Here is a 115343-nt window from a genome sequence, read left to right on the forward strand (position 1 = left end):
TTCCGCAATGTCGTTTTCCGCTTCGGACGGATCGATATTGACGGTCGGCAGCTCTTCCGCATACCGCGAAGAGCCGTCGACGGGCGAAAGCCCGGATGCGGCCGGATTTGGCTGACCGTTCACGGTAGCCCCGCCGTTTGATCCCGTTCCGACCCAATTCGCGATTCCCCCGCTCTGCACGATCACCACGCTCGCGATCGCCACCGCTGCCAATCCTGCGCCTCCGCCCGCCCATAAACGCCGCCGTTTCGCATTCACTCCCGTTCGCTTGGGCTCTTCTTCCGGTTCTTTGGTCCAAGAGCGAATCCCCGTCAAAATCCCGCTGCGAATTTCTTCCTTCCGCTGCGCGCTCAGCTTCGGAATATCCACTAATCCTTTCCCCGGCTCGCGTCCGTTCCCTCCCGTCGGTCCGTTAGTCCCCGTCACTTGCTTCTCCCCCGATCCATTGTTGAAATTCGCCGTTTTTGCGCAGGACGCGCAGCGCCCGGTGGCTGATCGTTCGTACCCTTCCTTCGCTGCAATCCAGCAAAGCCGCCGTCTCTTTCACGCTCAGTTCTTTTTGATACAGGAAAAAAATCACTTCCCGATGCTCAGGCTTCAACGAGTCCAACAGTCCCCACACCTTTTCCCGACGTTCTTCCGTAAGCGCGGCGCGTTCGGGCTGGTCGGAAGCAGGCGCTTCTTCTTCCTTATGCGGCAAAAATCCCGGCAACGCCCACCGTTTGCGGCGCACCGCATCCAACGCCGCATTGCGCGCGATCGCCGTCAGCCACGTTTTCGGCGACGATTGTCCTTTGAAGCTGTGCAGGTTCCGGTACGCCTTGATAAACACCTCCTGCAAAATATCTTCCGCCTCGCTCCCCCGCTGCCCTAACATAAAGTACAAATACTGATGAATGTCTTCATAGTACAGCTCGAACCATTCGGCGATCAGGCGCTCCCCTTCCGACTCGTAAGCCTCGCCCGCCTTTCCCGAATCCGAATGCCCGTCCGGCTTCGGTACAAGAAACGGTTTCCTGTCCCTATCCCGTTCCCGCTCAGCCAAGACAACTCCCCCTCTCTGTCTTCTTTTTTTGATTAGACGCGTCTGCTGCGGAAAGTATGTCACAATCGGTCCGATGCGGCAGGAACTTTTTTCGAACGCGTCGAATAACCCTAGCTTTGAAAGGACGGTGTTCCATGCAAGTTCGTTTATCCGATTATACCCCTCGCTGGGTGCAAAAATTCGACGAAGAAGCCCGGTTTCTCCGCAGCGTGTTCGGACCCGAGATTATAGGTTTCGAGCATTTCGGCAGCACCTCCGTTCCCGGCATGAAAGCCAAGCCCGTCATCGACATGATGGTCATCGTGCGCGATATCCAGGCAGTCGATGCGCGTAACGAGAAGATGGCCGAACTCGGCTACGACGTCGCGGGCGATTGGGGCATTCCGGGTCGGCGTCTGCTGCGCAAAGGCGGCGAGGAACGCACGCACCATATCCATTTTTACGAGTCGGACAACCCGCAGATCGCGCGTCACCTGATCCTGCGCGATTATCTGCGGGAGAAGCCGGACGAAGTGCGCGCGTATAGCGATCTCAAAGAACGGCTGGCCTCGCAATTCTCGGAAACGAGCGGCTACAGCCCGGCGAAAAAAGAATTTGTCGGCGAATTGGAAAAGCGTGCGTTGGCGTGGGCGGCAGCGTCCGGAAGATACGGCGAGTAAGCAGCGCGCATGCGCGAACAGCCCGGACCGAGGTCCGGGCTTTCGGCTTTGCAGGCGACGGGATGCGAGGAAACCTTTCGAAAATCCGCCGGCTTTATGCGCCGGATCGTTCGTCTTTGATTTCGACCGTGACCGGCTTACGCTCATGGTCCAACAGCTTCACGAACCAAAGACGCTGCTTCGCATCGTAGTCGGCTCCCGACACTGCGGGAACCGCGTATTCTCCAATATCGCTCTCTTCGAGTGCTCGGCGTATGGCTTCGGACCGCGTCAGCTCCGCGCCTTCCGGCTGTACTTCGTCTTCGATCTCGATCCGGGCCGCTTTGGCTTGTCCCGGGTCAGAAGTCATGACGGTCGAACCTTTTGCCATCCAGACGTTGACGTACATGCCGACCTTTACTTCGTCGGCTTCGGGCGCATCGGAATAATACGTCGCTTCGTAGTAAGCACCGTCTCCTCCGGTCGCGCTGTAGTCTTGCTTTTCGGGCGAGACGACCAGCACGCCTTGCTCTCCTACATCGACCACGTATCCGCCGCCGACCGGGAACATTTCCTCTCCAGCGTTTTGACCGGCCTGAGGGTCAGCGTCGGGGGCGGTTTGACTGCGGGGCTCGCCAAACGCGCAACCTGCTGCAAACAGCAATGTCAACGCAGCGATGCCGAGTCCCGAAATCCGCGAACCGCCGTTGCGCGTTACCGAATGTCTATCCATGGGATAAGCCTCCTGTTCATTACGCCGCTCGATCTTCGATCTTGATCCGTACAAGTTCCCGCTGCTCGTCCAACAGTTCGACCGTCCATGCATCTTCGTCCGGATGATATTCCGCAGCCCGCACGATGAAGAACGAATAATCGCTCGGTTCAAGCTGCTCGATCGCTTCGCGAACGACTTCCGCTTCCGAAAGGTTCGCACCGTGAAGAATGCCCCCGTTTTGCACCTCGACCTTTTCCGCGCCGGCTTGTCCGGGATACGAGTCTTCTACTTGGCCGCGGACTGCCCAAGCCTCTACTTTCATACCGACCTGAATTTCTTCCGGAGCTGCTCCGAACCAGGTCGCCTCGTAATAATCGCCGTCCCCCGTACCTGAACCGAGCTTCCGCCCTTCCGGAGAAACGACCAGAATATTCGAACCTTCCTTTTTCACGACGTAACCGATCGTGCCTGGATACGACGGAGTATCCGACGGCTGCGATTTTTCCGTTTTGTCTATTGCGCCGTCAGGCTCCGAATCATCTGGATTCGGATCGGGCGGGAGATTGCAGTCTGCGATCAGCGGCTCCGCAGTTTTTGCAGGTTCTTCGGCATTGGCGGCTCCTGTTTGCGTATCGACCGGCTTTTGTCCGCATCCGCTTAACACAAGGCCGACAACGAGTACCCACAAACATAGCGTTGCTGCTTTTCCTTTTCGCGTACCGTTTTTCGTCAACGTTTTGGCATCAGCAAATTTAGTGTTCGGCATTTTTGTCCCTCCTTCTTTCGGAAAATCCCGGCATCTTTTACACCCTTTTTCCTCCTAACGCTTCGGAAGAGTTGAAAGTTGCATGTCCGACGCGCACAAAAAAAGCCTTTCCGGCACCATTCAGATGCAGAAAAGACTCTTTGGTATCGTTAAACGGTCTTGGCCGCGGCCTAGAACACGCCCCGCAATCCCCGGCGGAGTCCCTCCAAATCCAGCCCGTCCGCCGCAAACGCGGCGCGGATCAGACTCTGCGGCGTAAACTCGTCGTACTTGCCGAGGTAAGGCGCTTCGAACTCGTCCAGCAAATTGAGCGGGTCTTCCATGCGCTCGCTTTCGGACAGGATCAGATGCTCCAGCTCGTTCGCGTCGGTGCGTCCGGCGACGACCATGTAATGCGGCTCCATCGGGACGATCGAGCGAAGCGACAGCTGCTGCGACAGATTGTTTTTGAGCAAACGTTCCAGCGTCCGGTATTCCCGGCTGCCGATCCACGGCATGACGAACATCGAATCGCCGCCCGCGGGCAGCACGAGGCGTTCGGTCAAGCCGGTCTCGCGAGACAGTCGGCGCGCGCGTTCGAGGCGGGCAACCGCGTTCGGGGCGAGATACGGGTACAGCGTGCTTTCCCGCAAAATATCCCGCATTTTGCGGACGACCCGCGTATGGATATCGCCGCCCGCGCCGAGCCAGAGCGTATCCGCTTTGCCTTTCGCGTTTTTCACGTAGACGGCTTTATGGCGGTTATCGACTTCTTCGACTTTCCACAAGCGTCCGGCGAGCGAAAAGCAATATCCCGCGGGCGGCACGGTCGTGATCGAACCGATCTCTTCCGAGCCGTCGTATACGGCATGCTCTTCCTCGTCCTGGAACACGGCGTAGAAACGGTAATGCCCGGACACCCGATCGCCCATCAGGCCGACGATCAGCATGCCGTCTTCGGTCTGCTCGATGTGGTCGGTCGCCAGCAGGTACTCCAGCAGCTCGCGGTATTGATCCGTCGTGAAGTTGGCAAAAGGCGGCAGCGTCAGCACGGCGCGAGCCAATTCGCCCGGATCGGCTTCGCCGAAGCTGCGCAGCACGCTCATCGTTTGGTGGTATAACAGCCCCAGCGGAAGCTTGCGCACGACCTGCGGCTCGATCCATTTTTCCTTCACGTACAGTTCGCAGACCGCGATCGCCCGCAGCAGCGTCCACGGCATGCGCGCCGGAAGCTGCGCTTCTTCGTCGTCTTCCTCGGCGCAGACGAACATCATCTCCGCGACCGCGCCTTCGCGGCGTCCCGAACGGCCGAGCCGCTGCACGAAGCTGGCGCAGGAATACGGCGCGCCGAGCTGCATCACCCGTTCGAGGCTGCCGAGGTCGATGCCGAGTTCAAGCGTCAACGTCGCCGCGGCGACCGCCGGACCGTAGCCTTCCCGCAGCGCCGCTTCGGCTTCTTCGCGCAGCATCGAAGAGATGCTGCCGTGATGTACGTGGAACACGTCCGGCTGCTCGCGGATTGCGGCGATTCGGCGCATTTCCAAAATGGTCGTCTCGGCGGTGGTGCGGCTGTTGGTGAAGACCAAAGCTTTTTTCAAATGCGTATGGTCGTAGATAAAGTTGTTGTACGCCTTCTTGGCGTTTTCCAACGCTTCGCTTTGCCGTTCGTCGCGGGCGTCGGGCATGGCGAAGTTCTCGATCGACAGCCGCAGCTTGCGACCGCCCGGAGGGGAAACCAGCTCGACCGGAATATGCGTGCCGCCGGCCAGCCAATTTTTGACGGAATCGTAGTCGCCGAGCGTCGCGGACAACCCGATCCGGCGCGGCGAGCAGCCTGCCATCCGGGACAGCCGTTCGAGTTGGCTCAGCACCTGCGAACCGCGATCCGCGCCCATAAACGCGTGCACCTCGTCGATGACGATAAAGCGCAGATCGCCGAACAGCGCCGGGATCGCGTTGGGACGGTTCATCAGCAAGCCTTCCAGCGACTCCGGCGTAATCTGAAGCACCCCGGACGGATTGCGCATGACCTTCGTTTTCTCGGACTGCGGAACGTCCCCGTGCCAGTGCCAGACCGGGATATGCGCGTCGCGCATCAGCCCTTCGAGCCGCTGGAACTGGTCGTTGATCAACGCTTTGAGCGGTCCGATGTACAGAATGCCGACCGAACGCGAAGGTTCTTGGTCAAGCAGCGTCAGCGCCGGGAAAAAGGCGGCTTCCGTCTTGCCCGAAGCCGTGCCGGACGCGATCAGCATATGATGGTTACTATCCAAAATGACGCGGCTCGCTTCCACCTGAACCTCTCGCAATTCTTCCCAGCCGCTGCGGTAAATATATTCTTGAATGAACGGGGCAAGCCGGTAAAACGGATGTTCCGCGCTCACAGGTCAAGCTCCGCCAGGATATCGTCGGGCTCGCCGTTATTCGAGTCCGAGCCGCGCGTAGACGCATCATTCGCATCTGTCCATTTCGACTTCGCAGTCTGCTTTTCCGACGGGTCGTCCGCATATCTAGGATCGGAAAAGTCGACATCGTCCGCGTGCGGAGCTTCATCGGGAATGCCATGGCTCTCAAGGTATGAAGCGTCATCTTCAGGCTGTCGCACGCCGGAACGATCGTCCCGATCGGAATAATACGTACCCGAACGAGCAGCGTCGGATGCAGTGCCGTAAGCCGGACGCGTATCCGCAGCGCCTCGGAAACCATAGCCTGCTGCTTCATACGAATTTCCGCTGTAAAAATCGGGCTCCGTTCTCAAACTCTCGACGTTCTCGCCGCTTTGAAAACCGCCTCCGCGCGGACGGAAAGGCGCGGGAGCGGCAGATTCGCTGATCCGGCCTCCGCGCAGCGAATCATCAGACGGACGTTGTTCGCGCAGCACCGATCCGCCGCCGTTCGGCTTTACCGGATTTGCAGCGGGCGCTGCGCTTTTGTTATCGCCGGGAGCGCTGCCCGGTGCGGACGCGCTTCGTTCTCTGCTTGGAGCTTCCGTGACCGGAATGCCGTCGACGGCCGAGCGGCCCAGACCGTCGAACGCTCCGCCGCCTTGCGACGCGCGCCCCATCATATCCGGCAGCAGCTCGTCGAAGCTGCGATCCGGGTACTGGTGCAGCGTGTTGAGCAGGTCCATGAAGTCGCGCACGACCTCTCGGGTAGTCAGCAGCGCATCGGCGCCCATCCGTCCCAGCTCGGACTCCATGAACCGGGTCAACTGCTGCTGGTCCAGGGTCGATTCATACCCGTAATGCGACGCGTGCAGACCGCGCAGTTTTTCCAGCAGGACAAGAATTTCCGCGTGCGACAACATCTCCAACCGCAGGATCGGGCCTGCGTAATGCAGCATGCCCGCGCCTTCGCCGAAGCGTCCCGCTACAAGCCGTGAACGCAGGGCGTCGTAACTGAACAGGCCTCTGCGCGTATCTTCCACGAACTGCGGCGTGCCGCCGAGGAAGATGCCCAGATGCTGCGCTTTGCCCTGCATGGTGTCGTTGAAGATCGTCAGCAGCTTTTCGTAATTGCTTTGCCGCGAGACGGTATTCGTAATTTTGTACAGATTGACGCCTTCGTCGATAAACAGCAGCAATCCTTTGTAGCCGATCTTCGACATGAACTCCGCCCACAGCTTCATGTAGTCGTACCAATTGTCGTCGTCGATAATGACGCCTACGCCGAGCGTTTTGCGCGCTTCGGTTTTGGTCGGGAATTCGCCCCGCAGCCAACGCAGCGCATTTTGCTTCAGCTCGTCGTCGGACATCTTGTAGCCGTTCCAATAAGCGGCAAGCACGCGCGCGAAATCGAAGCCGTGCACCATATGCTCCATATTGCCGGTCACTTCGAAAATGCGGCGCTCGACTTCGACCGGAAGTTTTTCGTCATCCGGCCGCAGTCCCAGCTCGGCCATCGCCTGCTGCTGCAAAGACGCGAACCATTTTTGCAGCACCGCTTCCAGCGCGCCGCCGTCGGGACGTGTGCGCGTGGACAGATGCGTCATCAGCTCGCGGTACGTGCCGAGTCCCTGTCCTTTCGTGCCGACCAACCGGCGTTCCGGCGACAGGTCCGCATCGGCCACGACAAAATCGCGGTCCATCGCGTAATTGCGCAAAATCTGGATCAAAAAGCTTTTCCCGCTGCCGTATCGGCCCGTGATCAGTTTGAACGCCGCGCCGCCTTCGGCCACGTTGCCCAATTCCCGCAGCACCGATTCGATCTCGAGCTTGCGTCCCACCGCTATATATTCAAGCCCGATCCGCGGAACCACGCCTGCGCTCAAGGAATTTACCAGCGCCGACGAGATCCGCTTGGGGATCTTCGTTTGATTCACGTTCAGTCACCTCCGAATGTTGCCCTGCCGAATTCCGCAGAAGCGGAACGTTCCGCCAACACTATACCATACTCTTTCCCTTTGTTCCGATTCAAAAACAAGCTTTCGCGAATTTTCGGAATTTCGTAGGATCATCGTTCATATAACCTTTCCAAGATCGGAACATACTCTTCCAGCACTTCGCCCGCCTCGATCAATAAATCCCCGATCGTCTCCATCGCGGCTTCGTTGATTCGGTCGATTACCGTCTCCGGCAGCTCGCCCGTCGCCCCGGCAATGCCCATCCGCTCGGCGTCGCTTGAATGCAGCAGCACAGCACGCAGCATCTGCCGATCTGTCGAAGCGAGGAGTGCGGCCAGCGACTTCCAATCGTCATCCAGACCGGCAGCGTCCCAGTCGCCTTCGCTTACGCTTGCAGATTCAGCAGGGTTTGTATCGGCTTCCAGATGTTTGAGGTCAGACGCTTGCGGTTCGGAAAACGGAACATCCGAGGCAGGCGTCCCTGCGTTCGAGTGATCCTGTCCATCTTCAGAAGGTCGAACCGGATCGCTCGCTTTTCCTTCGGTCTTCGAACCGTCAGCGACAGAATCGAACGAGATGGCTCCTGGCACAGCGTCAGCGGACCAGCCCTCTTCCGAGTCTTCCGGCAGCTCCATCGTTTCGAAGCCTTCATGCTCGTCGGTCTCGCTTCGCGCTTCCGTCTCCGCTATCGGCTTCGCCGCATCCCCCGCGCTCATCAATTCTCCGGTCAACATGCGCAGCACTTCATCCGAATCGCGGCGAAGCTTATCCAGCTCTTCGGGATTGAACTGCACTTCAGGACGCTTGGGCGGTTCGGGCAATACGCGTTCTTCCGGCGGAACGAACTCGCGCTCTACCGCCGCCGCGATCGTCTCGGAAATCTCGGGGTCCAGCTTGATCCCGCGCAAGCGTCCGCCGAATTTAAACCGGGCACGAAGCTCATTTTCCGTCTGCCGCGTTACCTGCGTCATAAAGTCGCGAAGCTGCGCGTGCAGACTCAGCTTCGGCGCGCGTACCAGGAACGTTCGCCCGTACGTTTCCGGATCGTAAACGGCGCTGCGGAACAAGTAGCGCTCCGTAATCCGTATATCGGCTGCGCGGAACAATCCCGTCAGCCGAATGCCGCGCGCGGCAATCAGATGTTCGTCGATGGCGCGAACCACGTGAGGCAAGACGCGAGGCAAAGCCTTTTTACCCGCATCCTTATAAAAGCGACTGGTCGTCATATCATAATCCGACAGCCTCGCAATCAATTCCCATGTCAGCTCCGCAGGGTTCTCCTCCAAACGGCGGGACAATTCGAGATCCAGCAATTCGCCTTTCAACTGTCCCGACGTCTGTTCCAAAGCGGTCGAATCCGGCAAATCGAGCGAATTCACTAACGCAAATTCCCGGACCCAATCGGCCATATAACCGTCCAAGCGACGGAAGCGGGCGCGGTAATTCTCCCATACCCGGATCATCGCGGAGAGTCCGTCCTGCGGATTGTCCCAGCCTACGCCGTTGATCAATTCGTAGACATAGATGAACAGATAGGACAGGTCAGTCTCGACCTTTTCGCCTCGGCGGAATTCGGTTCTCCAGTAGAAGTACCATTGCTCCTGCTCCGGCTTCATCGCGGCATAGGTCGGCCAGTAGCTCGAAAAAGAAACGAACGGCACTTCCGATTCGGTCCGGTCCGCATTCTCGCGCGCCCGACTGATAAACTCGCGCTCCGCCGATTGCTGCTGCACGGGACGGATCGGACGAGCTTCGCCGCCGTACGCAGGCTGACGACGCTTCGGCGGGATGAACGACGGGGTGCGTTCCGGTTCGGGGCGCGACGTCTGAATGTCTCGCGGGTCCGGATCGCGCTCCGTATTCGCGGCTTCAGATCGCCGATGCATAGTCCCGCTGCCTCCGGCAGCACGCGGCGGAATCGCCATCCCCCGACTCGGCGGCGTCTCCGGCCGAACCTTGGTCTCGTCCACGAACATCTCGGCCATGCCGCCTTCTTTTCGCCAAGAAGGCAGCTGAAAGGAAGGAATATCCCTTAGCGGCGGTCTGGCTCCCGCGGCAGGCTTGCCTTTATTCGGGTCGATCAATAAATAGCTGCGAGTCAGCGAATCGTACAGCTTCAGCAGACGTACCTGCACGGCGCGCACCCGGGCATCGTTCATCTGTCCTTCGTCCGAATAGATCGCCAGACGAACTCTTGCCTCGGCGGCATCGATCCGGCTGAACAGCCGCGTCTCGTCCGAACGCACGGATGCATCCGGTTCAAGCAGGAGCAGAATATCCGCGCGCAGCGGGGTTTCGAAATCGGTTCGCTGCAGCGACGATACCGGGACCAGAATCAATCCGGCCTGCTCCGAATCCTCTTCTTCGTTTGGAGACGATTCGAGGAAACGCACGGGCAGATCGGCTTTTGGCGGCGGATCGCTCTGTTCGTCTGCCCAGCGCTCAAGCTTGGACAGGATGTCCGATGCTTCCGGGGCTTCCGACGATCTTGGCGTTTCAAGCTCCACCTGCTCGGCCAATGCCGCCAATAGCTCGCGCCGCCCGACGACCAACAGCCGGCAATCCGGCGATGCAGACAGGGTCTCCGCGATCCAAGCCGCCAATTCTTGCAGCCTGTGTTCGGCACCGCCGTACAGCCCTCCGTTCATGCCCCAGCCTGTCAAATAACGCAGGTGAACCAAAGCGGGGCTTGCTTCTTCGCTCTCTACCGGCTTGGGACCTTCCAGTTCGATCGGCAGTTCTCCGGCTATCGGTTCGCCCGGCAATCCGATACGCTGCCTGTACGAAAAGCCTGCGGAAATCAGACCGGCAGATCCGCCGCCCGCGCCATGCTCGCGCAAACTGCGCGCGAACTCCGGCGCCTCCAGGTCGATCCAGCCGTCTTCCAACCTCAAATAACGACGTCCTTCGCTCCACGCGTCGGTCAATTCGGCAGCCGTAAACTTTTGCCCCCCGACGCTCAATACGGGCTCGGCCCGTACGATGCCTACTCCGCGATCCGGCACAGGTCCGCCGCGAAGACACCAATTCCAATCGGACGCGTCATAAAGACGATGCAGGTCGCGGAAACGAACCAGAGCGTTCCCCGCTACCATCGCTCCCCATTCGCGTTCGGCCAGACGGGCGAATTCCGCCAGTCCGTCGCCCCGCACGGTTCCGCCGGATTCGCTGCCGAACAGGCGGCGCATCTGCTCCCGGTCCATGGCAGGACGCATGAAGAAGGTTCCTCTCGTATCGGGCTCCGACGAGTCGGGCAAAACTTCCAAAAGAACCTGCGCCTCCGAAGGATCGGCTCGTCTGCCTTCTTGCCTATCCGTCTTCGCATCCGTCCAAGCGGCTTGCAGGACGTAGCCGTCCAGCCCCTGCAACCTCAACGCTTCATGGCCGCTTGCGACCTCGACTGCCGCATAATCTTCGCCGCAATCCGTGATTTCGATACGCCCGACCGGCTCCGGCGAATATTCGATTTCGCTATGCACGCGCAGCGTACGATCGCGCATGGCCGGAATCGCCTGCACCAGCAGTTCTTCCCACTCGTCCGTTCCGATCCGACGCCCGATCCAATCCAAATCGTCTTCTTCGAAACCCGGAAGGTCGATCAGCTCATACCCGTTGTCCCCGAAGCGTCCGAACCAACCCGATTCCAGGTAAGTCGCGCCTTCCGGCAGACGTCCGATCAAGGAAGAACGTTCATGATCAAGGAAAAAGGTTACGCCGTAATCGCCGTCCGGGTCTGCCATCATCGCGAGTTCGACCTCGTCGCCCAGATGCAGATGAAGCCCCGGCGCGTCGCCTCGCCCGATCGCCTTCAGCAGCGTATCGCGAACGACAAGCAGCCGGGAAGCGCGGATCTGCGTCTCTTCCCGGTTCAGCCGATACTCCGGCAGCATATAGCGCGGCAGCGGCGTAAGCGCATCGCGAAGCAGAACGGGACCTTCCCCGTCCGTCGCGCTCAGCCAGAACTTGCCCCCGCCGTCCGCGCTCAAATATAAATGATAGGAATAAGCTGCGGTTCTTGCGAAAAAGTCGCTCATTTTACTCCCCTAACGCTCCGATCCGACGTCTCGCCCCGGGACGTGTCTTCAAACCTGCTTCCATCGAGGTTTGAAGACGCGCCCGAGATTGCCGGAACCGGAGCTTGCCTGAATTTTCGATTCGTTCATTATACCACCGTTTATCCGCGGATAAATGCTTTTCGACAAGAAAAGGGGAACCTGTTTTCGCTTTTCGCCAAAAAAGCCGCCTTCCGTTAGGCAACGGAGGACGGCTGAATCGATCACGGATATGGCTTGATCGAAGACTAAAATTTAAATTGCCGGATCATCCGGTTGAGTCGGTCGGCGCTGTCGTTCGTTTTTCGGGCTTCTTCGGCGATTCGGTTCGCTTGGCTTACGGCGGCGGCCGTTTTATCGGCGATTTCTTCCGTGCCTTGCGCCGATTCGTTGTTGGAGCCGGAGATTTCGTTGATCGCTTGCGTCAAGTTCTGAACCGAAGCGCTCAGCTGCTCGCTGGTGGAGCTGAATTCGGCGACCATGCGGTCGATATACGTCGCGTCGTTCAGATAAGACTCGCTCGTTTTGTTCATCATCGCGTAATCTTCGGCGATATTGCCCGTCAGCAGACCGATTAGGCGCTGCGTGAACTGCTGCAGGTTGCCGACGGACTCCGTAACGCCGACGGTGATATTTTGGATCTGTCCGACCGTGTTTTTGGAAGCGTCGGCCAGTTTGCGGATTTCGTCCGCGACGACCGCGAATCCTTTGCCCGCTTCGCCCGCTCTCGCGGCTTCGATCGACGCATTGAGCGCAAGCAGGTTCGTCTGCTGGGTGATTTGCAGAATCGCTTCGCTGAGCGCTTTGATTTCGTCGACGGATTTGGATTTCTCGAGCGCTTCGTCAAGACCGCTTTTGACTTCCGCATACACGACCGACGTATCGGCGATCGACCGTTCCAACGCGATTTTGAGGTCGCCGGCCCGTCGGCTGATAACCGCCGCTTCGCCAGCCCCTTCCTGCGCGCCTTTGGCGATCGATTCGATCGCTTTTTCGAATTCGTCCGCGGACGCGTTGATCTGCTGCGCCGAAGCCGCCGTTTCTTCCATGCCCGCCGACATGTTTTGCGTCGTCGCCGACACGTCCTGCAATTCCCGGTCCATATCGGTGAACAGGACGTTCGCCGCTCCCGCCGCTTCTTTGAGGTACACGGCTTCCTGGTTGACGGAACTGATGATTTGCTTGGTATTATCGTGCATTTTGTTCATCGAGCGGATCAACACGCCTGTCTCGTCCTTGTTGTTCTCGTAATTGCGCGGCAGTTCCCGGGAAAAGTCGCCTTGAGCCATGAGTTCCAGTTGTTCGGAAGCCGCGCGGATCGGACGCACGATGCCCCGTACCGCGAAGAACAGAACGGTCAAAGCGATCAACAGCGCGACGATCGCGATGACGGCCATCGTCGACAGCATGCCGTACAATTCGTTCATGTAAAAGCTGACCGGCAAAAAAGTCACGACGTTCATGTTCAATACGTCGTTTTTGATAAAGGAAGCCAGATACTTCGTGCCGTCGATCGTGACGTAGCCCGTGCCTTTTTCGGCGGTCGAAAGCTGCTGCATCCCTTGTTCGTTGCCCAGTTCGTTAAAATCGGTTTTAAGGATTTGATCGGCGTTTTGCGACGCGATGACCAATCCTTCATCGTCGGTGACGACGGTCGTGATGACCTGGTCGTCCTGCTTGTTCGTGATTCCTCGGAGCAAAACGTCGATATCGATCGGAAGGCCGAAAACGCTCAGCACTTGACCTTCGGCGTTTTTGACGGGCGAAGCGATCGCGATGACGGGACGTCCCGTTACCGGCGACGTTTGCAAATCGCCCACGACCGGACCGCCGCTGTCGAGTACCGGTTTATACCACGGAGAAGTCGACAGCATGTCGGTTCCCTGGGAAGCGCCGGACAAACCGTCCAGATACAGAATGTCTTCATATGTGAAAAAGATGTTTTCGTACAGCCCGTTCGAATTCGCCAACTTTCGGTTCAGGCTGTTTTGAATACGATCGAAACCCGCCCGGTCGGTCACGCCCGTCGCGTTCAATTCTTCGAAGTAGTCGACATTGAACAACTCTTCCGAAATCGAATTCGCCATATTCTGCTGCGAAGCGATGATCCGTTCAAGCTCGGTCGCTTTTTCGTTCGCTACCCGCGTCAACGAGTCCGAGTTCAGTTTTTCATAGGAACGGGACGTCATGTAGCCGATGGCGGCAACGGAAACGATCATGGATAACGCGATCCCCAAGGCCGTAATGGACATAATGCGCGAAAACAAACTTTTATTCAAGCTTCGAAAAGATTTCATTGTTGAAAAAGGCTCCTCTATCGTATAATTTGATGCAATTTGATTACTAGGAATTAGAGAGTACGCGATCTAGTTCTATCCGACTATTAACCTCTTTTTGCTTGATTGATTCACCTTTTAGCCGGATAAAGAAAAGATTTGAATTTTTATTTTTCAAAAAGGTCGGTCGATCGCTAAAACCGTTGGTACGAAAAGCTTTTGGACTTACATGCAAAATAAAAAGATCCATTTCTTAAAAAGAAAAGAAATGGATCTAAAGACCTATTAATCTATTCAATTAACAATGAAGATTTCGGTCAGAATTTAAATCGGCGCATAATCGCGTTCAAGCGGTCCGCGCTATCATTCGTTTTTTGCGCTTCTCCGGCGATTCCGTTCGCTTTGTCCACGACCGAAGCCGTTTTGTCCGCGATTTCTTCCGTGCCTTCCGCCGCCTCGTTGTTGGAGCCGGAGATTTCCTGGATCGCCTGCGCCAGGTTCTGCACGGACGCGCTCAACTGCTCGCTGGTCGAACTGAATTCGGACACCATGCGGTCCATGTAATTCGCATCGTTCAAATAAGCTTCGCCGGTTCGGTTCATCATGGCGTAATCTTCCATCACTTTGCCGGTCAACAGTTCGACAAGCCGCTGCGTAAATTGCTGAAGATTTCCTACCGATTCCGTGACGTTGCCGGTAATCGTCTGTATTTGTCCGACCGTGTTTTTGGAAGCGTCGGCCAGTTTGCGGATTTCGTCCGCGACGACCGCGAACCCTTTTCCCGCTTCGCCCGCTCTGGCGGCTTCGATCGACGCATTGAGCGCAAGCAGGTTCGTCTGCTGGGTGATTTGCAGGATCGCTTCGCTGAGCGCTTTGATTTCATCAACCGATTTGGACTTTTCGAGCGCTTCGTCCAAGCCGGATTTCACTTCGTCGTAAGCGTCAGTCGTTTCCGTGATCGATCGTTCCAACGCGCTTTTCAAGTCTTCCGCACGCTTGCTGATGACGGCCGCTTCTTGCGCGCCTTCGTGGGCTCCCGCCGCGATCGAGCCGATCGCTTTTTCGAATTCGTTCGTGGACGCGTTGATCTGCTGCGCCGAAGCCGCCGTTTCTTCCATGCCCGCCGACATATTTTGCGTCGTCGCCGATACGTCCTGCAATTCCCGATCGATCTCGGCAAACATGGCGCTCGCGGCGGCAGCCGATTCTTTGAGGTAAGCCGACTCTTGATTGACCGACCGGATGATTTGCTTGGTGTGTTCCTGCATGTTGTTCATCGAACGGATCAACATGCCCGTTTCGTCCGATTTTTTTCCGTAGCTTTCCGGCAGTTCCCGGGAAAAGTCGCCCTCCGCCATCGCTTCCAATTGACCGGACGCCGCGCGGATCGGACGCACGATGTTTCGCACGACCAGGAACAATACGGTCAACGCGGCCAACAGGGCAGCGACGGTTATCGCGGCCATGGTCGTCAAAATGCCGTACAATTCGTTCATGTAACTGCTGACCGGCAAAAAGGTGACGACATTCAGCTTCAATACGTCGTTTTTGGTGAACGAAGCCAAATAGCGCACGTCGTCGATCGTCACGTAGCCGTTCCCGTTTTGAGCCGTCGCGATCTGCTGCAGCCCTTTTTCGTTTTGAAGCCGGGTAAAATCGGTTTTGAGCACCTGATCGGCGTCCATCGAAGCGATAACCATTCCTTTTTCGTCCGTGACGACGGTAGAGATCACCTGATCGTCTTCTTTTTCGGTCACGCCGCTCAGCAGTGCGTTGATATCGATCGGAAGCGCGAACACGCTCAATATTTTACCGCTCGCAGGATCTTTGACAGGCGCGGCGATCGCGATCGCGGGACGCCCGGATACCGGGGAAGTCTGCAAATCTCCGATAACCGGATTGCCGCTGTCGAGCACCGGTTTGTACCACGGAGAAGTCGAAAACATGTCCGCGCCTACGGAAACGCCCGATAAACCGTCCACGTACACCTTGTCGTCATGCGTGAAAAAGATATTCTCGTACAGCCCGCCGGCATCGTCCAGCTTTTGTTTGAGGCTGTTTTGGATACGTTCATAATCCGACGCGTCAGCCGTGCCCGTTCGGTCAAGCTGCCGGAAAAAATCGACGTTAAAGATTTCTTTCGCGATCGAATCGGCGACGTTTTGCTGCGTCTCGATCGTTCGTTGAAGCTCGGTCGCTTTTTCGTCGGCCACGCGCGTCAACATATCTGTATTCAGCGATTCGTAAGATCCGATCGTCATGTAACCGATGGCGGTCACCGAAGCAAGCATGGACAACACGATGCATAAAGCGGTAATAGACATGATCCGTACGAATAAGCTTTGGTTCAATCCGCGAAAATTTTTCATCAAAAGGCTCCTTTGCGACGTTTACGCAAACCGTGAATACGTCGATAAGCTTGTGTAGACGTCATGATGTGGAATTCGACATTCGTCGGTTCATCGGAAAAGAATGGGCTTGACCCTAAACCTCTGTATATGTTTCGACATTAAGAACCGAAATTTGTATAGAAGGACTCCAATTTTATTCGTTTTCTATTTGATTTTTCGACATTTAATTGTTCGACATGCAAAAAAGCCATTTTCCGCGGATCGATGCGGAAAACGGCTTCTTTTCATGCAATTCTATGGTCGAGCAAAATTAGAGCTTCCGGGCGTTATGGATCGATTGGATTCTTTTATTTCCGCTCCGAAAACAACCCTCATTTACTTCCCAACGTCACTTTCAACATGTCTCCGGCTGCTCCGCCGAACACGATCTTGCCGCCTTCCGGCAGGACCGCCGTGTTCGAACCCATCGCGACCGACAGGCCGACAGGCGCGCCGTTGGCATCATAGACCGCGAAGCCCGCGCCTTCCGGCAGTTCTGCCGTCAACGTTTTGCCTGCCAGGCTCGCCGGAATATCGAACCAGCGCACGCTGCCCGAAGCGGGAATCGTCACGACGGAAGCATGCCCGGCGTAGATCGGCTGAATCGCGTCTTCGCTCACGTAAGTGCGGCCGTCGGCTTGCAGATATTCGATGCCGCCTTGGCGGGAGAAGTCCAGATCGAACGTGTCGCGTCCGTTCATGACCGGGATCTCGGCGACGTTGACCGCATGATCGGCATCAACGATTTTCGTACCGTTGGCGTAGCCGCCGCTCGCATCAAGCTTGATCGTTTTCGTCAGCACGGAAGGCGCGATGTAGAAGAGCGAGTTGATCTTCTCGTCCAGCGCGTAGTAAGCCTTGCCTTCGCGCTGTTTCCAGGCTTCCGCCGCCGAAGCTTCTACCGGATTCGCGTCCAGCTTCTGCACTTCGTAAAAGGCCATCCGCGAGGTTCCGATCGACGGAAGCTCGATATCGCTGCTGATGCGCATATACGTATGGCCGTTCGTCTGCTCGTCGAATCCCAAGACGGTGCGGCCGTCTTCGCTCGTGAACTCTCCGTCTCCGGTATACACGTAAGCCTGGGCCGGAATCATGTCGCTCATTAGAGCGGGCATTTTGATTTCCCCGTTCTCGATCTTGACGGTGCGCGTCTCGCCTACGGTTCCGTATAAGCCGCTGTATTTGTCCATGCTTGCCGGCATCGTTTGCTTGACCGGTTTTTGGAACGTCTGTTCAGGCAAAATGTTCGTGATTTTCCCGGTCTGCTTCAGATACTCCAACAGGATGTCGGTTCCCGCCGTCGTGTTGAACACGGACGATCCGCCGGACGTGACGAACGCGATCGAAATATCGTGGTCGGGCAAAGTAATCAGCGCGGAATGGTACATGATCGTGTCTCCGCCTTTGGTTGCCGCGCGGATGTTGTAATCGCCGAACGGTTCGAGATCGACGGAATCCCAGCCCAGTCCGTAGCCGAACGCGTTTTTCGTATCCGGTACCCAGACGCCGTTACGGTACTCCGGCTGAAGCATGGCTTCCGCGGACGCTGCGGACAGCAGTTCGGGATGCTTGCCGCTCAGGACTTCGGAGAACAGCGTCATTTCTTCCGCAGTCGAGTAGACGCCGCCCGTACCGAGGATATTCGCGTTTTCCGGCAGCAGCGCGTTCGGAATGCCCGGCAGGCGGATCGGTTCGAGCTGGCTGCGGTCGAAGGTATCCAGCGGCGTTTTCGTGGAGGTCAGGCCGAGCGGTTCGCTGACGTTCTTTTGCAAATACTCGCTGTAGCCCATTCCGCTCACGCGTTCCACCAGCAGCTCCAGCAGTTGGAAGCCGTCGTTGGCGTATACGGAATATTCGCCCGGATCGGATTTGAGGCGCTGCTTGCCCAGGTTGCTCAGCAGTTGGTCGTAGTTCTGCGTGTCGTTGTCTCCGAGCAGCATGCTGTTTTTGTAATGGGAACCGTACAAGCCGGCTGAGTGGTTCATCAGCATGCGCGGGGTGATCTGCTTGTAGCGTTCGTCGGCCATTTTGAAATCGGGAATGTACGTCGTCAGCGGTTTGTCCATATCGATTTTGCCGTCGTCGACAAGCATCATCGTCGCGGCGGTCACGTACATTTTGCTGACCGAGCCGATGCCGAACATGCTGCCCGCGTCGATGTTTTGCTTATTGCCGCTATCGTCCAGCGTCGTGCCGCCGGACAGCACCACTTTGCCGCCGTCGCGAATCGCGTACTGCGCGCCGGTCACGCCGTAGTTCGCCATCAGCGCCTCGACCATTTCTTTCGCCTTAGCTTGCGCGGCGTTTTTTTGCTCGACTGTCTGCGTCAGGGTTGTCTGTCCGGTCTCCGTCTGACCCGACGCCTGTGCGCCTTCGGTTACCGGAAGTGCCAGGAGCAGCGCGAGAAGCGCGGCCGTACTTGTTTTTTTCCAAACGTTTATCGGTTGTGTCATGTTTATTCATCCTCTCGAAAAAGTGTTGGGTACCGTTTATCCATGCACAAAGCATACCGCACAAGCCTAAGCCGAACGGAAAAATGCCCCGAAACGCAAAAAAAGATCCCCGAACGGCAGGTTCGGAGACCTTTTTCATTGGGGAAACGGAAGCATGACCATATTATCGAACGTCAGGTTTTCCGTCGCGATGGTCATATGGCCGCCGTACTTTTCGCAAATCCGCTCGATATTCGTCAATCCGAAACCGTGCTCGTCGGGATTCGTTTTGCGGCTGCGCAGATCCGTCACCTCGCGCTCCGTCCGGTTGCGCACTCGGATGAACATCGCGGCTTCGCTGGAACGAATCTCGACCCGGATCAGCCGATCCTCCGCCTGCCGGACGATTTTCGACGCTTCGACCGCATTGTCCAACATATTCCCGAGCACGACGCATAGATCGTAACGCTCGATCGCAAGCTCCGGTTCGCGCAAACGCAGTTCCGTATCGATTCGAATGCCGTTCGCGCGTCCGACGTTGAGCGCATTGGTCACCAGCGCATCGACGACCAGATTGCCCGAATTCACCCGGAGGTACGCGTTGTCGATGCCTTTGAGCGTCGTGCGGATATGCTCGATCGCTTCTTCGCTTCGGCCGCGCTCGATATATTCCGCCACGACGAGCATATGCTTGTTCGTATCGTGGATGATGCGCTTGATCTCTTTGAAGCTGTGCACCGTTTTCTCGTAATTGGCGTCCTGGTAATCCATCTGATTTTGCAAACGGTCGTTCTGAAGCGTCAACTGGAAACGGGCGATCACGGTATCCATCATGTAGACGACCAGCACGTTCAGCACGATAAAACCGAAGATGGATAAGAAGTAATGGATGTTCTTCTCGCTGTATAAAGTAAACACGTTCACCAGATAAATGCTGATGATCGGTACCGAGAGGAACAGCAGCGAATAGCGCGACTCCAACGGAAAACGACGCTTTTTGACCACGAGGCGGATCACCTGAATCACCGCGAACATCATCGTGCACCCCAGCAGCATGGTCATCGCGAGCGACAAATCGTCGGGAATCTCGTCCGAAGGCATCCTCAAGCTGAACGGCTCGAGCGAAGGATGGATCAGATAGATGAGAATCAGGTTGATCAGCGTCAGCAAAACCGCGTACAAGATGGCGAACATCAGCTTGAGCTTTTGCGAGACCCCATACCCCTGCGCGAACAGGAAAATGATCGATACGGCAAAAAAGGAAGACAGCAAATCCGGCAGCGCAATCGTCAAATAAACGAAGATCAACGGCAGAAAAGCGGCGATCCAGTATCTTTTGCTGCGTTTGCTTTTCTCTTTTCCGAACACCGAATTGAAATAAAAGTTCACCTGAACCGCCATGACCAGCGAAGTCCCGATGTTCAATGCGTACAAAGGCACCATGTCTTCCATCATTCCATCCTCAGCACCATGAAGCGCGTGCAGGCATCCTTGACTTCTTTGATCTTCGAACGTCCGATCGGCAGTTCGATTCCGTTCGACATGACGACGCGGCTGCCGGAAAATTTGTGGACATGCGACAGATTGACCAGTACCGAACGATGAATTTGCAGGAAACGGCCTTCTTTCAACGCATCGGCATAACTCGAGATCAATCCTCGCCCGTCGTGTACGCCGCGCGTCGTCGTGATCTTCAGTCTATTTTTCACGGTAAGGCTGTTAGCCGCTTCGATCGCGATAATCTCGTCATGACGCAGCACCAGATCGCCTTCCGCGGATTTGACGATCAGGATTTCCTGCTCTTTTTCTTCGAAGTATCGGCATAGCCTTAGCATTTTCTCTTCAAAAACGATAGGGTCTACAGGCTTGAGCAGATACTGGAACGTCATGACGTCGAAGCTCTCCAGCATATACTCGGCGTAACTGGTCAGGAAAATGATTTGTTCGCTCAACCGCTTCTTCTCTCTTAATTGACGTGCCGTCTCGATTCCGGTCAGTCCGTTCATTTCGATATCAAGCACCCAAATATGAAAAGGTTCGCCTCCGTTCTCGTAGTGCGATAGCAGGGCTTCGCCGTCTTCGAATTCTTCCGGTTCAAAATCGATGCCGGTCTTGACCGACAAGTCGAGCAGCATGCGCCGAACGTCTGCCCGGCGCGGCTGCTCGTCGTCGCAAATGGCAATGCGGTACATAGTGGGCGTCCCTCCGTGATTTTTTCCTCTATTATATAGGTTACGGAAGGGATCGCCTATGTTGTCGTCCGTTCGTCGCTCAAAGTTCGGTTCGGATGTTCCATTCCGGATAAATTTCGCGGACGCTGCGCAGCACTTGTTCGGCTTCTTCATCATTAGCGGCAGAGCCGATAATCAACAGTTCGCGCGGTTCTTTTTCTCCCATCCATACTTCTGTCGTCGAAGATAACAAAATCTGCTCGAAATCGTCATCGAAAAAAATCATCGCCGACTTCACGTATTCGAACGGATCACTGCTTGAATAGCGTGTTTCGTAGTCGTAAATCACACCGCCCGTATTAAGATCGTCTTTTCGTTCGCTTAATACGGGACCTGTCATGGAATGGCGGCCGTCCGTCGTCCAGTTAAAGCCGTCGACCGTAATTTGCGTATCGAATTCCGGTTTGCGGAAAAGTTTACGGGATATTTTGCCCTGAACATGGATTACGGTCGGCTTGTTCGTGTACGTGGTCATGGATTCTTCGGAATCCTCCGGTGGATCATACGGATAAGGGGTATCGGCAATCGACACGATCGCCGGAATCTCTTTATTGATCGTTTTCGAAAACGGAAATTCCCATAGAAAAATCGCCAAGAAAAAAAGAACCATCAGTCCGATCGCGTAAGGTGTTTTGATCGCGTTTCCTCCTTCGTCTTGCAAATTCTTATCTTGATTAAACGCTTCGTCTATTCTTTTCGTTATGCCGTTCGACGAAAAGAACCCTTCGCTGCGGGGCGAAGGGGTTCATGAAGACGCTGATTGTTTTCGAATGCAATCGCCGTAAACGTTTAATAGACTTTCTGCACCGTATACTTGCTCGCTTCTTTGGAGAACGGGATACTTTTTCCGGCTTGCTTGTAAGCGGCGTCGACCGTCGCGTCCACGATCACCCACTTTCCGTTCAGATAAATCTCGTTCCAGGCATGGTATTCGGTGACGTAAGTCGTGCTGCCCATCACCAATTTGGTCGGAATCCCGACGCTTCTCAGCATGACCGCCATCAAAGACGCGTAATCGTAACACATGCCTTTTCCCGAAGTCAGCGTATCGTCTGCATTGGGCAGATAGGCGATTCCGATTTCTTTATCCGCGTACTCGATATGGGTCGTCACATACTCGCGAATCGCCTGCGCCTTGTCTTTATCTGTCTTTTTGGCCGCCGTGAGCTTTGCAGCGAGTGCGGTCGCCTTTTTGGCTTTTTTCCAATCGACGTTCTGTACCGAGCCCAGAAAGACTTGATCGGCTTCGGAATCCGGAAGGTCTATCGAGGTCGTGCCCAGTTTTCGGTAAGCGGTGCCGCTTATGTTTTCCACCAACGTAATATCGTACGTACCGCCGCCGGATTGCAAAGGAAAGGTCTCGGATCTAAGCGCTGGATCGAGATCGTACGTATAGACCGTATTGCTTTTGACGATCATCAGCTTATGCCGCTTTTTCGAAGAACGAATATCGTAACCGATCGTCACGGTTCCCGCTTGCAAGGAAGAAATTTGAATAGGTAAAGCTTCCGTCGAAGCGTTTGCGGTCATTGCAACGGAAGTCGAACTCCAGCCTACCATCAAACTAGAAGCTAAAGCCGTTTTCAGCATCCGCTTGTACATGACATAAACTCCTTTCGATAGCTGGCTGCCACCCTTTCGGGAAAGGCCCTTTAGCTTTGCGTCCCTGTTTTTCAATCAGGTTTGCCTTTATCGGATGTAGAGATCATGCGAGACGAAGTGTTGTTCTTACTATTTATAAAACAGAAAATCGCAGTCGTATTTCTATTTTATAGATATTTTTTAAAAAATACCAAAAATAAAAACCCTATCCAAAAGATAGGGCTTGATTTTTCGCTTAGTATACTTTTTGTACGCTGTACTTGCTTGCGTCTTTAGCGAACGCGATGGTTTTGCCTGCGTTTTTGTAAGCTGCGTCAACCGTAGTATCCACAACCACCCATTTGCCGTCCAGGTAGATTTCGTTCCAAGCATGGTACTCTTTGACGTAAGTCGTGCTGCCCATCACCAATTTGGTCGGGATGCCGGAGCTTCTCAGCATAACGCCCATCAGGGAAGCATAATCGTAGCAAATGCCGGTTTTGGAGATCAGCGTAGCGTCTGCCGAAGGCATATACACGTTGCCGACCGTTGCTGCCAACTTTGTATCGTATTTAACGGTCGATACGACGTAGTCGTAGATCGCTTGTGCTTTTTCTTTGTCGGTTTTTTTGCCTGCTGTCAGTTTCGCTGCCAATGCTGTCGCTTTTTTAGCGTCTTTCCAGTTCACGTTTTGTACAGAGCCCAAGAACACGCTAGATTGGCTATCGGAGCTGAGTTCGACCGAAGACGAGCCGATTTTTTTGTAGCTTGTACCGCTTGTGTTTTCGAGCAGTGTCACTTCATATGAACCGGCGCCGGATTGCAGCGGGAAGCTTTCGCTTTTTTTCGCCGTGTTCAGGTCGTATGTGTATACCGTGCTTGCTTTGGCGATCATGACTTTAACTCGTTTGGAAGTGTTCGCGCTGTAGCTGACACCGATCGTTCCTTGACCCAGGGTCGAAGTGTCCAGCCAAGAAGAATCTATGGAAGAGGCGGAAGCCGGTGCAGCTACCGTAGGCAGTAAGCCGGCAGTCAAGCTAAATGCGAGTGTAAGTTTCAGGATCCATTTGCGCATGGATAAAACTCCTTTCGGTGGCTGGCTGCCAACCCTTGCGGGTAAGGCCCTTTAGCTTTGCGTCCCTGCCTTTCGACAGGTTTGCCTTTATCGTTTTAGTCTTATCGTTAGATAGTGGGTTGCAGAGGAATAAAACAAGTGAATACACGAAAAAAGCCCTATCTTTCGGCGGCTGGCTGCCAACCCCCTGGGGGTAAGGCCCTATAGCTTTGCGTCCCTGTCTTTCAATCAGGTTTGCCATTATCGGTGAAAAGCTTTTTCTAGTTACATAGTATCATGCAAAATCAATTTAGCAAGATTTTTTTTACAATTTAATACTTTAGACCTGATACTATTTTCGCCCTTGATCAAACTGCTTTGAAACTCTGCTTCCTTTTAATATTATCGGCATGTCTTCCTCTATTTTTTATCACTCCGTACCTTCTTTTAAAAATAAAAATCCATTCTCCCAAAAAAAGAGAATGGATTCAAAATTGACTTTTTTGCGATTATTTATGGAGCTTTCTATCGGATCAAAACGGCATGCACGATCAGACGATGCGTCGGATTGATCAAAGGGTCGCATGTAATCAGCGTCAGCGCGGTTCGTCCCTCCGTCGGATTAAGGACCCAGACGTCCGTCGGTTCCACGACATGAATCTTATCCACCTTGTACAGATAGGTGATTCCGCCTTGATCGATTTCGATTTTGTCGCCGATTTCCGCTTCGTTCAGGCGGTTGAACAATCGCCCGGTTTTATGCGCGCGGTGAGCGGCTACAGCCATATTTCCGTCTTCGATGCCCGCAAGCTGCGTACCCGTGACATGCACGGCCGCGCTTTTCATGTTTTCTTTCGTAGCGCCTTCGACGATCGGAAGTTTAATACCGAGCTTTTCGTATCGGATGATCCCCAATACCTCTCCGTCTTGTAACGCGTTCGTATCGGGCGAAGGACTTTCTTCGACTTCTCCTTCGTCGCCTTCATCGAGCAAATTCGAAATTTTCTCGTAATCGGGCACGGCGGATTCGCTCGACACTGCGGTAAGATCCAATGGTTTTCGGCTTTCGACTTCGGCTTCTTGCAACAGCTTTGACTGGGCACGATCATCCAGCCAGTTATTCACCGAAGGATAAAGGATGATGCAGAGTCCCAAAATCATAATGATATATGACCACTTTTTCATGATTGTCCCTCCTTGAGCCGCCTTACTTCCTTATAACCTCAAAAGTATGCCATAAAGCGAAAGCCGTATTCAAGCTCGAACTCCGCCAGACACAAAAATACCGCCACGAATGATCCAGCCATTCGTGGCGGTCGGACGATCTTAACGAGCGGGCGCTCGCCGTAGATTCCTGACTTTGCGTCCCAGCCTTTCGACTGGTTTGCGTTTCTCGGAGGGAAGTGCGATGACGCGGGGGAGTTGTGACGCAGAACCGGTGCTCGGGACTCCTGAACTACAAACAACAAAAAGACCGCCATCGTTATCGAGGCGGTCGGACGATCATGGCGAACGTGTCGCTGTAGATTCCTGACTTTGCGTCCCGGACTTTCGACCGGTTTGCGTTTCACTAATTAAGTCGGTTATTTGGTTAAGGCGAGTATAACGGAATTGTCGATTTTGTGTCAATATCTTTTTTCGAGAAAATCGAAAAGCCCAAAAACCTTGAAATAAAGGGGTTTTTGAGCTTTTCTGTCTTGAAGGATTTTGTCGAATGCCGCGACTACAATTGACTGCAAATTCGCTCGTAAGCTTCTTCTATGCTAAGCGTTACTTTATCGGCATCGGTGCGGCGCTTAAACTCCACGCGTCCTTCAGCCGCTTCCCGGCCCACTACTACGCGGAACGAAAGTCCCAACAAATCCGCATCTTTGAACTTCACGCCAGCGCGCTCATCGCGATCGTCGAGCAGCGCTTCGACTCCCGCCGAACGGAAACGATCGTACAACTCAAGCGCAAGTTTTCGTTGATCTTCGTCCTTGATCGAAGCCGGAATGATGTGCACGGCAGCCGGAGACAATTCTTTCGGCCATCTAATCCCGTTCTCGTCATAATTCTGTTCAACCACGGCAGACAAAATACGCGAAATCCCGATGCCGTAGCATCCCATGATCGCAGGTTGTCTGCGGCCCGATTCGTCCAGGTACTCCGCACCCAGCTTCTCGCTGTATTTCGTACCCAGCTTGAATACATGCCCCACTTCGATCCCCCGATAAAACTTCAGCGGTCCGCTGCCGTCCGGGCTCAGATCGCCTTCGGCCGCATTGCGGAAGTCGCCGACCAAATCCGCGGTAAAGTCGCGGTCCGGTTGTACGTTTTCCGCATGATAATCCGTTTCGTTCGCACCCGCGACTCCCGATGCCATGGCCTGAACTTCACGATCCACAAGCAACTTCACACCTGACAAGCCCACTGGCCCGGCAAATCCGACAGCCGCTCCCGTCAGACGCTCAACCTCGGCTCCTTCCGCCAATTCGATCCGTTCGCCGCCAAGGGCGTTCAGCACCTTCGTCTCGTTGACCTCGCGATCTCCGCGCACGACTACCGCGATCGGCAGATCGTCTACCCGGTACAGCAGCGTTTTGAAAAAGGCAGACGCTTCCGCATCGAAATGGGCACATAATTGGTCGATCGTATGCGCATTCGGCGTATGGACGCGATTCATTGGCGGAACTTCCGTTCCCGAAGCGGCAGGTTCTTCCCAGAACATCTCGGCTTTTTCCAGGTTGGCCGCATAATCGCCGTTTTCGCTGACGACGATCGTGTCTTCTCCGATATCGGCCAAAGCCATGAACTCGTGCGTCTCGCCTTCGCCGCCGATCGCCCCGGCGTCCGCCTGGACCGCACGGAAATTCAAGCCGACACGGGTGAAAATGCGGGAATACGCCGCGTACATCGCGCGGTATGTGACATCCAGCTCTTCCCAACTCCGGTCAAACGAATACGCGTCCTTCATCAGGAACTCCCGTCCGCGCAGCAGACCGAAGCGAGGGCGACGCTCGTCGCGATATTTCGTCTGAATCTGATACAACGTCATCGGAAGTTGGCGATACGAACTCACTTCGCCCGCGACCAACGTCGTAATGACTTCTTCATGCGTCGGTCCGAGCGCGAATTCGCGGTCGTGGCGGTCTTTTAATCGAATTAGCTCAGGTCCGTACACGTCATACCGTCCCGATTCGCGCCACAGCTCGGCAGGCTGCATCGCCGGAAGCAGCAGTTCCTGAGCGCCTGCGCGATCCATTTCCTCCCGCACGATCTCCTGCACCTTTTTCAATACCCGGAAACCCAGCGGCAAATACGTATACACGCCGGAAGCAAGCTGACGGATCAACCCCGCGCGCAGCATCAGCTTGTGGCTGACCGCTTCGGCATCCGCAGGCGCTTCCCGAAGCGTAGGAATAAGCAATTGACTTTGTTTCATCACAATCTCTCCTTCAAAATAAATAATAAAAGGCGGTACGCGCAAAAAAGACGCATTCATCAGGGACGAATGCGTCTTCGCGGTACCACCCTAGTTCCCTTTTCACTGCACAGTGATTTAGACCGCGCAGGCAAAAAGGCTCGAAGTCCGTTAACGGCGGACATCCGGTGACGCAGATTACGCCACAGCTCGCGGGGGAGGACCTTCGCGGTTTTGCCGGGAATTCTCGCAGCTCCGATACGTTGGCGATGTTCGAAAACGCACCCGGAATTCCTCTCTGTCGGCAGTGCATGCACCTTACGCCTTCAACGGCTTGGATGCCCGCGAGGCATGGCCCCGGTCGTTGCTGTTGTTCTCTTCGATTCATGAATCCGTGACACCGTTGTACCACCGAAATCCGGGTTTCGTCAAGCGAATTCGATCATAAATCGCATCCGGTCACTCCCCCGGTTCCACTACAGTCCCCGGAATCGCGACCTCTTCGCTTCCCGCAGCCGGAGGTTGAACCTCGCCTTGCACTTCAGGCTGCGTCGGGATCTCGAGCGGCGGCTCCTGTACAGGCGGTTCCACCGGCTCTGCAGGTACGGTCGGAATCGTCGGAACTTCAGGCTTCGGCGTTATGCGGACCGGGCTTTTGACCGATACGGCTCCGGTGTCTTTGTACACGGTCAACACGGCTCCCGTTGCTTGGCTGATCAAACGCACGGGCACGTAAACGACGCCTTCATACAACCTCGGCGCGGCGGTCAACGTCACGTTTTTCCCGTTGATCTCCGCTTCCTTTTTGCCCAGCGTAAAGCGGATCGTGCCGTAATCGCCGGTTGCCGTTACCGACTTGGCCGCGCCTTCCCACTTCAATTTGTAACCGAACGACGCGAGCAGCGGCTTGTACGACACATAGGTGGCTCCATCTTCGTTGAACGCCGCCAGATCGTCCTCGATCCGTTTGCCGTCGAGGAAGACGGATACCGGATTGACCGTCGTTTTGTTTTTCTCCGCCCATAAGGCATAGCCTTCCTGCGCGATCCACAGGCCGATCTTTTTGTTTCGCCGCCATTCTTCTCCGAACGCCGACAGCGGAAGATGCGTCTCGCCTGTTTTCACCCCGATTTCCGGCGTAAAAGCAGGGCGTCCCAGCTTCTGAATGAACCAGTCCGTATAACCGCCGCCCCCGTTGGAGTTGTAGCTCGGGCTCACCTGGCTGTATCCGGTAAAAGCCGTGAAAATATTCGCCAGACGCTTATCGCGCGCGACATTGGCGGCAGGCGTGCGGAAATTCCAATACAAAATCCGGCCCGCCGAATGATAAGACACCGCAATCTCCGGGTCGATCTCGTACGTGAAAGCGATCATCGCTTTATTTTCCCGCGCGGTCATCGGAGCCGTTCCCTTATGCCCCATCCAGTGCGGATAATAGTAATTGTTCACCAACTCTTCCCAATTCGCGTCGTACTGCCGATTCGGATCAACCCCCTGCGCGTTGGCTTTCCAGCGCTTGAAGTTCCGGCTTCCGTCGTTCATCGCGATCAACGCTTTGTGCACGCTGCCCGGGAACGACTGAAGTCCGGTCTGCTGAAGCGTGACGCCGTCCGGGTTGACCATCGGAACGAACCAAATCTTCGTTTTGCCCAAAATGTCCCGCACGTCATAGCCCTCGAACTTACGATTCTCGGCGTATGCGGCCGCGTACTGCTCGATCATCTGCATGTTCAGCGTCGTGGTCAACCATTCGCGAGCATGGTGCGAACCGTTGAAAAACACCGTCGCGCTTCCCGTACCCAGGCCGACCGCCCAGATATCCCGTCCATACAGCGTTTTTCCGATCGATTTGTATTCGATGATGTCCGGGTATTTTGCCGCCAACTCCCGAATATCCCGCGTAAGCACCCCGTATGTATACGTGACTGACGGGTCCACGATATTCGCTCCCGCCGCTTGCGAACGCCCCGCCGGCGCCAACGTCAGCACCAACAGAATGAACGCCATAAGCGTTACCCCCAACTTTTGCATAACAACCCCCTGTACCTTTATCAATTTCGTCGTCTTCCGCCTTTTAGCATTCGTGCATCCGCCTCTGAATTCCTGCCGATTGCCTCTTTTTCCAATTAATCTTGACAAAGGCATAAACCTAGTAATACGATACATAGTAATTCTAGGTATTAAAAAGGAGGCACCCCCGTGAAAGTCAGCAAGGAACTGCTCAAAGGATCGACCGGAGCGCTCGTGTTGACGGTCTTGGCAGGCAAAAGCATGTACGGCTATGAGCTAATCAAAGAACTGGACAGCCGCTCGGGCGGCGTATTTTCACTCAAGGAAGGCACGTTGTATCCGATTTTGCACGCCATGGAGGCCGAGAGCTGGGTGAAGTCGCATTGGGAAGACGGAAGCGGTCGCAAGCGCAAATATTATACGGTGACCGATGCGGGGCTGAAGCAACTTAAGCACAAAACCGAGGAGTGGCGAACATTCAGCGGCGCGGTAAACGCGGTGCTCGGGGAGGGCGGAGCATGAGCGGAACCAACGGGATACATCCTGAAAAAGAAACGACGGAACAACTGGCGCATCTTCGCCGTCTGGAGACCGAGAAAGCGGAAGCGCTGATCGAAGAATATCTGGACCGGGTCTGTGCGCGTATCCGGGCAAGGGAACTGCATCCTGAATTGCGGGAAGAAATACGCGGGCATATCGACGAATTGTTGGCGGAAAAAGAAGACGAAAAGGTTCCGCCGATCGAAGCCGCCATCTGGGCACTGAAGCAAATGGGCGATGCGGACGAGGTGGGGGGTACGCTGGGGCAGGTGCATCGGCCGCAGTTCAACTGGAAGCTGCTGCTGCCTTTGACGGCGATGATCGGACTCGGGTTGTTGGCATTGTTCTCTTTGGGGAGTACGGGAAAAGGCAGCTACCAATACTTCAATCCCGGCAGCCGGCAGCTTTTTTATTACGTCACGGGACTTGTCGCTTTGGTCGCCGGCCTGTTTTTCGACTACCGATTATTGAAAAAGTACGCGATCGCGTTGTACTCTGCTGCCGTCGTATTAACGGTTGTATTTTTCTCCTTCGACTCGCCAAGGGTAAACGGAACGCTGGGTTGGATAGGAATCGGACCTCTTTATTTCTACTGGACGCTTTGCATGTTTGTTCTGTTACTGCTCGCGCTTCCCGGCTTGTTCGAACGGCTTTCGCTCAAACACGAAAAATGGACAAGTCTTCGCCAAATCGGAAGCATCGGCTTGATCGTTCTTCCCGTCATGTTGTATATCTATTTCGATCTGCTGGCGTGGCTGCTGCTGATCGGCTATCTAGCCGCGGCTTTGACGTTGTACGCGCGCTACGGCGGCTCCCGCGTTTATACATACGGGCTGCCTGCTTCGTTCGCTGCATGGATGGCTGTTTTGTATGTTCGCAACGAGTATTGGCAAGCGCGCATCCAATCCGTGTTCGCTCCGCATCTTCAAACGTCCAATAACAATTACCTGAACGATTCCATCGCTGCTGCCGTTCGGGAAGGCGGTTGGTTCGGACAAGGATTCGGTTCAAGCGGAAGTCGTATTATTTATGCTTACAGCGATGCGATTCTTCCCTACTTGACCTACAGCTTCGGATGGATCGCCGCGGGCGTTCTGGTGGCTTGCACACTATGGCTGATCGCTCTTTTGCTGCATTCCACCCGGAAAATTACCGACCGATACGGACGTTCGCTCGCTATAGGCCTGTCCGTTTTGCTGGCGTGCCAATGGATTTACGGAATCGGCGCTTCATTCAATTTGCTGCCTTTTACCGCATTGACGATGCCGTTCATCGGCTACGGAGGCAGCTCGACCGTCATTCACTGCGCCGTCTTGGGTCTGATTATGGGGATTTACCGACGCAAAGACATGATTTCGACCCGCGGGAAACAAGCGCAAAAATCCGACGGCGATCGGTTGATCTTCAGCATCGGCGGCTTCGAGTTATATGATAATCGCGAAAGACGGCCGGATTGGGTTCGTAAGTCCACTGGGCGCTATCCTTGACACCTCCACCGGCTGCGTGCTAAGTTAAATTCATCCAAAACAAGAAGGGAGTGAGTAAGCCTTATGAACACGCAATTTCATCGCTTCTCGCTCCCTTACGGCATAATTTGATCGGCGACAGGTTGACTGTTGTCTATTCATCGCGGGAGCTGGGACCCTTGAGGTTCCGGCTCTTCTTTTTGGACGCGCCTATTCGCAATCCGGCATAGGCAGCGTCGCGATCGATCTCTATCCGTCCATACGCAGACCGCGGGAGCTTACGAGCTTTCGCGGTTTTTTGCTATGCCGGGAAGCAGATGCGCATGGAAATGCACGAATCCAACTCGAAAGGCAGTGCGTACCTACCTATGATGAAACTTAGTCGAATAAGCAAGATCAGAAATCTTATCGATGAAAAAACATGGAAAGGCCCGATCGGCGAACAGTTTGCCCCATTGTGGAGACATGACTCGGGCAGCGTTTATTTTTGGAGGCTCAGTTCGAATGCGATCTTCATCGCGAACGTGGACGGGAAACGGCATTTTCTTCGTCTTAATCTTGCCGAGGAACGCAGCTTGCCTGAAGTCGAAGCGGAAATCCGCATTTTGCTTGCGCTGAACGGAAGTTCGGTTCGAGCGGCTCAGCCCGTCCCTTCGCTGGCCGGACGATTGATCGAGACCGCCGAATGGCAAGGTGACTTATACCACGCCGTACTGTTCGAAGGAATGCCCGGCGAACACCCTGACGATGAGAATCTGACCGAAGCCCAATGCCTGCGCTGGGGAGAGGAACTGGGTCGCTTGCATAAGGAGCTTGCCGCCATGCCTTCTGCAACCGTTAACGGACGCGGCGATTGGAGCCTTGACCTCGCCAATATGCGGAAGCTTTTGTTCCGGGAATCTGCTGCGATCCGGGGCGCACTGGATGCTGCGGCATCGGAAATGGAGCAGGTGTGCCGCATCCGACCCGCTGCGCTCATTCATTTTGACTTTGAGATGGACAATTTGCTCTGGCAGGACACGTCTGTCAGTATCATCGATTTTGACGATTGCCGGATTTATCCGCCGGGCGCAGATATCGAATACGCGATTCGCAGTCTTCGGAAATCAGACACGCTCGACGCCTCGCAGCAGATTCAGGCTTTCTTGGATGGCTACTCGGCAGCTTCTCCATTTCCGCTGCCTTCCAAGCAAGAACTTGCTCTCTTCCGGCAATGGCATCGCCTCTACCTGCTGGCCGCAAGCCACCGGGAGATGGATCTTCCGGCAGATAAACCGCGCGTGTCCTGGCAGTCCAGTCTGGAACTGAAATTTGCAGAGTTGGCTCAGAAACTTCGATCGGAGATCGTTAATGACGCGGCAAGCGCAAATCACAAGACTTTCTAATACCCGCTCAACTTTTGAACAAAAGATTACGTTCGGCTGAAACGTACACGCTTTAGGTGCGATTCGCACGTAAACCTCATATCGAACGCGGTCAAGGCATTCGCACAAAAAAACTTCGGGTCCTCCAGGGAGGGCTCGAAGTCTTTTAAGATAAGTCGAATATTACTTTTTGCCACCCAGGATTGTTTTGGTCACGCCGCCCAACAGCGCTCCGGCTGTTGTCGTTGTGCCTGTAGTCGCTGTCGATGCTGCGGCTGTTGTTGTGGAAGCTGTTGCTGCTGTTGTTGTCGAAGTCGCAGCTGCTGTCGTTGTGGTAGCTGCTGCGGCAGGCGCCAATGTCGTGCTTGTTGTTGCTGTAGATGGAGCAGGTGCTGGTGTTTGAGTTGTCGTCGATACAGTCGGCGCTGTCGTTGTGCTCGTACCCGAAGTTGTACCTCCCAATACGCCGCCCAACGTGCTCGTCAGGCCATTCACTGTGTTGTTTACTGTATTAACCGTATTGTTTACTGTGGTATTTACCACAGTAACGACTGTCTCGATCAGGTCCGGCGTCGGGGTTGTAGTTCCAGTACTTGTCGTAGGTGCCGGTGCTGTCGCTGTCGGCGTCGTTACCGGCGCAGGCGTCGGTTCTGTTGCTGCCGGCGTTGTTGCAGGTGCCGATGCTGTCGCTGCCGGCGTCGTTACCGGTGCAGGCGTCGGTTCTGTTGCCGCAGGCGTCGTTGCAGGTGCCGGTGCTGTCGCTGCCGGCGTCGTTACCGGCGTAGGCGTCGGTTCTGTTGCCGCAGGCGTCGTTGCAGGTGCCGGTGCTGTCGCTGCCGGCGTCGTTACCGGCGCAGGCGTCGGTTCTGTTGCCGCAGGCGTCGTTGTTGCAGGTGCTGTCGCAGCTGGCGTCGTTGTCTTAGGTACCGATGATGTCGTTGCCGCCAATGTCGCTTTCGCGCTGCCGGAAGTCGATGCAAGCGCGGAGCTTGCAGCCGAAGATTGAGCCGTTCCCGTCGATACGGCTGCTGCCGCGGCATCGCTTTGCGATTTCGCGATCTGATTGCTGTTATACATCTTGTAGGAGCTTGAGCTGATATCCAAACGAAGCTGATGCAGTTGGGATTTCCAAGTGATGCCTGCTTTCGAAACCTTCTGCTCGATCGCTCTTTCTCCGAGGTTTTTCAATGTGCTTTTGAAATCGTCCGTCTTCAGGGTAAAACCGTTTTGCGAGTAGATCGCTTGCAGCAGGTCATACTGCTGCTTGCGGTTGGTTTCCATTCTGTCATAGAACTGCGTTTTTTCTTTTTTGATTTCTACCTCGGTCCGGACATCTTTCGATACGGTCCGATCATCTTGGCTTTTGTTATCGTACGCTCCGATTTTCGAAGAGTCTTTATTCGTATAGGATGTTTTCGCGTTATAGTCGTATCTGCTGGACAAGTCCGCTTTGGAAGCGGAAGAGTAGGACGACAATGTGCTCATTTTTTACTACCCCCTCAACTGGAATGTTCTGTGCGTCTTCGTTAGGGATAGTTTACTATTTTATGGTAAAGAAAGGGAATAGGATGGCATTCCTCACTCGCTTCCTACCATTTTTGTCCAAAAGCAGGAGCATCAGATGGGGTTTTATCTTTGTCAGGCTGGTTTTTCTATGTCGAATTCGAGCATCTTTGAGTTATTCGTTTTTAAACGACTTTTTTCTACAGCGTTTTTAAAAAATTGCTTCAAATATATTTTGGCGCAATCTATGCAAAAACAATCCAAGTAACCAGACTTCCTATTTCTTAAGTCCCTTTTGCTTTAAAACGCAAAAAAAATCGCCCCTGTACAGGAGGCGATTGATGCAATAGCCGACCGGAATGTTTTAGGCTTGAAGCGCCTCGGCAAAATCCTGTCGCGAACTGCTGTGTTCATTCAATTTGTCGTACGCTTCCCCGCTGATCTCCACGCGAACCTGGTGCAGCTCCGACTTCCATTCCATCTTCATGGAGGAGCCGTCGCGAATCATCAATTGCTCGATGGAGCGCTCCGCCAGCGCCTTCATCGCACCTTTGAGTCGTTCGGGCGACAGTTCCACCCGAGCCTTCTCCGCATAAAACGTTTGCAGCAGCTTTTGCTGAGCTAAACGTTCTTCCGCGATCTGTTGAGCCAACTGCGCTTCGCGCTTTTTGCGTTCTTCGTCGCTAAGCAGCTCTTTTTCCCCTGTCTTGCTTTTGTTGAACTCGGTATTATCTTTCATGACAACGACTTTCGAGCTTTCTGTTTTCGCCGGCTGCTTCACGATATCCGGATTCACAACTCCCGAGGGCTTGTAATCGATCGCCCAATTCCCTGAGTCTGCCTTATTAAAAGATACCTTTTCCATTTCAACACCCCCTGTTACATGATCTCGCTTCAATGTAACGCTTGCTTCGATTGCTTGGCAATCCGATAGACGAACTACAAAACAAATTAAAAATACGAACTTCGCGAAATTGAATAAAAGATAAGCCTTATACTACTATGCAATTCGAACTAAAATACATGAGACTAAAGACCTAATTGTCTGAAATTTTAGAGACCGACTCACCTCCTTCTTTTTATGTCGGCTGCAAACAGGACATTTTTTCCATTTCAATTCTAATTTCTTACCATCCTTATCATTACAAAATTGTTACTTATCAATCTTTTACAAAACCTTGTCCGCCTGTGAAAAACCCGATATAGTCAGGACATGCGTCTGGAAAAAAAGATGCAAATCCGGCGATATACAGCGTGAATGCTTCTATGGAAGAACGTGCGTCGCCGCCTAATCGGAAAGGAATCTTACATACTTATGCTTGTTCGAAACTGGAAAAAAGTCGTCTTGCTGTCTCTTGCCGTCGTCTTCGCCTTGGGCATCGCAGGGTTCTTCTTCGTGCGATATCTGGAACATGCCAGACTGGTCAATCACGGCGTAACCGAAGAACTGATACCCGTCGTCTCTGCCGCCGAAGTCGCCGATCACTACGATGCGGTCGTGACCGGAACCGATCCGGAAGGCATCGCTGCCGCGATCTCCGCCGCGCGCAACGGCCTGAAGGTGCTGCTTGTCGACGGACATGACCGTACGATGCTGGGCGGTCTCATGACGGTCGGAGGCTTGAATATGATCGACCTCAACTACTCGCCGGAGCAGCCTTTTTTCCTTCCGCAGTTGAGAGAACCGAAATATTTGAACGAAGGCATTTTTCAGGAATGGTACGATCAATTCGACGGTTCGGCGTTCGACGTGAACGTAGCCGCCAATGTGTTCTATAAAATGGTAAAAAACGAACCCAACATCGATCTGCTCATGGAAACGCAGGCCATGTCTCCGTTGACCGACACGCAGAACGAGCGCACGACCGTGACGGGAGTCGCTCTGACGCTCAAAGACGGAAGCCGAAAGAAAGTCACGACCTCGGCCATTATCGATGCCACGCAAAATGCCGACGTAGCCGCCGAAGCCGGAGCCGAATTCACGCTGGGCCGCGAAGACATCGGGGATACCAACAGCGTAATGGCCTCGACGCTCGTCTTCCGCATGAGCGGCATGACCCAAGAAATTTGGGAGCAGCTCGGCAAGCACGAAGACACCGGAATCGACCGGATGAGCGTATGGGGCTATAAAGAAGCGAAAGAATACGAGTCCAGCGATCCGGGCAAGGTTAAAATGCGCGGCTTGAACATCGGGCGTCAAAATGACGATACGATTCTGATCAACTCGATGCTGCTGTTCGGCATTGATCCGCTTGACCCGGAATCGATCAAGCAGGGCATCGAGACAGGAACCGCGGAAGCGCCTAAGATCGTGGAGTTCCTGAAGAAGCGTTTCCCGGAGATGGCGACGCTAAAATACGACGGAGTCGCCAGCGAGTTGTACTTGCGCGAATCCCGTCACCTCAAAGCGGAATACCGTTTGACGCTCGTTGACGTCATGGAAAATCGCGCGCACTGGGACGATATCGCCTACGGCTCCTATCCGGTCGATATCCAGAGCACGAGCGACGGGCGAATCGGAACGGTTCTGATGAAACCGAGCCAATACGGCGTACCGTTCCGCACCCTGGTGCCCCGCACCGTCGACGGCCTGCTTGTCGTGGGACGATCGGCCGGCTTCGATACCGTGCCGCACGGAAGCGCCCGCACCATTCCGGTCGGCATGGGCACGGGCGAAGCGGCCGGCGCAGCCGTCAAGCTTGCTTTGAACACGGATATGACGCTGCGCGAATTGTCCGGTTCCGAAGAGCAGATCACCGCGCTGAAAAAACAGCTTCGCAAGCAGGGCATGGATCTGTCCCGACCGAACCTGCCGGAACCGGAATACGCCAAGCACAAAGACTACGCCGGCATGCTGGTGTCCGCCAATATGTATCTGACATCTGGCGGTTACGAGAACGACGGTTGGGGCCTGGACGGCGAAGCCAACGTACAGCGCTTCTTCAACGCGGTACGCGTAATTCGTTCTCTTCACCCCGACTTCTTCCCCGGCGAAATGCAGGGCGCGCTGGCCGGCATTACCGATCCGGCGACGCAGCAGCTTTCGCTGGAAACGGCATCCGGCTTGATCGCCAGCGCCCTGGACCTCCCGGTCGAGGAAGGCAAAGCGACAGAATTGCTGGTCGCCGACGGCTGGCTGCAGCAGGACACGCTGAATCGGATTTCGGATCAGGAAAAGCTTACGAACGGCGATTACTATTCGCTCGTCGGCGATCTGTCGCGACGCTTCCTGCCTGCCGACACGGTAGAGAATCCGGCGCAGTAACAGTCTGACTTTTCGGCGGCTCCCGCCGTTAACCCTTTCCGAACATGAAGATAAGAAAAAGCTTGGCAAGGTCCGCTTTCGGACTTGGCCAAGCTTTTTTTCGTGCGGCTGCTATCATCCGACGGAGCGTCGTTTATTCGGACGATTCGGCTTCCTTCAGCATCGCCGTCAGATAAATCAACGGCGAATTGTAGTTCAGCGCCTGTTCATTCGTTTCCCAATCGATCGTGGACCCGTTATAGGCTTTGGCCGGGAACTTGGCTTTGGAATTGTTCGGTCCCCCTGCCATATAGCCGTTCGGCATTTCGATCATGAAGTCGCGCATATAAATTTCGTGGTGCGTGGTGCGGATCCGGTTTTCTCCGTAGCCGGTGATGTAGCTGAGCTGAAGCGGATTGATGCCCAGCAGATAATTCAGGTTGCTGGCCGCCGCCCGGATATTGTCTTCATCGAACGTTCCCAAGATCCGGCTGCCGATCGCCAAACTTACCGGAACGCTGGCCACATTGGAATTGGCGCCCCAATAAAATGCGTTTTGAGTCGAGTTGCCCCACACCGTCCGATTCAGCGTCGCGTCCAACACGTTTTCGCGCCATACTCCGTACTTCGCGGCGAACCATTCGCGAATTTGCGGATCGGCCTGCGGCGCGCTCAAATAATGGTAGTAGCCGATCATTTCCATCCCGTTGATGCCGTGCGAGAAGTTTGTCGAGTCGAATACATGCTCGAAATCCCGGTAATGGGCTTTGACGTAATCGCCGTATTTCGCTTCGCCCGTCGCGCGGTACAAGGCGGCTGCGGCGTAGAAGCGGTCATTTTTATCATTGTCGTCGTTGTAAGGGCCGTCCGGCTGCGCGATGTATTCCGGATGCTGTTCCAGGTAAGCCCATCCTTTGACCGCCGATTGCAGCAGCGTGTTCGAGTAATCTTCAAGCGATTCGGTCGACTTGAACACGAGCGAAGCATGGGCCAGAGCACCGACCGTATTGGCCGTCTGAGCGGTCGGAATGATGCTTTCCGGGCCTTCTCCGTCCATGATGAAGCGATTCGGCTCAGGTTCGCGGATCACGTAAGCGTAAAATCCGCCTGTCGCCGGATCCTGCATTTTCAGGAAAAAGTCCGTCTCGACCTTGATTTCGTCCAACAGATCCGAAACGCCGTTCCCGCTCTCCGAGATATTGAGCTGAGCGTCCGGGAACGCTTTCGGATACGCTTCGTATGCCCAGAGCAGATCGGATACGGCGGTCGCTGCGGCCGTCACGTATTTGCCCGTGTCGCCTGCGTCCCACCACCCGCCGGATACGTCTTTCTTGATCGAAGGATCGGATTGAAGCGGAAGGTTGCGGTCTATCTCGTGCAGGCCTTCGCGCGCGAATTCTCCCGCGTGCTTCTCGTCCAGATCGTCATTGGCGCGTTGGTAATAGAAAAATCTCTGCACGTCCGTGAGCAGGTCCTTATACACGTCCGCACCCAATTCGAATGCTGCGGACGGCTCGGCGATCCCGTCCACGACGATCTCGTACTCGCCGGCTTCCCGAAGCGGCGTGAAGTCGGCTTTGAGCACTTTTTCGCCCGACGACGGGTCGTAGGCTCTAACCAAGGACAGCGCTCCCTTGTATACCGTTGCGCCGTCGGACGTCCGTTTCACCTCGAACGGCGTACCGACCTTCGCGTCCAGCTCGTCGTAATAACCGCTGACCAGCGCATACTTCTCGCCTCCGCTCGGATAACCGACCTGATTCACTTTGATCGGAGCGGCCGATACTTCCTTATCAGGCGATACGACCCGAATATTGGCGATATGTAACGTAATCGGAGTTTCGCTCGTTCCGACCATCTTCAGCAATTGGATCTGGCTCGGATCGAAAAGCGGCTCGGAGCCGAAAAGGTCTCGGAGCGGAATCGAATAATGCTGCCACTGCGTCGTAAGAGGTTTGTATTCGTTTACATCTTTGGACAAGACGTCAATGTTGGTTTCTTCCGGATTATCGTCGCCGTCCGTATAGAATTCGCCGTCGGCTTGAAGACGTTCATGCACGCCGTCGCGGAAGCCGATCCGGAACGATTCGCCGCCTTTCGCGCCGACCGCGTCGAATTCCAGCGTGCCGTTTGCGCCGTAACGCGAGAAATCGAACGTCTGCCAGCTGTTCGTCGTATAATGGGCCATCCAACTGCCGGAAGCTTCGATCCGCTTACCTTTTTTGCCTTGGTACGTTTTGTCGGCTACGGCGACTTTGTCGCCCCATCCGTAATCGGTGATCGGGATATCCCGCAGTTTGTTCCAATCGGCGCCTCCGGTCGGCACGTAATTTACGATCTTCTCGGCATGCGTGGTCGCGATCGGTCCGACAACCGGAAACACCAGAGAAACCGCGAGTAATCCGCCGATCATTTTGAACATGGAGCGTTTTGCGCTTTTTGCTTTTGTTCTGTTAGACATGAATCCATATCCCCCCCGCTTTTTAAGTAAACGCTTTCAATATAAGCATAGGGTTTTTTCTAAGAAAATAACACCCTACAAATCCGATTTTTTATCCCCTATCTATTAGTCATTCGCATTTATGTTCATTCAGCAAATGACAGCAAAAAAGCGACGGTCCGGCATTGAAGCCGGGCAGCCGCTTTTTCGGTTCAATACTTTTTCAGCGCGGCACGGAGATCGTTCATCAACCGGCCGGCTCCCACGATCGCCGAATCGCTGTTGTTGTAAAAAATCGCCGTCTTGACTCCGTCCTGTTCCAGCTTCGGCAAGATCTTCTCCATAAAAGCAGCCAGATCAAGCGGACGGCCGGAGTACCCCGACCATTCATCGATCGAGCAATGCTCGGCAAACTCGCTTTTGGGCCAAAGCGGCAGCAGAGCCGAACCGTCCTGATCATGCGTCATCGCCCAGCCTTCGTCGTACAAGCCCCAGAGAATCTGCGTGTCTGCTGTTTTCTTGATGAAATATTCGTAGCGCAGATCGGCCGGACTGCTGACGATCGCGTTGAATTCTTTTAAGTTCATACTGATAAAGGCCTCCCGTAGGGCCGAGTCGCCGGAGGCGGTCGGTTTTCTAATCTATTTACCCATCGGGGGAAAAGTTGACCTTACTCAGACGGATGAAGAGCATCCCTGCATGCGTCGAGCACTTCCGCAAGCGTGGATGCGATTCCGCGGGGAGGCTCGAACAAAAGCGCTTCCGCCGCGCCGAGGGCAATAGTCTTCGCGCGGTCCGGACTCACCAGTTCGAGCAGGCGGTTGGCCGCCGCTGCCCGGATATTCGCCTCCCGCTTGCTCAGCGCTCCGATCAGCGGCCGCAAAAAGTCAGGCTCCCCCCACTGCACGAGAACGGCGTCGCAGGCCAGCTTAATACGCAGCGGCTTGTGCGTCAGCAGAATACGCTTAACGAAGCGTCGGTCGGCGACCGGGTTGCCGTACAGCCGTTCGGCCAGATCGCCGATCGAGAGCAGCGCATACACCCTGACGGCTACGGACGGATCAAATTCCGCTGCCTGTTTGAGCTTCTCCAGCACTTTCGGCGAACGGCTCCAGCCCAGCGATTCGCAGGCTTCTGCCCGTACCAGCCAGTCGCGGTCATGCAGCAGCGTCAGCAGCAGGCGATCTGCCTGCCCGGACGGGTGGAAGCCTAGCAGCTCGGCGACCTTCAACCGAACAAACGAATCCGGATTGCCGGCATAGACGGCGAGCCGGGACAAATCCGGTTCTTCCCTGCTGCTCTCCAATTCATCAAGTTCCGCTATGATGCGATTCACTTCCTGTTCGTTGTCGTTCCGAAGTATCGGGCGCCGTCCGGTCATCCTTGTTCCTCCTCCTTGCTTTCTTCCGCCCGCTCTGCCGGTTCGAACTGCCGACTTACCAATTTGCGATAAAAAGCGTGGGACGCCAACAGCTCCTCATGCGTGCCCTGTCCCGTAGCGCGGCCGCCTTCGATCACGATCAATTTGTTCGCTCCGCGGACGGTGGACAGGCGGTGGGCAATCACCAACGTGGTCCGTCCCTGCATCAGCTTATCCAGCGCCTCTTGGACCAGCGCCTCCGATGCGCTGTCCAGATGCGCCGTCGCTTCATCCAGCAGGAGGATATCCGGATCGCGCAGGATCGCGCGGGCAATCGCGAGACGCTGACGCTGCCCGCCGGACAGCTTGACGCCCCGTTCTCCCGCCTGCGTATCTAATCTTTGCGGCAAAGAAGCGATAAATTCGGACAAATTCGCCAAGCGAACTGCTTCTTCGACGGCAGAATCTTCGACGCCGGACAATCCGTACGTCAGGTTGTCGCGAATGCTGCCCGCCATGACCGGACTTTCCTGCGAGACGTAGGCGATTCGGCTGCGCCATTCGCGAATCGGGATACGGACGGCTTCTTCGCTTCCGTACAGGAGCCGCCCGCCCGTCGGTTCGTAGAAACGTTCGATCAGCGAGAAGATCGTGGTTTTGCCCGCTCCGCTCGGACCGACGAACGCTGTCGTTTGCCCCGCTTCAGCCGTGAAATTCAGTCCTTTCAGAATCGGCTTATCTTCGGAATAACCGAAGTCCACGCGATCAAAAACAAGAGGCTGCTGGATAGAATGTCCTCCATCCGCAGACGCTGCTGCCCTGTCCTCCATTTTCGCGTCCGCATCGGACTGCTCGTCATCCTCCGCCGGAAGCTCCATGATCTCGCGCAGCCGCTCGGTGGCCCCCAATGCTTTTTGAAATTGAGTGAAAAAGGTAGCCAGCTGCGTAAAAGGTACGACAATCTGGAACATGTACAGAATGATGGCCACCAATGAGCCCGCCGTTAGTACGCCGCGCGCGACCTGCGCGCCGCCGTAGCCGATCAACGCCACGAGGATCAGCAGCATCACGGTCATCATCAGCGGCGACACGATCGCTTGAATCCGCGCTTCGCGCAAACCGAACCGGAACAAGCCCATGATTCGTTTTTCGCCCTGGACCCGTTCGACCGGCTCGGCCATCGAAGCTTTGACGAGGCGGATATCCGACAGCACCCGGCCGAGATCGCCTTGGAATTCGGCGATTTCCTGCTGCGTGTCGCGCGAGATCGCGTACATGCGGCGGCCGACCGGCCACAGCAGCAGCATCGCGGCCGGAATCGCCAGCAGCGCGAACAGCGTCATTTTCCAATCGATGGTCAGCAGGATCACCACGGACCCGACGATCGCGACGATGCCCGACAGGAACGAGATGACTTGCCCCGTGATAAAGTCTTTGACGATATTGGTGTCGTTCGTTACCCGGCTCATCGTCTCGCCCGACGCGCTGCGGTCGAAGAACGAGATCGGCAGCTTCAGAATACGCCGCCACAGATCACGCCGTAACCCCGAGACGATAAACTGTCCCACATAAGACATCGTATAGATCGCAAGACCGGACATCAGCGCTTGAGCAATAAATGCCGCTCCGAGCAAAGCGATCGTGCCGCCCGTCAGGTTTTCCATCGAAAATCCGTCGACCAGCCTACTTGTTAATAGCGGAATCGCCAGCGTGAACACCGTCTCGAACAACCCCAATACGACGGCCGCCGTGAGCAGCCAGCCTTTGGGCATGTACTTGGCGACCAGCTTCCAAAACGAACTCCAGCTCGGCGTCGGCGCGGTTTCCTTTTTCGCTTTTACCGTATCGTCGCTCGGCGTTTCATTCATGGACACTTCAGCCTCAAGCCCTGCATGCGTTCCGATTTCCGCTTCGTTCCTTTTTTGCCTATCGTCCATGATTTCCTCCTCCGTCCGGCTCCTCGCCGTCGTCATGTTCCGCAGCATCCGCAATCATCGTGTCCCACATTCGTTCCACGTAACGCTCTTCCTCCATAGTGAACGTTACCGGGAACTGAAACATTTGGGCCGGATCGATCTTCGCAAAAGATTCCAACGCCTTCATTTCTTCTTCCGTGAGCGGCTTCTCCAGCCTTGACAACATGCCGCTGATTCGCCCAAGCAGCTCCGTTGCGAAGCGCTGTACTTGCGGATCTTCCGGCGGAAGTCCTTCGCGCATCAACTTTTTGAGCCTTGAAATCCACTGCATCGCTTCGCGCTCGACTGACCTCCACTGCTCCGATGCCTGGCCTTCCGGCCAGAACCGCTGCATGAGCGAATCCGGCATCCGCTCCGCCATCCACAGCCGCTGCTGCTCCTCCGTCGAAACGGAACGGATCATGAGCAGCAGAACGTCCGGCTCCCACTCCGGTTCATGTTCGCTTTCCGATAAACTCAACGTATGTTCGAGCGTATGCAGCATCCGATCCAGTTGGTCCCTTTTTTGCCGCAATAACTGCTTCTGATGCTCCAGCGAGCCGCGAAGCGCACTTCCCTCCGCTTCCAGTTCTTCCGCGATCCGCTCCAGCGGGTAATCCAGAAACTTGAGCGTCAAAATCTGCTGAAGCCGGATCAAATCGCGGTCCGTGTACAGCCGATGCCCCAGATTATTGTACGCGGACGGCTCCAGCAGACCTTTTTTATGGTAAAAACGCAGCGTACGCTCGGTAACTCCCGTCAATTTGGCGAACGTGCCGACGGTGTACGTTTTATTTTCCATTTTCCCGACCGCCTCCTTCCTCCTGCTGGTTTCAGTATAGGGGTTGACGTAACGTCATAGGCAAGCAGAGATTTTCGCGAGGGGAATGCGGTTAAAGATTAATGTTCGGCGCATGGAAGCAAACCAATCGAGAGGCGGGAAAACGCAAATGGGCATGAACTACAGAACGCTCGGCAAAACGGGACTTCAAGTATCGGAGATCGGGTACGGAGCATGGGGCATCGGCAACAGCGGATGGCGCGGCGCGGAAGACGAAGAATCTTTGAAAGCGCTACATCGTTCGATCGATCTGGGGCTGAACTTTATCGATACGGCGCTGGGTTACGGAGACGGGCACAGCGAGCGATTGGTCGGACAGGTCGTGCGCGATCGCGCCGAAACCGTGTATGTCGCTTCTAAAATCCCGCCGAAAAACGGGCAGTGGCCGGCGCGCGCCGGCGTTCCGTCAAGCGAGACGTTCACGGCGGAGCATGTGATTTCGTCGACCGAGACCAGCCTGCGCAATCTGGGACTGGAAACGCTCGACGTGCAGCAGTTCCATGTCTGGTCGGACGAATGGGCGGCGCAGGGCGATTGGCTGGACGGCGTGCAGAAGCTGAAGGAGCAGGGCAAAATCCGCCACTTCGGCGTATCGATCAACGATTATCAGCCGGCCAACGCGATCAAGCTGATCGAAAGCGGCGTCGTGGATACGGTGCAGGTCATCTACAACATTTTCGAACAAACGCCGGAAGACGAGCTGTTCCCCGCCTGCCTAGAGCATAACGTCGGCGTGATCGTGCGCGTCGCGCTCGACGAAGGCGGCTTGACGGGCAGCATCTCGCCGGACACGGAGTTCGCCGAAGACGATTTCCGCAGCCGATATTTCCGTGACGACCGCAAGCGCGAAGTATACGAGCGGGTGCAAAAGATTACGCAGGACCTCGGCATCGGCAGCGATCAAATCGCCGAGACCGCGCTGCGTTACGTGCTGAGCCACCCGGCCGTTTCCACCGTCATCCCGGGCATGCGCTCGATTCGCAACGTGGAGCGCAACATGCGGATCGGGGACGGAAAAGGATTGGCGAAGGAGCAGGTGGAAAAGCTGAAAAACCACCGTTGGGCGCGCAATTTTTACGAGTAAGATTGGCGAAAGGCCTAATATCGTGAAATAAATACGGAAAACCGCAGCCGCGTGATCGCTCAGGATCACGGCTGCGTTTTTTTATGATCGCGTAAAAAAACGTACTTATTCCATCCGCTCCAGCAGCCGTTCGGCCGCTTGCAGATGATCTTCGATTTCTCGCTTCAGCTCTCGAATGATCGGCTGCCAGCGCTCCCGTTCATTGTCGCGCGTTTCCCAGAACTCCGCAGGCAGATTCGATACCGCACGCAGGAGCTCTCCCCGATACAACGTTCCCGCAAAAACATCTTCCGTCAAGATTTCGAGCACGTTCGGAAGCAGTTCGTCCATGTACATGTTCTGACGCAGTAATCGGCATAAATCCTCCACCGTCAATTCGTCCAGACGTTTGACTCGGACTTGCGCGTACCATACAGGCAGTCCGTACTTCAGATGTTCTTCGCTCGGCGAGAAGCCGGGCGGCGTTTCGAGATCCGACACTTTCATCGCTCCTCGGCTGCCGCGCACTTTCCATTCGTGCAGGCTTTCCAACTCGCGGCAGGCCCTGGCGATCACCCCGTCGAATACGCCGAGCGGAAGCATGTATTCGGTGCGCCAGCCGGGTTCGCCTTTCCTTTCATAGTCGGCGATCAGCAGACGTTCGTACTCTTTTCCGGCTATAACGAACATGGACTTCATGCTCATCGTCTCGTCGAGAATCCCGATATTGAAGCGTGCCCACATTTCTTCCTCCGCAAGCTGCGCGTCGTTCCCTTCATAAAAAACGTCATGCAGGCGATCGAACAATTTTTCTTTTTCCAACCGAAACAATCCGGCATGACCGCGATTTCCGTTATCCCGCGCTGCGTCCGTCAACATCGTCAACAAATCGCCGAGCAGCGTTTCGCCGTCAGCCAGCGTGTTACCCATGACGTTCATGCTGAATCTTCCATACATCCGTTCTCCGCCGAAATGCTCGTCCAACTGAAAACGGATCGAAAACAACGAAGGTTCGCCGATCGTTCGGGTGATGCGATGTTCGTCGCTCATGCTTCTTCTCCTTTCCTAAACAAAAACCAGCAGAATCGCACGGCGGGATGCTCGAACGTCGATCCCAATATTTCGAGGCGACTATCCGCGACTCCGTCAACGCCGTACGAGCTCCAGGAGATTTTGTCCGTTATTCGTTGGATCAGCAGTTCGACTTCTTCATCATTCAATTCCTTTTTGCACTGCGCGCTTAAGCTTGCCTCATAACAACCTTCAATTTTCCAGTAGGGCTGGATATCGGTTATCAGATAACGTTCGAATGAGTCGGCCGCTTTCTCCAGCATTCGATGCGCGATATATTCCGTTTCCGCCGCCGTACCGGATTCCGCGATCATTCGGATCGTTAATATCATGCGCTCGCCTCTCTTCTGCTTGATAATTCAACATACACCTTTATATTGCAGAAGAATCGTAAAGAAAATATTTTATGAATTAACCCTAATGAATAGGGTATAATGAAGCTATATTTAATAAACGAGGTTAATATGATGCGGACTTTAATCGGAGATGACGGTTTAACACGCAGATTTGTTGAGTTGCAGAATTTTATCTCAATGTGGAAAAACTTAAATTTGACTGATGAAGAATTGCTTGAATTGGAGCTTTTTCTGCTTGAAGATCCAAAGCGTTCTCCTGTCATTCAAGGAACAGGCGGGTTAAGAAAATCCAGGTTTTCTCCCTCCACAAAAAAATCAGGAAAAAGCGGAGCCTATCGAATCATTTATTTAGACATCGAACAGGAGCATCTCATTGTTTTGCTTGTTGTTTACAGCAAAAACGTATCTGATAACCTGACAAAGAATGAAGCGAACGAGCTTAAACATCTGGTAGACCAACTTAAAGCTCATTATGGAGGGAATCAAAATGGATAAATCCTTATTCGATTCATTAAAAGAAAGCCTGAACGAAGGCATTGAATTTGCAAAAGGCGACTTAGCGAAAGGAACTGTGCGAAACCTGACCTTCAAATCTCTCCCGGAATTATCCGACGAGGAGATCAAATCGATACGTGAAGGGACCCATCTCTCCGCCGCCGCATTCGCCAACGTTCTTGGCGTATCCGTAAAAACAATCGAGTCTTGGGAGGCTGGTCGCAGCGTTCCTAACGGTCCTTCGAAAAGACTGCTTCAAATGTTCAAAGAAAAACCTGAATTCACCAAAGAATTTATCGTCAGCTAAATCTTTCTCTGTGCACAAAAAAGATACGTCTGCCTCGTCCTCAAGACGCGCAGACGTATCTTTTTTTCTGCTCCAAGCTTGCTTCTGTTCCGCAACTTACCCGTTCAAAATCGGAATCTGCGCCAGCATGTTTTTCAAATGGATCGCGTCCCACGGCGTATGCTCGGTAAAGCCCAATCCTACCACGTCCGTCTCCTCCGACAGCTCGCGCAGCAGTTCGGCCAGACGCGCGAACTTCAAACGGCCCGGCGGCGAGTACGTGTACGGCTCGTTCGGCTTGGCGAACAGCAGCGAACGGAACTCTTTCGGATCGAGCACGTCCAGATCGACGTGAATCGCCAGGTGCTTGATGCCGCTCTCGCGTATCCAGGCCTTGATCGACTCCGTGCTGTTTGCCGTTTCCTGCGCGTCCGCCGTCCGGATACCTAGCCGCTGAATCATTGCCGTATCCGTTTCTTTCATCGAGATTCCGAGCCGTTCGAACGCTTCTCCGATGATCGCGCCTTCTTCCGGCGTCGGTTCCGACAATCCCGCAATAAACACGTTTTCCGGCTTCAACGGCATCTTCACGCGCTTCGCGAATTCCGCGTCGCCTTCGCCGAGCAGATTGCCCAGCGGCAGCGTGTGGCCCCGGTCATAGCCGTCGATCTGCACCAAATCGCTGTGCGCGTCGATCCAGATCAAACCCATTTCGCCTTCGTACCGTTCATTCAAATAAGCGAAAGGCGCCTGCTCCACCAGACAATCGCCGCCGAACATCACGACGCGGTCAGGTTGGTGCGCGCGGATCAGATGGTCCGCCGCGTCGAGCTGTTCCAGCAGTTCTTTTCTACCATAAACGCCGTTGTCGTTCGCAAGCGGCACGCCGTCGTCCTCGCGAACCCGCACCCGCACCAGCGGCTGGTCGTTCTCCGGCGCCAGCCAAGCCAGCAGCTCCGCACCGAAGGTATAATTCGGATTATCTCCGCCCTGCCATTGAGGCATGAGCACGCGCAGTGTTTTTTTCGTCATGATTGCATCCCCTTTGCTTCCGAAGTACCGTTACTATAAAATGAACGCGAGCGAAAAAACAGTACGCACTTTAAAGATAGATACTATCGGAAAGGATAGTGCACAGCATGAGCATGGCGGAATTCAAAGGTAAGGTCAAGCATATTCAGGACACTCCTTTCGGCTATACGCTGTCCGTGATCGGCGGCAAATGGAAGATGGTGATCCTGTACCTGTTGGCGGAAAATCCTCCGGTACGGTTCAACGACCTGAAGCGGCAAATCGGGGTGATCACGTACAAAACGCTGAGCGCGCAGCTCAAGGAACTCGAAGCCGACGGCATGGTGGAACGCAAAGAATACCCGCAGATTCCTCCGAAAGTCGAGTATCGGCTGACGGCCAAAGCGGAAAAGCTGATGCCGCTGATGGAAGGATTATGCGAGTGGGGCGCGGAGCATCAGCCGAAGGAGGACTGACTTTTGACGACGAACAGATCGAACAGGTTCGCGACTTGTGCAAAAACGGCCACTATCTGCGTTACTTCGGCGCGCAGAACATGGCAGCGGGATTTATTTGCACAACCCGGAGAACGGATAAAGAGTGAATGAATACGAAAAAAGCCTTCAGCGAAAACGTTCATGTATGATGCGTCAGGACGTCTTCGCCGAAAGGCTTTTTTTAATTGTGCCGGCTTCCGGCGAAACGGTGAGCGGATCGCTACGAAACAAAGGATGCGGCCATGACCTTTTTTACGAGTTGAAAAAGTCGGTCTGTTCATCCCTAATGCTCGATCTTATCCTGCTGTCTATCGGCGTACACGCCGCGACCTCGCTGACCAGTTACTGTCTGCATGATTCCTAAGAAGGATTGAAAAAGCCGCTTGCCCACATGCTTCTGCCTAACGGATACTTATCCACGTAGAAGTCGTCCGGGTATCGTTCGAACCCTTCCAATTTCCGATAGCGTTCGATCACTTCTCGCGCTTCCGTTTCCGTTCGGTAAATACCGATAATCTTCGTTTCTTCGGCGCCTTCGTACTCATAAGAGTGCTGCAATAAAAACACATGGTCCATATCATGTCTTTCCTTTCTTGATCATTCCGACGAAAAGCGTACCTCTTTCCCGTCATGATCCACGTACCCGTACTCCCCCGTCTCCGGCCGCTTCACCAGCATCGCCCCGTTTTCGCTGCCGAAAGCCGCTTCGAAACGAGGTTCGATCCGGTACGCGCCGTTGGTATCGATATATCCCCACAGCCCGTTCGCGTCCTGCACGACCGCCAAGCCTTCGAAAAATCCTTTGGTATGCGGAAACGTCGCCTGTACGCGTACTCGGCCGGAAGCTTCGATGAACCCCCACAGTCCATTCGATTCGAACTTCGCCAGTCCCTCCGTAAACGGCCCGACCTCGTCGTACTGCGGCGGGATGATCTCGTTTCCGTCTTTGTCGATGAATCCCCATCGGTCCCCGCGCATCACGGCCGCTTTGCCTTCGACGAAATCTCGTGCCGCATCATATACGAACCCGGTTAGCGGATTGCCTTGCTTATCGATAAAGCCCCACTTCTGCCGCAGCATGACAACCGCATAACCTTCCTGAAAATTGCCCGCGTACCCGTACACCGTATCCAACGCCGTTTTTCCGCTCGGATCCATAAACACCATGCCGCCGGACTCGTCCGGCATCACGGAAGCGAGCCCTTCGGAAAAGGCGTTGGCTCGGTAGAATTGTTTGTTTAACACGTTCTCGCCGTTTTTGTCGATATAGATCCAGCTTTCGCCCGCATAGGCAGCCTGCTCGTCGCTTTGTTTCATCACGACGGCCATGCCGTTTTGAAAATCGCCGCCGTCCGCCTGAATGACCCTTTTCCCCGTGGCGTCGATGTATCCCGTATCCCGGCCGATCCGCACGAAGGCCAGCCCTTCCGAAAAATGCCGGGCTTCGTTGTACAGCGGCGGCAGCACCAGCTCGTTCGCCGGATTCGCGTACCCGTATTTGCTGTCGACTAGCACCGGACGCCAGTCTTTGGAACGCAGCGTATCGGCGGCAGCCACGGGATCGGACGCATGGCGGAACCCGTCGTCTTCTTTCCCGTCTTTGCAGCCAAGCATCAATAGCAGCACGATCGCAAAAGCGGTCAAGACCGCTCGAAACCTAACTTTTTTCACCCGATCCCCTCCCGCGGCAAGTACGGAGAAGCAAATGTTCCCGACTCTCTTATGTATCGCTTAACCGTTCGACGGGTGGGGCCAAACAGGATTCGAAGACTTGATCTCGTCGCATAACCGAAGAACTTCCGGCCAATTCGGCGAGCTCCGGAATGCTTGGATGTTCCATTCTCCGTTTTCTTGAAGCGAGACGATTTTGCCGCGAAGCTCGGAGCTTTTGCGCATGGTATCTTGATCAATATATCCGGATGCGCGCAAGCGCTCCAGATTGGAAGGATGCAGAAAAGTATGAGCCCCCGTATCGAATTCTTCGAAAATCCGGTACTCGATCCAACCCTCTTCCTCGTCCAGCAAAAACAGGCCGCATTGGTTGAGGGTATGGATGTAATATTCCATAAGCTCGTCGTCACTCAACGTCATCGAATTTCTCTCCTCATATCAAGTTCGAATTTTAAAGCCGTCTGCGTTTCCCGTGTTGTTCACGACTCCGGCCAAGCTTTCCGCACTCTATTCGTTTGATGGATAAAGGATGCCTTCCGCCTCGATGCTGCTCCATACCTTCACCAGACGAGTCATCTCTTCGGATTCCGCTTCTTCATGCCCGGCTTGTCGCAGCGCTTCAATCACATTTTCCAATACCCTTTTCCATTCGCCCATAAAAGCTTCGATGTCCAGCGTGACCGGACCGCTCCGACGCAGCAGTTCATCCAGGCCGTTTCCGATCTCTCCCCATTTCGATTCGATCGTCAACCGGTTATCGCTCCACTCAAACCGCCACTCGTGAGCAAACGTATTCGACACCCAATGATTGGTCAGCTCGCCCGAATGCCTACTTTGCAGTTCTTCGATGATAAGCAAAAGATCTTCGATCATGCAAGAGAGGTCGTACTTGTAACTCAGCAGGATCGGAATATGGTTCCATACCAGTACCGCATGCTCGCCGTGTAGGGGAAACACCGATTCCATGGCATCCCATGGCGCCTCGTCCTCCTCCGATCGAACAGGAAGGCTCCTAGGTGCTCCGGCTTGTATAAAAAATGATATATGATTCAGCTCCTGACTTCTTGCAGAATTTGGCCTTTCTTCATGTTACCTGATCCTTTTCGCCGTCCAATCCGCCATATTCACTTCAAACTGCCAGTCGGCATTGCCCCTTTCCGGCGACGGCGACAGCAGATAGATGTATTTCCCCTGCTTGAGCGTCAGCTCTCCCCAATCGTATTCGCTGTACAGCATACCGCTCATTTCGGCTGAAGATAAGTCTAGTTCAATGTACTTCTCTTGCGCACCGATTCTTCTTTCGACAAACAATCGGGCATGCTCATTTCTTTGGTAGCGGTTAACGATCTCGATCTGGTAGACGTAACGGTCGTCTTCGGTGATCTTGAACATATTCGAGTCTACTCGTTCGGTCAGCCAAGCTTCCGGACTTAATTCTTTCACCGAATTCCAAGCGATGCTGATCAGAAAAATAGAAGCCGACAGCACCAAAATTCGCAGGATTCTTCCCGACCAACGGGGACGACCGAAACTCATGATCAGGCTCAGTACGGACAGCAGCAGCATCGGAATGCCCTCCAGCACCATCACGACGGTTCCGATCAGATCCGGTATCATTTGAAAAGCTGCCGTATAACCCAATACCATCCATATCACCAAAATTAGCTGGACGATGCCGACGATCCCCAGTCCTACGCGAAACAGGATCGACTCGACTCGATTTTCTTTCTCATGTTCTTTTGAAAAGGAATGCCGCATACTCCGATTCACGATCACGATCAGCACGGCAGCACCGACCGCTCCGCACAGCAGAATGTACCAAATGCCGCCCCATCCAAAACCGCCGAGAAAAACAGTGCCCGCAAGACCGCCGATAATCCCCGCAAACAAGCTCGCGGCCAGACTGCCGGGGATATCTCTGACCATGACCCACCAGCCAATCAAACCCAAGGTAACTCCGATTAAAAATCCCGTTATCAACTCTTCGTCCTCTTTTCTGGATTAATCTTGTTATTTTCCTACGATCCCGTTCCACATTTGCACGACGATATGCGGTTCATATTCCTGTGGATACAGCCAGATCGTCACGACCAAAGTCAGCGCAACCGTAACAAGGAACGTCGCGGAAGCATATTTATTCGTAAATGCTCTGCTGATCAAAAACGCGAATCCGATCAGTCCGAGATTGACGATGTACGTCAAAGGAGTCGTGAGAATTCTGCCTAATCCGGTGTTCGGGAAGATCATGAATAATAGAAACAGCAGAATCGTGCTCGGCAGTACGGCTGCGATAAACTTCGTGAACACGGGTACTTTTTTCTCCGCATCGGCTTCTTTCGGCATCGTTTCTTTCCTCCTTTTCATGATTCGTCCGAACGATATTTTTGCAGCAACTTTTGCGCTTCGTCAAATAAAGATGTTTTTAATTTCTTGTTTTTCTCGCCGGCTTCGAGACGTTCAAAAATCTCCAGCGCGTCGGGCTCGACCTTCTCTTCTTGCAGCATAGCTTGTAACGTTCGAAAAGCTTCGCGTGCGTGAAGTTCTTCGACTTCCGCCCGATTTAGTTTTTGCTCGTTCTTCGATTTCAGTCTTGCTTGGAGAGAAAGAGATTCTTTTAAAAAAGCTTTTTCGCTTAACAGGCTTTGATCATTGAAAAATTCGCGAATATTATCCAGCTGAGGGATCGAAATTTTATCTTCTTTTATCGCCGTTATGATAACGCTCCCAATAGCTAGCAGCCTTTTTTCTTTATACTTATTCAAGATCTCGGATAGCAGGTGTTCATCGAGGCTTTCTTTTTCGTCCAACTTGTTTTTAAGATAAGCCCATATCAAATGCTCTTGAACCTCTTCTGAAAAGTTCAACTCGTTCATGACTGGATAAATCCGATTAATCATGTTTTGAGAGAAGGCTTCCGGAATCCTTCTTCGCTCTTCGTCCGGGATCGATTCGAGGAAACTTTTGATTTGAAGTAAAAATTTCTGCTCGTCTTTTTCGTCTTCGATTTTTTGGATCATCTTTTCTGTCCGCTGTTTGCCTGACGGATGACGAGATTCACGACCGCGACCAGCAGCACGGACACGACAACCCCGCAAAGAAGGATGTACCACAGATGTCCCATATCGGTTCCGCCGAGAAACACGCTGCCCAAGAATCCTCCGACCATACCGGCCAGCAAACTTCCTACCAGGCTGCCCGGAATGTCTTTGACCATCACCCTCCAACCGACCCACCCGATCATGATGCCGAGCAGCGCTCCTTTGATCCAATCCCATGTTTGATACACGATATGAAGGGCATATTCCTGCGGATAAATCCAGATTGTAAAACCGTTACCAAAGCTTTTAGATTAGCTGACATTTTGCACCTCTTTCTTAATTAATGATATATACCCAAAATATCCCTCAAAACCTTTTTAATTAAAATTCCGTTTCAAAAAAACTGTCTCTCCGACAACTTGGAACGACCGTTCTTCTTCATCCGTTGAATGCTTTTCTGTAACAGAAAGGCTTTTCGGCGCTCCGGCTTGCATGAAAAAAGACATCATATTCAGCTCTCGACTTCTTGCACGATTTGGCCTTTCTGGTTGAGCAGCTGCACGGTATACGACTCGGTCCACCTGAGCGAACCCAGCTCTCCCGTTCCGCGATGCTTCGCCTTTTTCCACACCCATTCGTTCCGATACTCCGCTGCCCGGATTTCGTCTGCGACTTTTTCGAATACGGACAACTCCCACTCCTGCACTCGGGCCGCTTTTTCGATCCCTTGCATCAACAGGTGGAGCGTTATTTTCTTTTTATCCGTATCGCCGCTTTTCAAAAACCCCTCTAAATCGAAGGATATCGGAATGCTCAATATCCTCCTATGCCGGACATCCGCTCATTGCCGACAACCGGTACGCATTCCACGATGATCTTCCAAATCCCTTCGGTTTGCATGCCCGGAAAAAGCCTTTCGAAAAACGCGGTCATACATCGGGCCTGCAAACCGTATTCGCGCCTTTTCCATTTCCAGTTTTCCTGATAATCCAGCCTTACCGCTTCTTCACGCGTGATTCTGTGTTTGAGCATCAAGTGTTCGACAATGTCGCTTTGCGGTTGATAAGGAAAGTCGATCGCGAATTCTTTGAGAATCAGAAAGCTCACTCCTTGTGATTGACTATGATTCATCAAGCCGCTTGATCAAGATTGCATAAATCTGATTTTGCAGCAAAACCCGACTTCGAAATTAGCAGCAGAAACCACCTTATACTCGATTGAGTTTTCGAAGACATGATGCGTGTAAAAAGTCATGCCTTTGTATTCCAAATACATCAAAAGTGTATGGAAAATGACGTTAACGTCCATAATGCTGTACTTGCTTACATGGATATGAATCACGTACATCGACTCGTGCGCAGACACGAAAAAATTCTCGATTTGATCGAGATCTGCAAGAAAATCGTTGATCTCGATATCCAAACCGGGGTCCAAGCCATAACGTATGTTTTTCGAAACCAGTTCAAACAACTCGTTTTTCATCGCTTATGTCCTTCTTTTGTTGGAGTAGGGTTCGGGTTGTCGGCTTGCTTGTCATAGGGATCACCGAAGTGGAACGAAGCGGATTCCGTACTTCGAAAACAAATCGTTCAACCGCCGCGCCGACTCTTGTTCTTCGCTTGGAAAAATGTTTCGCCAATCGATCATGTCCTCATGCTGTCCGTTCATCGTATACAGCGTAAATGGCGTCGGGAGTCCCGGCTCGCAGCACAGAAGGTCATCCAAACTAAGCAAATCTCATCCGCAATATCCGGCAGGCCCGACAACTGCTTCGCCCAGGGCCAGAAAGAAAGTATTTTCGTCTTGTACGCCTTGCAGATCCAATTCGAACAACTTCGCAGAATGGCCGATTCCTGTCGTATGTCGGTTGGCTAGATAGCGCACCGCGTCCAACCATCCCTTTTGCAAGTCCGTGGACAGCGACATCCATTCGTTTTTACGGATTGGCAGCGAATCTTCCCATAACGACCAGACTTGCCTTACGGAATCCGAGACGACATACGCGAAAACCATCTTAATCTCCAGATTCCGAACGCCTTGTTCAAACTCTTCCTGCTTCCAATCGATTTTGCCGACAGGCGCAACGTACAATTCGCTTAAGACTTGCCCTGCCTGATTACGTACTTCGATCGTCAACGCTTCCAATTGAACTCGCGTTCGGTTGCGGTATTTGACGAACGACGGATCAAGTAAAAAATCAAGCAGCGTGATCGCAGAGACTGGCAGGTCTTCATCGTCCGGCCCATAACCGCGTCCCCCTGTCCATCCGGAAATTCCGCTGCATGTTCCCAACGTTTCGCCCGATTCCGTGATGAACGTAAACTTTTCAAACGATTCCTTCAATATTTCCAGCGCCTTTCGGGACAAAAAATACTTTTCGGAAAATCAGTCATACTCCCAACGAAAATACTTCGATAAGTTCGAAGCTATTTCCGCCCATGTTTCTCCGGAACAGGTTTGAAGCCTTTTTTCGATCGAAGACCTGACGCGGGAGACATTGTAGTTTCTCGCAATGAGCATGCCGCGTCCGAATTCGGTCTCATTCAACTCCAGCGCCTTCTCCAACCTGGTCGGACTGACCACCGTGATCATGAACGTCTCGCTCCCCTCCATAGACACGGCTCCGATATCCAGTTCGATCTGGATCAAAAAGTCGTCCGCCTCTTCGCCCCAACTTTCCTGCGCAATCGTGAACGCGTGCAATTCGGGTTTCAATATCCAGAACTCCTTGCTGCAAAATGCTCGCATCCGTTATCCGTGATTTTGGTCCATCTGGCAACAATTGCGCATCGCGACGTATGCTTTTTCTCGCTACGCCCTTCAAATAACTTATTCAAGTATTCTTTTTTCCTAATTGATACATCACGCAATAATAGGCGAAAAAAAACATGATACGACTTTTCATTCTGTGATCCTTGTTCCAATCTTTTGATTCATGCTTTTGACTTCTTGCCGAACAAGCGGGTGAGGATCGCCGGACAATAGCTCAAGCGCTTCGATCAATCGCGAAGAAACCAGCTCGGCCAAAATTCTCAACGAAATCAATCGCATCATAAAGTCATCATCGGTTATCCTTCTACATGCGCATTCGGTAGCCAAAGACGGAGTCCTTTCAGCCATCGCCAACAAAACTCTTCGTTGCACGTATTGATCTTGATCCTCCAGCAGAAACGGCAGGTAATCGTCCAAAACGACATCTTTTTTCAGACGTACAAACTCCGCGATCTGCCATCTTGTTTGGAAAAAAGGGTAACGTATGCTGTCCTTCACAAAGTTCAAAGCAGCGTCGGCCTGAAGTTCTTGCTCACACTTTTCCAAAATTTCGCCGTCCTCGTGATCCAGCCCCAGGACCAATAAAATTTTTTCGATTAATTCTTTATGCTCATGTTTTTCAGATAAGATCATTACCGCTTGCTTGGTTAGATGTAAAAGATGATCCCAACCGGAATATAAACAGACATCGGCAATACGGAGTTGATCCAGATCGTATTCATCTTGGTTCTTGATTCCGACCTAGGACCAGAATTTTGCCAGTTCTTTATGGAGTTCATCAAGAATGTTCATGTTATATACCTTCTTCGAGCAACGATTGGAATGTCACATCGTTTCCTTTATTATTTTCCGCTTCCGTTCGCTTCCAAAGATTTAGCAACATGGACTATGTAGTTGAATCAGAAGTTCCAAAAGAAAAGCAATGAAGTAATTTCCTCCATTGCTTTTCCAAAATCATCTTATGCTAAAGGGAGTAAGGACTAAGTGGCTTCCTTTTAGTTCTTTACACTTTTGAGCCAATATTTTTATTTTCTCTAAATGTTCCAGCGATTCTGCTTCTTCAATTTGATTAGATAGTAAATTTAATTCTGCAATGAAATCATCCATATCCTCAGCGTTCAATGCTGAAGGAGAGCTATCAGATAAATCATTCAAAATAACAAAACGATCATCGTTTTGGATCAAATAATTTTCGTCTTCCTCAACTGAAAGCAATATTTCGATAGTTTCAAATTTTTTCGATTGAAAAATAATATCGAATATTTCATTCGCCTCCTTCAAAGTTTGGACCGCCTGGAAATGCGTTGACTAGGTTTCCAAATTTGTCTGTGACTACAGTTAAAAATCTTGTAGGTGTCCCTCCTAATCGCTCCGGTAAATTTCCTATACCTTTACCTTCATCTAAAAACACTTTTCTCACATAGTTGCTTGTTCTTGGGTCATATATTGCCTGAGTATTTACTACTGTTTTAGATTGTAATGTATTCACAATTTCTTCACGAGATACCGTAAATTGCGATTTACTTGTTTTAGTAAAATTCTGATGCTTACTTAAAGCATAATCAAGCCCAGAACTGTTTTCATCTACTTTCCCATTGCGTACATTTACTCTAGATTGAACAATTGAAGGTGTAGCATTTGTACTGTTCACTGAGTTTTGTTCGCGAATAGGTGTTCTATCGTCAGTTCGCGCAGTGGATCTTTGCCTATTAAGTTGGTTACCTCTAGGCTGAGGTGCAGGGATTACCCTACCGCCACCTCCGCCACCTCCGCCACCTCCGCCTCCTCCTCCACTACCAGCAGATCGATTATTATCATGTCCGCTTGGATCAATAAGAACAAGTGGATTATTAACCACATATACATAGGGATTTAAAGTGCTCGGTCGATTTGTATGCCCTTCGAACGTATCCTCCTGGATAAACCGCCCGATGCTCGGATCATACCAACGGCTTCTCAGATATTGCAGACCGGTGTCTTCATCCCAATACTCGCCCGAGTATCCGAACGGATTTTCGACTTGGACATTCGAAGTCAGCGGGTTGCCCCAGATGTCGTAGGTATACGTATTCAACGCAGTACCATCCGCCTTAACGAGTCCGGTTACGTCACCGTGGCCGTTATGCTGGTAATAGGCTTTTTGGTTGCTCGCATCTTCGCGATAGATCAACTGCGCGCCGCGCACATAGCGGGCTTTGAACGTCACGCTGCCGTCTGCCGCTACCGTGCCTTCGGCGATGATGTTCGCGCCATCGTAGTAGTAGCGCGTCGTGGTTGCCTGTCCGTTTTTCGTGATGCTGCGCTCCGTCATCAGGCCGTCGCCGTTGTACTTGTAGCTGACGGAGGTTTGGTTGCGCGTCACGTTGCTCAACTGTTCCGCTTGGTTGTACGTGTAGTTCACGTTGTCTTTATGCGGCATCTGGATGCTGGATTGCAGCGTCAAGCGGTTGCCTTTGCCGTCGTACGTGTACGTCTCCGCGCCTTCCGAGCTGGTGATGATCCGGTCCAGTTCGTCGTACGTGAACGTGCCGCTCGTCGTGCCGTCGCTGCGGCTGGTAATGTTGTCTCCGTTATCGTAGCCGTACGTGAACGCCTTGGTCAAGCCGCCCGCCGACTGAAGCAGGTTGGTCAGTCGTCCGAACCCGTCGTTGGTGTATGTCGTCGTGATCTGGCCGTTGCCCAGCTTCAATTGATACAACTGTGAAGATTTCAGATGGTTTTCATCCGATTCTACCACTCCGTCTCGATACACATATTCGGCTTGCGTCGTATTGTCGGTACGCACCTGCACCAATTGGTTGTCTTCGTTATACCAATACGTCGTCGTCATGCCGAACGGATCAGTCATCGTGCTTGGCATTCCGTTTTTGTAATACGTGTACGAAATCTGCTTGCCGTCCGGGTAGACCATGCGTTCCAAATTGTTGTCCAGCGTGTAGAAGTACTGCGTAGTACCCGTCTCGTCGGTCATTGACTTGCGCAGGCCATTTTTGTAATACGTGAACGAACCGTTCTTGTCGCCGCTGGTCCATGAGGTCAGACGGTTTTGTTCATCGTATTGGTTGACGACGTTGATTCCGCCCCGCGTCGTCCCGCCGGTGAGGTTGCTGTTGTTGTCATACGTGTACGTTTCCTGACCCAGCACGGAGTCCGTTTTGGACAAGCGCCGCCCCAATTCGTCGTAACCCAGGGTAATCTTCGTCCGATCCGGGAAGACTTTTTCGGTCATCGCACCTTGTTTGTTATACGAATATTCCGTGTTGAGCGATGTGCCGCCGGTGCTTTGCGTCACGTTTTGCAGGCGGTGCAGGCCGTCGTTCGTGAACCCGGTGGTATCGCCTTTACCGTTGGTTGTACTCGTCGAAAACGGATTGCCGCCGACTTCATACTGATTGCTTGTTGTAATGATATTGCCTTTGTCGTCGGTGCGTGTCGTGCCGGTGGATCGGCCAACGTCGTCGGTTTGTTCGGTCACTTTTGCACCGTAATCCGTTGTGGTCGTCGCCTGGTTCAGCACGTTGTTGTAGCCGTAACCCGTTACGCGCCCCGCTGCCGAGATCGTCTCCTTGATCTCCCCGTTGGCGTCGTATTCGTACTTCGTTTGATGGCCTTCGCCGTCCGTCGTGTAATCCAGCTCGCCCAGATCGTTATAATGATTGGACTGAAGCGTGTAAAACGCGACGTTGTTATTGTTGTCCTTGCGTTTCAGCTCGACCGCGGACGGGCGTCCGAGGCCGTCGTAGGTTTCTTTGCTTTCTTTGCCTTCTTCGTCGACGATGTAATACTGGCCGATCTGGCCGATCGTATTGTACGAGAATGAAGATGTGGACGTGGCGCGCGTACCGTCTGCCGCGGCGGGGCGCGTCACTTTGGTAATCCGGCCGACTTTGTCGTATTCATAAGCTTCGTCCGAACCGGCAGGAGCGCCTTTGGCTACCGCGTTACCGTCGAAGTGCTTGAGTACGCGTCCCGTAGGCAGATCGTATTCGTAGCGTTCTTCGATAGTTTTCGGCGTGCCGTTTTCGGTCACTTTTTGCTTGATAGAAGTCGGATACGCGTGTTTGACGGCTGCCCCGTACTCGATATCCGTTTGCTGCGTTTTGTCGTTTTCAAGCTGCTGCATGGCCTGCGTCACGTTGCCGTACGCATCATACTGATACGTCATTTGCAGGAAGCTCGCTTGACCGCTTTCGTCCGCGTAATTTTGCACCGTTTGCGTGATATGCGGCAGCGCCGGGTCGGCGGTATGCGCGATATCGTCGGTAACGACGCCCGATACGGTATTGCGTTCGGTCAGCGCAAGTCCCGGATACGTCGTCGAATACGTGTAGCTGCTAATATGGCCGAGCGGGTTCGTATACGTCAGTACGTTGCCGTAATTGTCGTAGGTATAAGCGTGAACTTTATTGCCCGTTTTTTCCGGCGTTTGCGTGTAATCCGTATCGGTCTCGGTAATCCGTACGGAAAGCTGCTGATCCGGATCGTACACGGTGTCGACCTGTTTTTTGTACTCGCCGGCTTTTTGGCGCGTTTCCTGGATCGCCAGATGGTCTGCGTTCAGGACGGTCGTTTCGCTGATTTTTTCGACGGACGCCACGTTCGAAGCGGCGTTCGGATTACTGATCGTGGTGCGTTTGACCGTGGAGGTCGTTTGCGCCGGATCGGAGAAGTCCGTTGCGTTCGCATAATCGTAAGACACGAAGTTTTTCTTTTTGGTTGTGCTTTCTTTCAGTTCGTCATAGCGCTTGGTCACGCGGTAATAGCCCAGCGTTCCCTGATCGCCCAGACGCTTCGCCGTTTGTCCGTATTCGTAAGCCGTACTGGCTCCGGTCGGATACGCCGTGCGGATCAGCCCCATATAGACGACTTTGGCCGCGGCCGCTCCGGCGTTGATGACGGCGTCGTAGTTCGTTTCTTGCTTGGCGTAAGCATAGCTGGTCGCCTCGCCGTTTTCGTTGACCACGGAAGACAGCGTGCGCTTTTTGTTGGTGCCGCTGATCAAGGTTTTGTTGTAGACGAGCGATTTGCCCGCGTACGTCACGGTCACGGCATTGGCTTTATACGAGAAGACGATCTCGCGGTTCAGCGTGTCGATCACTTTGCTGATCAGCGGATAGGCGTTCAGGTCGTTGACGGCGGCCTGCGCGTACTGTACCAGAATGACGTTGCCGTAGGCGTCTTTCGTTCCGATCCAGCGGCCGTCGGCATTGAAGTAGGTTTTCGTGCCGAGCGTATCGGTCAGCGCGTAAGCGGCGGTAGCGTTAACGGTCTGCCCGGCCGCGTTTTGCGTGGACAGGTTGTCGGAGGAAGGTCCGAACGTCACGTCTTGAAGCGGATAATCGACCAATCCTTGTCCGCCGGCCTCGACTTGGTACACCGTTCCGTCGGCAAAATGCAGATACCGGACGTCTCCGCGCAGCTCGACGGAAGGCATCGCCCACGTCCAGCCTACGCCCAGATTGGACGTGCGTTCGTTGTACGTGTAGTATTCGCTGCCGTTGGCGTACGAACCGGCGTTACCGGTGATTTTCGGCTCTTCGATATACGCTTCGTTGCTTTCGTACAGGCGTCCCAACGTAAAGTCCAGACCGCCTCTTCCCGGCAAGCTGAAGTCCGTTTCCATGCGAGACAGCGATCCGGTAGCTTCCGAAATGTTTTCGCCTTCGGTCGCGCCGCTGTAAGGCGTGTTCGCGGCGATTTCGTACAGAGACAGCGGCGTCGCCGTGTCGTTAAAAGGACCGGAAACGGTCGACTGGACCGAAGCGGTCGAAGTCGAAGCTTTAGCCGAAGCCGCCGGAGCGGCCTGCGCGCGGTTGGACGCGGCGACAGGCGGCAGCAGCAGAGCTGCGGCGAGCGCGGCATTGAGGATTCTGAACAATGGTTTTTTCACGAACGATTTCCCCTCGATTCTTTATATTAGTCGGTTCAGAAGCCCGGTACGTATTGCCTTTGGATCAGGTTGCCGTTGGTATCGTACGTGAAATTGATGCGTTCGCCCGACGAGAACTGGATGTACTGAAGCCGGCTCTGCTCGTCGTACACGTATTGGAACTGCATCGGCGTGCCGGCCGCGCTGAGCGTGCTGACGGTGTCGCCGCCGTGGCGGATATGCAGCTGCGGCGCTTCCGCGAACGACGTCGGCTCGCTGCCGCTGTCAATCTGCACGCCGTAATTCGGCTGCTCTTCGGTCAACCAACGGGTGATCAGGTCCGGATCGAGATCAATGCGCTGCGTGCCGTCCGCGTCGGTGCGCAGTTTTCCGTAGCTGGCTCCGTCGGCGCGCAGAGCCGTTCTCGGTTCGTCAGAGGAGGCCAATGTCGCCGCATTCCAAGGCTCTACCGCACGCAGCACGCGCAATGTATCGGAATCTCCGGCTTCGCCGCCTGTACCCGTCGTCAGGTAAGCTTCGCGGACAGCCGCGTTTTCCGGCAAACCGGACAGGTCGAATTGCAGATACGTGCGGTTTGCCAGCTGTTTCGGCGCGGAACGCGCAAACAGGCTCATTTCTCCCAAGGCGCCGGTCTCCTGCGCGGTGATCGTCGCCGTCTGTACCTCGCTTTGAAGCTCGATTCCCGTCTTCACTTCGATCGGATACGACAAGCCGCTTGTATCGATGTCGACGTCCAGGTAGCGGACGCCGTCTGTTTCGTTCAGCGTTTGAAGGACTTCGCGACGCTGTCCGTCGGCATCGGTGAGCCAAGCCGGAGTCAGCGACAACCCGCCGCCCGTAAGATCTTCGCCCAGATGTCCTTCCAGTGCGAAACGGAAGGTCGAAGGCGCATCGGCCGAGGTCAGGTTCAGCGTTTGCGAGATGCCGGAAGCGGTCAGTGCCAGATTCGCGTCGGTGGACGTCCATACGTTCGCGTATGCCAATTTTCCGACGGAAGCTTGCGATACGTCCGCCTGCGCGTCTTGCGCGCCGACCGGAACAAGGGTAATGAAATTACCGTTTACGCCGAGCGAAAATCCTTGTGCGTAGCTGTTATGTAAGCTCGGCGTGTAAGGTACGGTAGATGAGGTATAGCCCGGTTCGGAAGGATCGGCAGCAGCAGGCTTTTCAGCCGGAGGCGCTTCTTCGGACGGCGCCCCGGGCTCGGCAGGCGTTTCTTCCTGAGTCGGAGCTTCCGGTGCAGCCGGAGATTCATCTGCCGGAACTTCCGCGGACGGAGTCTCGGGAACAGGAAGCGATTCGTCCGGCTGCTGTGCAGTCGGCGTTTCGTCGGTCGGCGCGGCAGGCGAAGGTGCCTCGCCTGCCGGCTGCTTATTATCGACGGAATCGGCAAGTGCTTGCGTGCCTGCCGCGGCCGATTTCGACAGCGCGAGCGAGGTCACCGACGCGAGCGGGCCGGATGCAGTGGGTTCGACTTCGGAATCCGCGTTCGGTGCTTCCGGAGCTTCGGTCGGTTGCTGCGGTTCGTCTGCTGCCGGAAGATCCGGCGCCTTATCCGGTTTTGCTTCTGGCAAGACCGATTCCAAGGTCAAAGCAAGAGAAATGTCCTGGTAATTCCCGTTTCCGTCTTCATAATGCAGCGGAGCAGCGGACAATACCGTTTCCCGGCTATTGTCGCTGAGCAGGTATTCTTTGCTGTACATCGTGCGGTTGGCGACTTCTTCGCTGACTACTTCGGCCGGAGCTTCGACAAGATCGGCGGCCGCCTGTGCATTTTGAAGCTGTGATCCGTCCGGCGTTTTGGACGGTTCAGGTTCGGCCAAAGCCGAATGGGGGATGGCTTGAGCGCCTAGCGAGGATACCAGCAGAGTGGACAGAAGCCATTTTCGTTTTGCGCGCATGTGCGAGATTCCTCCAATTCTGTTGTGTAGCGGATTGCCTGCATATTGATAAGCGACAAACTGACCTTAACGACTAGTTCCTAGATCCCGATTGAATTTCAAATTTGAAACTAAGGTCCGAGATTCAAATTTTTCATTCAACCAAACAGAAGGTAAATAAACATCTTTATACAGGACAAAACAGATTATTGTATTTTAATTTTCTTTTAAACCATATAATTACCATTTCATTTCGTAAACAAAGTGACCAAAAGTCCTGCTATTTGTTTAGTTAAGAAACCAAGTCAGCTATTTTTAGAAAAAGAATGAACTAAATTTTTACAACAAAAAAGTCCCTATGTCCACAGCTTCGCGCTGTTTTCATAGAGACTTTCTTATGGACTATTGAGCTGCCGGTTCCTCGCGAATCTCATAGCTCTGGTCGTCCAGCGTTACCTGTTCGACCGAAGAATCCAACGGCGTCACGATGCGGTAAACCGCTTTGTACACGTACTCGGCGGGATCGGCCGACTGATAGTCAGCCTCGGCTTGATCCGTCTCCGCTGCCGGAGCGTCGGTATCCGTGCCTGCGCCTTCCGTCTCTTCGGTCGTCGTCGAATCCGAAGAAGCCGGGTCGTCGACCGTACTGCCGCCTTCGGTTCCGTTACCCGTTCCGGTCGCTGCCGGGTCGGTCGCTTCGTTCGGCGCGCTCGGATCGGTCACGCCGTTGCCGTCGGTCCCCGTGTCCGAATCGCCGTTCGGATCGGCTGCAGCATTCAAGTCGGCGCCCGATGCGCCGTCGGTTCCGGCGGCTGCGTTATCTTCCGGAGCGGACGCGTCGTTGCCGTCGACATCGCTGCCGGCCGGCGTATCGCCGCTTCCGTTATCCGAGGATAGGTCCGCAGAATCGTCGGTACTGGTTGCGCCTTCGATTGGTTCGGGATCGGCACCCAGCTCCCAAGTCGGACTGTCGTAACTGTTCCGCGTGCCGTCGGTCAATTCAAGCGTCAGCGTATGGGCCGTATTGATAAAAGCATCCCGCTCTTCCGCCGTGCGAAAACCGAATTCCACGGTCTTGCCGTCCGAAGGAGCAAACACCAGAAACGCGGGTCCTTCGCTCTCGCCCGGCAATGTCTCCCCGATCGTTCCCGGCGGTTCCGCATCGGCCTCGCCGGACGGATCGGTCGCGGGATCGGCCGTCTGGGCGGTCTGTTCCTGCCCGCCGAGCACGCCCGTTCCGTACAGAATGCCGACGGTCGCGCCGCCGACGATCAGGAGAGCAAGCACGCCCATCAGCAGCAGCGCCAAGCCTCGGTTTTTGCGCATCCAGCGTACCAGCGGCGAAGCCTGCTGGGACTGTACTTTGCGATATACCGCCGCAAGCGGCGCAGGCGCGCCGTCGAAATAATCGCGCCGGTTGTTTTTGTCCCGGAACGCTTCTTTGTCGTGAGCCGCGAAGTAATGCAAAATAGCGGCTTCATAAGCGGGATCGAGCTTACGCCCCTGCACGTAAGGCTCCTGCGAAGCCGACCACGCGAAGAAACGGTATACCGATTCGCGGCCGCCTGATTTCGCGGAGTTGATGCGAACCGCATCCACGAGGCGGCGGTAATCGACGTCTTCCCCGCCTCCGCTCAAGCTGCGGGAGAAAGCGGGCATCAGGCGGCTGTAGCGCCCAGCCGCGATTTCGGCAGGGAGCAGGCGACGGCCGAGCTTTTGCACCTCGTCCATTTCGCGGATCGCCAGGTCTTCGAGCAGGCTCGCGTCGGGACGCTCCAGCGTGAACCACAGATAAGCGGCGCGCAGCGCGGCGTATCGTTCGGTTCCGCGGGGACCGCGGACTTTCTTTTTGCGGTCGGCTTCGCTTTCTCCTTCGAACAGGAAGCCGAGCCCGGTCACTTGTTCCAGCGTTACTTTTTCCCATTCCCATTCGTCCAGCAAATACTGAACGGCTTCGTCGGCCAGCGCCACGCACAGCGGATGCTTCATCAGCTCTTCGCCGGTTCCGTCCATCAGGCCCGCCGTCGGATTGCCGTCGCCGCGCAGCGTCTCCACCACGCCGCGAACCGCCGATACCGGTTCGCCGGAACGGCGCAGCTTGCTGCCGAGCACCCGAAGCGACGCGTCGCAGAAATGCTCGTTGTTCAGCAGCCCCGGATGATCGTCGGACCATTTTTGCACGATCCGCACCACTTCCGCCGCAGTGTTCGCCGATTCCATTTTCCGGTCCAGGTACGGCTCGAACAGCATCGCTCCCGATTGGCGGTTGGCGATGAGCGTCGAAAAGAACATGTCGGCTAATTCCGGATCGCTTTCGATCACTTGGTAGTAGGCCATGCCGCCGTCTTTGCGCTTCTGGCGGGTGACCATCGGCATCAGCGTGAGCAGATAACGCATCACCAGCGCTCCCGCGCCTTTGCCGCCGACCCGAAAATACGCCACGATATCGCGCAGCAGCTCCGGTTCGGGAATGCGTCCGGCCATGACCTCCTGAAGCTCCCAATCGAAACGCCCGCCGAGCAGGTCCAGCATCCGCGCTTTGAGACGCGAATCGCCCGGACGTCCCGCCCAATCCAGCAGCGATCTCAAGATGCCTCGGCGATCTCTTTCGTATACGGTCTCGTCGCCTTCCTCGATTCGGAACAATCGCGACAGCTCCAGGTAACGCTCCGGGTTCAGCTCGTCCGGCGTGCCGCCCAGCGCTTCGTCGGCGAACGCGTAAAAGCGCTCCAACCGCTGGGGATCGCGCAGCTCGGTAAGCAAAAAGTCCGCCAACTCCTGCAAACTTCCGCCTTCGGCCGCATTGACGATGCGCCCGCGCGAGAAGTCGAACAGAAAATCTTTTTCGATGTTCCGGTCGCCCGGACGCATCGAGCCTTGCTCCACGAACGTCAGGTGAACGCCTTTGCGGCTCTGCGGTTCGCGGGAATACGTCACGAATCCGAGTCGGCGGCGGAATTGCGGCGGCAGCGCCGCATACAGCACTTCGAGCAGCCGCAGCGCCCGGTCGTTCAGCTCTTCGACCGGCGCGTCGAGCGTCACGTACACTTTGCGGCGCCCGTTGATCGATTCCATCACGGCGAGCAGCAGCCGTTTGAACGAAGCTCCGTCCAGCCCCAGCTCTTCGAGCTTGTCCGGTCCGGTCTTCGGCTGCGGCAGCCGCGTTCGCATCGGAAGCTCGTCCAGCTCGGGCAGCACCGTATCGCGCGGCGCTTCATCGGTCGGTTCGTTGTTTTCCGAGACGTAATCCGCATACAGGAAGTTCATGTATTCGTGCGCCAACGCATCCGCTTTTTCGACCGGAATCACATAGTTATGGGTAAAAAAGGTGCTGCGCAGTCCCGCGAAATCCACCGACTTGTACAGACTGCGTCCCAGCACGACATCGCCGTTCTCAAGCTGTACCAGATGCACGGCATCCGGGTACGCAGACTCTTCCTTCACGCCCGATGCGGTCAGTTCGGCCGGCGCATCGTAGGTGCAGAGCGGATGCAGCGTCTTTTTCACGAACGAATCGTCCAGTCCTTGCGAGCGCGAGATCGTATCGTACCCTTCGGTATCCCGGAAAATGCCGCTCCGCGCTCTCGTATACATTTGCTGTCCGATTTTTTTGGAGGAGAAAGGACTCACGTGTTATTCTCTCCCCTCGATATAGTTAAGTTTATGCAGCAGCCAGATAAACGGTTCGTCGACCCGGATCGGACTGACGACGCCCTGGATTTTCTGGTCGACCGGATTGCTGCCGAGCGCCGATACCGCGAAATAGCCGGTCTCGTTGAAGTAGACGTCCATCGTGCCTTTAAACGGACGGTCGACTTTTTCGATAAAGCGCCGAACTTCCCCGTCGATATTGGAGAATTCGGTCAGGTCGAAGTAATCGTGGTGCTCCATATTGTTGAAAACGTTGCTGTTCGGGCGAATATAATCCCCGTCCTCGTCGGCCAAAGCGCGCAGCATATCGCTTTTGGTCAGCACAACGGCCGTCGGGATATCCGTTTTGCCTTTTTCCTGATGCGAAATGAAGTCGCTGAACATGGTCAATACCACGTCGCGCGGTTCGTCGTAGCGGTTGGTCCATTCGCCCGGCTTGTCGCCCAGCATGATGCGGATCCGCTCGCGGATCGAACGGATCTGAAGCGGATCGACCATGAACAGGATGCCTGCGGAGTTGCGGATATGGCGGCCGTGCAGATTCAGATACTCTTCGTCCACCATGCCCTCGCCCGCCACGTCGAAAAATACGAGCGTGAGCGGCGGCTTTTTCTCGTCTTTGAACACGAATTGGAAAATGAACGGTTCCTGCATCCGTTCCTTCTGCGTAGAAGCCAGCAGGTCGCCGCGCTCGAACAACGGTTCTTCGTAGTTCATGCGGAATTTGCGGCTGATCTCCGCGTTCAGCGGCATGCAGGCCGCGTCGAACCGGTCCGCCGTCGTCTGCTGAAGCGTATGGATCAGCGACGTCATGTAGACGGACTTGCCGACCTGCGACGCGCCCACGATCGAGATGATGTTGCTCGGCACCTTGCCTGCCGTCACCGGCAGCTCGTTATGGCAGTGCGGGCACAGGCGTCTGCGCGTGGTCTCGCCGTAGCGGTCCGTCAGCGCGGTCAGCACGTTATCCGTGTATGTACGATGTTCCGGCAAAATATCCTGCGGCTGCAGGATCGCTTCCATATCGTAAACCGTGTCGAGTCCGAAGCGCTCCCGGTACCGGTTCAACGGCGCATCCTCGCGCAAAGCAAAATCCTCGTCGTCCTCGCGGTGGTGCGAAGCGCGGAACACGACTTCCTCCGGCGAAAATTTGCTGAAGCAATACGGACAGACGATATCGTAAAACAACGGTCTGGGTTCTTCTTGAGGCTTTCTTTTGAATAGGTTGAAAAAGCTCATTCCCCTTTTCCTCCTTCTAGATCGCAAGCAGGCTTTAACCCCCATGGGCAAAAAGCTTGCTTCCGAGTGGCGCAGCCACATTCTTTTATCTGTTCGTCACTCATCACTCGGGCAGCAGCTCGTACAGCCGCCCGTACTTTTTCCCGTCCGTAAAAAACACCCGCACGTAATCGTTCTTCCCGACCTCGATTTCCGGCAAGCCGGTACGCCCTGCCGGAAACGGCGCGGCGAACGGGTACATCGTCCCGTCCTGCGGTCCGGTCGGGTGAGAGCCGCTTTTTTTCACGTAGCAAAGCACGTCTTCCGCCAGCGGCACTTCGCAGGAAATCTCGATCTTGACCGTCTTGAATGCGCGGAACAAAGGCTTCTTTTCCCGAATCGCATACCGGATCTTGGCCCGCCCGGCAGGCGTCTCCACGATGTTCGAGCCGTCCGGCTGGCGGATCAGCACCGGATCGCCGGAGCCCGGCATGGCCGCATACACCATATAAACGTAACGCCCGATCCCGTTCAAACGGTCCCGATAACCGCCCGCCGTCTTGTACTCTTCCCGCGTATAGAGCTTCAGGCCGGACGCATCGAACCCTCCGTCCGGTCCGAAGGTCACGGATTCCGCGTCCGATGTCAGATCGTGCTCGGCATCCAGCGCGCGGCGCCCGATGTACACCGAGTCGGTGCCGGCCGGCCACTGCCACTGAAGCGTGCAGACGTCGCCGTTTACCCGGCGAGTCAGCTCGCGGATGACCGGCGAATCCGGTCCCGCTTCGATAAACCGCATCGCGGATGTCCCCTTTCGTCCAATCGTTCGTCAAGCTTCATAACTTCCTTCATTATAACACAGCCGTCTCCTGCATTCCCCCGTCCGAAGCCCAGTCATATGGATAAAACAAGGAGACGAAAAAAATATACGGCAAAAAGGCAGCCGACGTTTCTTCCTTGCATCGGCTGCCTCCCGAACTTTTTTTAAGCTGATAGTTTTCAACATAGTAGCTTGATCAAGTTACATGTAAGATTCCGCTAGGCCGCCGTTACTCCGCCTGTCCCTGACGCAGCAATCCCGCGATCGTCGATTCGAACGAAGGGAACGCGTACACCAGGCGATCCGCCTGCTCGGCGGTCAACTTCAGCGTGATGACCGGCGTCAGCGCGTTGATCACGTCCAACGCTTCGCGGCTGTAAGCCGAAGCGCCGACCAGCAGGCCTTCGCCGTCGAATACCAGCGTCATGTGCGCATCCGTGTCTCCCCGGCCTACGAAATCCCACTGTTTGCCGAGTTCGACCGGTTTCACCTTATAACCTTCCGACTGCTTCGCTTCTTCCGGCGATATGCCGATCTGCGCGATGCGCGGCAGCGTGAAGGCGATCGTGGCGATCGGCGGATAATCGATCGGCGCGTCGGTCATGCCTGACAGAAGAGCGCCCAAATATTTCGCTTCGAACACGGAAGTCGGCGTCAGACGCGGCTGCTTTTTATCCAAAACGTCGCCGCTCGCGTAAATATGCGGCTGGGACGTGCGCAGATACTCGTCGACGACGATGCCTTTTTCCGTATACTCGACGCCCGCCGCTTCCAGGCCGATGCCGTCCGTATTGGGAATGCGGCCGGTAGCGTTGATGACCAGATCGGTCTTCAGCGACAGCCCTTTTTCCGTGAACAGCACGAACTCTTCGCCCTGCTGCTCCAAACGAACGGCTTTATCTTCGAAATGGAACACGACGCCGTCGCCTTTCATTTTTTCGATCAACGCTTCGGCATAAGGCTGATGGAATCCCGAGAGGACATGATCCGAATTTTGCACGACTTCGACCTCAGAACCGGCTTTGGAAGCGATCGACGCGATCTCCATCGCCACGTAACCTGCCCCGATCAGCACGATCCGCTTCGGCAGCTCCGGCAGGTACAGGAAGTCGTCGCTCGTTTTCAGCAGCTCGCTGCCCGGGATCTCCGGCAGCATCGGGCGCTGTCCGGCCGCAACGACGAACTTTTCCGCCGTATAGCGTTCGCCGTTCACGACGACCGTGCGCGCGTCTTCGAATTTCGCTTCGCCGTGCACGATCGCGACGCCCGCGTCGCTCAGCATTTTGCCCAAGAAATCCGGCAGCGGATCGAGAATGGAATTTTTGTGCTCCATCAGCTTCGACCAATCGAGCGAGAATGAGCTCTCCATTCCTTTCCCGCCGTACAACTGCGCGTCTTCGATCGTTTTGATCGGACTGTCCAAAATGATTTTCGGGTTGCAGCCGTAGCTGGTGCAGACGCCCGCGATCTTGTGGCGCTCGACGATGGCGACTTTTTTTCCGGCTTTGGTCAAAGGCAGGGCAGCGTTCCAGGCGGCCTGGCCGCTTCCGATAAACAGGACGTCAAAAGCATGTTCGGTAGATGATGTCATGGAATTCTTCCTCTCGGCTTGGATTTAGATAGTATGCTATTTAATCACTCGCAATATCTTTACCCTTCCCATTAAACGGTTAACCGGAGCGAGGCGGAAGTCCATGAATCCGACATCTCCTTAGAGGACAACGAAGCTATTTAATCGAAAATATCTTTTTAAAAACCGCTGCTGCGATCTCCCGGACGATTGCCGAGGCCCGCGGAAGGGTTGGTCGCAGCGACGCCTTTGCCTCTGCGTCCGCGTTCTTTCCGCTGCTGTTCGCGAATCGGAATGATCAACGTGAACAGCGCGATGATGGTCGCCAGCGCCAGATCCGCGAGCAATCGGACCGTCGAATCGCCGAGCGCGTCGCCCTGCAAACCGAACTCCAGAATCAAGCCGGCCGCAAGCCCCGCTACCGCGCCGCCGATCCCGAAGCTTTTGGCCAGGAAGCGGTTATCGAACATGACCCCGAGCGCGATGCCTAGAGCGGCTCCGATCAGGAGAATGAGCGCGATATGCAAAATTTGAAGGTAAGTACTTGCTGCCGGTGCTCCCGTGCGTTCGGTAAGCAGCGTATGGTCGTCCAAGTTGCGGTAAATGTCCTGGAAGGCCAGGGAAATTTGGTCGGCGTTGGCTACGTCGGTGTACGTTCCCCCCGTACGTTCCGCTACGTTTTGCAGCAGTTGGAATCCGTCTTCCGCTTCGATGACGAGACCTTTTCCGAGGCCGATCGCATTGATCGGCACTCGTTCGCTTTGGTACGAAGACAACACGTTATCCAAATTCACGTCGGTAATCCCGTCGGATAACAAAATGACCATGGCCCCGCTGTCGGAGTCGCCTTGATCGCGGATATGCTCCATCGTTCCCGTCAGCGCCTGATCGATGTCGGTCGAAAACTCCGTCGTTCGAATCGCGTCGATCTTGGCGTAAATCTGCTGCTTTTCGTTGTCGCTCGTTATCCGGGTGAGCGGCTGAACCAGCTGGGGGACATCGTCGAACGTAAATACGGCAACCCGCTTATCCGCATCCATTCGGCCGATCAGTTCTTTGGCTGCGGTAAAACGTTCATTCTGCGGATCGGTATCCGTCATGCTGCCCGAATTGTCGATGACCAACACGATATCGTTGATCTTCTTCACGCCGCCCAGATCCAACTCGTACACGAACTCGAACAACGCGCCCAACGCCAGAAAAGCCGCCAGCGTGACCGGAACGAGCATTTTCCACGAAAAGCCCGAATACCGCTCTTTCCAAGACCGTCCGTTAAGCTTCGGCGAAATCGTCTCCGCCGCCAGGCAGCCTAGCCCGATGCACAAAGCCAGCACGCCGAAGTAAATGCCGACCAGCAAAATGCCGGACATCTCTCCCTCATAGCGGTTCAGCAGCCATTCCCCGATGCCGAAACCGACCGCGCCGCCGACCAAAGCCAGCAGCAGAAGGAGCAGATTGATTTTTCGCTGCATCCTTGCTCACTCCCCTTTCTCTCTTTAAACCCCTTCGTCACAACCACTCTGCCAAGCCAACCCCCGCTCGCTAATTTCCTTGTTCCCTATTCCAAAATAACTGCATAAATCCCGTTATTTCCGCGCCGAACCTTCTTTTCATTCGCAATACATGCATATCTCCAGTTATTTCGCAAATTCGGATGCTTACAGCCTTCCATCGCCTCAAATAACTGGATTTATGCAGGTAATCTGCTCTCGACTTGGCTCGGATCCGAAATAACTGGATATGTACAGTTATTTTTTGAAACGAAACATGGTAGCACCGACAGCTCTCCGACGAGAGGAACATCTGTCGGCGGTACATGTCCAATCTATCGAAACTATTGAAGGCGTACGCAAACTTGGGCGACGTGCATCTTTTGTTGCCATCGGAGTTTACGCACACGACTTGGCAAAAACCACCGAAAATCTTTCAAATCGAAATGGCGTCAAATCTCCGGCAAACTGCCCGCGTCGATCGCGTGGAACAAATATCCCGCTTTCACATAAGCGTCGTAATACACGCGCCCGTTACGGTAGTACATCAGGTCTTCGATATGGAAGCCGCCCATCAGGTTCAGCTTCTCCACGCCGTCGCTGCGGCGTTCATGAACGTAGCCGACGCGGTAGATCCGCGACGTCTCTTCCTCGTTCAGCGCGTAGCGCATGAACTCGCCGTTGCCGTCGCCGAAGAAATACTTTTCTTCGTGGCGGTGTTCCTGCGTGTAGTCGAACAGCCGCAGCGTGATCGACGCGCGTTCTTCCAGCTTGCGGTACAGAATACGGAACAGGTCTTCCTTCGTCATTGTCTCGCGGTTCTCGTATTCCACGGCGACGTTCGCGCGGCGCAGCAGTTCCTGCTCGTACGTCTGCGCGAGCGGCTCCGCGCCCAGAATTTCGCGTACGCATAATTCTTGCAGCCGCTGAAGCAGGCGCCGCTCCCCGGCGTGCATCGCCGAAAGTCCGGCTTCGCTGATGCCGGACAGGATTCCCCGTCCGTAGCTCGGCGCCGGCAAGCCGGATGCTCCCGGCGCTCCGCCTGATCCCGAACCGCTCCCGGCCGAACCGCCCCCGGTTCCGTAAGCGTCCTCCGGACGCTCCGACACCAGCGCGGCCAGATCGCCGAGCCTGCGCTCTTCGAAATAGTAATCCCGTCCGCGACGGTCTTCGGCGTCGCGCATGACCGCATCGACGACGCGTTCATAGTACGGCATCAGATTCTGCCCGATATAATCGTCCGCGCTCCGCGCGCTGTATTCCGCGGCGCGGCGCAGCCGCTCTTCGAGCTGCTCCACGCGACGAATGGTCGCTTTGTACTGACTATGCAGCTCAACCAGCGCATCCTCGTACCGCCGATACATCTCGATCTCCATATCCAGCCGCAAAATACGCAGTTTCAAGCCGTATACCTGCTCGAAAAAGTACCGCACGAAGTTGCGCACGTTCTGACTGTCGCGCAGCAGCGCCTTTTTGAACGGCTGGTCTTCGACGATCCCGCCGTACAGCGCATCCAGCTCTTCCCGCGCTCCGTCCCGCTCCAGCATCGCTTCGCGCATCCGCTCAAGCAGCGCCGACGGCGCCGCTTGAGCGGATTCCGACGGATCGCTCCAGGCCGCGATCCGGTACAGCCCGTGCCGCGCGTCTTCCGCCGCGGCCCGCGAAGCGTACTCGCGCAGCCCGCGGCCGATATCGGCTTCGCCCAGATACCGCTGCGCTTCGCCTTCGAAATTGCCGCGGAAAAAGCTTTCCGCGGCTTTCCCGAACAGCGTCTCCTCGGCTTCCGCCAACGACATCCGCCGAATCGACGAATACGAAACGGACGAACTCATGATGCCGTTCATGTCCTCCAACTTGCCTTCGTCCGGCGCCAGGCGCTCGGCCCGGCCGCGCATATGCACGCGGTCGAGTTCAAGCTTCGCCAACTGCTCGGCGGCAGGCGTGTCCGGAATGTCCCGCATGCGGCGGTTCAACCCGCGCGCGAACTGGTACAGCACCGCCAGCGCGATCGAACGGTCCGGCCGCGTAACCCGCGCGAATCCGCCCGAAGCCAACCCCCGGCGGCCGGATTCGCCGGACAATCCGCTTTTGAACGCCGAATTGTTGTACTGTCCGGCGCCCGTTTTGAGTCCTTCCAGCGGCTGCTCGTCCGCAGTTCCGGCGATCGAAGCGGCCGTGCCCGCGTCACGGCGGCGGTTTTTGAGCAGATGCGCGTGGCAGATAATCTCGTACGCGCCGCGCAGGCCGCCCGGCGCGGCGATGCCCCGTTCGTTTTTGTCGGACAGGATGTACACCAGGTCGAACAGCGGCGAAGGCGCGTGGTTCACGTCGATCTTCAGCCGATTCTCCGTCACCTGCAAAGGCGCGGAAAACGCGTATTCCGGCCGCTGCATCAGATCCAGCTCCCGCAGGAACGAGACGCCGACCGAGCTCGAATAGCCGAACGAATCCGACTGCTCCTGATCGCTGACGAGCACGTACAGATCGGTCTGCACCGATTTGAACGATTGGCCGAACACAGCGCCCGCCAGCAGCGAAATCTCCGGCGTCAGCACGTTCATGACGTCGTCGGCATGCACGACCACCGACAAATGCAATCGATCGAATGACGCGAACAACCGGCCGCTTTCCGACAGCATCCGGCTGGATCTGCGCAGGTCGCGGTTCAGTTCGTACAGATGATCGGCTTGCGAATGGACGAACGCGCGGTGCGTATCGCGCCGCAGCGTATTTTCCTCCGTGCTCCGCGACCCGAACGCATCCCAGCGAAAACGCACGGCCTGAGGGTGGCGGTCCAAAGCATCCTCCGACAGCCCGTTCGTGGCAACATGGAAATACGCGATCCCTGCCGCATTGTCGTATTTGCGCGCGTTCAGTTCCGTCAGCGATACGGCCGCTTCGGCCGCGCGGTCCCCGATGAACAGGAAAGCGGCCGGATAATGCAGGCCGCTTCTCCCTTCCGCGAAGCCGGGCAGCTCTTCTTCCCTTGCCGCATACGCGGCGGCGAATTGCTCCAGCAGCTCGTTCATATTATTTCAACCTTTTGCGCAGCTCGTTCAGCTTGGCCGCCGTTTCTTGATAGAACCGGTACGCTTCTTCGCCGTTGACCAGCTCCATCCGCTCGTACTCCAGCTGTTGACGCGCTTCGAGGAACGTCGTGTACAGCTCGTCCAGCTTGCCGACCAGCAGCGACACGTCTTCCGACGCCGTCAGCTCGTTCGAGCGGCGGGAAGCTTTGCGCAGCAGCATTTGACGCTCACGGTCTCCCAGGGTGCGGAACACTTTATAAATCTCGAAGTGCGGATAGCTGCGGCTCTTCATCAGATTGACGAACGGCTCCCAGCTTTCTTCGTCCTCTTCGCGATCGTACACGTACAGCGCACCTTTTTTGACGATCGTCTCGGTGTAGAGCGCTTCGATGTATTGGTCCAGCAGCTGCTCTTCGCCGGCATGCTGCGACAGCAGCGACTCCAGCTCGGCGATCTTCGCCTGAATCTGCTCGTACTTCGCCAACTCCGCGCGCACGCGGCGGATTTGCTCCGGCGAACGGATCAGGTTTTCTTTCGCCAATTCTTCGTTAATGCTGCCGAAAATGTCCTTCGTCGACTCGCGGTCGATGCCTTCGGCCAGCAGACGCTTCAGCTCGGCATACGCGCGCTTCACTTCGCCCAGGTTCGGCTTGGCGCTTTGCAGCTGCATATCGAAACCGGACAGTGCCGCGAACAGGTCGAAGGCTTTCGTCGTCACGACGGAATAGCGGCTGCTCGTCGTTTGGTCCGCGTCTTTTTCGATGATGACGCCGAAGCCCCGCGCCCGGTCGAACTCGTTTCTGATACGCGCGTTGTAATCTTTGACCCGGCCGTTATCGTACACGTCGCCCCACGACTGCTGCGGAATCGGCGACGGCAGATACGTCCAGTTGTCGCGTTCCGATTGCACCAGATGGCGTCCGACGCCTTCTTTGCCGAGAATGGTACGTTCGTAGTTTTCTTCATACACTTTGAGCGGCGTATAAACGAACAGCGGCACCCCGTTGCGCGTGTTGAGCCAGAAAATCCGGTTTTTGACCTGGCTTTCTTTGACCGTGAAGTTCGATTTGCCGATCGCGTTCTCCTGATAGTTGCGGATACCTTTGAGGATGCCCGGCGCTTGAACAGGAACGGATACGAAGCCCCACGAAGGGAAATGCAGATTGCCCGAGCTGTTGCTCAAATGGAACACCGGAATCGCTTCTTCGTCCAGCTTGCCCGCGATATTGCGCTCGACGAACTTCTCGATCGACTCGTCTTCGCCGAACTTCATGCGCAGGAAATCTTCCATCGACTGCGTGATCAGATCGCCGAATTTGCTGGTCAGGAAGTCCGAGATCGAACCGACGATATCCACTTCCTGCTCTTTGATCCAGCGGTCGGAGTGGTCGATCAGTTCCTGCGAGAAATCGCGGATCAGGTCGTCGACGTCGCGTTTTTCCATGATGCTGCCCACGACTTTGGAAATGTCCGGCACGCTGACCACGTTCCAGTAGTACGTTTTGTTGCCTTTGTGGTCCACCTGCTCGTCGCCGCGCGTCAAGATCTCGCCATTGCGTTCGAAAATGGAGCTGAGCGCGTTCAGAATCTCGGTAAACACGCCGTAAATGCGGTTGTTCTCCCGGTTCAGCAGCTCGTAGAAGTCTTCGTAGAACTCGATCATCTGCTCCGTGCGTTCGATATCCGCCCGCAGCCAGTATTCGTTCATTTTGGCTTCGATATAAGCGTTTTTCTTTTTGTCGCGGGAGATCAGGGCGCTTTTCGCGTCGCCCAGGCGTTCGTTCGCCTGCTCTTCCGCCGCTTCGATATCGCGCGGAATCCGCAGCAGCGACTCGCGCAGGTTCTCGATGTACGCCTGCAGCATTTTGAGCAGGGAGAAGCCTTTTTCCGTATAAATGAGGCGCGATACGTAGAACGGACCTTGCTCGGGACTCAGGAACGCGCGGCGGATCTGTTCGGAAAAACGCTCCAGCATTTCGCCCGGCAGCTGCTTTTTCATCTTGATGTATTCTTCGCGCGCCCGCGTCAGGAACGTCTGCTCCAGCTCCGCGTCCATGCTCACGTTCTGCATTTTGATCACGTTGGCGTAGTTGAGACGCTCGCTGTTCTGGTAGCCCGGAATCGGTTCCGGCACCCGCGACTCGAACGTTTTGAGCATGGAATCCGGGTCGAGCATCAGCTTCTGTGCGAAGCGCTCGATCTCTTCCTGGTTCGGCGCGTGCTGGAACATCTTCTCCATCTTCTGGAACAGGCGGTACGCGAGGTAAGTCGTCATTTCCTCGATCGGAAGCACCGCCGAAGACGCGCCGATGATGTTGTAATCGTAGTTCGCCGGATACGCCTTGGTCATCTGCGCGATATTCGTGCGGATATTGCTGATATAGTCGTGGATCGCGAACTCTTCGCCGGATGCTTTTTCTTCGCTCGCCATGAAGTTCGTGATATTTTCCGCCGTGACGTTCATGCAGTAATCGTACGCGTTCTCCAGCAGCTTGCCTTCGGTGTTGGTCGCGGAAATCAGATGGCACAGGTTAAAAGGCGGCAGCGGCGAGTTGACGGTCAGGATGCTGCCGTACTGCTGCTTGAACCGCTCATTGCGCGCGTCGACGTTCATCCAGTAATCCAATTCTTTGAGCGCGGCGTAGCCGTTTTTGCGGACGTATTCGCGCGTATGTTCGCTGAGGCTTTTGTTCGACAAATTGACGTCCGGCGTGAACAGGTAGCCCAGCATATTGAGACGGTCGACGCCGGCCGAGCCGTGATCGCGCTCGACCAGACCGCGGATGATGTACGAGATATCCAGGAACGAGCCGCTGCCCGTGCCGCCCGACAGGCCGGTCAGGAGGAACACGGTCAGTTTTTTGTTGGTGCCGACCGACAGTGTTTTGATCTTTTTGTCGATCGCCTGCACCACTTGGTTGATCTTGGTGAACAAAAGCAGGCGTCCCGCCTGGCGCACGCCGGCCGCGCCGTTCATGCCGTCGGTGATGCTCAGTTCCGGCGACAGCCATTCGGTGATGTACGGTTCCAGGATGCTGCGGTTTTGCAGCAGTCCGCCGATCTCGGCGTTGGCGAGCAGCACGAATTCGTTGATCGGATCGAGCCCGATGCCTTTGTAGCGCTTGCCGCGATCCTGCTCGTTCGTCTCGAACGCGAGGAATTCGACGTTGGACGGTTTCTCCATTTTCTTTTTCGAAACGGGATCTTCCGGCAGTTTGAAGCGGCGGTTGATCTGGTATTTGAGGCGCAGCAGCGCGTCGATGCCCGTGCCGCCCAGACCGATGATCAGCATCGGGTTGTCGATGGTATCGACGCGGATTTTCTCGCTGACGATCCCGCCTCCGAGCGAGACGTCAAGCTGCTGGATATGTTCTCTTACGATCGGTTTCATGAAAAGCTCCTTTCGGGATGCGGCTTTCGTGCTTTCGTGCAGCGAAGGAAAGCCGGTTGCGTATATGAAGGTGATGTCGGTTCCACATTGCATTTTAGACAAGGTAACTCCGACCATTGGCATTTTAAGTCGTCTACGTTGCATTTTAGGCAATCGCGGCGAAGAGCAACACCGTCTCAAGACGGGGATGTTGACGAAAAAGCAACTTTTTAGGCAGAAAATCAGATTTTCACAGCAAAAGTGTGCGAAAGGTCAACATTTTCCGCCTTTTGTACGCTGAAAGACGATTTTCCGGCGAATTTGTTGACGTTTGGTCAGCATTTGCGGGAAAAAGAGGCGGGTTAAGGCGGAAATGTTGATGGGAATCGCTCGTTAAGGGATTCGATGAAGCCTATGGCTTCCTTAATTCGATTGGAATCGCTCCCTGGATAGGATCCGAAGCCGGTTGAACCGTCCGGCCTCGAGTTCTTTCATCAAAGTCGCTGGTGGATTTAAGGAAGCCTATGGCTTCATCAATTCGATCGGAATCGCTTTTTCGGATAGAACTCGAAGCCGGTTGAACCGTCCGGCTTCGAGTTCTTTCATCAAAGTCGCTGGTGGATTTGATGAAGCCTTTTACACCAAATATTCCACCAAAATCGTCTTCCCGGCCTGAACCATCGGAACCGTGATCCGGTCTCCGCTTTTCAGCTCCAGTCCCTTCGACGTGTCGACGACGCGGCCGGATTTTTCGATCGGGACGCCTTCGGCGCTGCTGCGCAGCACGATGCGGTCTTCGGAACCCGGGGTGAAAACGATGTTCTCGGTGTCCTTCAACTCGGGAGCAAGCTGGAGAAGCTGATGCAGATTAAGACGGCCTTTGTACGTGTTTAGTTTCTTATATTGCGGATAAGAGCGTTCGCCGGTGTTTTCGTCGCGGATCTCGATCACCATTTGACCGACGAAGCCTTTATTGGCTTTTTTCAGATATTTCATGACGAAGAACGCGATAGCGGCGAGCAGGATCAGGCCGAGCACGCCCAGAATGACCGGAATCCACGGGAATGCTTTTTCCGTGCCGGCTCCGCCCGACACGGCACCCGATGCCGCGTCGATGCTGATCGGCGCGGATTCGCGGTAGAAGCTGTCGGCTTCCGCGCGAACGATCAACGTATACTTGTGCGCTTCGGGCAGCTCGTAGCTTCCGTCGAACTGCGTACCGTCAAGCGTCATCGGAACGCTCGTCTCCGTACCCGTATCCTCGTCCTTCACGACGAGCGAAGCTTGCATCGTCGCGTAAAGTTCGGGCGAATCCAGCTTCGTGCCGCCGCTCGTCAGATAAGCGGAGACATTGACTTTATCGCCTTTTCCGTACGAAGAACCGCTCAGCGGAGCGGTCGCCAGCTCCAGATCGTAGTTGAAGACCAGGTTGATATCGATCTGGTCTTTGTCCGCGCCTTTGACGCTCAGCGTCCAATCGCCTTCCTGCGGCTTGATCATTTTGAGCAGGGAGTAGGTCTTGGACGTGGACAAAGTGACGGCATCCGACGGAATCGTCACCTCGGCGCCGCTCGGATCTTTCAGTTTCAGTTCCACTTTTTGAGCCGAGGTAATCGAGACGTTGGCTTCCAGCACGTTGGCGTTCGGCACACTGATTTGTACATCCTGGAAATCGCCGCTGCCGGTCAGCGAACCGAGCGGAACCACGTTAAGCTGCTGGTGGCTGGCGAAAATCTCGCTCAGGATACCCGGCAGGTCGTCGGCGGAATCGGTCACGAACGATTTGCCGCTCGTATCGGTCGCAATCTTTTCCAACTCAGCCTGGTTCAATTTGCCGTCGGCATTGAGTCCGATCGTATACACCGGGATACCGGCGTCTTTCGCTTTTTGCACCGAACCGGCCAGTTCCTGCTGCGATTGCTCTGCCGTTTTGGACTTGGTGCTGTTAAGCTGGGTATTGCCGTCGGCCAGCAAAACGATCATCGGCTCGCGACCCGTCTGCGCGCTTCGCTGCAGCATGTTGACCGCTTCGGTAACGCCCACCGCCGTATCCGTATAAGCGCCGCGGCCCAACTGTCCGATGAACGTCTTCAGCTCTTCTTTGTCGGTCTGGCTTTGAATTTCCAGCAGCGCTTTCTCGCGCTGCACGACATCGGTGTAAGAAACGATCCCGACGCGATCTCCTTGAACCGGCAGCATGTCGATGAACAACCGCATCGCTTCGTTGCCTATTTTTTGCGGATCGCTGGTTGCCATCGAATTACTCGCATCCAGCACCAATACCGCATCGATCGGCGCGGAACCCGCCGAACTTGCCGCCGTCCCCGAGGACGTCGTTCCCGAGGCGGCCGCAAACCGCGAACCTGCCGGAAGTAATCCCGCAACCAGCAGCAGGGCTGCAAGCAGCGGGTAGATCAACCTTCTTGTTTTTGGCATCATTTCGACAAAACCCCTTTAATTTATCTGTGATTCGGTATTCGAACTTGAACGAAGCGGCGTATCGCCCAACGCGGCATGCGGCAAACCCGACTGCCGGAAGCGCGAGACCGAAGACGGACGCCGACGAAACTATCATAGGCTTGTTTTCTGTGAAATTCCTTAATATTTCGTTAATAACTTCTGAAAAGGTTGTAACCTCCCTGCCCTAAACCTGCTTTTGCGCGTTAAAGGTGCGGGTTTCCCATGTTGCGCAAGGCCGATTTTCCAGCTATCGTTAAGCAAGGAGACGCTGCCCAAATTATAACGTAAAACGTGCAGCGATTCACGAATGGATTCCATTTTGAACCATCCGTTCGATATTTTTCTTGGAGACTTCCGAAATACGCCCGTCATCGGGCCATGAAAGGGACGTGCAGCGATTGTCCGCTTATTTAATTTACGTCACATACGGCTTACTCGGGATTTTGTTTCTTTTTGCCGGAATCAAATCCATTCTTTATATGCGCAGTCCGAAAAAAGCCCACCCCCGGGCAGATTTGGACCAACGTCTGCTAAACACTCTAAACGAACGGCGTGAACACCCATGATCAAGAAAAAAGCAGTCACCTTCAAGCCTTACGAACGTACCGAATATGCCTATGACAAACTGCGCGTGTGCCGAAAATGCGGCGGTTACACGGTGCTGTCGGAAGAAATTTGCCCATTTTGCGGAAAACGAACCCTGACTACCGTTCAAAGCTTCGCCAAACGCGAACTCAAGCGCTCGATGCAATCGGAGCTGCTTTTCTCCGCGCTGCTGACCTTGCTGGCGGTATTTTTCGCGGATACGATGCCGTGGATCGGCATTGCGGCGGCAGTCGGGATCGTATTGACCGCCATGCTGGCTTTTGCCCAATATCGGGTATTCGAACCGCAGCTGCGCATTCGCACGGACCGTCTTTTCGCACGCGACAAAGATCGTATCCGGCACGGTCTGATCCAGGACATTCGCGCCGCGGAAGGCATACTGGAAGCCAATCCGGCTCGTGCCTACGAGATGCTGCGCGAAGTCAACACCCTGCTGCGCAACGATCCGATCCGCAGGCTTCAAGCCGAATTGCTCCAGACCTTCGTCCTGCGCCGGGATATGGACCTGCTGCTGGAACCTCTGATCATGGACGGATTCTCGCCGCATCTGGCAGGTTACATCGGCGAGGTGGCGAAGCTGAACCGCGAACTCATCAAAGAAAGCTCGATCCGCTACTGCCTGCAATACGAACCCCAAATTCGCAACATGAGCAAAGGCGAAGATATCCTCGCCGCCGTGGCCGGAGCCGCCGTACGCATGAAAAGGTATATTCAGCTGTATCCGGAATTCATTCGCCGTTATACGCACAAGCTGCCGGAGGATCGATTGGAGCGCCTGCGCGAAGTGCTGTCTCAACATCCCGGCGAATTCGGCCCGCTGAAGCTGGAAGCCGACGAAGTCTATTGGGTTCGATTCGGTAAACGCAACGCGCGCGATGCCTCGCAGCAGGGAAGCTCTTCATGACGAAAAAGCTCAAGAATACTTTTATAACGATTCGAAATGCTCTGACCCTGCGCAATCTGCTCGCTATTCTGTGCGCGATTGCGCTGATTGCCGTGATCGTGAAGGGTTTTCGCATTGAAGCCAAGATTGGGCAGGTTCGCCAAGCCGATGCCTACTACGAACAAAATCTGCGTATTCAAGCCGAGGTCGCATACGCGGCCGCACGATCCAATACCGTCATTCGTTATCGCGAGGATCATCTTGCGCAGCGACTGACGGAGCTGGCTCCGATCACCGCTCTGCGCGAGGAGCTGCTGAAATCGAAAAGCGAGTTATTGGCGGCATCGGAAAATAAGAATTTTGAAACCTTCCTCGCAGCATACGAATCGTACGACCGCTTCCGCTCGAAATCCGTACCCGAGGATTTTGCCGCCGAATACACGGAATTGAGCGAGCGTTATGAGCTGGCGAAGACGGTAAACGAAGGCTTTTCCGCTTTCCGTTCGGACTTCGAACAAGCGCTTGCCGCCAATCTTGACGATAACCGTTATGACGACGAATCGGCCAAATGGAGTCTGCTGGGCATTCCGGCCGTGTTCTTTTCCCCTACGGACGCACAAACGGACGCGAATGCAGAGTTGCTGAAAACAGAGACGCTGAATGCCCTTTTCCAAAACTACGATCAACGCAAGCTCAAAAAAATGGCGGCAGCAGGTCGATATCCGGATATGTTAAATGAAGCTTCTTCAACCCTCAAGGCCTACGAAAGCCATGACTTCGGCGCCCCTTGGGTGCTGCATCAAGCGGAAGAAACCACGGATACCGTGCTTCGCAAAGACCTGGACGCGCAATCGTATGCCGTCTTTTCCAGCCATGCCCGCGCATTCGGCGACTTCGTCTCCCAAGCCAATTTGAAGTCGGAAACGACGACATGGATCGACGCCCGAATCGAGGAATTGATGAGCCGTGCGCGTTCGCTGGTCACGGACCATCGTTTTGAAGAAGCGATTACGTTGTATCGGTCGCTGAATGCTTACCGCAACACGAGCGAGGAAGTCACGCAGACCCAGAGCGCCTGGACGGAAGCGGAGCCGCTGCGCATTTTACAAGCAGAAGATTCTTCTCTGACCTACTCGTTGGCGATCAGCGGAAAACATCGTTTCGGAGCTGATTTGTACGTCGCGGCTCTCGGTGATAACGGTTTGCTGTATTTCGGCACGAAGACGGGAGATTCGACAAGTGTCAGCACTAGCGCATCTCTGCTAAGCGGCCTGGATGTGCAAAGCTTACAGATTGAGGATACGCTGTCCGCCACCGCTGCACCCGTCGTTGTCGTCCAATCCGGTTCCTCGTCGCGCAAAGCGGTCTACACGGCGCTGATGCTGCAACTGGGGTCGTTCAGGCAGCTTTTCCAGATCGAGGCCGACGGCTATACGATTGCAGACGGCGGCAACACGCTGCGAGCGGACAACCCGGCCAATGCGGAAGAAGACGGTCAAACGGCGATCTACGAGCGCTCCGGCGCGGGCGGCGAATTCTACTTCTCTTCGCTTGAAGGCGGGACGCTCGATATCGGCGCAAGCAATCCCGAGCAATATCCGCAGGAACAGGTACGGACGCAGCTTACCGTGCTGTCGTCCGACGCGGATCAAACGCTTGCCCAAACCGGCGACGGATCATCCGTTTTGCTGCGCGGCGTGTCGAACGTTACGCCCGGAGCCTATACGGTTACCGGAACATTCGAAGGCGACTATGCGGAGATTGAACAGGAATCCGCATATCCGAGCGATACTGAAGTTGAAAATGCGACCCCGGAATCGATACCCGATCCCGTTGCGCCTGATGAATCAGGTACGGATTTCCCGGCTGACGAACCATCGGAAGAGGATCCGGTCGCATCCGACGACGTCAATTCGTCAACCTTGGAAAGCACGTCTTCGGACGTGCCGGCGGCGCCGGAAGCGGAAGCGAGTCCCGAATCGCGAAAAACATTCATTCGCGTTCCCGTATTCGTTGTCGATCAGCTGAATGAAGAGCAATAAGCAAGCAGATCGGATCATTCAAAAAAACATCGGAATCGAACGACGCTTCCACGTTGAGGCGTCGTTTTTCTTTTTCCGACACGACCCATGCCTCGGATGCACGACAAACGTGACGAAAACGCTTATACTGTTTGAGTACAATTTTTACTTTTTAATTGCGTTATACATAAGCTTTTTTCAAGTCCGTTTTACCGATTCATAACCAGTCTGGAGGAGACTCACTTGAGCTATAAGACAAGGCAGCTTTTGGGGTTCGGTTCGCTGTTCGCCATCATGCTGTTGATCTTGGCCGTGTCCGCTTCGTTTCTCTACTCGATCGACCGTTCCGTCAATATCACGATCGCCGAACGCTATGACAAGTTAAAAGCAGGCTCCGATCTTCGCAGCGCCTTCTACGCGCTCGACAGCGAGCTTGGTCGCTTGAGCGACGAAGATGATCCGGGAGAAATTCAGCAGCGGCTCGACAAAATTGCCGAATATCGCCAACTATCGCTGGAGCGTCTGCTGATCGTGGAACGCTTTGACGTGAGCGAGAAAGGGATCGTGCGCTTGGCGGCGATCCGAACCGCTTACGACGGCTACCTGGATGCCGCAGAGCAAATGACCGCCGAAATTCTCGAAGGCGCGCCTGAAGGAAGCCTTGTCGAGCCTGGCAGCAAAACCGAAGAGTTCCGGGCGCAGTTGGTCGAAAATCTGGACGCTTTTCAGGCCGCACAGCAAAATGCGCTGAGCGAAGCCCGGGCCGACAGCGGCAACGCGGCGCGCAATATGCTGTGGAGCATGGCGATCTCGGCTCCTTTGCTTTTGGCCGCAGCAGCCGTGCTGAGCCTTTGGACGATTCGCAGCACAGCTCGAAGACTGCAAAATGTCAGCAATGTGATGCGCAGCGCGGACTTCAAGGAAAATGCGTCTTTGCCGCGCTTGGATGCCCGAGTTCAAGACGAGATCGGCGATATCGAGGCTTCGTTTAATGCGATGGCCGCTTCGTTAGAGCATCATAATCGCCAAGAGCGGGAAATGACGGCGAACCTCGAAGAACATACTTGGATTCAGACCACTTTGGCCGAATCCTTCGTGCTGTATCAAAATATCAATTCCGTTGAACAATTGGCGTCGACGTTTCTGCAAAAGACGGTTCCGCTTAGCGGAGCGGCTTACGGCGTCTTCTATTTGCGGGTCGGCGAACAGGACTTGGTTCGAATCGCTTCCTTTTCCGATTATTCCGCAGAGGCGTCGATCGCCGCGTTCAAGATGGGCGAAGGGCTGGTCGGACGCGCCGCGATCAGCGGAGAATTTCTACTGATCGAGGATTTGCCGGAGCATTACTTGCGCGTCGCTTCGGGGTTGGGAGAAATGCCTCCTCGCAGCCTTCTTGTTGCTCCCGTTCATTTCGAACGCCGCGTCGAGGCCGTGGTAGAACTGGCTTCGCTGCACGTGTTCACCTCCGCGCAGCGGAGATTGGTCGAGCAGTTGGTCGGAACGCTCGGCATCGCGATCAGCGGAGTATCGGACCGAATGGAAGTGGATCGATTGCTGCGGCAAACCCAGCAATCGGAAGAAGAACTCCAAAGTCAGACCGAAGAGCTTCAAGTTCAATCCGAGGAACTTCGTACCCAACAGGAAACGCTGCGTAACGTCAACGACGGGCTGGAACGCACAAACTTGCAAGTTGAAGAAAAAAATCGGCTGCTCGAAATCGCGCAGCGCGATCTGCTGCTGAGCGCCGAGTTCCAGTCGGAGTTCCTTGCCAATATGTCGCATGAACTGCGCACCCCGCTCAATAGTATCCTGATCCTGTCCCAACTCCTTTCGGAGAAGGAAGACGGTATACTGACAGATCAAGAACGGGAGTACGCGACGACGATCTACAGCTCGGGACATGATCTGCTCGGCCTGATCGATGACATCCTGGATCTGGCCAAAGCCGAATCCGGCAAGATGGAAGTCACGATCGAAGCCTATAATCTGACGGAATTGCCGCAAGCGATGCAAGGTCTGTTCAACGAGGTCGCAAAGAAAAAAGATCTGGCCTTTGAAATCGCGACCGAACCCGGATTGCCGAAGCTGATCTGGACAGACGGACGACGTCTTCAACAGATCGTGCAAAATTTGTTGTCTAACGCGATCAAGTTCACTTCCGAAGGCCAGGTGGCTTTGCGCATCGCGTCAACTACCCTGCCTAGCCCTGAAGGTTGTCGCAGCGGAATTCGGATCGAAGTGACGGATACAGGGATCGGGATTGAGCCGGAGAAGCAAGAATTGATCTTTGAAGCTTTCCGGCAAGCGGACGGCTCGACAGAGCGGCGGTTCGGCGGAACGGGCCTGGGTCTGTCCATCTGCCGCGAATTCTCCCGTTTATTGGGCGGGACGATTTTGCTGAATAGTACGCCGGGACAAGGAAGTACCTTTACCGTTCTTTTGCCGACGGACCTCAGAAATGCAGACCAATCCGCTGCGGAATCGATTGAAGTTTCCGCCGGGCCGGTATCCTCGTCTCCGGCGGAGGATGAATCCGATTCGGAGAGCTTGGAGGAAATGCCGGCGATTCAATTGCCGCGGGAGCAGGATGGAGATCATAAGATTTTCAAGGGCAGGCGGCTGCTGATCGTCGACGATGATGCACGTAATATTTACGCCATCTCGGTCGCCTTGGAAAGCCGCGGGGCCGAGATCGGCATTGCGGAAAACGGGCGCGAAGCTTTGGAAATCCTGGCACACGATCCGGCTTACGATCTGGTATTGATGGATATTATGATGCCGGTCATGGATGGGTACGAGGCGATGCGATCGCTTCGATCCCAGCCGATGTTCGCGGAGCTTCCGATCATCGTATTTACGGCGAAGGCGATGAAGGACGAGCGCGAGCTGTGTCTGGAAGCCGGGGCGTCGGACTATATCAGCAAGCCGTTGGATGTAGAAAAGTTGTTCTCGTTGCTGCGAGTGTGGTTGTCGCGGTGACAACGAAGTTCCTGTTCGTGGGGAAGCTGGGACGGCGAAGAGAGAAATTCGTTCAAGGCGCTGTCTCACTTGGAAAACTTGATTGAATTTAATGATGGGGTTTTCCAAGTTCAAAGGCCAACATAAAGCTTGATGTTACCGCAGGTTTTCTTCGAAATCCTGTATTCCACTGAATTTCTCCCTTCGCCCATCGCTTCCGGTAAGAACAGACTTCGTGTTTTTTATGGGGTTAGGGAAAGAAAAAAGGACTTCATCTCACCCTGAATCAGGGTGAGATGAAGTCCTTTTTGCATAGACACCTGTTAGACGGCCAATGTGTAAGTCGATATATAGATGCAGCCAAGCGTTATATCCTGATATCGAGTCGGCGGTCGGGGTTAATGCGCTGCAAGTCGCGGCCGGCGCGGATCAGGCCGTAGAGGATGAGGAGCATGGCGATCAGGCTGACGCCGCCTGCGATGAGCAGGATGACGGGGAGGGCTTCGATGTCGAAATTAAGCAAAAATGGAGAGATCAGCATTAACGGGACAACGGAGAATAGGTAGACGTACCAGCTGCCGCGCATATGTTCGAACAGGCCGTTCTCGCCGCGGGATTTGGCTAGGCGGCTCGGGCCTTCGCATAAGGCGTAGACGAGAAGGAGTAAAGCGAACTCGCCCAAGACGCCCGAAATCCAGATTTCCCACCACGTTCCCTCCAGTAAGAGCGGCTGCTCGAACAAAGAGACAAATTTTTCGGAAAAGGTAGCGGGGATCGAGATGATCGCTAACAGTGCGGCGAGCCAGCGTCCGAAGCGAAATAAAGGAATAGGCTTGCTGATCCGGTGCATGCCGTAAGCAATCAATAGATAGCCTACCGTGTCGTTGAGTACATCGAATGCGGAGAGGCGAATATCTACCCAGACGAGCAGCAATCCCCAGAATAAGTTTGCAAAAGCCGGCTTCACGGATGATCCCTCCTCTCTTCGACAAACTGCCGTACCTCGTCTTCGCTTGGGTAAGGATCATACTGCACGACCATGGGGCGGGCTTCGATGGTTTCCTGCTTCGTCTCAACCTGAAAGCGCGGGAGCAAGCGGTACACTTTCGTCCAGTCGTGTGCGGTCACATCTTGAAAACGGTAGCGGACGGTCGCGTCCTCGCCGAGTTTCAACCCGATTGGAAATTCGACTTCGTTGATCGGCTTGCCGATGATCCTTTCGTCCTCCGGCCGTTCGAAATCCCATTCCCCGACTTCGCTCCCCTGACCCCAGTACAGCTCCAGGCGATTGCCGAGCCTTGACGCATCATCGTAATCGACGCCTGCTATTTTCAAGTCTTCCCGAGCAACAACCGTAGACTGGCCGCTTTGCGATTGCATGGTTGTATGCTGAGCAGACAGCGGCTTATCCGTACTATAAAGTCTCGGATAGAGCCGAATTTGTCCTATATTTTCATTCAAGACGCTGCCATCCGTGTACATGGCCTCTACCTGCTCGATCACGATCGGTTCCTCGGCGTTCTCCCAATTTTCAAAATAAATTTCCGAAGCCGCTTCCTGATCCAAAAAGACTTCGAAGCGTGCCAACTCTTGATAACGGTAGGTATCGCGCCACGACAGGCTTGCCCTCGCTTCTTCAAGTCCGGGAATTCGGATGCGTTCCACACGATTTTCTGCTCCGCGATTTTCCAACACGTAGAGATAGAAGATTGCGCCGCTTCCGCTTTCCGCCTCAATGTAATGATCCAGAAAGATCGGCTTTTCCAATTGAGATTCCCGATAATAGGCAACGTTGAAAAACCAACAAGCCGCTACGGCAACCGCCAAGCCGATAAATCCCCAATACGCCGTCCGATAATGTTAAAACAAAGTTTGCTCCTTCCCGGAAGCCCGAACTCCCGTCTGCTTTTCCCCATAAACGCCATAACCCTTCGATTCGTTACGGCTCAAACGCGAACCGAAGATGCTTTCCGGCAGAATCAATCTTCAAACTTTCGTCAAATTCAAGACGTTTTTGCTAATCGTTCAACATTTGTGCTCACTAACTCGTTGCATTTTGCTTAAAAATATGGATAATAGGACTTAGACAAACGTGATAATGATTATCATTCCCCGCACGGTCATTCTATATTCAAAGGAGCACAATCGCATGCAACCATCGACTTCCAGAGTAAACCTTACCCTTGACGACTATTTGGTTCTGCTTAATGTGGCCGTTCAGGCAGGCGACAAAAAATGGCAAAAAGAAATTACGCGCAAACTCGAACGAATCGCGCGTTTTGAAGCGGCGAAAGCCTAATAGAGATTTTTTGAGCACCTTTCCTCTCTACAATATAAAAACCGGAACTCCTTCTCGGGAGCTTCCGGTTTTTTATTTCCCGAATATGATGTGATCTATTCGATCGCCCTATTTTCGCCCGAAGCCGCATATATCTGAGCCGTTCCTTTATCGCTGAATTCCACTTTCAGATTGCCGTAAGCCTTTTTCCCGATCAACTTGATCGTATTCTCGCCTTCGGGCAATTCAACCGTAATGATTCCCGCGTCGCTCTTCGCATCGGCCAATTTCACGATATCGCCGCTCGGCATCACATGCACCAGCTTGCACTTCCCGTTATCGATACGCAGATCCAAGTCCAGGATTAATCGCGAATTCTCGGATGCATCCGCGGTCCACAACGTATGCTTGCCCGTAAACTGCCTGAAGCCAAGTTCCGTGCCTTCCGAATGCGCTTCTCCCTCGCGGAAGTTATAGCTATAGCGATCCCCGCTCTGCGCAATCAACTCGTTATTTCCGTAGATCTGCAATTGTCCCATCGTTTCGCGTACCGTCGTGCATCCCGTCAGCATCACCATCCCGACAAGCCCAAGCAGCAGCATATTCCGTTTCGCCCGCTTGCGCCATTTGCGTCCGATCATGACAAAGCGCCCCCTTATTGATGTGTACCTGGTATCTCAAGTCTACACCAACAAGAGAGCGCTTTAATGTGATTTTTCTCCGTTTTAAAGGTCTGTTTCAGCCGGTTGCCGAAGCTTGCGACGGCGCAGCGAGCACAGCCGGGTTCAATCCAAGCGACGCAAACTCATTCAAAAACCCGGCTCGCAGACGCGCTTTCTCTTCCGGGCGAAGGAAAGCGGCGTCTACGCCATTCAGGATCAGCGTTCCGATCTCCGATATCGTGAACCCGAACTTTTCGATCAATACGCCATATTCCTTCGCCAGCGACGTGTCGGATACAGTCAAATTATCGGTATTGATCGTCAGCTTGAGTCCAGCATCGAAATATTCGCGAATCGGATAGGTCTCCCAGCTGTCCATCGCCTTTGTCTGATAATTGCTTATCGGGCACATTTCCAGTACGATTCCGCGTGCATGCACCAACTCCAGCACCTTCATATCCTCGCGCAAGCGTACGCCATGACCGATTCGGGTTGCGCCCAGACGCGTGATCGCTTCATATACATTTTCCGCACCGCCCGCTTCGCCCGCATGAATCGTCACCGGCATATCCAGCAGCTGCGCGTATTCGAACACCGCGCGATGCAAATGTGCAGGGAACGCCGCTTCCGGCCCTGCCAGATCCACGGCGACAAGACCTTGATTTTTAAAAGCTGCGGCAGCCGAAATCACTTCCATGTTGCGGTGCGGAGAGTGATGACGTAAGCAAGCCGCGATCCCGCGTGCCGCAACGCCAAATTCCGCCTCGCCGCGACGCAGCCCGCACAGCACCGCATCAATAACCTCTTCGCAGCTTAACCCTGCCGAGCGATGCAGCTGGGGACCGAAACGAACTTCGATATATCGGCAATTCTGCTCGGCAGCCTGTTCGACCAACTCATACGCGATACGTTCCAGTACATGCTTTTGATGCAAGAAACCTTCCACGAAATCGAATTTCTCCAGATATTCCAGCAAACTTCGGCATTCTTCCGTTACTTTCATGAAAGGTACAAGCCCTTCAACGCTCAGTGCAGGCAGCTTTATACCCTGTTCGGCAGCGATTTCCCACAACGTCGATTCCCGAATGCTTCCATCCAAATGCAGGTGCAGATCGACTTTGGGCAGCTTGTGCAGCAGCTCCGGCAAACGTTGTTCCAGCATAAAACTTCCTCTCCTTCGCGCCAATGGCATTTTTTAATTTCGTAAATTCATGTATGGATATTGTCAAGTTTTATACCATAACCAACCTAACATCGGCAAATTAAAATTTTTTATACCCAAAACTTCATACCGAATGCAGTCGAAGTATTAGAGGATCGACAAAGCCCACCGCAGCTGGAAGCGAGAAGACGGAGAGAAAAATTCAGGTCAAGACGCCTTTGAACTCGGAAAACTCCTTATTTCAATCCAATCCGTTTTCCGAGTGAGACAGCGTCTTTACCGAATTTTTCTCGCAGTCTTCGCGCTTCCCCGCGCCAACGCGACTTTATCGCCCTCTAATGTTTGCCCAATTAACAAAAAAGCATATCCGCCAGCCCGTTGACCTGTTCAAATGCCCAGATCAACGCACCCTCGCGGATACGCTTAGATTGCTTCCATCGTCAGATGGGTGGAACTCAGTAATACGGAGCCATGAACAGATACACGATCACGCCCGTGGAGCTGACATACAGCCAGATCGGCATCGTCCAACGAGCAATTTTGCGGTGCTTCGCCACCTGCATCGTCCAGCCGAATACCAGCGTGAACAGAGCCAACGGCACGATCAGCGCGGCCAGGATACTGTGCGAGATCAGGATGAAGAAATAGATCGGGCGCAGAATGCCTTCTCCGCCGAATTTGGTCGTTTCCGGCGAAACGTAGTGAAACGTCAGGTACGATACCAGGAACAGCAGCGTCGAGGCGAAAGCCGCCAAGATAAACGCTTTATGCACCGGAACGTTTTTGCGGATGATCGCGACCAAGGCGCAGACCAAGAAAATAAATGTAAAGCTGTTAAAGATGGCGTTCAACCGCGGGAAGATCGTGAGGTCGAAATGCACGCTGCCCTGATAGCCGATCGGGGAGAAGAACAACAACAGGATGATAATGTTCGCAACGATAGAAACGGTAATAATCAGCCCGGCAAAGTTGCGATTCGTGGTCGGACGGTAATTCTCGTTTTCGTTGGGTGAGCTCATAAAGGGCGTATTCTCCTTAAATTTTGTCGTTAACTATTATATCGCGCCAAAGCTTTGATGTTAAGTGACAACAATTTGAAATATTTGCTCCGAAAGAAAGACGTCAACTTTTTACTTCGCAAGTTTAAAATGGTAAGGTTATAAGTATCGCACAAGTCGAAAGGGGATCATCATGTACTCGGCAAAAAGAAACCGCAATCGGCATTACCTCGCTAACACGCTCAAAATCAGCGCCTTATCGCTGCTGCTGTTCTCGGCAGCCTGCACGGCGGACAGCGCAACGACCGACACCGAAAAAGAAGCCAAACCGTCCGGCGAAACGACGCAAACGGCAGCTTCGGTCTACGATCTCGCTGTAAAAGAAGCTCAAGCGCTAGAGAGTTATGCCGTCGAATCGAAAACAAGCTACACCGTTGAACAGCCTGCCGCGGAAGGTGCGGAAGCACCCGACCCGACAGAGACCGCTATCGATATCACGGGTGACGTGATCGCCAAGCCGGAAGTCCAATACGGACTGAAGATCGATACGCTATCCCAAGGCCAACAAGGTTCGACCGAAATTTATGCAGCCGGAAATGAACTACATACCAAAAGCAACGACGGTGCATGGACGACGCAAAATCTCGAGGAAGCAGGCGAAGACGTATCGATCACGACCGAAATCCTCGACCCGGCTCCGTTGCTCGAAGAGCTCGAGTCTTACAAGGATAGCCTCAAGCTGACCGAAGACGACAATGCCTATACGTTGAGCCTTGAAGCAAGCGGTGAAGAAGCCGGCAAGCTGATCGAAGCTTCCCTGGCACGCCAAATGGGCGATTCCGCCCAAGCCGACCAACTCTCCGCCTTACTGCAAAGCGGCTCCGAAGGCAGCGTCAGCTACAGCCTGATGATCGACAAGGCCAGCAACCAACTGACCTCGTCCAGCGTCAAGCTCGACACGACGCTCCAGGTTGCCGAACAGTCGTTGCACATCGTAGCCAGCACGGACGGTACCTACTCCAAACAAAACGAAGTAGGCGAAATCGCCGTCCCTGCCGAAGCCACCTCAAGCGGCGCGGCAACGGGTACCGATACAGGCACCGACACTTCCGAAGAATCAACAGATACGGAAACCGATACTTCCGGCGAATAAAACGTACTCGCCCCAAAATTCAAATATCACTCACGTTACCAGAAGAAGCCCTTTTCCATTCGGAAAAGGGCTTCTTCTCTTTCTCTTTCTCTTTCTCTTTCTCTTTCTCTTTCTTTTTATCTTTCTCTCTTAAAAAAAACCTGAAGCTGCGCGCGGAGGGGAAAATTCAGCTTCATTCGCCTTTGAACCCGGAAAGCTTCTCCCCCGAAATCCCATCTAGCGGCTTTCCGGGTGAGACAGCGAATGCAGCGAATTTTCCCGGCAGCCCTCCGCCCCAGCTTCTCCCCGAACCCCATCTAGCAGCTTTCCGGGTGAAACAGCGAATGCAGCGAATCTTCTCCGCAGCCCTCCAACTTCACCTGAACACCCACCATCGTCAACACGCCCCGATGCCGTTCATACGCAATCTGCCGCTCGCGGCTCCGTACAAACGTACCGTCTTTGCCACGACCGCCCGCATCATGTACGAGCAGGAACGCCGTTCCGTCGTCCTCGATTCGGTAACCGCAGCCTACCGTCCAATGATAATCGAACACGGGCCGTCGACCCCACCAGCGAAAAGAAAACCATTTGTCGAACTTCACGGCCACCAGACGTCCTGCATCAATCTCGGCACAATAGGCTTCGAATCCGCTAAGCCGCCGGGTTACTGTCCGCCCCGGCAATCCGCTGTCTCGTAACCGTTTGTTCAACAACCTCCGCAGCGCAAACGCAAGCACCGGAGCCGGCATGCCAAGCGGCGTTCCTCCGCTAAGTGCGTAGATATCGTTCACCGCTTGTACCGGATCGGCAGGCAGTCGGCCGAACGGCTTCCCGCTTTCTTTCGCTAACCGTTTTTCCCAAAAGCCGACGATTCCCGCGATAGCGGCCGGACCGCACGCAGAAGAGGGAGACCGAATGCCGGTCTCCCATTGAGTATACGGATAGAAAGACAATCTGTTCTGCCGCATGTCCCATCCTCCTGCCGCTATCGCGTCTTCGTTTCGAGAACGAAGATTTCCGTTGCTTTTATATTAAACGATGTTCAGCGTCACATCAATGTTGCCGCGAGTCGCTTTGGAGTACGGGCATACTTGGTGAGCGGCTTCAACCAGCTTATGAGCCGTGTCTGCGTCTACGCCTTCGATTTTCACGTTCAGCGTAACTTCAAGCTTGAATCCGTTATCGGCAGCGTCTTTCAGGATCGAAACATCGCCGGTGACGCTAGTGCCTGTCACTTCCTTCATGCGCTGCATGCGGATGACCATGTTCAGGGCGCTATCGAAACAAGCAGAGTAACCAGCCGCGAAGAGTTGTTCAGGGTTCGTTCCGTCTCCGCCCGGGCCGCCGAGACCTTTTGGTGTTTTCAGGCTGATATCGATAATGCCGTCCGAAGAAGTTACCTTACCGTCACGTCCACCTACTGCTGTTGCTGTTGCCGTGTACAATGCGCTCATCTAAATTCTCTCCTTTTCGCTTCCGTTATTTGGGTCATGCGCCGTTCTTTTATATAAATTGTTTACAATCAAATTGTATTCTATTTAGATTACAAAGTCAACGTTGTTTGCAATTTAACTTGTAAACATTCGGACATAAAAACACCCTGCGTCCATTTTCACGGACAACAGGGCGTTGAATCCAACTTGTAACACTCAGTCTTTCTGCCAAACATCCTCGTATTCCTTTTTCCGTTTAAACAAAGCTTCCGCAAACGGGCAAACCGGCTCGATCTTCACGCCGCTTTCGCGGGCCAGATCCGCGACGCGTTCGACCAACTGCTCGCCTGCGCGTTGACCGCGCATGGATTCGGCGACAAACGTATGATCCACCATGAGCACTCCGTCGCCGCGAACCGTCCAGTTCACCTTACCGACTTCCTGCCCGTCTTTAATCATTACAAAAGAATGTTCCTTGCGCTCGATGTTTGCCATTTTATATCATCCTCCGTCTATTCCGTAATGAAATCAACCGCTTATTCCGACTTGCCGCTGATGATCTTCAGCACGTCCGAAGCGTCTCCCTCCTCAAGGCCGACCTGGTAAACCAGATCATACAATTCGGTGGTCGTGCTTCCGTCCTCCGCGCGCTCGTCGGCCGAGATCGTGACGTAGACGCTGACTGTTCCGTCGCCGTTTTCCACGCCGATGCAGTAATCGAGATAGACGCCGAGCGTATCTTTGTAACCTCCGGCAAAATTCTCGTAAGACTGCTTGGCCTGCCATTCGGCGCCCAACAGATCGTACGCCGTTCGGTAATCCTGAAGCGCGACCGCGTCATAGAAAGCATAAAGCACATCTTCCGACGCGTATTCCAGCTCGGTTGCCTCCGCCGGCACATCGTCATAGCCGTAATCGTCACTGTACTCATCGCCGTATTCGTCTGTCGGAAGACCGTATTCGTCGTATCCGTAATCCGGTGCCGGCAGTACGTCCATCGGGCTGTCGGACCAGCCTTTGGCCGAATCGACAATGCTGATGACGGGAATGCTGAAGCCTATGCCTCCTTCATCGGTAACGGCCGAGTTGATACCCAGCACCTGCCCGGTTCGACGGTCGACCAACGGCCCGCCGCTATTGCCGGGCGCGATCGGCGCGGAGATCTGGTACAAACCTTCATAGTAATATGGCGCAATATCGAAGGTTCGATCGACGCCGCTGACGATGCCCGTGGTCACCGTGTTCTGCAATCCCAACGGACTGCCGAGCGCCAATACTTCATCCCCGACCTCGGCTTCGGCACTAAGCTTCAGCTCCAACGGCTCTACCCCTTCGAGGTCGGGCACCCGCACCACGGCAACATCCGTTTCTTCGCCGATCCCGATGACCGTGCCCGACATTTGATCCGAATCGGACATGGTGATCGTCACGTCTTCATACCCTGCGACTACGTGAGCGTTCGTCAAAATATCACCGCGATCATTGTAAAGGAACCCCGATCCGATCGATCCGTCTGCCGTTTCGATCATGACCACCTTTTCGCCGACCGTAGAGATGATTTCCTTGAGCGTCAAGCCGTCGTCCTCGCCGCCCTGCCCGGATGAATCGGTTATCGCCTTGTCATCGGTAACGTTATCCGAGTCTGTGCCTCCGGCCGAAACATCCGCAGCTGAACCCGATGTCACCCGCGTCGAAGCAAGCTCGGTTCCGCCCGCGACGTCAGCAAGAAGAGCCCCCTCACCCGCATTCGCCGAATAGCTGCGATGAATGGCATAGGACCCGGCGGACCCGGCAAGCAGAACAACCGCGCTGACCGCAATGCTAAGGATCGCTTGTTTTTTCATGCCGATTCCTCCTCGATCTGCACGCTCAACTTGTCGAAACGAGCGCGAAGCCGATTGTATGCTCCGCCTTTTAGCGAAGAAAGCTCCTGTCTGACTTCATTCAGCTTCGCAGCCGCTGCCGATGCGTCTCCGCCGCCGAGCATACGCTGGGCTTCCGTAAGCTGCGTATCAAGGCGGCGAATGGTCTGCACGGTTTCCAGGTCGGACCGGATTCCCGGATCATCCGGACGTTTGTCCAACGCTTCGCCGAGCTTGGACTCCGCAATCTCGTAGTTGCCGCCCAATGCCGCATCTGCAGCAGAACGCTGAATCCCCGAGGCTTCGGCACTGACCCCGCGCTCATAACCCACTTGCCATAGCAATGCACCGGCCGCGCAAATCGCGAGCAGCGGCGGCACGATCCAGGGAACAAGGCTTTTTCGTTCCCCGGCAGGGCGCCCGGAAGAATGGGGGGCGCGAACAGACGGGCGCTGCCCCGCAACCGGAGCGGACGGCGGCGCGAAACGAGTATCCCCTCCGGAAGGCGGTACGGGCCGCATTTGCGGCGGAGCAGCTTCACCCGGCCCGAATAATCCTCCGGAATCCCCGGGCGGTCTTCCCGATGCTTCCGGTTCGTTGTCCGGCTTCGTCAAGCGAACCGCGATCGGCTCGCTTACGGGCGGCGGCGCATTTTCCGACTCGGCGGAAGACTGCTGCAACTCCGAACTGCGCCGCAATCTCGGCGTCTCGCCGGCTCCTTTCGACAGCGAATGCGGCAAGCTGCGCGCCTCCGGCCATGGCGAGCCGGATGACGACGATTGCCGCCCCGGATCGGATTCCGTATTCTCCCGATCCGGGACAGCGCCCGGCTGGATATCCGTTTCCCTCACTATCGATTCAGATAGCGCTTCGGGCTGCTTTGCGCCGCAGCTGCTGCAAAAACGGCTGCCTTCCGGCAGTTCAGTCCCGCATTGTACACACCGCATATTTCGCTCCCCCTCGCTTTGCTCTTATTTTAACGAATGCGATATCGTTTTGTCTGTATTCGATCCGCGGACCGCTCTCATGCTCGATCTTCTTGAATTAAGTTTTATTACCCAAATCAAGGAAGATAGCGACGCCCCTAAAAAATAAAAGCGGGTCGTCCGCGCCTGAAAGGTTCAGGTCATCGGAACGCCCCGTTTTATTCGCCTAGACCCTCGTGCTCGAGATCCGACGTTTCCACTTTTCGACTAACGATTCGACTTCTTCCGCGAATAGCGGCTTGCCGATAAAGTCCTGCATTCCCGCCTTACGGCAGCTTTCCCGGTTCTCTTTATCCGAAAAAGCCGTAACCGCTATAATGACCGGACCGTTTCCCGCGGACAGCTCCCGAATCCGGGCCGCGGACTCCAAACCATCCATCTCGGGCATCTGCACATCCATGAAAATCAGATCGTAGCCATGCGCCGTTGCGGCTTCGACCGCTTCCCGCCCGTTTTGAGCCAGGTCGCATATGCAGCCGAATTTCGTCAGCATCTCCTGCAACAAACGACGATTTACCGGATGGTCTTCCGCGATAAGCACCCGAAGCTCCCCTTCAAGACTGCTCGATTTCGCTTCTAACTCATCCAGGCGCTCGCGTGCGGAAGCCTGTGCCAACCGTTCTCCCAACGCTTCCAAAATTGCCGGATCTTCCGAAGGTTTTTCACTTGGATTTTCACTTGGAATATGCAGCGGCAGTGTAAAGTGGAAGTTCGACCCTTCGCCTTCCCGGCTTTGCACCCCGATGTATCCGTCCATAAGATCGATCAGCTTTTTGCAGATCGCAAGGCCGAGTCCCGTTCCGCCGTACTTTCGGTTAATCGACGGATCGATCTGCGAGAACGACTGAAACAGCAAGCCCTGCTTATCCGGCGGAATCCCGATCCCCGTATCCCGCACCGCCACTTCCAACGTCAGCGCATTGTGCTGGTGGAAAAATCCGGGTTCGATGGTGACCATTACGCCCCCCTCGTCCGTGAACTTGATCGCGTTGCTGATCAGATTGACCAGCACCTGCCTCACTCGGTCCGGGTCGCCGACCAGCACTTCGGGCACGGAAGGCGCTACGTTTGCCGTAAGCATCAAGCCTTTTTCCGCCGCGCGCGACGAGAAGAGATCGATCGCCTGATCCAATACGTGCCGGATTTGCATCGGCTCGCTGCTGAGCACCATCTTGCCCGCTTCGATCTTGCTGAAATCCAGCACTTCGTTCAAGATGTGCATCAAGTTCTCGCTGCTCTGAACAATGATATCCACGTAAGCATGTTGGGATTCGTCAAGTTCCGTCTCGCCCAGCAGCGTAGCCATTCCGATCACTCCGTTCATGGGGGTGCGCAGTTCATGGCTCATGATCGCGAGGAATTCGGATTTCGCACGATCGGCACGCTCCGCGGATTCTTTCGCCCGGATAATTTCCATCTCTCCCGTGATATCGGTAAAGACGACCACCGCCCCTTTGCGCTCGCCCTGATCGTACAACGGGGTGACGCGGTAAGAAACGAGGAAGCTCGACCCGTCTTTGCGCCAGAACACCGATTCCCCATTCTGATAAGCCTCTCCGGTGCGCAGCGCATTCATGAGCGGAGAATCGTCGGGGTCGTACTGAATGCCGTCCCGGCTCGTTTGATGGATCCGGGAAAGGTTCACCCCGCCGATGGCCTCGTTGGGAAGGAATCCTAACATTTTCGCTCCGGGCGGATTGATAAATACCAGTTTCCCGTCCAGATCGGTACCGAAGATGCCTTCGGACACGGAGTTCAGGATCAAGGTATGCTCGTAACTCAACTTCTCAATCTGGGCCAAATGCCGTTTACGCTCGGTAATGTCGCTGGCGATGCCGTAGACGCCGACGATCCGCTCGTCCACGATGATCGGCGTGTTCGTCACGCTGACATCGATCAGGCTTCCGTCTTTACGAACGAGACAAACTTCATAGGTTTGCGCTTCGCCGCGTTTGACGCTCTCGAAACCCGATTTGACCCTCTCCCTATGCTCCGGCACGGCCAATTCTGCAATCGGAAGGCCGATCAATTCCATTTCCGAATAGCCGGTCAGCCGCTCCTGGCTCGCATTCACGGTCACGAATCGGCCTTCCAGATCATACGCGTACACGCCCGAAGGATTATAATCGAACAGCGATTTGTATCGCTGCTCGCTCTCGCGAATCAGGTTTTCGATGGTGGCTTGTTGAGTCACGTCCTGCGTCATCCCGATGATCCGCAGCGTTTCCCCTTCCGGACCTCGCCATACTTCATACTGGCTGCGTATCGTTTTGACCGTCCGATCCGATAAAATCACCCGATACGTAATAAAAGGCTCGGCTTCGCCGCGCAGCATCCGCTCCGTATAGTCCAGCAAATGCGCCTGATCGGCCGGATGCAAAATGCGCAGCAGCGATTTCGGATAGCTCTCGTCCTGCACCAGTTCCCCTTCAAAAATGCGCAGCGTTTCTTCCGAGTAATGAATCCGCTCCTCCGCCAGATTCCATTCCCAAGAGCCGATATGCGCGATTCGCTGCACCTCGTCGAGCATGTCTTCGTACATTTTGCGAGTGGTGACGTCCCGGCCGATGCCTATGATCGTATCGGCTTCCCCGAGCCGTCCGCGCAAAATGCGAAACAACGTTTCGAACCAGAGATAACGTCCGTCTTTGTGTCGGATTCGCCGCATCAAAATCTGGCCTTGGGCATCCTCGATCGACAGATTCGTCATCGCGCGCATTTCTTCGGGATGGTAAAATTCAGATCGATGATGGCCCACCATCTCTTCCGTCGCATAGCCGAGCAGCGTCTTCACGGACGGCGAAGCATATAGCAGGCGACCGTCCATGCTGCTTTGCGTAACCAATTCGCGCGTATTGTCCATCAGGATCTCGTAGGCGTCGCTGCTCTCCATCAGCTGCTGACGATCCTTGTATTCCGTCGTCACGTCAAGCGCGTGCACGATCACGCAGCGCCCCGGTTGATCGTCCGTCGCGTCCAATTCGGCCAAGTGAAACGATACCCATACAAAGCTTCCGTCCTTGCGCCGACATCGGCGCTCGAACTCCAGCGGATCTTCCGGATCGGCGATCGAATCGCGAATCTTGGCGTCGGCCCGCTCCGTGTCAGGGGTTGCTTCGGTATGCAGCAATGCCGCGAACTCCAAGCCGATCAGCTCCTCCTCGCCGTACCCGAGGATCAGACCCAATTTGGCATTCGCATATAATAGATGTCCCCTGCCCACGGCCAGTATGGCGATGCCGACCGGAGACTGTTTGTAGATTCTCTCGAAAATTGTCGTTCCCTGTTCCGGCTGCTTGCTCATCCCATTCCCCTCGCTCTGCCGCATATTCCGCTTCGGCTTGTCGGACGCTGCTGCCGTCTTCTGCGCGCGGTCATTTACCAATAGTATACATTTATTTTTTCGAATCCAAAACCTTTTTCGCCGGTTCGGAAAAGACTTCCGAAATCGGGCTATCCATTTAGTCGAATTTCGTCGATATAAGGAAGGAAGCGATGTTTTACACGAAAAGAGTTGAATACTAATGATCCAATACCTGCAATTGATCGAGTTCAATCCGTATTACGCCATCGCCGGTTTTTTATGTTCGTTGGCCGGCTGTCTCATGGTCGTCAAGCTGGCTTCCGGCAGTTTCGAATCGCTGCGCGAAATTTTGGGCGTTCGCCGTATCCCGTACACTCTTCTTACCGCGCTTATGTTCGCCGGAACGCAATATTTCGGAATTATTTGCGTACTGCCGGGCGGACCGCTAAACATGGGCTTGGAAAACTTCATTTTCCTTCCGCTTGCGGGCCTTGTCGTATGCGTGCTGGCTTTAAGGCTGGCCGGAAGCGGTCTTCAAGGCGCGTTTCAATTCCTGATGACGGCCGGTCTATTGAGCGTTCTCATCATGTCCCTTTATTACATCAACGTTTTTCTCATGTTCGGACATGTCGATTGGCGCATCGAACCTTTGATGACGGCTTCGATCGGCCTATTTTCGGTCTTGTTCCCTTTGGTGCGCCTGCTGACCTTCGTCATTCGAAGAGAAGGCACGCTTTTTCAACGCTTTCCTCCGGTAGGCATGCTGCTGGCTTCCGCAGCCATCGCCATCATTTCTCCGGTGCTGACCATGTCCGCCGCGCCCAGCGTTACCTACCCGCTGATCATCCAAGGAGCGGACGTCATGCTGCCTTACCTTTTATTGATCAGCGTGGCGGCCTGCCTGATGGTGCTCACCGACCGTTACCGCGAATGGGACGCGCAGAAGCAGCATGATACGATCCGGGAAAAAGAACAGCACTACATGTCGCTGTTCGCCCATACGCCGGACGCCGTGATCGCGCTGGATCGGGAAGGCAAAGTATACGACATGAACGAGCAGGCTTACGAGGTAGTGGGCAAACTCGGCATCATGCCGCCGTTCGCGGAAATTCCCCAGATCGTCGCGACCGGTCAACAAAACAAAATCGAGGCGCACTACGCTAAAGTCATCGGCGGCGAAGCCGAAGAAATCGAAATCGACCTTAGGACGAAAAACGGCGAAACGATGCATTTCATTCTGACCTCCCTGCCGATTCTGATCGAAGGACGCTTTGACGGTGCGTACAGCATCGCCAAAGACGTGACGGAAAGCAAAAGAAATCAAGAAAAAATCCGTCATCTGGCTTATCACGACGAGTTGACGGGACTTTTCAACCGCAAATACATGCTTGAATACGTCGGCGGCCTGACATCGGACATTTCGGCTTCTCCGTTCCACCTGTTTTTTATCGATTTCGACCGCTTCAAAAAAATCAACGATTTGTTCGGCTTCGATTTCGGAAACAAAGTTATTCGCCGCGCGGCCGCCAAACTGGAAAACGTTCTGCCGGAAGGCACGCTGCTGGCGCGTTCGACGGCAGACGAATTTATTGCGCTGCTTCCGTCCGGCTTCGATCCGGTCTATGCGGCGCAGCAGGTCAGCGATGAATTCTCGCTGCCTTTCCGCGTCGGCCAGCAAACCGTGGCGCTGACGGCAAGCATGGGCATCGCCCGTTTCCCGGAAGACGGCGCGGACGAAGAAACGCTGTTCAAGCATGCCGATCTGGCCCGCTTCGACGCCCAAAACCGCGGCGGTTCGCGCTTTGCCTTTTTCGACCGCAATCGGGCGATCGAAAACCATGAGCGCCTTATTCTCGAACGCGATCTTCAAGCCGCGATCGAACATGGCGAACTCGTATTGTTTTATCAGCCGAAAGTGGATATGCGCACGGAAGAACTTGTCGGCATGGAAGCGCTGGTCCGCTGGAACCATCCGAGGCTCGGCATGGTCCCTCCGCTTAAATTCATCTCGATCGCGGAGGAAACGGGACTGATCGTTCCACTGGAGCGCTGGGTGCTGCGAACCGCGTGCCTTCAGGTGCAGCAGTGGGCGCGGGAAGGACGGCCTTCCGTGCCGGTCGCCGTCAACCTGTCGCAGATCCATCTCATGCAGACGGATATCGTCGAAAGCGTGCTGGCTACATTGGAAGACTTGAAATTCGATAATTCTTTGTTGGAACTCGAAGTGACGGAAAGCGCCATGATGCATAACGAAGCGCAGGTGATCGAAGTGCTGGGGCGGTTCAAACAGGCCGGGATCTCGGTCAGCCTGGACGACTTCGGCACCGGATACAGTTCGCTGAGCTATCTGCATCTGCTTCCGATCGACTGCCTCAAAATCGACCGCTCGTTCATCAAAGGCATCACGACGAACGAAAACAGCCGGGCAATCGTCGAAATGATCCTTACGATGTCCCGTCAATTGGGACTTCACATCATCGCCGAAGGGATCGAGCACAAAGAACAGGTCGAGCTGCTGCGCGATCTGCAATGCTTTACCGCTCAGGGCTTTTATTACAGCAAGCCCGTGCCCGCGGGCGAAGTGTTCGCCTGCCGCAAGCTCAGTTCCTGAGCACGGCTTTCGCCGAAGGGAACAGACGGACAATTGCGACTTCGAACTTCGAATAACCCCGGCTGCATCAAAAGGCCGCCCGGCGTCTTGCGACGACCCGGGCGGCCTTTTTGCCGGAAGCATGCCGAAGTTTCGTTACCGATCCGTAGCGGCGCTCCCCGTTCTTTTTTACGACGCGATCCTTAGCAAATCACTTCGACGCCGAGCTTTTCCAACCGCTCCATCCATTCGTCCGAAGGCTGGCGGTCGGTGACCAGATAATCGACGGAGCCGAGATCGAACAGCTTCACGAACGCGACTTTGTCGAACTTGGTGTGATCGGCCAGCAGGACGGTTTTGCGCGCCTGCGCCAGCATGCGCTTTTTCAGCTCGCTTTCCGGTTCGTTCGAATCGGTGGCGCCGTAGTCGGTCGACAGTCCTTTGCAGCTGAACAGCGCGGTGTCGACGACATACTTGGACACCGTTTCGTTGGCGACGGCGCCCACGAGCGAGTTCGAGTGCGGACGCAGCGTTCCCCCGGTCGAAATGACGGTATGGCCCAGCTTGGCGTATTCGGAAAAGATGATGCTGGAGTTGGTGATGACGGTCAGGTTCTTTTTGGCCGTTCCGAGTTCCTTCAGCGCTTCGAACACCGTCGAGCTGGGGTCGGCCATCAACGTATCGCCGTCGGAAACGAGGCGCGCCAGCTTGCGGGCGATATCGTTCTTTTCCGGCAGGTTGGTCGTATGGCGGGTCTGGTAGGATAGATCTTCGTTGGTATGCACGTTCAAAACGGCTCCGCCGTAAGTGCGCGTCACGATGCCTTCCTTCTCCAGCTTCTCGAGATCGCGGCGGATCGTCTCCTCCGTCACTTCGAATAACGAGCTTAAAGCGGCAACGAAGACCTTTTGGTCCCGGCGTAAAAATTCGATAATTTTCTCTCTGCGCTCAAATCCCAGCACAAGCATCCCTCGATTCGTTCGTTCATCGGCCGCAGCCGTCGTTGGCGGGTCAAGCGAGGCGGATAAGACCCATTGCTTATACGCGCTGCTCTTTTCTGCGTTTTGGCCGTGTTTTTGTTTGGGTTTTCTTGTTTTTAGTATAGAGGATGTAACGGGGAGGGGAAAGTCCTATGCGGGGGATTCTTGGCCTGGAGGCGGCGGGACACGTCAAGGGAAGCGGATGCAGTGTCGTTAGAATCATGCACTCTTTATGGGTACGCTTTCACGTAAGAGCCAAAAAAAGAAAAAAGTGTACCTTATGCGGTTTAAAAGCATCCCTCGCACATAGAACCAAATTCTTATATATATTTAGGTACTAATGTACTATATCTAATCGTAACAAGTTTCATTTGGGAATAATTCTCGAACTAATCATTTCATTATCACTAGGAAAATATTATCTAAAATATATTTTTAATTTATTCGACAATTTATCGCTTTTTTACAGATAAATATAATATTTTTGACCGATATTATCTGTATAGAAATTAATTTACCATTAAAATGTATTTAATCTTGAAACATCATAAAGGAGGAATACAGGAATGAAGAAAAAAGTAGTTTCATTGGCGATTGCAATGATGATTTCAGCCCCCTTACTTGTGACTTTACCTGCTTCAGCTCATCACGGCCTTCAGAATGATTATTGGCATGTATATTGGGGAACAAATATAAGGAACAATATTGAATATGTTGTTAATAAAAGCAACACTTCTGGAGGGGCCTATAATGCCGCGTATTCAATCGCTGATTGGAATGGCATACAAAGCAAAGTAAAAATTGTACCTCGTCCGTCTAATTCTAAGTATGCCAATCCTTTTTTAAATATCGTGATTGATTCAAAAGCTTATGATAGCTGGGGCAAGGCAACTACTAATCCTGTATATAGTTCTTCAACTGATACTACTTTAATTTGGGCAACTGCAACAATAAATTCTAGAACTATTGAACAAGCAATTAAAGAAGGAACAAGCCCTCAGGTTCGGCAAAAGGTGATTACCCATGAAATCGGACATACGCTAGGACTCGCTCATCCTTCAGATTCTAGTCGGAAATCTATCATGAAACAAGGATGGCACGATTATAACAATGTACAACCGAGTGACGTAACTTGGATTAATTTTAGATATGGAAGTAATTCACTCTTATCTTCAAACATAGAAACTGAATCCAATTCTATTGCTGGAGATCATGAACAAGATTTTGAAAGCTATGTAGACTGGGTACAATACGAGAGTCTTGAAGAAATGATCGACAGCAGTGATTTGATTATCAAGGCTACAGAAAATTCTAAAACTCCTGCCAATAGAATTGCAGGTGAAGAGCCTTCTACTGTTTATGAAGCAAAAGCGTCTAAAATTTATAAAGGCAATATTGAGGCTGATGAAGAAATAAGGATTGGAATAATGGGTGGGCAACTTCAAAATGGAACCAACTATTCTATATTAAATTCTGAACAAATCGATCCTACAAAACCTCAGTTTTTATTTTTAAAAAAGGTGAATCCTGAAGACTATTCTTATGAAGTTCCTTATGATTATTATTTAGTGGGCGGTCCGGCAGGCATTGTAAATGATTCAGAAGAAAATATAAATTTAAACTTTGAAAAAAACGCTGTTATCCCTAAGATTGAGTTCGAAGAGCAACTGAAATAAATGAATCGTGGGAGTTATAAAAATATGAGAATACAAAAAACTACAAGAATTATAATCACAGCAGTGATTTTCACTGTGACTATCGGAATCCTGTTTTGGGGAATTCAAGCTAATAACCATAGACTTTTTAATGTAGAAGAAGTGGAACTTATTTATTTTTCCAAATATGAAAATCCGTCTACAAAGACAACCTTAACAGACCCTAATGAAATAAAAATCATGCTAAAAAAATTAAATGATGTTAAAAAAGCAAGCTTTAATAATGAGAATTCAGATATACGTAACCCTACTTATGAAGGAGAAATTCAATATAAAAACAAATCAAATGTAATATTCTCAATTTGGTTAGATGATTCAGGCGAAGCGCTAATTCGGCAAAAAAGTGAATTCTACTACTTGCAAACAGACAAACAGTCCTTAAAAGAAATGATAGAAAAAAATATGTAATCACGAGACAATCCCGATTTCTTCCGAAAAATCGACGGATAAAGCTGGTCCGTTGCATGAAAATTATATCCTTCGACCGTGCCCTGTTCTTATAGGCACGGCTTTCTTATTTCTCTTCAAAAAACCCCCGTTCCATTCGGAACGGAGGCCGGCTAGCCCTTAACCTCACGGTCAAGGTACTAGCACCATATTGAGCACTTTTGAAGAGATTCCCAAATTGTCGAAACGCTTCAAACCGACTCTTAAGCTTCGAAAGCTTTCGTCAGAACCGGAACAATTTGCGATTTGCGGGAAACAACGCCTTTGAGCAGGGCCGTGTTGTTTTCCAATGTTACGCCGTAAGCACGCTCGACCGCGTCCGTCTTGCTGCCGATCGCCAGCGCGACGGAGTCGTTGTTGAGAATGTCGGTGATCGCAAGCACGAACAGGTCCAGGCCTTTGTCGACGATCTTGCCTTTCAACGCTTCTTCGAGTTCGGCTTGCTGCTCCAGAACTTCGTTCACGTCCACAGCGTTGATTTGCGCGATTTCGACTTTGCTGCCGCCCATCGTGAATTCTTTCGCGTCGATGGAGATCAGGTCCAGGGCCGTTTTGCCGCTCAGGTCCGCTCCGGCTTTCAGCATGTCGAGACCGTAAACGTCGAGGTCGACGCCCGCGATCGCCGCTAGTTCTTTGGCCGCCGCCACGTCTTGCTCGGTGCAGGTCGGCGATTTGAACAGCAGGGAGTCGGATACGATAGCCGACGCCATCAGGCCCGCGATTTCTTTGCGAATTTCGATTCCGTTCTCTTTGTAGAGCTTGTTCAGGATGGTTGCCGTGCAACCTACAGGCTCGGCGCGGTAATACAGCGGGTGAGCCGTTTCGAAGTTCGCGATCCGGTGGTGGTCGATAACTTCAAGCACGTGCGCGTCCGCAATATCGACGGCGCTTTGTTGGCTTTCGTTGTGATCGACCAAAATAACGCCTTCCGACTGATCCGCTACCGTCTCGACGAGACGAGGCGCTTCGACGCCGAAATGCTTCAGCGCGTATGCCGTTTCGCCGTTCACTTCGCCCAGACGAACCGCTTCCGCGTCCACGCCGAGCTGCTTTTTCAATTCCGCGTACGCGATCGCCGACGCGATCGTGTCCGTGTCCGGATTCTTATGACCGAAAACCAATACCTTTGCCATGGTTTAACGCCTCCTATGAGCTTATCTCCTGAATTCCGATGCTAATTATATCATTAATTTCGAAACGGTAAAATGTTTATATCCGCGACAACGCGAAATTTCATGCTTTATTTGCCCGGAGCAGGCTTCAAACCGCCGAAAACGACCGCTTCGTACGGACGCAGCTTGCGGGGTACGACGTCGACCTTCGCGTTAGTATCGTCGTTTTGCCCCCTATGCTCCCCGTCTTCGCCGTCCGATTCGTAGTTGCCGAGCAAACGATACGCGGACTCGGTACACACGCCGATGTCCTCGGGCAGCTCGAACTCCGCATCTTTTTCCGAAAAGTTCAGCAGGACCAGACCTTGGCTTTTATGGTTTCTGCGAATGTAAGCAAAGACCTGCTCATGCTCTTCCAGAATCAGAACATACTCGCCGTGCACGACCACTTCGGCATGCTCGCGTCGGATTTCGACCAGTTTACGGTAGTAATTGAGGATGGAGCCCGGATCGGTTTCCTGCGCTTTGACGTTGATCGACGCATGGTTCGGGTTGACCGGCATCCACGAATCTCCGGTCGTGAAGCCCGCATTCTCGCCGTCGTCCCACTGCATCGGCGTGCGCGCATGATCCCTCGTGCCCGCCAGCACCCGTTTTTCCACCTCTTCGGGATTTTCTCCCAACTCCTCCGTGCGCGTCCGGTAATAATGCAGCGCCATCTGGTCATCGAGCTGATCGATCGATTCGAACGGATAATCGGTCATGCCGATCTCCTCGCCTTGATAAATGAACGGCGTGCCCCACAGCGTATGCACCAGCGTCGCCAGCATTTTCGCCGATTCCGCATGGTACTGTTTATCGTTGCCGAAATGCGACACCATGCGCGGATGATCATGATTGCTCGCGAACAGTCCGAACCAGCCGATATTCAGCAGCTCTTTTTCCCAACGAGTCACGATTTCTTTCAGTTCGGTCAGCTTCCAATCGCGGCTCTTGAACGCATCGTTCGGATCGTTTCCGATGCTGGGCGATTCCATCATGAAGATCATGTCCAGCTCGCGGCGGTCGGGATGCGTGTAACGGGCCACGTCGTCCATCGAGACCATCGAAGCTTCGCCCACCGTGATGATGCCTTCTTTATGGGAAAACGCTTTTTCGTTCAGTTCGCGCAGATATTCGTGGACATTCGGGCCGTTTTTGAAATGCTTGTAGCCGCTGCCTTCCATTTTGCTTTCGTTCGTGTCGGGCAGTTCGCTGTCTTTGGAGATGACGTTGATCGCATCGAGCCGGAAGCCGTTGACGCCTTTATCGATCCAATAGCGAACCATCTTCTGAATTTCCTCGCGGACCTTCGGATTGTCCCAGTTGAGGTCGGGCTGTTTTTTGTTGTAAAGATGCAAATAATATTCGCCGGTCGCATCGTCGTACGTCCATGCGCTGCCGCCGAGGTACGACGTCCAATTGTTCGGCGGTTCGCCGTCTTTTTCGCCTTTGCGCCAAATATAATAGTCCCGGTAGGGATTGTCTTTGGAGCTGCGGGAACGCTTGAACCAGCGGTGCTCGTCGGACGTATGATTCAGCACGAGGTCCATCCAGAGGTCCATGCCGCGCGCGTGCGTCTGTCGCAGCAGCTCTTCCCAATCTTCCATCGTGCCCATCATGGGATCGATCTCGCGTTGGTTCGACACGTCATAGCCCTGATCGACGCGCGGGGATTCGTAAACGGGACTAAGCCAGATCGTATCGACGCCGATCGATCGAATATAATCCAGGCGGGAAGTAATTCCTTGAATATCGCCGTTCCCGTCTTCGTTCGAATCCTGGAAGCTGCGGGGGAAGATTTGATAGACGACTTTTTCTTTCCACGATTCGTGCTGCATTAACAGTTGCCCCTTCCCGTATCGGTAATTGAAGTGCGAGGTCGCTTGAGTTATTTACCCGCAAAAAGCATATTCGACTGTCGGATCGGAAAAGCTTGGGGCCTGAATGGACCGGATGGCGAAAAAGCAGACTTGCACCCTATCAAGTCCGCTTATCCCGAGCGGACTTTTTTGCGTTAAAAGAAAAGGAACCTTCGTCGCGCATTCGAAGGTTCCTTGAATTTCGGAAAAGGCTCGATTCCGCTTTGTCGGCTATTCCGCCGTCACCGCGAACAGGCGGCTGCCGTGCGGCGGGAGTTCCGCGCGCAGCACCCCTTCGGGCGCGGCTGCGTCCTGCCGCGCCCATAGATCGCGGACGCGCGCATCCGGCGCGGACTCGATCTCGCTCAGGGCCAGGGAGATCTCGGCAGGCTCGTCGCCGAGATTGAACACGCCCACGTTCAAGCCGCCCTCCGGCCGGCTTGAAGTCCAGATCCGGATGCTGTCCGGATCTCCGGAGCGCCGCGGCAGCGGGCGCGGGTCGGAGCCGTCACGCGAGACGGCCAGTACTTCGTCGTTGGTGAGCAGCGACAAGGTCCACTCGTCGTTGCTGCGCAGTTCGCCGCCGAACATGAGCGGCGAGCGGAACAGGCTCCACAGGGTCATCATCGTGACCTGCTCGTCGCGGGTAAAGCGCGTCATGCGGTCTTCGTCGCCGCCGTCGACGCTGCGAATGCCGATCCGGCCGAGCGGCAGCATGTCGCAGTCCGGGAAATGTCCCGGCCCCACATGCGGCGCCCAAGCTTCGCAGCGCTCGAACATGCCGCGCAGCAGGAACCAATGATCCCAATAATCGTCGGTCATGCGCCACAGGTTGGCGTTGGCGATCAGATGCTCGGCTTTGTCCACGTGAGCAGGGCCCGGCGATAAACTCAGTACCATGTCGCGGCCGCTGTTTTCGATCGCGCGGCGGATCAGCTCGACCTCGCCCTCATGGTAGCCGTACAGCCTCGAATCGGCGATATCGTCGACTTTTACGTAATCGACGCCCCAGTCCGCATACAGCGCGAACAAGGAATCATAGTATGCCTGCGCGCCTTCTTTAGACGGATCGACGCCGTACATGTCCGTGTTCCACGGACAGATCGAATTCGCGTGCGCGATCTGCCGTGCAGTCGCGTCCGTACCGAGAAGCTTCGTATCCGCGTGAACGGCCTGACGCGGAATGCCTCGCATGATATGAATCCCGAACTTTAGGCCCAGCCCGTGCACGTAAGCCGCCAGTTCGCGGAACCCGCCTCCGTCGGCCGCGGAAGGGAAACGGTTGGCAGCCGGGATCAAACGCGAATATTCATCCATCTCCAGCGGCACGAACGGCCGATAACGGGACGAATACGCGCCCGGTTCATACCATTGGATATCGACGACGACGTATTCCCAGCCGTGCTTTTTCAAATGTTCCGCCATATAATCCGCATTGCCGCGAACTTCTTCTTCCGTCACGCTCGCGCCGTAGCAATCCCAGCTGTTCCAGCCGAGCGGCGGCGTCTGCGCGTATCCGTGATGCTTCATGTTTTTTGCTCCTCTCTTCGTCTCCCTATTGGATGTCCGCCGGACAGGCGCAAAGAATCCCAAGCTCCGTACGCCTCCGTGCGGATACGGCGAAACGGACGACGGTTCGTCCGTCGCCCGTTTTATCCGCTTTGGTCGCGCGGTGTCGGTACTAGCCTTTGATCGTCAACACCGTCACCGACATCGGAGGCAGCGTCACGTCGAGCGCTCCGTTTTCGCCGCGCGCGAAACCGTCGAATGTTTGCGGCGCGATCGTTTCCGGCTGTTCGAACGTGTTATGCGCCTGCATGCCGCCGGACGTCAGCACGCGTCCGCTCACTTGGCCTTCCGCTCCGATGCCGCGCAGATCCAGCTTGACGCTCGCGCTTTCCGTCGTGCTGATATTGCACAAGCTGATATGCACGTCGCCGTCTTTTCTCGATGCGGATACGCTCACCTGCGGCAGCGTCTCCCCGTTCAACTCGTAGTCGGGACTGTCCACGGCCATTTGCAGCACGTCCGCGTCCTGATGCACTTTGAACATTTCGAATACGTGGTACGTCGGCGTCAGCAGCATCTTGTCGCCTTCGGTCAAAATCATCGCCTGCAGCACGTTGACCATCTGCGCGATGTTCGTCATTTTCACCCGTTCGTGATGCTTATGGAAAATATGCAAATGCAGCCCGGCGACCAGCGCGTCGCGCAGCGAGTTCTGCTGGTACAGGAAGCCAGGGTTCGTGCCCGGCTCGCTCAAGAACCACGTGCCCCATTCGTCGACGATCAGCGCCACGCGTTTCTCCGGATCGTATTTGTCCATGATCGTCGTATGGCGCGTGATCAGCTCGTCCATATGCAGCGACTTCTTCATCACTTCGAACCAGCCGGCTTCGTCGAAGCCGAGCGCCGGTTTCTTTTCTTCCCAGCTGCCTTCCATCGTGTAATAGTGCAGGCTGAGTCCGTCCATATGGCGTCCCGCTTCGCGCATCAGCACTTCGGTCCAATGGTAATCGTCGACGTTCGGTCCGCCCGCGATCTTGAACAGCTTGTTGTCGCCGTAGTTGCGGGAATACGTCTGGTAACGGCGATACTCGTCGGCGTAATACTCCGCGCGCATATTGCCGCCGCAGCCCCAGTTCTCGTTGCCGACGCCGAAGTATTTCAGTTTCCAAGGCTTCTCGCGGCCGTTCTCCTGACGCCATTTCGCCATCGGGGATTCGCCGTCGAACGTCATGTATTCCACCCATTCGGACATCTCCTGCACCGATCCGCTGCCCACGTTGCCGCAGATGTAAGGCTCGGTCTCCAGCAGCTCGCACAGACGGAAAAATTCATGCGTGCCGAAATGGTTGTTCTCCACCACGCCGCCCCAGTGCGTATTGACCATGCGCGCGCGGCCTTCGCGAGGACCGACGCCGTCTTTCCAATGATACTCGTCCGCGAAACAGCCGCCCGGCCAGCGCAGTACCGGAATGCTCAAGTTTTTCAGCGCTTGCAGCACGTCTTTGCGGATCCCGTCAATGTTAGGCGTCTCCGAATCTTCGCCGACCCACATGCCTTCGTAAATGCAGCGTCCCAGATGCTCCGCGAACTGCCCGTAAATATTGCGGTCGATCTTGCCCAATGCGACATCGGCGTTTACGACTACGGATGCTTTTGTCATCTAACTTCCTCCTCGGGATGTATGTAAACTATCATTTCGGATTGTACGTACAATCGTGACTTTCGGTATTCGGTGCTGACTCCTCGCTCGCTGCGAATGTGCTCGAAACGTCAACATTCGCCCCCATCCTCCAAACAAGCCAACAGGAACGTCCCGGCAGCGCTTCGCGACTTCCGAAGCGATTGCCGAATCGTTCCTTGTTTGGTTTTCGGGAAACGAGATCAGCCGCGTTTGCGCAAACGGATCACGTTCCACGATGCTTTCGCCAGACGGCCCGTTACCACGCCGTCTTTCAGCTCGGAAGCGCCTTTGTTATGCGGAGCGACCTTCTCGCTGTCGGCCGTGTTCACGGCTTTGAGGTCGTCGTTTTCGAGCACGATATGTTCTTCGATCGCATATCCTTCGAAGCTGCGCACGTCGCAAGTCAGATCCAGCGCTTCGGTCAGGTGGCGGTTCAGCGCGAAGATCGTCAGCGTGTCTTCTTCTTCGTTGTGCACGACGGCCGTATCCAGGTAAGGGACGTCGGTGTAGTCCTTCGCGTCATACTTCGGCGAATCGACGACCGGCTTGAGCGACACGCCGCGTCCATAGACGGAAGCGTGCAGGTATGGATAGTAAATGGTTTGTTTCCAGGCGCGTCCGCCGTCTTCGGTCATGATCGGCGCGATGACGTTGACGAGTTGGGCCAGGCAGGCCGACTTCACGCGGTCCGCACGGCGAAGAAAGGTCATCAGCATGCTGCCGACGAGCAAAGCGTCTTCGAAGTTGTATACGTCTTCAAGCTGCGGCGGCGCAACGCTCCACGGATTGCGGTCGATTTTCGCGTCCGCTTCGTTGGAGTGGTACCATACGTTCCATTCGTCGAAGCTGAGCTTCATCGTTTTTTTGCTGCGCTTTTTGGCCTTAATGAAGTCCGTGGTCGAGATGACCGTATGGATAAAGTGGTCCATGTCCATGCCGCGTGCCAGGTAGTTGGCCGAGTCGTTGTCGCGGTTGCCGTAGTATTGGTGCAAGGAAATGAAGTCGGCTACCTCGTACGTGTGATCCAGCGTTTCCGCTTCCCACGACGGGAAGGTCGGCATGCCGGTGCTGGAGCTGCCGCACGATACAAGTTCGATCGACGGATCGATCAGGCGCATCGCTTTGCCCGTTTCCAGCGCGAGACGTCCGTATTCTTCAGCCGTCTTGTGCCCGATCTGCCAAGGTCCGTCCATTTCGTTGCCCAGACACCACATTTTGATCTTATGCGGTTCCGCGAAGCCGTGCTGCTTGCGCAGATCGCTATAGCGGCTTCCGCCCGGATGGTTGCAATATTCGACCAGGTTGCGCGCCGCGTCGATGCCGCGCGTGCCCAGATTGACCGCCATCATGACGTCCGTGCCGGCATCTTTTGCCCAGCGCATGAATTCGTTCGTCCCTACATAGTTCGGCTCCAGCGTTCTCCACGCCAGTTCCAGACGCTTCGGACGGTCTTCGACCGGACCTACGCCGTCTTCCCAATCGTAGCCCGAGACGAAGTTGCCGCCCGGATAACGCACGATCGGCACGCGCAGGTCGCGGATCAACTGCTTCACGTCATTGCGGAATCCGTGCTCGTCCGCCGTCGGGTGGCCCGGATCGTAGATTCCTCCGTACACGGCCCGGCCGAGATGCTCGATAAACGATCCGTAGATCCGCTCATCGATCTCCGAAATACGAAACGACTTGTCGACGATCATTCTGGCTTTCAGGTTAGATGCTGTCATGCTGCTCATTCATCCTTTCCATCTGCAAAATAATGAAGGCTCGCTTCCGGTGAAACGCTTACAAGTAATGCTTTGTCAACTCTTAATCAGAGAACTAGCCTTACTGTATTGTTGACAAAGCACTATCGTCG

At 54.4% G+C, this 115343-nt stretch carries 87 protein-coding genes, 1 pseudogene and 5 riboswitches (1 of these 93 running past the window's edge); of the genes and pseudogenes, 17 read left to right on the plus strand and 71 right to left on the minus strand.

What is annotated here, in order from left to right; genetic code table 11:
- Positions 1-426, minus strand: partial view of a hypothetical protein gene (locus HRQ63_RS16175; protein ID WP_172245612.1) — the 5' portion only. The gene continues 537 nt to the left of window position 1, outside the view; the window shows 426 of its 963 coding nt (coding positions 1-426); its start codon is at positions 424-426; the stop codon falls past the left edge of the window.
- Complete coding sequence (locus tag HRQ63_RS16180; RefSeq protein WP_172245614.1) at positions 413-1045, minus strand: RNA polymerase sigma factor; 633 nt, start codon at positions 1043-1045, stop codon at positions 413-415. Before HRQ63_RS16180 ends, HRQ63_RS16175 begins: the two co-directional genes overlap by 14 nt.
- 134 nt (positions 1046-1179) lie before the next feature.
- Between HRQ63_RS16180 and HRQ63_RS16185 the strand changes: the two genes are divergently transcribed.
- Entirely contained in the window at positions 1180-1704 is a 525-nt protein-coding gene (locus HRQ63_RS16185; RefSeq protein ID WP_172245616.1) for a GrpB family protein, read from the plus strand.
- Positions 1705-1798: 94 nt separating this feature from the next.
- On the opposite strand, the gene HRQ63_RS16190 is transcribed toward HRQ63_RS16185, so the two are convergent.
- The 16 genes and pseudogenes from HRQ63_RS16190 to HRQ63_RS16265 all read right to left on the minus strand — a co-directional run bounded on the left by HRQ63_RS16190 (position 1799) and on the right by HRQ63_RS16265 (position 28935).
- A complete protein-coding gene (locus tag HRQ63_RS16190) occupies positions 1799-2416 on the minus strand; it encodes a DUF3221 domain-containing protein (RefSeq protein WP_172245618.1) in 618 nt (205 codons plus the stop codon).
- A gap of 19 nt (positions 2417-2435) precedes the next feature.
- The gene (locus HRQ63_RS16195) at positions 2436-3164 is read right to left on the minus strand and encodes a DUF3221 domain-containing protein (RefSeq protein WP_172245620.1); all 729 of its coding nucleotides are present in this window, start codon (positions 3162-3164) and stop codon (positions 2436-2438) included.
- 170 nt (positions 3165-3334) lie between these two features.
- Entirely contained in the window at positions 3335-5527 is a 2193-nt protein-coding gene (locus HRQ63_RS16200; protein ID WP_172245622.1) for a DEAD/DEAH box helicase, read from the minus strand.
- A 659-nt stretch (positions 5528-6186) separates the two neighbouring features.
- Positions 6187-7464, minus strand: a pseudogene (locus HRQ63_RS25975) (ATP-binding protein); the annotation flags it as partial.
- Positions 7465-7595: 131 nt separating this feature from the next.
- Positions 7596-11519: a TerB N-terminal domain-containing protein gene (locus HRQ63_RS16210; RefSeq protein ID WP_172245626.1), complete on the minus strand. Its 3924-nt coding sequence runs from the start codon at positions 11517-11519 to the stop codon at positions 7596-7598.
- A 266-nt stretch (positions 11520-11785) separates the two neighbouring features.
- The gene (locus HRQ63_RS16215; RefSeq protein WP_229714230.1) at positions 11786-13834 is read right to left on the minus strand and encodes a methyl-accepting chemotaxis protein; all 2049 of its coding nucleotides are present in this window, start codon (positions 13832-13834) and stop codon (positions 11786-11788) included.
- A 296-nt stretch (positions 13835-14130) separates the two neighbouring features.
- Positions 14131-16182 carry a methyl-accepting chemotaxis protein gene (locus HRQ63_RS16220; RefSeq protein ID WP_229714231.1) on the minus strand — a complete coding sequence of 684 codons (2052 nt, stop codon included), beginning with the start codon at positions 16180-16182 and terminating at the stop codon, positions 14131-14133.
- Between the two features lie 353 nt (positions 16183-16535).
- Positions 16536-18656 (minus strand): serine hydrolase domain-containing protein, encoded by a 2121-nt coding sequence (locus HRQ63_RS16225; RefSeq protein WP_172245628.1) that lies wholly within the window; start codon positions 18654-18656, stop codon positions 16536-16538.
- A 135-nt stretch (positions 18657-18791) separates the two neighbouring features.
- Positions 18792-20090, minus strand: a complete 1299-nt coding sequence (locus HRQ63_RS16230) for an ATP-binding protein (RefSeq protein ID WP_371873226.1) — start codon at positions 20088-20090, stop codon at positions 18792-18794.
- Positions 20087-20827, minus strand: coding sequence for a LytR/AlgR family response regulator transcription factor (locus tag HRQ63_RS16235; protein WP_172245630.1), 741 nt, complete (start codon positions 20825-20827; stop codon positions 20087-20089). Before HRQ63_RS16235 ends, HRQ63_RS16230 begins: the two co-directional genes overlap by 4 nt.
- A gap of 79 nt (positions 20828-20906) precedes the next feature.
- Positions 20907-21527, minus strand: a complete 621-nt coding sequence (locus HRQ63_RS16240) for a hypothetical protein (RefSeq protein ID WP_172245632.1) — start codon at positions 21525-21527, stop codon at positions 20907-20909.
- A 128-nt stretch (positions 21528-21655) separates the two neighbouring features.
- Positions 21656-22468 (minus strand): transglutaminase-like domain-containing protein, encoded by an 813-nt coding sequence (locus HRQ63_RS16245; RefSeq protein WP_172245634.1) that lies wholly within the window; start codon positions 22466-22468, stop codon positions 21656-21658.
- 13 nt (positions 22469-22481) lie between these two features.
- Positions 22482-22564, minus strand: a riboswitch (cyclic di-GMP riboswitch).
- Between the two features lie 139 nt (positions 22565-22703).
- Positions 22704-23522: a transglutaminase-like domain-containing protein gene (locus tag HRQ63_RS16250; protein ID WP_172245636.1), complete on the minus strand. Its 819-nt coding sequence runs from the start codon at positions 23520-23522 to the stop codon at positions 22704-22706.
- Between the two features lie 13 nt (positions 23523-23535).
- A riboswitch (cyclic di-GMP riboswitch) is annotated at positions 23536-23618 on the minus strand.
- 68 nt (positions 23619-23686) lie between these two features.
- Positions 23687-23771: riboswitch (cyclic di-GMP riboswitch) on the minus strand.
- A gap of 255 nt (positions 23772-24026) precedes the next feature.
- Positions 24027-24686: a class D sortase gene (locus HRQ63_RS16255; RefSeq protein WP_172245638.1), complete on the minus strand. Its 660-nt coding sequence runs from the start codon at positions 24684-24686 to the stop codon at positions 24027-24029.
- A gap of 123 nt (positions 24687-24809) precedes the next feature.
- Positions 24810-24900, minus strand: a riboswitch (cyclic di-GMP riboswitch).
- An 88-nt stretch (positions 24901-24988) separates the two neighbouring features.
- Positions 24989-25076: riboswitch (cyclic di-GMP riboswitch) on the minus strand.
- Between the two features lie 148 nt (positions 25077-25224).
- Complete coding sequence (locus HRQ63_RS16260) at positions 25225-26925, minus strand: proline--tRNA ligase (protein WP_172245640.1); 1701 nt, start codon at positions 26923-26925, stop codon at positions 25225-25227.
- A 438-nt stretch (positions 26926-27363) separates the two neighbouring features.
- A complete protein-coding gene (locus HRQ63_RS16265) occupies positions 27364-28935 on the minus strand; it encodes a M14 family zinc carboxypeptidase (RefSeq protein ID WP_188525550.1) in 1572 nt (523 codons plus the stop codon).
- Positions 28936-29103: 168 nt separating this feature from the next.
- On the opposite strand from HRQ63_RS16265, the gene HRQ63_RS16270 reads away from it, so the two are divergent.
- The 3 genes from HRQ63_RS16270 to HRQ63_RS16280 all read left to right on the plus strand — a co-directional run bounded on the left by HRQ63_RS16270 (position 29104) and on the right by HRQ63_RS16280 (position 32305).
- On the plus strand, positions 29104-29436 hold the full coding sequence (locus tag HRQ63_RS16270; RefSeq protein WP_172245642.1) for a PadR family transcriptional regulator: 333 nt from the start codon (positions 29104-29106) through the stop codon (positions 29434-29436).
- Positions 29433-30941, plus strand: a complete 1509-nt coding sequence (locus tag HRQ63_RS16275; RefSeq protein WP_172245644.1) for an FtsW/RodA/SpoVE family cell cycle protein — start codon at positions 29433-29435, stop codon at positions 30939-30941. The genes HRQ63_RS16270 and HRQ63_RS16275 overlap by 4 nt, the downstream gene beginning before the upstream one ends.
- A gap of 302 nt (positions 30942-31243) precedes the next feature.
- Positions 31244-32305, plus strand: coding sequence for a phosphotransferase enzyme family protein (locus HRQ63_RS16280; RefSeq protein WP_172245646.1), 1062 nt, complete (start codon positions 31244-31246; stop codon positions 32303-32305).
- A gap of 162 nt (positions 32306-32467) precedes the next feature.
- On the opposite strand, the gene HRQ63_RS16285 is transcribed toward HRQ63_RS16280, so the two are convergent.
- Both HRQ63_RS16285 and HRQ63_RS16290 read right to left on the minus strand, forming a co-directional pair.
- Positions 32468-33769, minus strand: coding sequence for a hypothetical protein (locus HRQ63_RS16285; protein ID WP_172245648.1), 1302 nt, complete (start codon positions 33767-33769; stop codon positions 32468-32470).
- A 382-nt stretch (positions 33770-34151) separates the two neighbouring features.
- Entirely contained in the window at positions 34152-34652 is a 501-nt protein-coding gene (locus HRQ63_RS16290; RefSeq protein WP_172245650.1) for a hypothetical protein, read from the minus strand.
- A gap of 450 nt (positions 34653-35102) precedes the next feature.
- Here HRQ63_RS16290 and HRQ63_RS16295 point away from each other — a divergent pair, with 450 nt between their 5' ends.
- Positions 35103-37052 (plus strand): FAD-dependent oxidoreductase, encoded by a 1950-nt coding sequence (locus HRQ63_RS16295; protein WP_172245652.1) that lies wholly within the window; start codon positions 35103-35105, stop codon positions 37050-37052.
- A 133-nt stretch (positions 37053-37185) separates the two neighbouring features.
- Here HRQ63_RS16295 and HRQ63_RS16300 read toward each other — a convergent pair whose 3' ends face one another.
- From HRQ63_RS16300 to HRQ63_RS16320, 5 genes are all read right to left on the minus strand, one after another.
- Positions 37186-39492 (minus strand): glycoside hydrolase family 9 protein, encoded by a 2307-nt coding sequence (locus HRQ63_RS16300; protein ID WP_229714232.1) that lies wholly within the window; start codon positions 39490-39492, stop codon positions 37186-37188.
- 191 nt (positions 39493-39683) lie between these two features.
- Positions 39684-40058, minus strand: a complete 375-nt coding sequence (locus HRQ63_RS16305) for a DUF2750 domain-containing protein (RefSeq protein WP_172245654.1) — start codon at positions 40056-40058, stop codon at positions 39684-39686.
- Positions 40059-40141: 83 nt separating this feature from the next.
- On the minus strand, positions 40142-40852 hold the full coding sequence (locus HRQ63_RS16310) for a HEAT repeat domain-containing protein (RefSeq protein ID WP_172245656.1): 711 nt from the start codon (positions 40850-40852) through the stop codon (positions 40142-40144).
- Positions 40849-42768: an ABC transporter ATP-binding protein gene (locus tag HRQ63_RS16315; protein WP_229714233.1), complete on the minus strand. Its 1920-nt coding sequence runs from the start codon at positions 42766-42768 to the stop codon at positions 40849-40851. The genes HRQ63_RS16310 and HRQ63_RS16315 overlap by 4 nt, the downstream gene beginning before the upstream one ends.
- On the minus strand, positions 42758-43588 hold the full coding sequence (locus HRQ63_RS16320; protein ID WP_172245658.1) for a MerR family transcriptional regulator: 831 nt from the start codon (positions 43586-43588) through the stop codon (positions 42758-42760). The genes HRQ63_RS16315 and HRQ63_RS16320 overlap by 11 nt, the downstream gene beginning before the upstream one ends.
- Positions 43589-43736: 148 nt before the next feature.
- Between HRQ63_RS16320 and HRQ63_RS16325 the strand changes: the two genes are divergently transcribed.
- The gene (locus tag HRQ63_RS16325; protein WP_216673965.1) at positions 43737-44711 is read left to right on the plus strand and encodes an aldo/keto reductase; all 975 of its coding nucleotides are present in this window, start codon (positions 43737-43739) and stop codon (positions 44709-44711) included.
- A 105-nt stretch (positions 44712-44816) separates the two neighbouring features.
- Here HRQ63_RS16325 and HRQ63_RS16330 read toward each other — a convergent pair whose 3' ends face one another.
- Entirely contained in the window at positions 44817-45740 is a 924-nt protein-coding gene (locus HRQ63_RS16330; RefSeq protein WP_172245660.1) for a contact-dependent growth inhibition system immunity protein, read from the minus strand.
- Entirely contained in the window at positions 45737-46093 is a 357-nt protein-coding gene (locus HRQ63_RS16335; RefSeq protein WP_172245662.1) for a hypothetical protein, read from the minus strand. Before HRQ63_RS16335 ends, HRQ63_RS16330 begins: the two co-directional genes overlap by 4 nt.
- Before the next feature lie 132 nt (positions 46094-46225).
- On the opposite strand from HRQ63_RS16335, the gene HRQ63_RS16340 reads away from it, so the two are divergent.
- Together HRQ63_RS16340 and HRQ63_RS16345 are read left to right on the plus strand one after the other, a co-directional pair.
- A complete protein-coding gene (locus tag HRQ63_RS16340; protein WP_229714234.1) occupies positions 46226-46612 on the plus strand; it encodes a hypothetical protein in 387 nt (128 codons plus the stop codon).
- Positions 46590-46919: a helix-turn-helix domain-containing protein gene (locus HRQ63_RS16345; RefSeq protein WP_172245664.1), complete on the plus strand. Its 330-nt coding sequence runs from the start codon at positions 46590-46592 to the stop codon at positions 46917-46919. Before HRQ63_RS16340 ends, HRQ63_RS16345 begins: the two co-directional genes overlap by 23 nt.
- Positions 46920-47015: 96 nt before the next feature.
- Here the strand turns inward: HRQ63_RS16345 and HRQ63_RS16350 are convergent, their stop codons facing one another.
- On the minus strand, positions 47016-47930 hold the full coding sequence (locus HRQ63_RS16350; RefSeq protein WP_172245666.1) for an arginase family protein: 915 nt from the start codon (positions 47928-47930) through the stop codon (positions 47016-47018).
- A 107-nt stretch (positions 47931-48037) separates the two neighbouring features.
- Here HRQ63_RS16350 and HRQ63_RS16355 point away from each other — a divergent pair, with 107 nt between their 5' ends.
- Positions 48038-48385 carry a winged helix-turn-helix transcriptional regulator gene (locus HRQ63_RS16355; RefSeq protein WP_172245668.1) on the plus strand — a complete coding sequence of 116 codons (348 nt, stop codon included), beginning with the start codon at positions 48038-48040 and terminating at the stop codon, positions 48383-48385.
- Here the strand turns inward: HRQ63_RS16355 and HRQ63_RS16360 are convergent.
- The 26 genes from HRQ63_RS16360 to HRQ63_RS16485 all read right to left on the minus strand — a co-directional run bounded on the left by HRQ63_RS16360 (position 48367) and on the right by HRQ63_RS16485 (position 81244).
- Entirely contained in the window at positions 48367-48687 is a 321-nt protein-coding gene (locus HRQ63_RS16360) for a hypothetical protein (RefSeq protein WP_172245670.1), read from the minus strand. The genes HRQ63_RS16355 and HRQ63_RS16360 overlap by 19 nt on opposite strands.
- A 79-nt stretch (positions 48688-48766) precedes the next feature.
- Positions 48767-48982 carry a DUF7336 domain-containing protein gene (locus tag HRQ63_RS16365; RefSeq protein WP_172245672.1) on the minus strand — a complete coding sequence of 72 codons (216 nt, stop codon included), beginning with the start codon at positions 48980-48982 and terminating at the stop codon, positions 48767-48769.
- Between the two features lie 21 nt (positions 48983-49003).
- Complete coding sequence (locus HRQ63_RS26215; RefSeq protein WP_172245674.1) at positions 49004-50077, minus strand: WG repeat-containing protein; 1074 nt, start codon at positions 50075-50077, stop codon at positions 49004-49006.
- 60 nt (positions 50078-50137) lie between these two features.
- Positions 50138-50497 carry a hypothetical protein gene (locus tag HRQ63_RS16375; protein WP_172245676.1) on the minus strand — a complete coding sequence of 120 codons (360 nt, stop codon included), beginning with the start codon at positions 50495-50497 and terminating at the stop codon, positions 50138-50140.
- An 87-nt stretch (positions 50498-50584) separates the two neighbouring features.
- Positions 50585-51043 (minus strand): hypothetical protein, encoded by a 459-nt coding sequence (locus HRQ63_RS16380; RefSeq protein ID WP_172245678.1) that lies wholly within the window; start codon positions 51041-51043, stop codon positions 50585-50587.
- 123 nt (positions 51044-51166) lie between these two features.
- On the minus strand, positions 51167-52021 hold the full coding sequence (locus HRQ63_RS16385) for an MFS transporter (protein ID WP_172245680.1): 855 nt from the start codon (positions 52019-52021) through the stop codon (positions 51167-51169).
- A gap of 66 nt (positions 52022-52087) precedes the next feature.
- Entirely contained in the window at positions 52088-52420 is a 333-nt protein-coding gene (locus tag HRQ63_RS16390; RefSeq protein WP_172245682.1) for a hypothetical protein, read from the minus strand.
- A 17-nt stretch (positions 52421-52437) separates the two neighbouring features.
- A complete protein-coding gene (locus HRQ63_RS16395; protein WP_172245684.1) occupies positions 52438-53094 on the minus strand; it encodes a hypothetical protein in 657 nt (218 codons plus the stop codon).
- On the minus strand, positions 53091-53363 hold the full coding sequence (locus tag HRQ63_RS16400) for a hypothetical protein (protein ID WP_172245686.1): 273 nt from the start codon (positions 53361-53363) through the stop codon (positions 53091-53093). Before HRQ63_RS16400 ends, HRQ63_RS16395 begins: the two co-directional genes overlap by 4 nt.
- A gap of 263 nt (positions 53364-53626) precedes the next feature.
- On the minus strand, positions 53627-53932 hold the full coding sequence (locus tag HRQ63_RS16405; RefSeq protein ID WP_172245688.1) for a hypothetical protein: 306 nt from the start codon (positions 53930-53932) through the stop codon (positions 53627-53629).
- Complete coding sequence (locus HRQ63_RS16410) at positions 53929-54246, minus strand: hypothetical protein (RefSeq protein WP_172245690.1); 318 nt, start codon at positions 54244-54246, stop codon at positions 53929-53931. The genes HRQ63_RS16405 and HRQ63_RS16410 overlap by 4 nt, the downstream gene beginning before the upstream one ends.
- A gap of 12 nt (positions 54247-54258) precedes the next feature.
- On the minus strand, positions 54259-54597 hold the full coding sequence (locus HRQ63_RS16415) for a hypothetical protein (RefSeq protein WP_172245692.1): 339 nt from the start codon (positions 54595-54597) through the stop codon (positions 54259-54261).
- Between the two features lie 255 nt (positions 54598-54852).
- Positions 54853-55458 (minus strand): hypothetical protein, encoded by a 606-nt coding sequence (locus HRQ63_RS16420; protein WP_172245694.1) that lies wholly within the window; start codon positions 55456-55458, stop codon positions 54853-54855.
- 42 nt (positions 55459-55500) lie between these two features.
- Positions 55501-55830 carry an Imm8 family immunity protein gene (locus tag HRQ63_RS16425; RefSeq protein ID WP_172245696.1) on the minus strand — a complete coding sequence of 110 codons (330 nt, stop codon included), beginning with the start codon at positions 55828-55830 and terminating at the stop codon, positions 55501-55503.
- A 186-nt stretch (positions 55831-56016) separates the two neighbouring features.
- Positions 56017-56520, minus strand: coding sequence for a HEAT repeat domain-containing protein (locus tag HRQ63_RS16430; RefSeq protein ID WP_172245698.1), 504 nt, complete (start codon positions 56518-56520; stop codon positions 56017-56019).
- Between the two features lie 321 nt (positions 56521-56841).
- Entirely contained in the window at positions 56842-57168 is a 327-nt protein-coding gene (locus HRQ63_RS16435) for a hypothetical protein (RefSeq protein WP_172245700.1), read from the minus strand.
- Positions 57152-61777 carry an RHS repeat-associated core domain-containing protein gene (locus tag HRQ63_RS26285; protein ID WP_172245702.1) on the minus strand — a complete coding sequence of 1542 codons (4626 nt, stop codon included), beginning with the start codon at positions 61775-61777 and terminating at the stop codon, positions 57152-57154. The genes HRQ63_RS16435 and HRQ63_RS26285 overlap by 17 nt, the downstream gene beginning before the upstream one ends.
- 35 nt (positions 61778-61812) lie before the next feature.
- On the minus strand, positions 61813-63678 hold the full coding sequence (locus tag HRQ63_RS16445; protein ID WP_172245704.1) for a DNRLRE domain-containing protein: 1866 nt from the start codon (positions 63676-63678) through the stop codon (positions 61813-61815).
- A 381-nt stretch (positions 63679-64059) separates the two neighbouring features.
- Complete coding sequence (locus HRQ63_RS16450) at positions 64060-67287, minus strand: GAP1-N2 domain-containing protein (protein ID WP_172245706.1); 3228 nt, start codon at positions 67285-67287, stop codon at positions 64060-64062.
- A gap of 3 nt (positions 67288-67290) precedes the next feature.
- Positions 67291-68547, minus strand: a complete 1257-nt coding sequence (locus HRQ63_RS16455; protein WP_172245708.1) for a TRAFAC clade GTPase domain-containing protein — start codon at positions 68545-68547, stop codon at positions 67291-67293.
- A 103-nt stretch (positions 68548-68650) separates the two neighbouring features.
- Complete coding sequence (locus tag HRQ63_RS16460) at positions 68651-69325, minus strand: beta-mannanase (RefSeq protein WP_172245710.1); 675 nt, start codon at positions 69323-69325, stop codon at positions 68651-68653.
- Between the two features lie 250 nt (positions 69326-69575).
- Complete coding sequence (locus HRQ63_RS16465; protein WP_172245712.1) at positions 69576-70937, minus strand: dihydrolipoyl dehydrogenase family protein; 1362 nt, start codon at positions 70935-70937, stop codon at positions 69576-69578.
- A gap of 158 nt (positions 70938-71095) precedes the next feature.
- The gene (locus HRQ63_RS16470) at positions 71096-72388 is read right to left on the minus strand and encodes a vWA domain-containing protein (RefSeq protein ID WP_172245714.1); all 1293 of its coding nucleotides are present in this window, start codon (positions 72386-72388) and stop codon (positions 71096-71098) included.
- A gap of 470 nt (positions 72389-72858) precedes the next feature.
- Positions 72859-75435, minus strand: coding sequence for a transcription initiation factor TFIID (locus HRQ63_RS16475; RefSeq protein ID WP_172245716.1), 2577 nt, complete (start codon positions 75433-75435; stop codon positions 72859-72861).
- A 1-nt stretch (position 75436) separates the two neighbouring features.
- Complete coding sequence (locus HRQ63_RS16480; RefSeq protein WP_172245718.1) at positions 75437-78826, minus strand: tubulin-like doman-containing protein; 3390 nt, start codon at positions 78824-78826, stop codon at positions 75437-75439.
- Positions 78827-79441: 615 nt separating this feature from the next.
- A complete protein-coding gene (locus HRQ63_RS16485) occupies positions 79442-81244 on the minus strand; it encodes a vWA domain-containing protein (RefSeq protein ID WP_172245720.1) in 1803 nt (600 codons plus the stop codon).
- A 583-nt stretch (positions 81245-81827) separates the two neighbouring features.
- On the opposite strand from HRQ63_RS16485, the gene HRQ63_RS16490 reads away from it, so the two are divergent.
- The 3 genes from HRQ63_RS16490 to HRQ63_RS16500 all read left to right on the plus strand — a co-directional run bounded on the left by HRQ63_RS16490 (position 81828) and on the right by HRQ63_RS16500 (position 87754).
- Positions 81828-82775 carry a hypothetical protein gene (locus HRQ63_RS16490; RefSeq protein ID WP_172245722.1) on the plus strand — a complete coding sequence of 316 codons (948 nt, stop codon included), beginning with the start codon at positions 81828-81830 and terminating at the stop codon, positions 82773-82775.
- The gene (locus tag HRQ63_RS16495; RefSeq protein WP_172245724.1) at positions 82772-84796 is read left to right on the plus strand and encodes a hypothetical protein; all 2025 of its coding nucleotides are present in this window, start codon (positions 82772-82774) and stop codon (positions 84794-84796) included. Before HRQ63_RS16490 ends, HRQ63_RS16495 begins: the two co-directional genes overlap by 4 nt.
- Positions 84797-85018: 222 nt before the next feature.
- On the plus strand, positions 85019-87754 hold the full coding sequence (locus HRQ63_RS16500) for an ATP-binding protein (protein WP_172245726.1): 2736 nt from the start codon (positions 85019-85021) through the stop codon (positions 87752-87754).
- Between the two features lie 346 nt (positions 87755-88100).
- On the opposite strand, the gene HRQ63_RS16505 is transcribed toward HRQ63_RS16500, so the two are convergent.
- Both HRQ63_RS16505 and HRQ63_RS16510 read right to left on the minus strand, forming a co-directional pair.
- Positions 88101-88700, minus strand: a complete 600-nt coding sequence (locus HRQ63_RS16505) for a hypothetical protein (RefSeq protein ID WP_172245728.1) — start codon at positions 88698-88700, stop codon at positions 88101-88103.
- Complete coding sequence (locus tag HRQ63_RS16510) at positions 88697-89560, minus strand: hypothetical protein (RefSeq protein ID WP_172245730.1); 864 nt, start codon at positions 89558-89560, stop codon at positions 88697-88699. The genes HRQ63_RS16505 and HRQ63_RS16510 overlap by 4 nt, the downstream gene beginning before the upstream one ends.
- 322 nt (positions 89561-89882) lie before the next feature.
- Here HRQ63_RS16510 and HRQ63_RS16515 point away from each other — a divergent pair, with 322 nt between their 5' ends.
- Complete coding sequence (locus tag HRQ63_RS16515) at positions 89883-90032, plus strand: hypothetical protein (RefSeq protein ID WP_169833762.1); 150 nt, start codon at positions 89883-89885, stop codon at positions 90030-90032.
- A 95-nt stretch (positions 90033-90127) separates the two neighbouring features.
- On the opposite strand, the gene HRQ63_RS16520 is transcribed toward HRQ63_RS16515, so the two are convergent.
- The 3 genes from HRQ63_RS16520 to HRQ63_RS16530 all read right to left on the minus strand — a co-directional run bounded on the left by HRQ63_RS16520 (position 90128) and on the right by HRQ63_RS16530 (position 92854).
- Positions 90128-90652 (minus strand): hypothetical protein, encoded by a 525-nt coding sequence (locus HRQ63_RS16520; RefSeq protein ID WP_172245732.1) that lies wholly within the window; start codon positions 90650-90652, stop codon positions 90128-90130.
- Positions 90653-90749: 97 nt separating this feature from the next.
- Complete coding sequence (gene add / locus HRQ63_RS16525) at positions 90750-91835, minus strand: adenosine deaminase (RefSeq protein WP_172245734.1); 1086 nt, start codon at positions 91833-91835, stop codon at positions 90750-90752.
- Between the two features lie 455 nt (positions 91836-92290).
- Positions 92291-92854 (minus strand): DUF420 domain-containing protein, encoded by a 564-nt coding sequence (locus HRQ63_RS16530; RefSeq protein ID WP_172245736.1) that lies wholly within the window; start codon positions 92852-92854, stop codon positions 92291-92293.
- Between the two features lie 172 nt (positions 92855-93026).
- Between HRQ63_RS16530 and HRQ63_RS16535 the strand changes: the two genes are divergently transcribed.
- On the plus strand, positions 93027-93986 hold the full coding sequence (locus HRQ63_RS16535) for a DUF6612 family protein (protein WP_172245738.1): 960 nt from the start codon (positions 93027-93029) through the stop codon (positions 93984-93986).
- 296 nt (positions 93987-94282) lie between these two features.
- On the opposite strand, the gene HRQ63_RS16540 is transcribed toward HRQ63_RS16535, so the two are convergent.
- The 6 genes from HRQ63_RS16540 to HRQ63_RS16565 form a co-directional block, all read right to left on the minus strand.
- Positions 94283-94936: a hypothetical protein gene (locus HRQ63_RS16540; protein WP_172245740.1), complete on the minus strand. Its 654-nt coding sequence runs from the start codon at positions 94934-94936 to the stop codon at positions 94283-94285.
- 63 nt (positions 94937-94999) lie between these two features.
- Positions 95000-95422: an organic hydroperoxide resistance protein gene (locus HRQ63_RS16545; protein WP_172245742.1), complete on the minus strand. Its 423-nt coding sequence runs from the start codon at positions 95420-95422 to the stop codon at positions 95000-95002.
- A 195-nt stretch (positions 95423-95617) separates the two neighbouring features.
- Positions 95618-95896, minus strand: a complete 279-nt coding sequence (locus tag HRQ63_RS16550; protein ID WP_172245744.1) for a GNAT family N-acetyltransferase — start codon at positions 95894-95896, stop codon at positions 95618-95620.
- A 41-nt stretch (positions 95897-95937) separates the two neighbouring features.
- Positions 95938-97245 (minus strand): S1C family serine protease, encoded by a 1308-nt coding sequence (locus HRQ63_RS16555; protein WP_172245746.1) that lies wholly within the window; start codon positions 97243-97245, stop codon positions 95938-95940.
- Positions 97242-98210 carry a zinc ribbon domain-containing protein gene (locus HRQ63_RS16560; RefSeq protein ID WP_172245748.1) on the minus strand — a complete coding sequence of 323 codons (969 nt, stop codon included), beginning with the start codon at positions 98208-98210 and terminating at the stop codon, positions 97242-97244. Before HRQ63_RS16560 ends, HRQ63_RS16555 begins: the two co-directional genes overlap by 4 nt.
- Before the next feature lie 205 nt (positions 98211-98415).
- Positions 98416-101553, minus strand: coding sequence for a PAS domain S-box protein (locus HRQ63_RS16565; RefSeq protein WP_172245750.1), 3138 nt, complete (start codon positions 101551-101553; stop codon positions 98416-98418).
- A gap of 220 nt (positions 101554-101773) precedes the next feature.
- Here HRQ63_RS16565 and HRQ63_RS16570 point away from each other — a divergent pair, with 220 nt between their 5' ends.
- On the plus strand, positions 101774-104164 hold the full coding sequence (locus tag HRQ63_RS16570) for a putative bifunctional diguanylate cyclase/phosphodiesterase (RefSeq protein ID WP_172245752.1): 2391 nt from the start codon (positions 101774-101776) through the stop codon (positions 104162-104164).
- A 182-nt stretch (positions 104165-104346) separates the two neighbouring features.
- Here HRQ63_RS16570 and HRQ63_RS16575 read toward each other — a convergent pair whose 3' ends face one another.
- Positions 104347-105105, minus strand: a complete 759-nt coding sequence (locus HRQ63_RS16575; protein ID WP_172245754.1) for a DeoR/GlpR family DNA-binding transcription regulator — start codon at positions 105103-105105, stop codon at positions 104347-104349.
- A gap of 584 nt (positions 105106-105689) precedes the next feature.
- Between HRQ63_RS16575 and HRQ63_RS16580 the strand changes: the two genes are divergently transcribed.
- Both HRQ63_RS16580 and HRQ63_RS16585 read left to right on the plus strand, forming a co-directional pair.
- Positions 105690-106799 (plus strand): matrixin family metalloprotease, encoded by a 1110-nt coding sequence (locus HRQ63_RS16580; protein WP_172245756.1) that lies wholly within the window; start codon positions 105690-105692, stop codon positions 106797-106799.
- Between the two features lie 24 nt (positions 106800-106823).
- Positions 106824-107246, plus strand: coding sequence for a YhfM domain-containing protein (locus tag HRQ63_RS16585; protein WP_172245758.1), 423 nt, complete (start codon positions 106824-106826; stop codon positions 107244-107246).
- 242 nt (positions 107247-107488) lie between these two features.
- On the opposite strand, the gene HRQ63_RS16590 is transcribed toward HRQ63_RS16585, so the two are convergent.
- The 5 genes from HRQ63_RS16590 to arfA all read right to left on the minus strand — a co-directional run bounded on the left by HRQ63_RS16590 (position 107489) and on the right by arfA (position 115212).
- The gene (locus tag HRQ63_RS16590) at positions 107489-108418 is read right to left on the minus strand and encodes a manganese-dependent inorganic pyrophosphatase (RefSeq protein ID WP_172245760.1); all 930 of its coding nucleotides are present in this window, start codon (positions 108416-108418) and stop codon (positions 107489-107491) included.
- A gap of 107 nt (positions 108419-108525) precedes the next feature.
- The gene (locus tag HRQ63_RS16595; RefSeq protein ID WP_172245762.1) at positions 108526-110277 is read right to left on the minus strand and encodes a glycoside hydrolase family 13 protein; all 1752 of its coding nucleotides are present in this window, start codon (positions 110275-110277) and stop codon (positions 108526-108528) included.
- Between the two features lie 252 nt (positions 110278-110529).
- Positions 110530-111828: a glycoside hydrolase family 27 protein gene (locus HRQ63_RS16600; protein ID WP_172245764.1), complete on the minus strand. Its 1299-nt coding sequence runs from the start codon at positions 111826-111828 to the stop codon at positions 110530-110532.
- Between the two features lie 151 nt (positions 111829-111979).
- Positions 111980-113467 (minus strand): alpha-N-arabinofuranosidase, encoded by a 1488-nt coding sequence (locus tag HRQ63_RS16605; protein WP_172245766.1) that lies wholly within the window; start codon positions 113465-113467, stop codon positions 111980-111982.
- A 221-nt stretch (positions 113468-113688) separates the two neighbouring features.
- Positions 113689-115212, minus strand: coding sequence for an arabinosylfuranosidase ArfA (gene arfA, locus HRQ63_RS16610; RefSeq protein WP_172245768.1), 1524 nt, complete (start codon positions 115210-115212; stop codon positions 113689-113691).
- Between the last annotated feature and the right edge of the window lie 131 nt (positions 115213-115343).

The sequence above is a fragment of the Saccharibacillus endophyticus genome (genome assembly GCF_013185185.1).
Lineage (GTDB): Bacteria > Bacillota > Bacilli > Paenibacillales > Paenibacillaceae > Saccharibacillus > Saccharibacillus endophyticus.

Bases quoted from the DNA above. Each gene is read 5' to 3' on its own strand.
- HRQ63_RS16245 (WP_172245634.1), bottom strand. From the start codon at position 22,468: ATGTACAAGCGGATGCTGAAAACGGCTTTAGCTTCTAGTTTGATGGTA.
- HRQ63_RS16250 (WP_172245636.1), bottom strand. From the start codon at position 23,522: ATGCGCAAATGGATCCTGAAACTTACACTCGCATTTAGCTTGACTGCC.
- HRQ63_RS16515 (WP_169833762.1), top strand. From the start codon at position 89,883: ATGCAACCATCGACTTCCAGAGTAAACCTTACCCTTGACGACTATTTG.
- HRQ63_RS16560 (WP_172245748.1), bottom strand. From the start codon at position 98,210: ATGCGGTGTGTACAATGCGGGACTGAACTGCCGGAAGGCAGCCGTTTT.
- HRQ63_RS16365 (WP_172245672.1), bottom strand. From the start codon at position 48,982: ATGGACCATGTGTTTTTATTGCAGCACTCTTATGAGTACGAAGGCGCC.
- HRQ63_RS16540 (WP_172245740.1), bottom strand. From the start codon at position 94,936: ATGCGGCAGAACAGATTGTCTTTCTATCCGTATACTCAATGGGAGACC.
- HRQ63_RS16595 (WP_172245762.1), bottom strand. From the start codon at position 110,277: ATGCAGCACGAATCGTGGAAAGAAAAAGTCGTCTATCAAATCTTCCCC.
- HRQ63_RS16355 (WP_172245668.1), top strand. From the start codon at position 48,038: ATGAGCATGGCGGAATTCAAAGGTAAGGTCAAGCATATTCAGGACACT.
- HRQ63_RS16195 (WP_172245620.1), bottom strand. From the start codon at position 3,164: ATGCCGAACACTAAATTTGCTGATGCCAAAACGTTGACGAAAAACGGT.
- HRQ63_RS16490 (WP_172245722.1), top strand. From the start codon at position 81,828: ATGATCAAGAAAAAAGCAGTCACCTTCAAGCCTTACGAACGTACCGAA.
- HRQ63_RS16495 (WP_172245724.1), top strand. From the start codon at position 82,772: ATGACGAAAAAGCTCAAGAATACTTTTATAACGATTCGAAATGCTCTG.
- HRQ63_RS16475 (WP_172245716.1), bottom strand. From the start codon at position 75,435: ATGAACGAGCTGCTGGAGCAATTCGCCGCCGCGTATGCGGCAAGGGAA.
- HRQ63_RS16430 (WP_172245698.1), bottom strand. From the start codon at position 56,520: ATGATCTTATCTGAAAAACATGAGCATAAAGAATTAATCGAAAAAATT.
- HRQ63_RS16330 (WP_172245660.1), bottom strand. From the start codon at position 45,740: ATGAGCGACGAACATCGCATCACCCGAACGATCGGCGAACCTTCGTTG.
- HRQ63_RS16535 (WP_172245738.1), top strand. From the start codon at position 93,027: ATGTACTCGGCAAAAAGAAACCGCAATCGGCATTACCTCGCTAACACG.
- HRQ63_RS16295 (WP_172245652.1), top strand. From the start codon at position 35,103: ATGCTTGTTCGAAACTGGAAAAAAGTCGTCTTGCTGTCTCTTGCCGTC.
- HRQ63_RS16585 (WP_172245758.1), top strand. From the start codon at position 106,824: ATGAGAATACAAAAAACTACAAGAATTATAATCACAGCAGTGATTTTC.
- HRQ63_RS16215 (WP_229714230.1), bottom strand. From the start codon at position 13,834: ATGAAATCTTTTCGAAGCTTGAATAAAAGTTTGTTTTCGCGCATTATG.
- HRQ63_RS16465 (WP_172245712.1), bottom strand. From the start codon at position 70,937: ATGACATCATCTACCGAACATGCTTTTGACGTCCTGTTTATCGGAAGC.
- HRQ63_RS16360 (WP_172245670.1), bottom strand. From the start codon at position 48,687: ATGAACAGACCGACTTTTTCAACTCGTAAAAAAGGTCATGGCCGCATC.
- HRQ63_RS16290 (WP_172245650.1), bottom strand. From the start codon at position 34,652: ATGGAAAAGGTATCTTTTAATAAGGCAGACTCAGGGAATTGGGCGATC.
- HRQ63_RS16280 (WP_172245646.1), top strand. From the start codon at position 31,244: ATGGAAATGCACGAATCCAACTCGAAAGGCAGTGCGTACCTACCTATG.
- HRQ63_RS16480 (WP_172245718.1), bottom strand. From the start codon at position 78,826: ATGAAACCGATCGTAAGAGAACATATCCAGCAGCTTGACGTCTCGCTC.
- add (WP_172245734.1), bottom strand. From the start codon at position 91,835: ATGCTGGAACAACGTTTGCCGGAGCTGCTGCACAAGCTGCCCAAAGTC.
- arfA (WP_172245768.1), bottom strand. From the start codon at position 115,212: ATGACAGCATCTAACCTGAAAGCCAGAATGATCGTCGACAAGTCGTTT.
- HRQ63_RS16230 (WP_371873226.1), bottom strand. From the start codon at position 20,090: ATGATGGAAGACATGGTGCCTTTGTACGCATTGAACATCGGGACTTCG.
- HRQ63_RS16335 (WP_172245662.1), bottom strand. From the start codon at position 46,093: ATGATATTAACGATCCGAATGATCGCGGAATCCGGTACGGCGGCGGAA.
- HRQ63_RS16410 (WP_172245690.1), bottom strand. From the start codon at position 54,246: ATGAATCATAGTCAATCACAAGGAGTGAGCTTTCTGATTCTCAAAGAA.
- HRQ63_RS16605 (WP_172245766.1), bottom strand. From the start codon at position 113,467: ATGACAAAAGCATCCGTAGTCGTAAACGCCGATGTCGCATTGGGCAAG.
- HRQ63_RS16235 (WP_172245630.1), bottom strand. From the start codon at position 20,827: ATGTACCGCATTGCCATTTGCGACGACGAGCAGCCGCGCCGGGCAGAC.
- HRQ63_RS16220 (WP_229714231.1), bottom strand. From the start codon at position 16,182: ATGAAAAATTTTCGCGGATTGAACCAAAGCTTATTCGTACGGATCATG.
- HRQ63_RS16550 (WP_172245744.1), bottom strand. From the start codon at position 95,896: ATGGCAAACATCGAGCGCAAGGAACATTCTTTTGTAATGATTAAAGAC.
- HRQ63_RS16210 (WP_172245626.1), bottom strand. From the start codon at position 11,519: ATGAGCGACTTTTTCGCAAGAACCGCAGCTTATTCCTATCATTTATAT.
- HRQ63_RS16565 (WP_172245750.1), bottom strand. From the start codon at position 101,553: ATGAGCAAGCAGCCGGAACAGGGAACGACAATTTTCGAGAGAATCTAC.
- HRQ63_RS16415 (WP_172245692.1), bottom strand. From the start codon at position 54,597: ATGAAAAACGAGTTGTTTGAACTGGTTTCGAAAAACATACGTTATGGC.
- HRQ63_RS16545 (WP_172245742.1), bottom strand. From the start codon at position 95,422: ATGAGCGCATTGTACACGGCAACAGCAACAGCAGTAGGTGGACGTGAC.
- HRQ63_RS16520 (WP_172245732.1), bottom strand. From the start codon at position 90,652: ATGATCGGACGCAAATGGCGCAAGCGGGCGAAACGGAATATGCTGCTG.
- HRQ63_RS16345 (WP_172245664.1), top strand. From the start codon at position 46,590: ATGGAGGGAATCAAAATGGATAAATCCTTATTCGATTCATTAAAAGAA.
- HRQ63_RS16190 (WP_172245618.1), bottom strand. From the start codon at position 2,416: ATGGATAGACATTCGGTAACGCGCAACGGCGGTTCGCGGATTTCGGGA.
- HRQ63_RS16285 (WP_172245648.1), bottom strand. From the start codon at position 33,769: ATGAGCACATTGTCGTCCTACTCTTCCGCTTCCAAAGCGGACTTGTCC.
- HRQ63_RS16555 (WP_172245746.1), bottom strand. From the start codon at position 97,245: ATGAAAAAACAAGCGATCCTTAGCATTGCGGTCAGCGCGGTTGTTCTG.
- HRQ63_RS16390 (WP_172245682.1), bottom strand. From the start codon at position 52,420: ATGCCGAAAGAAGCCGATGCGGAGAAAAAAGTACCCGTGTTCACGAAG.
- HRQ63_RS16305 (WP_172245654.1), bottom strand. From the start codon at position 40,058: ATGAACTTAAAAGAATTCAACGCGATCGTCAGCAGTCCGGCCGATCTG.
- HRQ63_RS16320 (WP_172245658.1), bottom strand. From the start codon at position 43,588: ATGGAAAATAAAACGTACACCGTCGGCACGTTCGCCAAATTGACGGGA.
- HRQ63_RS16340 (WP_229714234.1), top strand. From the start codon at position 46,226: ATGATGCGGACTTTAATCGGAGATGACGGTTTAACACGCAGATTTGTT.
- HRQ63_RS16225 (WP_172245628.1), bottom strand. From the start codon at position 18,656: ATGACACAACCGATAAACGTTTGGAAAAAAACAAGTACGGCCGCGCTT.
- HRQ63_RS16315 (WP_229714233.1), bottom strand. From the start codon at position 42,768: ATGGACGATAGGCAAAAAAGGAACGAAGCGGAAATCGGAACGCATGCA.
- HRQ63_RS16380 (WP_172245678.1), bottom strand. From the start codon at position 51,043: ATGGAATCGGTGTTTCCCCTACACGGCGAGCATGCGGTACTGGTATGG.
- HRQ63_RS16580 (WP_172245756.1), top strand. From the start codon at position 105,690: ATGAAGAAAAAAGTAGTTTCATTGGCGATTGCAATGATGATTTCAGCC.
- HRQ63_RS16310 (WP_172245656.1), bottom strand. From the start codon at position 40,852: ATGACCGGACGGCGCCCGATACTTCGGAACGACAACGAACAGGAAGTG.
- HRQ63_RS16485 (WP_172245720.1), bottom strand. From the start codon at position 81,244: ATGATGCCAAAAACAAGAAGGTTGATCTACCCGCTGCTTGCAGCCCTG.
- HRQ63_RS16460 (WP_172245710.1), bottom strand. From the start codon at position 69,325: ATGCGGTTTATCGAAGCGGGACCGGATTCGCCGGTCATCCGCGAGCTG.
- HRQ63_RS16445 (WP_172245704.1), bottom strand. From the start codon at position 63,678: ATGCGCGCAAAACGAAAATGGCTTCTGTCCACTCTGCTGGTATCCTCG.
- HRQ63_RS16325 (WP_216673965.1), top strand. From the start codon at position 43,737: ATGGGCATGAACTACAGAACGCTCGGCAAAACGGGACTTCAAGTATCG.
- HRQ63_RS16455 (WP_172245708.1), bottom strand. From the start codon at position 68,547: ATGAGCTTTTTCAACCTATTCAAAAGAAAGCCTCAAGAAGAACCCAGA.
- HRQ63_RS16470 (WP_172245714.1), bottom strand. From the start codon at position 72,388: ATGCAGCGAAAAATCAATCTGCTCCTTCTGCTGCTGGCTTTGGTCGGC.
- HRQ63_RS16375 (WP_172245676.1), bottom strand. From the start codon at position 50,497: ATGACGTTGAGTGACGACGAGCTTATGGAATATTACATCCATACCCTC.
- HRQ63_RS16590 (WP_172245760.1), bottom strand. From the start codon at position 108,418: ATGGCAAAGGTATTGGTTTTCGGTCATAAGAATCCGGACACGGACACG.
- HRQ63_RS16265 (WP_188525550.1), bottom strand. From the start codon at position 28,935: ATGCAAAAGTTGGGGGTAACGCTTATGGCGTTCATTCTGTTGGTGCTG.
- HRQ63_RS16570 (WP_172245752.1), top strand. From the start codon at position 101,774: ATGATCCAATACCTGCAATTGATCGAGTTCAATCCGTATTACGCCATC.
- HRQ63_RS16260 (WP_172245640.1), bottom strand. From the start codon at position 26,925: ATGAAACAAAGTCAATTGCTTATTCCTACGCTTCGGGAAGCGCCTGCG.
- HRQ63_RS16350 (WP_172245666.1), bottom strand. From the start codon at position 47,930: ATGACGAAAAAAACACTGCGCGTGCTCATGCCTCAATGGCAGGGCGGA.
- HRQ63_RS16600 (WP_172245764.1), bottom strand. From the start codon at position 111,828: ATGAAGCATCACGGATACGCGCAGACGCCGCCGCTCGGCTGGAACAGC.
- HRQ63_RS16185 (WP_172245616.1), top strand. From the start codon at position 1,180: ATGCAAGTTCGTTTATCCGATTATACCCCTCGCTGGGTGCAAAAATTC.
- HRQ63_RS16530 (WP_172245736.1), bottom strand. From the start codon at position 92,854: ATGAGCTCACCCAACGAAAACGAGAATTACCGTCCGACCACGAATCGC.
- HRQ63_RS16255 (WP_172245638.1), bottom strand. From the start codon at position 24,686: ATGAAAAAGTGGTCATATATCATTATGATTTTGGGACTCTGCATCATC.
- HRQ63_RS16395 (WP_172245684.1), bottom strand. From the start codon at position 53,094: ATGATCCAAAAAATCGAAGACGAAAAAGACGAGCAGAAATTTTTACTT.
- HRQ63_RS16275 (WP_172245644.1), top strand. From the start codon at position 29,433: ATGAGCGGAACCAACGGGATACATCCTGAAAAAGAAACGACGGAACAA.
- HRQ63_RS16300 (WP_229714232.1), bottom strand. From the start codon at position 39,492: ATGTCTAACAGAACAAAAGCAAAAAGCGCAAAACGCTCCATGTTCAAA.